Annotated in this window: 110 protein-coding genes (2 of these 110 cut by a window edge); 62 read left to right on the plus strand and 48 right to left on the minus strand. The window is 59.3% G+C overall.

Annotated features, from left to right (window positions below):
- Positions 1-1,149: the 3' portion of a dihydrolipoyl dehydrogenase gene (lpdA, locus tag ACIQWS_RS13720; RefSeq protein WP_403180017.1), read on the plus strand. It extends 258 nt beyond the left edge of the window; only the last 1,149 of its 1,407 coding nucleotides appear in the window; its start codon lies beyond the left edge, outside the window; the stop codon is at positions 1,147-1,149.
- A 68-nt stretch (positions 1,150-1,217) separates the two neighbouring features.
- Here lpdA and ACIQWS_RS13725 read toward each other — a convergent pair whose 3' ends face one another.
- The 3 genes from ACIQWS_RS13725 to ACIQWS_RS13735 all read right to left on the minus strand — a co-directional run bounded on the left by ACIQWS_RS13725 (position 1,218) and on the right by ACIQWS_RS13735 (position 3,779).
- Positions 1,218-1,463, minus strand: a complete 246-nt coding sequence (locus ACIQWS_RS13725; protein WP_403180020.1) for a hypothetical protein — start codon at positions 1,461-1,463, stop codon at positions 1,218-1,220.
- A 139-nt stretch (positions 1,464-1,602) separates the two neighbouring features.
- Complete coding sequence (locus ACIQWS_RS13730; protein WP_346306092.1) at positions 1,603-2,670, minus strand: TraB/GumN family protein; 1,068 nt, start codon at positions 2,668-2,670, stop codon at positions 1,603-1,605.
- Between the two features lie 152 nt (positions 2,671-2,822).
- Positions 2,823-3,779 carry a tyrosine recombinase XerC gene (locus tag ACIQWS_RS13735; protein WP_403180025.1) on the minus strand — a complete coding sequence of 319 codons (957 nt, stop codon included), beginning with the start codon at positions 3,777-3,779 and terminating at the stop codon, positions 2,823-2,825.
- A 154-nt stretch (positions 3,780-3,933) separates the two neighbouring features.
- On the opposite strand from ACIQWS_RS13735, the gene rimM reads away from it, so the two are divergent.
- The 7 genes from rimM (at position 3,934) to leuC (ending at position 9,834) form a co-directional block, all read left to right on the plus strand.
- On the plus strand, positions 3,934-4,512 hold the full coding sequence (gene rimM / locus ACIQWS_RS13740) for a ribosome maturation factor RimM (protein WP_403180030.1): 579 nt from the start codon (positions 3,934-3,936) through the stop codon (positions 4,510-4,512).
- The gene (gene trmD / locus ACIQWS_RS13745; RefSeq protein ID WP_403180034.1) at positions 4,509-5,225 is read left to right on the plus strand and encodes a tRNA (guanosine(37)-N1)-methyltransferase TrmD; all 717 of its coding nucleotides are present in this window, start codon (positions 4,509-4,511) and stop codon (positions 5,223-5,225) included. The genes rimM and trmD overlap by 4 nt, the downstream gene beginning before the upstream one ends.
- Positions 5,226-5,238: 13 nt before the next feature.
- A complete protein-coding gene (locus ACIQWS_RS13750) occupies positions 5,239-5,766 on the plus strand; it encodes a GNAT family N-acetyltransferase (RefSeq protein ID WP_403180037.1) in 528 nt (175 codons plus the stop codon).
- A 193-nt stretch (positions 5,767-5,959) separates the two neighbouring features.
- Positions 5,960-6,412 (plus strand): 50S ribosomal protein L19, encoded by a 453-nt coding sequence (gene rplS, locus ACIQWS_RS13755; RefSeq protein WP_105734617.1) that lies wholly within the window; start codon positions 5,960-5,962, stop codon positions 6,410-6,412.
- Positions 6,413-6,619: 207 nt separating this feature from the next.
- The gene (locus ACIQWS_RS13760) at positions 6,620-7,414 is read left to right on the plus strand and encodes a basic amino acid ABC transporter substrate-binding protein (RefSeq protein ID WP_403180042.1); all 795 of its coding nucleotides are present in this window, start codon (positions 6,620-6,622) and stop codon (positions 7,412-7,414) included.
- A gap of 8 nt (positions 7,415-7,422) precedes the next feature.
- Positions 7,423-8,241, plus strand: coding sequence for an amino acid ABC transporter permease (locus ACIQWS_RS13765; RefSeq protein WP_288192792.1), 819 nt, complete (start codon positions 7,423-7,425; stop codon positions 8,239-8,241).
- Positions 8,242-8,424: 183 nt separating this feature from the next.
- The gene (gene leuC / locus ACIQWS_RS13770; protein WP_403180048.1) at positions 8,425-9,834 is read left to right on the plus strand and encodes a 3-isopropylmalate dehydratase large subunit; all 1,410 of its coding nucleotides are present in this window, start codon (positions 8,425-8,427) and stop codon (positions 9,832-9,834) included.
- Between the two features lie 96 nt (positions 9,835-9,930).
- Here the strand turns inward: leuC and ACIQWS_RS13775 are convergent, their stop codons facing one another.
- The 6 genes from ACIQWS_RS13775 to ACIQWS_RS13800 form a co-directional block, all read right to left on the minus strand.
- Complete coding sequence (locus ACIQWS_RS13775; RefSeq protein WP_223613877.1) at positions 9,931-10,356, minus strand: OsmC family protein; 426 nt, start codon at positions 10,354-10,356, stop codon at positions 9,931-9,933.
- Between the two features lie 27 nt (positions 10,357-10,383).
- A complete protein-coding gene (gene queF, locus ACIQWS_RS13780) occupies positions 10,384-10,818 on the minus strand; it encodes a preQ(1) synthase (RefSeq protein WP_403181007.1) in 435 nt (144 codons plus the stop codon).
- Positions 10,819-10,841: 23 nt separating this feature from the next.
- Positions 10,842-11,228, minus strand: a complete 387-nt coding sequence (locus ACIQWS_RS13785; RefSeq protein WP_105734221.1) for a 6-carboxytetrahydropterin synthase — start codon at positions 11,226-11,228, stop codon at positions 10,842-10,844.
- Positions 11,229-11,282: 54 nt separating this feature from the next.
- Positions 11,283-11,942 (minus strand): 7-carboxy-7-deazaguanine synthase, encoded by a 660-nt coding sequence (queE, locus tag ACIQWS_RS13790; protein WP_403180055.1) that lies wholly within the window; start codon positions 11,940-11,942, stop codon positions 11,283-11,285.
- Complete coding sequence (gene queC / locus ACIQWS_RS13795) at positions 11,939-12,649, minus strand: 7-cyano-7-deazaguanine synthase QueC (RefSeq protein ID WP_403180058.1); 711 nt, start codon at positions 12,647-12,649, stop codon at positions 11,939-11,941. Before queC ends, queE begins: the two co-directional genes overlap by 4 nt.
- A gap of 67 nt (positions 12,650-12,716) precedes the next feature.
- Positions 12,717-13,121, minus strand: a complete 405-nt coding sequence (locus tag ACIQWS_RS13800) for a hypothetical protein (protein WP_223613872.1) — start codon at positions 13,119-13,121, stop codon at positions 12,717-12,719.
- 192 nt (positions 13,122-13,313) lie between these two features.
- On the opposite strand from ACIQWS_RS13800, the gene ACIQWS_RS13805 reads away from it, so the two are divergent.
- From ACIQWS_RS13805 to ACIQWS_RS13825, 5 genes are all read left to right on the plus strand, one after another.
- Positions 13,314-13,787 (plus strand): GNAT family N-acetyltransferase, encoded by a 474-nt coding sequence (locus tag ACIQWS_RS13805; protein ID WP_105734225.1) that lies wholly within the window; start codon positions 13,314-13,316, stop codon positions 13,785-13,787.
- Between the two features lie 381 nt (positions 13,788-14,168).
- Positions 14,169-14,567, plus strand: coding sequence for a succinate dehydrogenase, cytochrome b556 subunit (sdhC, locus tag ACIQWS_RS13810; RefSeq protein ID WP_403180065.1), 399 nt, complete (start codon positions 14,169-14,171; stop codon positions 14,565-14,567).
- 13 nt (positions 14,568-14,580) lie between these two features.
- On the plus strand, positions 14,581-14,964 hold the full coding sequence (gene sdhD, locus ACIQWS_RS13815; RefSeq protein WP_223613870.1) for a succinate dehydrogenase, hydrophobic membrane anchor protein: 384 nt from the start codon (positions 14,581-14,583) through the stop codon (positions 14,962-14,964).
- A gap of 2 nt (positions 14,965-14,966) precedes the next feature.
- Positions 14,967-16,814 (plus strand): succinate dehydrogenase flavoprotein subunit, encoded by a 1,848-nt coding sequence (sdhA, locus tag ACIQWS_RS13820; RefSeq protein WP_403180070.1) that lies wholly within the window; start codon positions 14,967-14,969, stop codon positions 16,812-16,814.
- A gap of 14 nt (positions 16,815-16,828) precedes the next feature.
- The gene (locus ACIQWS_RS13825) at positions 16,829-17,608 is read left to right on the plus strand and encodes a succinate dehydrogenase iron-sulfur subunit (protein WP_105734229.1); all 780 of its coding nucleotides are present in this window, start codon (positions 16,829-16,831) and stop codon (positions 17,606-17,608) included.
- Between the two features lie 78 nt (positions 17,609-17,686).
- Here ACIQWS_RS13825 and ACIQWS_RS13830 read toward each other — a convergent pair whose 3' ends face one another.
- Entirely contained in the window at positions 17,687-18,124 is a 438-nt protein-coding gene (locus tag ACIQWS_RS13830; RefSeq protein ID WP_346306078.1) for an OsmC family protein, read from the minus strand.
- Positions 18,125-18,416: 292 nt separating this feature from the next.
- On the opposite strand from ACIQWS_RS13830, the gene ACIQWS_RS13835 reads away from it, so the two are divergent.
- Positions 18,417-19,454: an aldo/keto reductase gene (locus ACIQWS_RS13835; protein WP_403180080.1), complete on the plus strand. Its 1,038-nt coding sequence runs from the start codon at positions 18,417-18,419 to the stop codon at positions 19,452-19,454.
- Positions 19,455-19,469: 15 nt separating this feature from the next.
- On the opposite strand, the gene ACIQWS_RS13840 is transcribed toward ACIQWS_RS13835, so the two are convergent.
- Positions 19,470-20,723, minus strand: coding sequence for a ubiquinone biosynthesis hydroxylase (locus ACIQWS_RS13840; RefSeq protein WP_403180084.1), 1,254 nt, complete (start codon positions 20,721-20,723; stop codon positions 19,470-19,472).
- Positions 20,724-20,844: 121 nt separating this feature from the next.
- Between ACIQWS_RS13840 and tesB the strand changes: the two genes are divergently transcribed.
- The 6 genes from tesB to ACIQWS_RS13870 all read left to right on the plus strand — a co-directional run bounded on the left by tesB (position 20,845) and on the right by ACIQWS_RS13870 (position 28,370).
- Positions 20,845-21,714 carry an acyl-CoA thioesterase II gene (gene tesB / locus ACIQWS_RS13845; protein WP_288192798.1) on the plus strand — a complete coding sequence of 290 codons (870 nt, stop codon included), beginning with the start codon at positions 20,845-20,847 and terminating at the stop codon, positions 21,712-21,714.
- A 253-nt stretch (positions 21,715-21,967) separates the two neighbouring features.
- On the plus strand, positions 21,968-22,306 hold the full coding sequence (locus ACIQWS_RS13850; protein ID WP_346306075.1) for a P-II family nitrogen regulator: 339 nt from the start codon (positions 21,968-21,970) through the stop codon (positions 22,304-22,306).
- 26 nt (positions 22,307-22,332) lie between these two features.
- Positions 22,333-23,709: an ammonium transporter gene (locus ACIQWS_RS13855; protein ID WP_346306074.1), complete on the plus strand. Its 1,377-nt coding sequence runs from the start codon at positions 22,333-22,335 to the stop codon at positions 23,707-23,709.
- 218 nt (positions 23,710-23,927) lie between these two features.
- Positions 23,928-26,555, plus strand: a complete 2,628-nt coding sequence (locus ACIQWS_RS13860) for a DNA translocase FtsK (RefSeq protein WP_403180091.1) — start codon at positions 23,928-23,930, stop codon at positions 26,553-26,555.
- A 210-nt stretch (positions 26,556-26,765) separates the two neighbouring features.
- The gene (locus ACIQWS_RS13865) at positions 26,766-27,434 is read left to right on the plus strand and encodes an outer membrane lipoprotein carrier protein LolA (protein WP_403180094.1); all 669 of its coding nucleotides are present in this window, start codon (positions 26,766-26,768) and stop codon (positions 27,432-27,434) included.
- Between the two features lie 129 nt (positions 27,435-27,563).
- The gene (locus ACIQWS_RS13870) at positions 27,564-28,370 is read left to right on the plus strand and encodes an exodeoxyribonuclease III (protein WP_403180097.1); all 807 of its coding nucleotides are present in this window, start codon (positions 27,564-27,566) and stop codon (positions 28,368-28,370) included.
- A gap of 15 nt (positions 28,371-28,385) precedes the next feature.
- On the opposite strand, the gene ACIQWS_RS13875 is transcribed toward ACIQWS_RS13870, so the two are convergent.
- Both ACIQWS_RS13875 and ACIQWS_RS13880 read right to left on the minus strand, forming a co-directional pair.
- Entirely contained in the window at positions 28,386-28,844 is a 459-nt protein-coding gene (locus ACIQWS_RS13875) for a cyclic nucleotide-binding domain-containing protein (protein ID WP_403180100.1), read from the minus strand.
- Positions 28,845-28,882: 38 nt separating this feature from the next.
- A complete protein-coding gene (locus ACIQWS_RS13880) occupies positions 28,883-29,566 on the minus strand; it encodes a response regulator transcription factor (RefSeq protein ID WP_091879514.1) in 684 nt (227 codons plus the stop codon).
- Between the two features lie 129 nt (positions 29,567-29,695).
- Here ACIQWS_RS13880 and ACIQWS_RS13885 point away from each other — a divergent pair, with 129 nt between their 5' ends.
- On the plus strand, positions 29,696-30,229 hold the full coding sequence (locus ACIQWS_RS13885) for a L,D-transpeptidase family protein (RefSeq protein ID WP_346305195.1): 534 nt from the start codon (positions 29,696-29,698) through the stop codon (positions 30,227-30,229).
- Positions 30,230-30,236: 7 nt separating this feature from the next.
- Here ACIQWS_RS13885 and ACIQWS_RS13890 read toward each other — a convergent pair whose 3' ends face one another.
- The 5 genes from ACIQWS_RS13890 to tsaD are packed head-to-tail and all read right to left on the minus strand — an operon-like array spanning position 30,237 to position 33,738.
- Entirely contained in the window at positions 30,237-30,908 is a 672-nt protein-coding gene (locus ACIQWS_RS13890) for a methyltransferase (RefSeq protein ID WP_346305194.1), read from the minus strand.
- A gap of 9 nt (positions 30,909-30,917) precedes the next feature.
- Positions 30,918-31,346 (minus strand): EVE domain-containing protein, encoded by a 429-nt coding sequence (locus tag ACIQWS_RS13895; protein WP_346305193.1) that lies wholly within the window; start codon positions 31,344-31,346, stop codon positions 30,918-30,920.
- 8 nt (positions 31,347-31,354) lie between these two features.
- The gene (locus ACIQWS_RS13900; RefSeq protein ID WP_346305192.1) at positions 31,355-31,645 is read right to left on the minus strand and encodes a YciI-like protein; all 291 of its coding nucleotides are present in this window, start codon (positions 31,643-31,645) and stop codon (positions 31,355-31,357) included.
- 30 nt (positions 31,646-31,675) lie between these two features.
- Positions 31,676-32,662, minus strand: a complete 987-nt coding sequence (locus ACIQWS_RS13905; protein WP_346305191.1) for an NAD(P)H-dependent glycerol-3-phosphate dehydrogenase — start codon at positions 32,660-32,662, stop codon at positions 31,676-31,678.
- A complete protein-coding gene (gene tsaD / locus ACIQWS_RS13910; RefSeq protein WP_403180114.1) occupies positions 32,659-33,738 on the minus strand; it encodes a tRNA (adenosine(37)-N6)-threonylcarbamoyltransferase complex transferase subunit TsaD in 1,080 nt (359 codons plus the stop codon). The genes ACIQWS_RS13905 and tsaD overlap by 4 nt, the downstream gene beginning before the upstream one ends.
- 96 nt (positions 33,739-33,834) lie before the next feature.
- Here tsaD and hemC point away from each other — a divergent pair, with 96 nt between their 5' ends.
- From hemC to ACIQWS_RS13940, 6 genes are all read left to right on the plus strand, one after another.
- Positions 33,835-34,764, plus strand: a complete 930-nt coding sequence (hemC, locus tag ACIQWS_RS13915; protein WP_403180119.1) for a hydroxymethylbilane synthase — start codon at positions 33,835-33,837, stop codon at positions 34,762-34,764.
- Positions 34,764-35,489: a uroporphyrinogen-III synthase gene (locus tag ACIQWS_RS13920; protein WP_346305188.1), complete on the plus strand. Its 726-nt coding sequence runs from the start codon at positions 34,764-34,766 to the stop codon at positions 35,487-35,489. Before hemC ends, ACIQWS_RS13920 begins: the two co-directional genes overlap by 1 nt.
- A gap of 91 nt (positions 35,490-35,580) precedes the next feature.
- Positions 35,581-36,915: a COG4223 family protein gene (locus tag ACIQWS_RS13925; RefSeq protein ID WP_403180124.1), complete on the plus strand. Its 1,335-nt coding sequence runs from the start codon at positions 35,581-35,583 to the stop codon at positions 36,913-36,915.
- A 6-nt stretch (positions 36,916-36,921) separates the two neighbouring features.
- Positions 36,922-38,613 carry a heme biosynthesis HemY N-terminal domain-containing protein gene (locus ACIQWS_RS13930; protein WP_403180127.1) on the plus strand — a complete coding sequence of 564 codons (1,692 nt, stop codon included), beginning with the start codon at positions 36,922-36,924 and terminating at the stop codon, positions 38,611-38,613.
- 162 nt (positions 38,614-38,775) lie between these two features.
- Positions 38,776-39,252, plus strand: a complete 477-nt coding sequence (locus ACIQWS_RS13935; RefSeq protein WP_105734250.1) for a TerB family tellurite resistance protein — start codon at positions 38,776-38,778, stop codon at positions 39,250-39,252.
- Positions 39,253-39,262: 10 nt separating this feature from the next.
- On the plus strand, positions 39,263-39,997 hold the full coding sequence (locus ACIQWS_RS13940; RefSeq protein WP_403180134.1) for a glutamine amidotransferase: 735 nt from the start codon (positions 39,263-39,265) through the stop codon (positions 39,995-39,997).
- 4 nt (positions 39,998-40,001) lie between these two features.
- Here the strand turns inward: ACIQWS_RS13940 and ACIQWS_RS13945 are convergent, their stop codons facing one another.
- Entirely contained in the window at positions 40,002-41,243 is a 1,242-nt protein-coding gene (locus ACIQWS_RS13945) for an MFS transporter (protein ID WP_346305184.1), read from the minus strand.
- Between the two features lie 313 nt (positions 41,244-41,556).
- Here ACIQWS_RS13945 and ACIQWS_RS13950 point away from each other — a divergent pair, with 313 nt between their 5' ends.
- A complete protein-coding gene (locus ACIQWS_RS13950) occupies positions 41,557-41,847 on the plus strand; it encodes a YggT family protein (protein ID WP_223613847.1) in 291 nt (96 codons plus the stop codon).
- Positions 41,848-41,862: 15 nt separating this feature from the next.
- Positions 41,863-42,183: a DUF167 family protein gene (locus tag ACIQWS_RS13955; RefSeq protein ID WP_403181011.1), complete on the plus strand. Its 321-nt coding sequence runs from the start codon at positions 41,863-41,865 to the stop codon at positions 42,181-42,183.
- Position 42,184: 1 nt separating this feature from the next.
- On the opposite strand, the gene ppa is transcribed toward ACIQWS_RS13955, so the two are convergent.
- The 6 genes from ppa to ACIQWS_RS13985 all read right to left on the minus strand — a co-directional run bounded on the left by ppa (position 42,185) and on the right by ACIQWS_RS13985 (position 50,615).
- Positions 42,185-42,721 (minus strand): inorganic diphosphatase, encoded by a 537-nt coding sequence (gene ppa, locus ACIQWS_RS13960; protein ID WP_105734254.1) that lies wholly within the window; start codon positions 42,719-42,721, stop codon positions 42,185-42,187.
- Between the two features lie 221 nt (positions 42,722-42,942).
- Positions 42,943-43,449, minus strand: coding sequence for a GNAT family N-acetyltransferase (locus tag ACIQWS_RS13965; RefSeq protein WP_223613846.1), 507 nt, complete (start codon positions 43,447-43,449; stop codon positions 42,943-42,945).
- Positions 43,450-43,583: 134 nt separating this feature from the next.
- Positions 43,584-45,413, minus strand: a complete 1,830-nt coding sequence (gene typA / locus ACIQWS_RS13970) for a translational GTPase TypA (protein ID WP_105734256.1) — start codon at positions 45,411-45,413, stop codon at positions 43,584-43,586.
- Positions 45,414-45,611: 198 nt separating this feature from the next.
- Positions 45,612-46,997 (minus strand): magnesium transporter, encoded by a 1,386-nt coding sequence (mgtE, locus tag ACIQWS_RS13975; protein WP_346305183.1) that lies wholly within the window; start codon positions 46,995-46,997, stop codon positions 45,612-45,614.
- A 283-nt stretch (positions 46,998-47,280) separates the two neighbouring features.
- Complete coding sequence (locus ACIQWS_RS13980; RefSeq protein ID WP_403180145.1) at positions 47,281-49,722, minus strand: FAD-dependent oxidoreductase; 2,442 nt, start codon at positions 49,720-49,722, stop codon at positions 47,281-47,283.
- The gene (locus ACIQWS_RS13985) at positions 49,719-50,615 is read right to left on the minus strand and encodes a phosphotransferase (protein ID WP_403180149.1); all 897 of its coding nucleotides are present in this window, start codon (positions 50,613-50,615) and stop codon (positions 49,719-49,721) included. The genes ACIQWS_RS13980 and ACIQWS_RS13985 overlap by 4 nt, the downstream gene beginning before the upstream one ends.
- Positions 50,616-50,790: 175 nt before the next feature.
- Between ACIQWS_RS13985 and ACIQWS_RS13990 the strand changes: the two genes are divergently transcribed.
- The gene (locus ACIQWS_RS13990) at positions 50,791-51,597 is read left to right on the plus strand and encodes a DeoR/GlpR family DNA-binding transcription regulator (RefSeq protein WP_403180153.1); all 807 of its coding nucleotides are present in this window, start codon (positions 50,791-50,793) and stop codon (positions 51,595-51,597) included.
- 28 nt (positions 51,598-51,625) lie between these two features.
- Positions 51,626-52,195, plus strand: a complete 570-nt coding sequence (locus ACIQWS_RS13995; RefSeq protein ID WP_403180156.1) for a methylated-DNA--[protein]-cysteine S-methyltransferase — start codon at positions 51,626-51,628, stop codon at positions 52,193-52,195.
- On the opposite strand, the gene ACIQWS_RS14000 is transcribed toward ACIQWS_RS13995, so the two are convergent.
- Positions 52,192-53,577, minus strand: coding sequence for a PLP-dependent aminotransferase family protein (locus ACIQWS_RS14000; RefSeq protein WP_403180160.1), 1,386 nt, complete (start codon positions 53,575-53,577; stop codon positions 52,192-52,194). The two genes, ACIQWS_RS13995 and ACIQWS_RS14000, sit on opposite strands and share 4 nt — an antisense overlap.
- A gap of 197 nt (positions 53,578-53,774) precedes the next feature.
- Between ACIQWS_RS14000 and ACIQWS_RS14005 the strand changes: the two genes are divergently transcribed.
- Entirely contained in the window at positions 53,775-54,167 is a 393-nt protein-coding gene (locus tag ACIQWS_RS14005) for a DUF983 domain-containing protein (protein WP_223613838.1), read from the plus strand.
- A 39-nt stretch (positions 54,168-54,206) separates the two neighbouring features.
- On the opposite strand, the gene ACIQWS_RS14010 is transcribed toward ACIQWS_RS14005, so the two are convergent.
- Positions 54,207-54,947 carry an SDR family oxidoreductase gene (locus ACIQWS_RS14010; protein ID WP_403180163.1) on the minus strand — a complete coding sequence of 247 codons (741 nt, stop codon included), beginning with the start codon at positions 54,945-54,947 and terminating at the stop codon, positions 54,207-54,209.
- 99 nt (positions 54,948-55,046) lie between these two features.
- On the opposite strand from ACIQWS_RS14010, the gene ACIQWS_RS14015 reads away from it, so the two are divergent.
- Positions 55,047-55,658 carry a TetR/AcrR family transcriptional regulator gene (locus ACIQWS_RS14015; protein WP_403180165.1) on the plus strand — a complete coding sequence of 204 codons (612 nt, stop codon included), beginning with the start codon at positions 55,047-55,049 and terminating at the stop codon, positions 55,656-55,658.
- 29 nt (positions 55,659-55,687) lie between these two features.
- Here ACIQWS_RS14015 and ACIQWS_RS14020 read toward each other — a convergent pair whose 3' ends face one another.
- The 5 genes from ACIQWS_RS14020 to ACIQWS_RS14040 all read right to left on the minus strand — a co-directional run bounded on the left by ACIQWS_RS14020 (position 55,688) and on the right by ACIQWS_RS14040 (position 60,045).
- Complete coding sequence (locus ACIQWS_RS14020) at positions 55,688-56,863, minus strand: acyltransferase family protein (RefSeq protein ID WP_403180168.1); 1,176 nt, start codon at positions 56,861-56,863, stop codon at positions 55,688-55,690.
- Between the two features lie 209 nt (positions 56,864-57,072).
- Positions 57,073-57,513 (minus strand): 30S ribosomal protein S16, encoded by a 441-nt coding sequence (rpsP, locus tag ACIQWS_RS14025; protein ID WP_105734266.1) that lies wholly within the window; start codon positions 57,511-57,513, stop codon positions 57,073-57,075.
- 18 nt (positions 57,514-57,531) lie between these two features.
- A complete protein-coding gene (locus ACIQWS_RS14030; RefSeq protein WP_223613835.1) occupies positions 57,532-57,840 on the minus strand; it encodes a chorismate mutase in 309 nt (102 codons plus the stop codon).
- 2 nt (positions 57,841-57,842) lie between these two features.
- Positions 57,843-59,414: a signal recognition particle protein gene (gene ffh / locus ACIQWS_RS14035; RefSeq protein WP_346305174.1), complete on the minus strand. Its 1,572-nt coding sequence runs from the start codon at positions 59,412-59,414 to the stop codon at positions 57,843-57,845.
- 244 nt (positions 59,415-59,658) lie between these two features.
- Positions 59,659-60,045 (minus strand): BrnA antitoxin family protein, encoded by a 387-nt coding sequence (locus ACIQWS_RS14040; protein ID WP_346305173.1) that lies wholly within the window; start codon positions 60,043-60,045, stop codon positions 59,659-59,661.
- 394 nt (positions 60,046-60,439) lie between these two features.
- Between ACIQWS_RS14040 and ACIQWS_RS14045 the strand changes: the two genes are divergently transcribed.
- Positions 60,440-61,261 (plus strand): lytic murein transglycosylase, encoded by an 822-nt coding sequence (locus ACIQWS_RS14045; protein ID WP_346305172.1) that lies wholly within the window; start codon positions 60,440-60,442, stop codon positions 61,259-61,261.
- A gap of 58 nt (positions 61,262-61,319) precedes the next feature.
- On the opposite strand, the gene ACIQWS_RS14050 is transcribed toward ACIQWS_RS14045, so the two are convergent.
- The 4 genes from ACIQWS_RS14050 to ACIQWS_RS14065 form a co-directional block, all read right to left on the minus strand.
- Positions 61,320-61,730: a nuclear transport factor 2 family protein gene (locus tag ACIQWS_RS14050; RefSeq protein ID WP_403180175.1), complete on the minus strand. Its 411-nt coding sequence runs from the start codon at positions 61,728-61,730 to the stop codon at positions 61,320-61,322.
- A 3-nt stretch (positions 61,731-61,733) separates the two neighbouring features.
- Entirely contained in the window at positions 61,734-62,402 is a 669-nt protein-coding gene (locus ACIQWS_RS14055; RefSeq protein WP_346305170.1) for a carbonic anhydrase, read from the minus strand.
- A gap of 146 nt (positions 62,403-62,548) precedes the next feature.
- On the minus strand, positions 62,549-63,433 hold the full coding sequence (gene pdxY / locus ACIQWS_RS14060) for a pyridoxal kinase PdxY (protein ID WP_223613828.1): 885 nt from the start codon (positions 63,431-63,433) through the stop codon (positions 62,549-62,551).
- Positions 63,434-63,480: 47 nt separating this feature from the next.
- On the minus strand, positions 63,481-63,921 hold the full coding sequence (locus ACIQWS_RS14065) for a hypothetical protein (protein WP_403180181.1): 441 nt from the start codon (positions 63,919-63,921) through the stop codon (positions 63,481-63,483).
- Between ACIQWS_RS14065 and ACIQWS_RS14070 the strand changes: the two genes are divergently transcribed.
- The 5 genes from ACIQWS_RS14070 to ACIQWS_RS14090 all read left to right on the plus strand — a co-directional run bounded on the left by ACIQWS_RS14070 (position 63,881) and on the right by ACIQWS_RS14090 (position 72,324).
- Positions 63,881-64,501 (plus strand): LemA family protein, encoded by a 621-nt coding sequence (locus tag ACIQWS_RS14070; RefSeq protein WP_403180184.1) that lies wholly within the window; start codon positions 63,881-63,883, stop codon positions 64,499-64,501. The two genes, ACIQWS_RS14065 and ACIQWS_RS14070, sit on opposite strands and share 41 nt — an antisense overlap.
- A gap of 60 nt (positions 64,502-64,561) precedes the next feature.
- Positions 64,562-65,377 carry a TPM domain-containing protein gene (locus ACIQWS_RS14075; RefSeq protein WP_403181013.1) on the plus strand — a complete coding sequence of 272 codons (816 nt, stop codon included), beginning with the start codon at positions 64,562-64,564 and terminating at the stop codon, positions 65,375-65,377.
- Positions 65,378-65,385: 8 nt separating this feature from the next.
- Positions 65,386-66,018: a TPM domain-containing protein gene (locus ACIQWS_RS14080; protein ID WP_403180188.1), complete on the plus strand. Its 633-nt coding sequence runs from the start codon at positions 65,386-65,388 to the stop codon at positions 66,016-66,018.
- A gap of 107 nt (positions 66,019-66,125) precedes the next feature.
- The gene (locus ACIQWS_RS14085; RefSeq protein WP_403180191.1) at positions 66,126-70,919 is read left to right on the plus strand and encodes an NAD-glutamate dehydrogenase; all 4,794 of its coding nucleotides are present in this window, start codon (positions 66,126-66,128) and stop codon (positions 70,917-70,919) included.
- Positions 70,920-70,956: 37 nt separating this feature from the next.
- Positions 70,957-72,324: an MFS transporter gene (locus ACIQWS_RS14090; RefSeq protein WP_403180194.1), complete on the plus strand. Its 1,368-nt coding sequence runs from the start codon at positions 70,957-70,959 to the stop codon at positions 72,322-72,324.
- Here the strand turns inward: ACIQWS_RS14090 and purH are convergent.
- The 4 genes from purH to htpX form a co-directional block, all read right to left on the minus strand.
- Positions 72,314-73,930 (minus strand): bifunctional phosphoribosylaminoimidazolecarboxamide formyltransferase/IMP cyclohydrolase, encoded by a 1,617-nt coding sequence (gene purH, locus ACIQWS_RS14095; RefSeq protein ID WP_403180197.1) that lies wholly within the window; start codon positions 73,928-73,930, stop codon positions 72,314-72,316. The two genes, ACIQWS_RS14090 and purH, sit on opposite strands and share 11 nt — an antisense overlap.
- Positions 73,931-74,056: 126 nt before the next feature.
- Positions 74,057-75,766 (minus strand): heparinase II/III family protein, encoded by a 1,710-nt coding sequence (locus tag ACIQWS_RS14100; RefSeq protein ID WP_346305164.1) that lies wholly within the window; start codon positions 75,764-75,766, stop codon positions 74,057-74,059.
- Positions 75,767-75,951: 185 nt separating this feature from the next.
- Complete coding sequence (locus ACIQWS_RS14105) at positions 75,952-77,331, minus strand: RsmB/NOP family class I SAM-dependent RNA methyltransferase (RefSeq protein ID WP_403180203.1); 1,380 nt, start codon at positions 77,329-77,331, stop codon at positions 75,952-75,954.
- Positions 77,328-78,299: a zinc metalloprotease HtpX gene (gene htpX, locus ACIQWS_RS14110; protein WP_403180206.1), complete on the minus strand. Its 972-nt coding sequence runs from the start codon at positions 78,297-78,299 to the stop codon at positions 77,328-77,330. The genes ACIQWS_RS14105 and htpX overlap by 4 nt, the downstream gene beginning before the upstream one ends.
- Positions 78,300-78,414: 115 nt before the next feature.
- On the opposite strand from htpX, the gene ACIQWS_RS14115 reads away from it, so the two are divergent.
- Entirely contained in the window at positions 78,415-78,648 is a 234-nt protein-coding gene (locus ACIQWS_RS14115) for a DUF1674 domain-containing protein (protein WP_403180208.1), read from the plus strand.
- A gap of 10 nt (positions 78,649-78,658) precedes the next feature.
- Here ACIQWS_RS14115 and ACIQWS_RS14120 read toward each other — a convergent pair whose 3' ends face one another.
- On the minus strand, positions 78,659-80,059 hold the full coding sequence (locus ACIQWS_RS14120) for an MATE family efflux transporter (protein ID WP_288192829.1): 1,401 nt from the start codon (positions 80,057-80,059) through the stop codon (positions 78,659-78,661).
- Between the two features lie 192 nt (positions 80,060-80,251).
- Here ACIQWS_RS14120 and ACIQWS_RS14125 point away from each other — a divergent pair, with 192 nt between their 5' ends.
- From ACIQWS_RS14125 to ACIQWS_RS14135, 3 genes are all read left to right on the plus strand, one after another.
- Positions 80,252-80,566, plus strand: a complete 315-nt coding sequence (locus ACIQWS_RS14125; RefSeq protein WP_346307051.1) for a type II toxin-antitoxin system RelE/ParE family toxin — start codon at positions 80,252-80,254, stop codon at positions 80,564-80,566.
- The gene (locus ACIQWS_RS14130; RefSeq protein ID WP_403180216.1) at positions 80,547-80,834 is read left to right on the plus strand and encodes an addiction module antidote protein; all 288 of its coding nucleotides are present in this window, start codon (positions 80,547-80,549) and stop codon (positions 80,832-80,834) included. Before ACIQWS_RS14125 ends, ACIQWS_RS14130 begins: the two co-directional genes overlap by 20 nt.
- 355 nt (positions 80,835-81,189) lie before the next feature.
- Positions 81,190-82,455, plus strand: coding sequence for a class I SAM-dependent methyltransferase (locus ACIQWS_RS14135; protein ID WP_403180223.1), 1,266 nt, complete (start codon positions 81,190-81,192; stop codon positions 82,453-82,455).
- Positions 82,456-82,494: 39 nt separating this feature from the next.
- On the opposite strand, the gene acs is transcribed toward ACIQWS_RS14135, so the two are convergent.
- The gene (acs, locus tag ACIQWS_RS14140) at positions 82,495-84,447 is read right to left on the minus strand and encodes an acetate--CoA ligase (RefSeq protein WP_403180228.1); all 1,953 of its coding nucleotides are present in this window, start codon (positions 84,445-84,447) and stop codon (positions 82,495-82,497) included.
- A 296-nt stretch (positions 84,448-84,743) separates the two neighbouring features.
- Between acs and ACIQWS_RS14145 the strand changes: the two genes are divergently transcribed.
- A complete protein-coding gene (locus ACIQWS_RS14145) occupies positions 84,744-85,286 on the plus strand; it encodes a YcbK family protein (RefSeq protein ID WP_403180232.1) in 543 nt (180 codons plus the stop codon).
- Between the two features lie 10 nt (positions 85,287-85,296).
- Here the strand turns inward: ACIQWS_RS14145 and ACIQWS_RS14150 are convergent, their stop codons facing one another.
- A complete protein-coding gene (locus ACIQWS_RS14150; RefSeq protein WP_403180236.1) occupies positions 85,297-85,962 on the minus strand; it encodes a YggS family pyridoxal phosphate-dependent enzyme in 666 nt (221 codons plus the stop codon).
- 119 nt (positions 85,963-86,081) lie between these two features.
- Here ACIQWS_RS14150 and leuS point away from each other — a divergent pair, with 119 nt between their 5' ends.
- From leuS to ACIQWS_RS14205, 11 genes are all read left to right on the plus strand, one after another.
- On the plus strand, positions 86,082-88,712 hold the full coding sequence (gene leuS, locus ACIQWS_RS14155) for a leucine--tRNA ligase (RefSeq protein ID WP_403180240.1): 2,631 nt from the start codon (positions 86,082-86,084) through the stop codon (positions 88,710-88,712).
- Positions 88,699-89,280 carry a hypothetical protein gene (locus tag ACIQWS_RS14160; RefSeq protein ID WP_403180243.1) on the plus strand — a complete coding sequence of 194 codons (582 nt, stop codon included), beginning with the start codon at positions 88,699-88,701 and terminating at the stop codon, positions 89,278-89,280. Before leuS ends, ACIQWS_RS14160 begins: the two co-directional genes overlap by 14 nt.
- A 20-nt stretch (positions 89,281-89,300) precedes the next feature.
- Positions 89,301-90,461 (plus strand): AAA family ATPase, encoded by a 1,161-nt coding sequence (locus ACIQWS_RS14165; RefSeq protein ID WP_403180247.1) that lies wholly within the window; start codon positions 89,301-89,303, stop codon positions 90,459-90,461.
- Positions 90,462-90,607: 146 nt separating this feature from the next.
- Entirely contained in the window at positions 90,608-91,615 is a 1,008-nt protein-coding gene (gene tauA, locus ACIQWS_RS14170; RefSeq protein ID WP_403180250.1) for a taurine ABC transporter substrate-binding protein, read from the plus strand.
- 41 nt (positions 91,616-91,656) lie between these two features.
- Positions 91,657-92,430, plus strand: coding sequence for a taurine ABC transporter ATP-binding protein (locus ACIQWS_RS14175; RefSeq protein WP_403180253.1), 774 nt, complete (start codon positions 91,657-91,659; stop codon positions 92,428-92,430).
- A complete protein-coding gene (locus tag ACIQWS_RS14180) occupies positions 92,427-93,278 on the plus strand; it encodes an ABC transporter permease subunit (RefSeq protein WP_403180255.1) in 852 nt (283 codons plus the stop codon). The genes ACIQWS_RS14175 and ACIQWS_RS14180 overlap by 4 nt, the downstream gene beginning before the upstream one ends.
- Positions 93,279-93,497: 219 nt before the next feature.
- Positions 93,498-94,454, plus strand: coding sequence for an aliphatic sulfonate ABC transporter substrate-binding protein (locus ACIQWS_RS14185; protein ID WP_403180258.1), 957 nt, complete (start codon positions 93,498-93,500; stop codon positions 94,452-94,454).
- Between the two features lie 59 nt (positions 94,455-94,513).
- Positions 94,514-95,683, plus strand: coding sequence for an FMNH2-dependent alkanesulfonate monooxygenase (gene ssuD / locus ACIQWS_RS14190; RefSeq protein WP_223613804.1), 1,170 nt, complete (start codon positions 94,514-94,516; stop codon positions 95,681-95,683).
- Complete coding sequence (locus ACIQWS_RS14195; protein ID WP_346306644.1) at positions 95,680-96,459, plus strand: ABC transporter permease subunit; 780 nt, start codon at positions 95,680-95,682, stop codon at positions 96,457-96,459. Before ssuD ends, ACIQWS_RS14195 begins: the two co-directional genes overlap by 4 nt.
- Positions 96,460-96,468: 9 nt before the next feature.
- Positions 96,469-97,269: an ATP-binding cassette domain-containing protein gene (locus ACIQWS_RS14200; protein WP_403180264.1), complete on the plus strand. Its 801-nt coding sequence runs from the start codon at positions 96,469-96,471 to the stop codon at positions 97,267-97,269.
- Positions 97,270-97,319: 50 nt separating this feature from the next.
- The gene (locus tag ACIQWS_RS14205; protein ID WP_403180268.1) at positions 97,320-98,330 is read left to right on the plus strand and encodes an isopenicillin N synthase family dioxygenase; all 1,011 of its coding nucleotides are present in this window, start codon (positions 97,320-97,322) and stop codon (positions 98,328-98,330) included.
- Positions 98,331-98,437: 107 nt separating this feature from the next.
- On the opposite strand, the gene fsa is transcribed toward ACIQWS_RS14205, so the two are convergent.
- The gene (fsa, locus tag ACIQWS_RS14210) at positions 98,438-99,091 is read right to left on the minus strand and encodes a fructose-6-phosphate aldolase (protein WP_346306647.1); all 654 of its coding nucleotides are present in this window, start codon (positions 99,089-99,091) and stop codon (positions 98,438-98,440) included.
- A gap of 91 nt (positions 99,092-99,182) precedes the next feature.
- Here fsa and ACIQWS_RS14215 point away from each other — a divergent pair, with 91 nt between their 5' ends.
- The 7 genes from ACIQWS_RS14215 to ACIQWS_RS14245 all read left to right on the plus strand — a co-directional run bounded on the left by ACIQWS_RS14215 (position 99,183) and on the right by ACIQWS_RS14245 (position 107,114).
- Positions 99,183-101,366, plus strand: coding sequence for a primosomal protein N' (locus tag ACIQWS_RS14215; RefSeq protein ID WP_403180273.1), 2,184 nt, complete (start codon positions 99,183-99,185; stop codon positions 101,364-101,366).
- A 42-nt stretch (positions 101,367-101,408) separates the two neighbouring features.
- Positions 101,409-101,798: a DUF4345 family protein gene (locus tag ACIQWS_RS14220; protein WP_223614129.1), complete on the plus strand. Its 390-nt coding sequence runs from the start codon at positions 101,409-101,411 to the stop codon at positions 101,796-101,798.
- Positions 101,799-102,031: 233 nt separating this feature from the next.
- Complete coding sequence (locus ACIQWS_RS14225) at positions 102,032-102,592, plus strand: F0F1 ATP synthase subunit delta (protein ID WP_223613798.1); 561 nt, start codon at positions 102,032-102,034, stop codon at positions 102,590-102,592.
- Positions 102,592-104,121 (plus strand): F0F1 ATP synthase subunit alpha, encoded by a 1,530-nt coding sequence (atpA, locus tag ACIQWS_RS14230; RefSeq protein WP_182548638.1) that lies wholly within the window; start codon positions 102,592-102,594, stop codon positions 104,119-104,121. The genes ACIQWS_RS14225 and atpA overlap by 1 nt, the downstream gene beginning before the upstream one ends.
- Positions 104,122-104,140: 19 nt before the next feature.
- The gene (locus ACIQWS_RS14235; protein WP_346308057.1) at positions 104,141-105,019 is read left to right on the plus strand and encodes a F0F1 ATP synthase subunit gamma; all 879 of its coding nucleotides are present in this window, start codon (positions 104,141-104,143) and stop codon (positions 105,017-105,019) included.
- Between the two features lie 18 nt (positions 105,020-105,037).
- Positions 105,038-106,615: a F0F1 ATP synthase subunit beta gene (gene atpD / locus ACIQWS_RS14240; RefSeq protein WP_346308056.1), complete on the plus strand. Its 1,578-nt coding sequence runs from the start codon at positions 105,038-105,040 to the stop codon at positions 106,613-106,615.
- A 91-nt stretch (positions 106,616-106,706) separates the two neighbouring features.
- Positions 106,707-107,114 carry a F0F1 ATP synthase subunit epsilon gene (locus ACIQWS_RS14245; RefSeq protein ID WP_288192845.1) on the plus strand — a complete coding sequence of 136 codons (408 nt, stop codon included), beginning with the start codon at positions 106,707-106,709 and terminating at the stop codon, positions 107,112-107,114.
- Positions 107,115-107,194: 80 nt separating this feature from the next.
- Here ACIQWS_RS14245 and ACIQWS_RS14250 read toward each other — a convergent pair whose 3' ends face one another.
- The 4 genes from ACIQWS_RS14250 to ACIQWS_RS14265 all read right to left on the minus strand — a co-directional run.
- On the minus strand, positions 107,195-107,713 hold the full coding sequence (locus ACIQWS_RS14250) for an RNA pyrophosphohydrolase (RefSeq protein WP_403180289.1): 519 nt from the start codon (positions 107,711-107,713) through the stop codon (positions 107,195-107,197).
- 38 nt (positions 107,714-107,751) lie between these two features.
- Positions 107,752-108,894 (minus strand): divergent polysaccharide deacetylase family protein, encoded by a 1,143-nt coding sequence (locus ACIQWS_RS14255; protein WP_403180292.1) that lies wholly within the window; start codon positions 108,892-108,894, stop codon positions 107,752-107,754.
- A 99-nt stretch (positions 108,895-108,993) separates the two neighbouring features.
- Complete coding sequence (locus ACIQWS_RS14260; RefSeq protein WP_403180297.1) at positions 108,994-110,319, minus strand: S41 family peptidase; 1,326 nt, start codon at positions 110,317-110,319, stop codon at positions 108,994-108,996.
- Positions 110,309-111,621: the 3' portion of a murein hydrolase activator EnvC family protein gene (locus ACIQWS_RS14265; protein WP_403180300.1), read on the minus strand. Its footprint extends 25 nt past the window's final position; 1,313 of the gene's 1,338 nt are visible here — the last part of the coding sequence; its start codon lies beyond the right edge, outside the window; the stop codon is at positions 110,309-110,311. Before ACIQWS_RS14265 ends, ACIQWS_RS14260 begins: the two co-directional genes overlap by 11 nt.

Raw genomic sequence — 111,621 nt, forward strand, 5'->3', positions numbered from 1 at the left:
AAGGACGCAACGGTTGAGTCCAATGTCAGCGGCGTGGCCTTCCTGTTCAAGAAGAACAAGATTGATACGTTCAAGGGGACTGGCAAGGTTGTGGCGGCGGGTAAGGTGTCCGTCACTGGCGACGATGGCAAGGTGCAGGAAATTGAGGTGAAGAACATTGTCATCGCCACCGGTTCCGATGTTGCCGGCATTCCGGGTGTCGATGTCAAGTTCGATGAAAAAATCATTGTATCCTCGACCGGCGCATTGGATTTCGACAAGGTTCCGGAAAATCTGGTTGTTGTTGGCGGCGGCGTCATCGGGCTTGAGCTGGGCTCGGTCTGGGCACGCCTCGGCGCCAAGGTTACCGTTGTCGAATATCTCGACAAGATTCTTGGACCGATGGATGGTGAAGTATCGCGCCAGTTCCAGCGCATGCTGGAGAAGCAGGGAATCGCATTCAAGCTTGGCGCCAAGGTAACGGGCGTCGAAAAGTCCGGCAAGGGAGCCAAGGTGACGTTCGAGCCGGTCAAGGGCGGTGAAGCCCAGACCATTGCGGCCGATGCCGTTCTCGTATCCACCGGCCGCCGCCCCTACACGGACGGTCTCGGGCTCAAGGAAGCCGGTGTTGCCGTTGATGATCGCGGACGGGTGGCAATCAATGACCATTGGCAGACCAACGTCGCGGGCATCTACGCGATCGGCGACGTTGTCCAGGGCCCGATGCTGGCACACAAGGCCGAAGACGAAGGCATTGCCGTTGCCGAGATTCTGGCTGGACAGGCCGGACATGTGAATTTCGATGCCATTCCGAGTGTCGTCTATACGCAGCCGGAAGTGGCTTCGGTCGGAAAAACCGAAGAAGAATTGAAGGCAGCCGGCATCGAGTACAAGGCGGGAAAATTTCCGTTCACAGCCAATGGCCGTGCCCGCGCGATGCTGCAGACCGATGGCTTTGTCAAAATCCTCGCTGATAAGGCGAGCGATCGTGTGCTTGGCGTTCACATTGTTGGCTTTGGTGCCGGCGAGATGATCCACGAAGCAACGGTCCTGATGGAATTTGGCGGTTCGTCAGAGGATCTGGCACGGACAACCCATGCCCATCCGACAATGTCGGAAGCCGTCCGCGAAGCCGCCCTGGCAACCTTCGCCAAGCCAATTCATATGTAATCACCAGGTATGAAAATGAGAAAAGGCTCGAAGTTTCGGGCCTTTTTGGTTTCCAAAGTACTTTGGAGCTAGTTGTTGCTTGGGGCCGAATTGGCGGGAGCGGGTGTTGCCGGTGCGGGCGCCTGCGTTGTCGGCGCTGCCAGTTCCGGGCCATCCATGGTCGAACTGTTGTTCAGATAATAATAACCGCCGATAATCAGCGCTGCGATCAGAATACCTGCGATCAGAAAGCCGCTGCCACCCGATGGAGCTGCGTCGGGCTCACGATCGGACTGCGTATCCACCGGACGCTGCAAATTGGGATCATAGGTCATCCTGTCCTCCGTCACACTCTTTGCATTCAGAATAATAAACGGCTCAGAACAGACGAGGTTCCGAAATCGCCCATCATCTGGTCGACCAGCCTTATATAAGGGCTTGGAATCACTCTGCCAGATGTGACAAAATTTAAGGTTATTGCGCCTCGACCGTAAAGCCCTTGCTGCGCAGCAGTGCCACCAGCCCCTTTTCTCCGGGAAGATGCAACGCTCCCACGGCTATAAAGGCATTGCCCTTGTCGATGATTGGAACCGCATGTTCCGCCATAACCCGGTTGCGAGCATTGACCATCTTTTCCTCGAACGCGGCATAGTTTTCGCCGCTCGCCGTGCCATCGGGAGAGATGGAGCGTATCACCGGGAAAATCATGGCTATGTCGCCCCGGGTGTAAAGCAGAGTCATGGTTTCAAACATGTCGGGTAGTTTCGGCGCAAGTGTCAGTGTCTCGACAAGTCCCTCGACATGGAATTTCAGCGGCAGGGATGCCATGGCGCTGAGCTGATCCTTGATGGTTTCAAGCCCCGTGACAGCCTTGCCCTGTGCCTTGGCGTCCTGGGCGAGCTTGACGTCGAGGAAGGCTGTGCCGCTTTTGCTGCGCGTCAGCTCGCAGGGAGGCATGGCCAGCATGCTTGTCACGATCCATGGCTGCATCTTGTTGAGAGCCGTCAACGACAGGCCGCGTGCAGCGAGGCCCGCTTTTACACCCTCGAGCTTGTCAGCTGGAATGAGCTTCTCCAGCGTGTTCTCGTCGGTGAACATCATCAATCCCGGATCCTGCGCCATGACTTTCAAGGGCGCTTTCGGATCAAGCACCTCGTCGGTTTCAATGACGACTGTTGCCGCCCCCTGATAGGCTGTTTGAGCCGCGTCTGAAAGCTTGAGCACGCGCGGATCCGTCAAATGCATGGTGCCAAAGAGCCAGGAAGGCTTGGTTCCCGGCTTTCCGATCTTCCAAAGGATGCCTTTGCCGTTCACCGTTGCGGCTGCTTCCTTGCGCAAGGCGGCCAGCTTTGCAGGGTCCGACTTGGCCATTTCAGCGACGAGATCGCGTCCGCCACAGGAGGCATCCTCCGCACGGGCACGGGTTGCGCCAAACGCCACGACAAGAAATGAGGCGAGCAGAATCCAGCTCAGAAAAGCCAGGAGCCTCAGTGCGCTCTCAGCAATGCGATCAAGAGAAGTGGTGGGGCCGGAATGGGTCATCATCATTGCATATATGGGGTTTGACAAAAAGGCGTTAAAGCTAGTGGAACGAATTTGACATTCGCATCTCATTTGACATCACACGCACCAAGCGAATGTCAGAATCGGACCACTAGTCTGCAGATTATTTGTAACAATCAATATGGGGCCGTTCAGGCGCGGGGATGTGCCTTGTCGTAGATTTCCATCAGTCTGTCGGTGTCAACGCCGGTATAGACCTGCGTCGTTGACAGGCTTGCATGGCCGAGCAGTTCCTGGATCGTGCGCAAATCGCCGCCGCGCCCGAGCAAATGGGTCGCGAAGGAATGGCGCAGGGCATGCGGCGTCGCGGTCTCCGGCAGACCGAGCGCGCCGCGCATTTTCTGCATGTCGCGCTGGATGATCGCCGGATGCAGTTCCCCGCCCCGCGCCCCGCGAAACAGCGGCTTGCCCGCTTCCAGTTCGTAGGGACAGAGCGTGCGGTATTCCTCCACCGCCCTGTGGACTATGGGCAGGAGCGGCACCATGCGTGTCTTGCCGCCCTTGCCGGTGATGGGGATGGAACGCGCCGAGGCATCACGCAAGGCGGCCCCGTCCAGGTTGAGTGCTTCGGAAATGCGCAGGCCGCAACCGTAGAGCAGAGTGAGCACCGCCGCATTGCGCGCGGCAATCCAGGGTTCCTCATTGAGCTGTTCGCCTTTTTCCACCACGCGGCGTGCATCGACGGTCGTCAGCGGCTTTGGCAGGGATTTCGGCTGCTTCGGCGCGCGCATGGCAATGGAAGCCGCCGCATTGGCCATGCCCTGTTTTTCCAGATGGCGCAGAAACGAACGAATGCCTGCAAGACCACGCCCAAGCGTGCGCGCACCGGCACCGTCATTCCGCCGCCGCGCCAGGTAGGATCGCAGATCGGCAATCCGCAGGGTTTCCACGTCCTTCAGGGATGGCGGCTCAGCGAGATGACCGGTGAGAAACTGGAAGAACTGGCGGGTGTCGCGCTCATAGGCTTCCAGCGTGTTGGTCGCCAGACGCCGGGTGTTTTTCAGTGATCTGAGCCATTCTTCCCGTGCTGCGATCAGGTCTGGCTGGGCCGAAACAAGAAACTCGGCATTCTGGGGCTGTGCCACCATTGCCATACTCCTTACCGTGTATCGGGGTAGACCATGCCACGACAGTCCTTACGGAGTCGTTTCGCTTTCCCTTGAGGGCCGATCCTTCGCACTTGGCGTTTGGCCAAAGACAGAGTAATTCGTCGGGAAGAGAAGATAGGAATGGAACAGCCCGATGGCAAAATTGAATGATCCAGTGCAACTCGCCGTTATCGGTGCAGCACACGGAACGCGCGGCGAAGTGCGGGTCAAGACGTTTACCGGTGATCCGCTGGCGCTGGCCGATTATGGCCTGCTTTATGATGTGACCGGTAGAAGCTTCGAGATTCTGGCCATCCGCCCGGCCAATACGGTTGTCGTCGTGCGGTTCCGTGGGGTCAATGACCGTAATATGGCCGAAGCGCTGAACGGCACGACGCTGTTTATCGACCGTTCGCAACTGCCGGAAGAGCTTGAGGAAGACGAATTCTATCATGCCGATCTGATCGGGCTTGATGCCATCGACGCAGCAGGCAATCCCTATGGCAAGGTTTCGGCCATGTTCAATTTCGGTGGCGGTGATCTCATCGAGCTGACGATACCGGGACGCCGGCCGATGCTGATTCCGTTCACCCAGGCCGCCGTGCCGCATATCGACATCAAGGCTGGGCAGGTCGTTATCGATCCCGCGGCCGCCGGGCTTATTCCTGACGAGAACGAAGAAGAAGAGCGGCGCAGGCAGCTGGGTGGTGATGGCGGGAAAGAGCGGCCATGAGCGGCAAGGCTGCCGGTTTCCGGGCGACAGTGCTGACGCTTTATCCGGAAATGTTCCCCGGGCCGCTCGGCGTCTCTCTTGCCGGAAAGGCATTGGCTGATACTGCATGGTCGCTTGAAACCGTACAGATACGCGATTTCGCCACGGATCGGCACCGTATGGTGGACGACACGCCCGCTGGCGGCGGGGCTGGCATGGTGATGAAGGCAGATGTCCTGGCGCGTGCCGTCGATGCGGTGGTGGATGAGCGGCCACGGCTCTTCATGAGCCCCCGCGGTAAGCCGCTGAGCCAGGAACGCGTGCGCGAGCTTGCTGCGGGCCCCGGTGCAATCATTCTGTGCGGCCGGTTCGAAGGCGTCGATGAACGGTTGATCGAAGCGCGCGGCTTTGAAGAAGTTTCCATCGGCGATTACATCCTTTCCGGCGGCGAGACGGCAGCTATCGTTGTTCTCGACGCGATCGTTCGCCTTTTGCCCGGTGTGATGGGCAATGCCCAGTCGGGTGAAACGGAGAGTTTTGAGACCGGGTTGCTGGAGCATCCGCAATACACCAAGCCGCAGGAGTGGGAAGGGCGCCGCATTCCCGACGTGCTTCTCTCCGGAAACCACGGGGCCATTGAGAAATGGCGCAGGGCTGAAGCGGAAAAACTGACGCAGGAGCGGCGTCCGGACCTGTGGGATCGTTATCCGCAGGCCAGGAAGCCGCGTAAATAACAGGATCAGGACAATGCAGTTTCGCAGCGGTGATGCAGGGGATGTGCCTGCTGTCCAGGCCATTGAACGGGCCTCCGCGGTGCGATTCCGCACGGTCGGCATGGAAGACATCGCCAATGACGATCCTACATCCGCGTCCCTTCTGCTTGAACGGATAAGTCAGAATCGCCTTCTTGTTGCGGTTGACAAACGGCCGGTCGCCTTCGTGATTTTTGATGTGGTTGATGATCATCTCTACATCGAACAGATCGATGTGGATCCGCTCCATGCCGGCAAACGTATCGGATCGGCACTGATCGGGCTGGTGGAGGATCGTGCCCGAAAAGAGGCCAGGATGGGACTGCTGTTGTCCACATTCCGGGATGTTCCGTGGAATGCGCCCTATTACCGGCGGCTTGGATTCACCGATATTCCCGACGGTGCTCTCAGTGCTGCGCTGGTGCATATCCGCAGGGATCACATCGAAAGGGGCCTTGACGAGACACAACGGGTTTTCATGCGGAAACCGCTTCACCTCGACTCGGGTGGCAATCAGCGCTAAAAAGAATCGCTGCCAGAGGTGACAAACGGACTTTTATGGTGTATCTGGCCGCGAACTCGGGAAAATCCCAAGTCCGATAATCAATGGATGGTGAATTCGCTCCTGCCTCCTCAGAGGCATAGACATGCGGCCAGGATGCTGCATTGCAAGTGTTGAGCGCTCTGGCTGTTTGAAAAAGAAAAGGATGAAGACGATGACCGTCGATATTATTCGTCAGCTCGATCTCGAACAGAGAGCAAAAATCGAAGCCAAGCGCGTGCTTCCGGATTTCAAGCCAGGCGACACAGTCCGCGTTAATGTTCGCGTGACGGAAGGTACACGTACCCGCGTTCAGGCTTATGAAGGCGTCTGCATTGCCCGCAACGGCGCTGGCATCAACGAGAACTTCACAGTTCGCAAGATTTCCTACGGCGAAGGCGTTGAACGCGTATTCCCGATCATTTCCCCGCTGGTTGAAGGCGTAGAGATCGTCCGTCGCGGCAAGGTTCGCCGTGCGAAGCTCTATTACCTGCGCGGCCTGACCGGTAAGGCTGCCCGCATTGTCGAAAAGAAGGACAACCGCAAGGGCAAAGCCGCTGTTCCGGTCACCGGTACAGCCGAAAAGGTAACGGAAGAAACCGTTGCCAAGGCACCCGCTGCTGAATAAGCGCGATTGTTTTGAGTTTGAAAAGGCGGTCTTCGGACCGCCTTTTTTGTTTCTGGCAAGGTCTGTTTCCGTTTCCTTGCCCGGTTGAAAAAATCGTGCTTGCGCGATAGCGAATAAAGCAGTTGCATGCCGTTCGGGGATTGACGGGGCCTTCATAAAATGAAATTTGTGCTTCGCTTGATCAAAACGCAATATTAGAGGTCTGACATGAACTTGCGATCCGTTTTTCTGGCGGGGCTAGCACTCGCCATGGTTCCATTTTCCGCGCTGGCGGCTCCCCTTCCCGACCTTGGCGGCAAGAAAGTTGCTGTTGTGACAGAAAATGCCTATCCGCCGCTGCAGTTTGTCGATCCCAAAACCGGCAAGCCGATCGGCTGGGAATATGATGCCATGAATGAAATTGCCAAACGGTTGAATTTCAAAGTGGAATATCTGAATACCAGCTGGGATGCGATGATTCAGGCCGTGGCCGACAATCAGTACCAGATCGGCATGACCGGCATCACCATCAATGACGAGCGCAAGCAGAAGGTGGATTTTTCCGAACCCTACATGCGTTCCGAGCAATTCATGCTGGTTCGCGCTGATGAAAAGCGCTTTTCCGATGCAAAGACCTTTGGCGAAATTAAAGACGGTCTTGTCGGCGCCCAGCCGGGTACAACCAATTTCTATGTGGCCGTCTACAATCTGCTTGACGGTAACGAGCAAAATCCGCGTATCAAGCTGTTCGAAACGTTTGGCGCGACGATTCAGGCTCTCAAGACCGGCGACGTTGACGTGGTCTTGACTGACAGTACGGCGGGCAAGGGCTATGTGGATGCGTCCGGCGGTGCCCTGAAGCTCGTTGGCGGCCCGTTGGGTGCTGAGGATTTCGGCTTCATCTTCGCCAAAGGCTCCGATCTCGTTGGCCCGGTAAATGCGGCCATCGAAGCCTTGAAGGCCGACGGCACGTTCGATGCCCTCAACAAAAAGTGGTTCCTCGACTACAAGCTTGGCCAGTAGGCGGCCGGTTGTCAGTTCCCTCACAGAACAGAAGTCCTTTCGTCAGGAAGGACTTCCCCTGGTGGCTGGCCGTTGCCGCGGCCATCGCTGTTGTGCTCGGCATAGCCATCCTGGTCAGCGATATCTACGGGCAGGTGTTCTCCACGGTCTCGCAAGGCATCTGGATCACCGTCTGGGTCTCGCTCCTGGCATTCCTGCTCGCATCGGGGCTTGGCCTTCTGCTCGCGCTGATGAGCCTCTCGGAACATATCGTCCTGCGGCAGACCGCCCGGTTCTACGTCGAAATCGTTCGCGGAATTCCTCTGCTGGTTCTCCTGTTCTACATCGCCTTTGTCGGGGCGCCGGCAGTTGTCGCCCTGTGGAATTTCCTCACCCATCCGCTGCAGAGCGCCGGCCTGTTCGAGCCTTTGCAGGTGCGGGATTTTTCACTTCTGTGGCGGGCGATCATTGCCCTGACACTTGCCTATGCGGCGTTTTTGGCGGAAATTTTTCGCGCGGGTATCCAGGCTGTCGATGCGGGGCAGATCGAGGCGGCCAAGTCGCTCGGGCTGAAACGGTTCCAGCGCTTCCGGCTGATCGTGATGCCCCAGGCCTTGCGCACCATTCTGCCGCCCTATGGCAACGACTTCATCTCGATGGTGAAGGACTCGTCGCTTGTATCGGTGCTTGGCGTCGTCGACGTGACGCAGATGGGCAAGGTCTATGCCTCGGGTTCGTTCCGCTTTTTCGAAACCTATTCCGTCGTTGCCTATGTCTACCTGATCCTGACGATCAGTCTGTCCCTGGGCCTGCGTTGGCTTGAAGCGCGGCTGAATGATCGGACCTGAGCTGCACGTGGCTCATAACGATGCCGGGAGAATCGCATCAAAATCATGGATAATCGGGCGCCGGTCGCGGCGCTTTGTCGCCGAAATATTACTTTTATCGCTTGTTTCTTGACGTAAGTAGACACCGAGTGCATATGTCCACGACATAATCTTACAGCACCTACCATTGCCGAGGATATCGCGATGACTGCGCCACGTACACTCTATGACAAGATCTGGGATGATCATCTGGTTGATCAGCAGGACGATGGCACCTGCCTTCTCTATATTGATCGTCACCTTGTGCATGAAGTGACCAGCCCGCAGGCTTTTGAAGGCTTGCGCCTTACCAACCGCAAAGTCCGCCATCCGGAAAAGACACTGGCTGTCGTCGACCACAATGTGCCGACCTCGCCGGATCGCGTCAACGGCATCAAGAACGAGGAAAGCCGTATCCAGGTCGAAGCATTGGCGAAGAACGCTGCGGATTTCGGCGTCGAATATTATTCCGAGAAGGATATCCGCCAGGGCATCGTCCACATCATCGGACCGGAGCAGGGCTTCACGCTTCCGGGCATGACGATTGTCTGCGGCGACAGCCATACATCGACGCATGGTGCCTTCGGTGCGCTTGCCCATGGCATCGGCACGTCGGAAGTCGAGCATGTTCTGGCCACCCAGACGCTGATCCAGTCAAAGGCCAAGAACATGCTGGTGCGTGTTGATGGCGTTCTGCCGGCCGGCGTCACCGCCAAGGACATCATCCTTGCCATTATCGGCGAGATCGGCACCGCTGGCGGCACCGGCTATGTCATTGAGTATGCCGGCGAAGCCATCCGCGCGCTGTCGATGGAAGGCCGCATGACGATCTGCAACATGTCGATCGAAGGCGGTGCCCGCGCAGGCCTGATTGCACCTGACGAAACAACCTTTGCCTATGTGAAGGACAAGCCGCGCGCCCCGAAGGGTGAAGCGTTCGATCAGGCGGTCGAGTACTGGAGGACACTGAAGTCTGACGAGGGCGCCCATTTCGATAAGGTGGTCGTGCTCAATGCCGCCGACCTGCCGCCCATCGTTTCCTGGGGCTCGTCGCCGGAAGATGTGATCTCGATTACCGGTGCGGTGCCTAATCCTGACGAAATCACCGACGAAAACAAGCGTACGTCGAAGTGGCGTGCACTCGACTACATGGGTCTGAAGCCGGGCACACCGATGACCGAGATCAAGCTTGATCGGGTCTTTATCGGCTCATGCACCAACGGCCGTATCGAGGATCTGCGCGCTGTCGCCAAGGTTGTCGAAGGCCGCAAGGTTGCGGAAACGGTCGATGCCATGATCGTTCCAGGTTCGGGTCTGGTCAAGGAGCAGGCGGAAGCGGAAGGCCTCGACAAGATTTTCAGGGCTGCCGGTTTTGACTGGCGCGAGCCGGGCTGCTCGATGTGTCTTGCCATGAATGACGACCGGCTGAAGCCGGGCGAGCGCTGTGCGTCCACGTCGAACCGTAATTTCGAGGGCCGTCAGGGTTTCAAGGGCCGTACGCATCTCGTTTCGCCGGCCATGGCCGCCGCCGCCGCAATCGCCGGTCATTTCGTCGATATTCGCGAGTGGAAATAGGCTTCGCGCCAGTTCCTGTGTAACTCCATAAAAAACGGGGCCACTGGCCCCGTTTTTTACAACCTTTTTTACCGCGCATTCTCGCCGGAAGGCGGATTAGCTCAGTGTTGTCGTGAAGGCCGGATCGCCGCGCAGCGTGTTGCTTACGGTGCAAATCTCGTTTTCCGCGGCCTCGACGATGGCATGCTTTGTCGCGTCATCAATATCGCCGGTGATGGTGAAGGCTATGTGGAAACGGTCAACGCGCGAAAGACCGTCCTTGGCCTTGTCGCCCGTAACATGCGCTTGAACCGCTTCGAGCTTGTCGGCAACGCCGAGCCGCGACGCCGCCATTTTGGCGCTGAGCACCAGGCAGGCGGAAAGCGATGCGTAGAGCAGATCAAGTGGCGCAAAACCCTGCTCCGAAACCGCGTGGGCGACATTCAGTACGCCGCCTGTATGGGATGTGACAACGGGTTGACCGCCTCGCTCCAGAACGGCCGTGGCGCCGACATCCCGTGTTCTTACCCTGAGTTCAGCCATTGGATCGTCTCCCCCTTTATATCCTGGTCAGCCGCGGCCGCGATAGGCGGGCACGCCCTGGTCCGGCAGCCACAGACCCTCCGGTACCGTCCCTGTCTGCCAGAAGACATCGATGGGGATACCGCCGCGCGGATACCAGTAACCGCCGATGCGCAGCCAGAGCGGCTTGACCGCTTCCACGATGCGTTTGCCGATATTCACGGTGCAATCCTCGTGAAAGGCACCGTGATTGCGGAAGCTGGTCAGAAAAAGCTTCAGCGACTTGGATTCGACCAGCGCCTGGTCCGGCGCGTAATCGATAACCAGATGGCCGAAATCCGGCTGGCCGGTCACGGGGCACAGCGAGGTGAATTCCGGGCAGGTGAAGCGTGCCAGAAACAGTGTCCCGGCCTGCGGGTTGGGGACAGCGTCGAGCAAGGCTTCATCGGGATGATGCGGGATTGGAACATCCTTGCCCAGCATCGTTGCCTGTTCTGCGTAATGATTCATGCCGCTTCCTCCAGTGTTTCAAATTCGCCCTGATATTCACAGCCTTCACCGCAGCTGTCGCGGTAAATGCCGATCTCGGCCAGCGCCGGAAGGTCCGGAGCAATACGCCGCCACAGCCATATGGCGATGGTTTCAAGCGTCGGCAACTCCAGTCCGGCAATTTCGTTGAGATAACGATGATCCAATGCGTCTTTTGCGCTGTCGACCGTGGTCTTGACCGCACCAAGATCGGCGATCAGCCCGGTTTTGGGGTCCGGCCGGCCCTGCAGGCTGACGCGAACGCGAAAACTGTGTCCGTGCAGGCGCTGGTTGACATGCCCGTCCGGAAAAGAGTGCGGCAGATGGTGAGCCGCTTCAAAATTGAAGTCGATAAAGATTCTCATGGTTTTTCCCGTCAGCTCTGGCGCAATACAGGCGCCCGCCAAAAAAGCCTGCCCTCAGGGCAAGCCGATCAGTTTATGTGTCTGCGTGCTCAGCCGCCAAAGCGGATGGGCGAGGCAATAGGCCGCTGCAGATGCCACATGCCGGGCGGTTTGCGCCGGATCACCGATGACGTCAAGAGGCTGCAAATAGAAATGCTGAAAGGAAAGGCGCTCGAAACGGGCCGGATCGGTCCGGGCTTCCGCCTGGGGATAGACAAGTTTGAGCTCGTGACCGCTGGTCTGGACAAGGGTGGTGTCGGCCTTGGGCGACACGCAAATCCAGTCAATGCCATCAGGTGCTGCAATCGTGCCGTTGGTCTCGACGCCGACTTCGAAGCTTCTCGCGTGAAAGGCGTCGATCAACGGCTTGTCCAGCTGCAGCAGCGGTTCGCCGCCGGTGCAGATGACATAGGGCTTGCCCTTGGAGCGAGCGCTTTTTGGCCAGGCGCCGGCAACGGCATCGGCAAGCGCCTCGGCAGTTTTGAACTTGCCGCCGCCGGGGCCATCCACGCCAACGAAATCCGTATCGCAGAACCGGCATTGGGCGTCCGCCCGGTCGCGCTCAAGCCCCGACCAGAGATTGCATCCGGCAAAACGCATGAACACCGCGGCGCGGCCGGTATGGTAGCCCTCGCCCTGCAGCGTCAGATAAATTTCCTTGACGGCGTAAGTCATGCGGCTTCAGCCTTGAATTTGGACCAGCCGCCGGAACGCAGGGCGCAGGCCGGGCAGGTGCCGCAGCCATAGCCCCAGGCGTGACGGGCCGAACGGTCGCCGAGATAACAGGTGTGGGTGTTTTCAATGATCATATCGAGCAGCTGTTCGCCGCCAATATCGCGAGCCAGTGCGAAGGTTTCAGCCTTGTCCAGCCACATCAGCGGGGTTTCAATGGTGATGCGGCGATCCAGTCCCAGCGAAAGGGCGACCTGTTGTGCCTTGAGCGTGTCGTCGCGGCAGTCGGGATAGCCGGAATAGTCCGTCTCGCACATGCCGCCGACGATGACGCGCAATCCGCGCCGGTAGGCGAGGGCAGCGGCAAGCGTGAAAAACAAAAGGTTGCGGCCGGGCACGAATGTGTTGGGCAGGCCGTTCTCTGCCATCTTGATGGCAATGTCTTCGGTCATCCCGGTAGCGCCGAGCTGGCCGATGACGCCGGCATCGAGCCGGTGATCGTCGCCAAGGCGTTCCGCCCAATCGGGAAACCGGCGGATCACTTCGGCGCGGAAATCATTGCGCACGTCCAGTTCCACCCTGTGGCGCTGGCCATAGTCGAAGCCGACCGTCTCCACCCGGTCAAACCGGGAGAGCGCCCAGGCAAGACAGGTTGCAGAATCCTGCCCGCCGGAAAAAAGGACGAGTGCGCCATCAGCATTACGAGCCATGAATGAACCTCTTCAATGAAGCGGCCCCCTTACAGGGCGCGGACCAGCGAGGCAAATCAAATGTGGGCTATTGGCAGCCTGGAAGCCCGAGAATGGGCGTTTCGCCACGGTTGATACCATACATGTAGCCGCGACCGCGCACGACAATCGGGCCATCACAGCGTGTATTGGGCGGCGGAATAACTCCCACAACATAGGGATCGCCGGGCGGAGAAATGATCGCCGGTCCCTTGGCCCGCTTGTAGACGGCAACCTTCTTGCGGAGTTCGCGGGCGAGTCTGTCCGATTTGGCAGCTGTCGCGCCGACAAAGATCATCTTCGGTCCATTGGGGTCCTGCACGATGATGTTGCCATATTCGTCGCCATAGGCATCACGCAGGTTGATGTCGTAGGCAGCCGCGCTGTGCGTGGCGGCGACAACGGTCAGGCCCGACAACAAAAGCGCGGCCGTGTGTTTGCGGAAGGCGAACATGGACAAGCTCCTTGGTTGAATGGGCTGCAACAGTCCAAGCATTAACCTTTTATTAACGCTTGTCATCCGTCAAAACGCCTTTGAATCGATTTTTGCTGCGGTCCGCCGGTTGACGTGCGGTGCGCAATCAACCAATCCTCAACACAGCGAGGCAGCCGGAAGTGCTGCCGGAGTGAAAGGGATGATGCGACCATGACGACAAAGAGCCCGGATGAACACGCCGTCGACATTTCTCTGCTGCATCTCAATGATGCGCACGAGTTCGCACCTCTTCTGGCCAGCTATGCCCAGGCGCTGAAGCGCGGAGCACCCCGCCGCCCGGACGATTACTACGCGGAAAACCTGCTGCGGGACCGTGCGGCGGAGATCGCCGGAGCGCGACTCGACGGCCATCTGGTGGGCTTTGTGATTTTCTATGATCTGCCCGAGCCTGTCTCCGGCATGCGTGCCGGGCAGGTGGATCATATCTATGTGCATCACGACCATCGCGGCAAGGGTATCGCCAAGGCGCTGATCGATGTTCTCGCCGACAAGGCGGAAGAACGCGGCTGGACAAAACTGTCGCTCAACGCGCCGCGTCTGCCGGAAGATGGCCGCAAACTGTACGAACAGATTGCGGCGCCTGCCGACTGGACCAGTTTCATCATCCGTTTTGGCAATCAGTAGAACGGACCTGCCCCAGCGCCCTGAAGATGCGCGGGACATCCTGGGAGCGACTCGGAATGTCCCGTTCGCGTTGCACAATTGAGGGTCGAGATGCACTGAAACCGGTTAAACCGGATAGACTCACTCAAATAAAATTGATTGCCGATTTGACGTGAAATAGGGGCCTTTCGGGCTCTCTGTGGTGCTTTAAACGATTGAATTTTCTAAAGAAACCTTATGGACTTGCGTTTGTTGCCAATTCGCCGCATGAGGGGTGTGAATGGGCCTTTGACGCAGTGCAAAAACGGGACTAAAACCCTTCTAAATTTGCCTCTATCCAGCCTTTCGGCCCTGCCCGTCAATCAAGGTTCAAATGGCGCGGCGCTTATCATTGGGGACGCTATGAGCAAGACAAACCTGCATGCAAACCGGCCGCTGTCGCCGCATTTGCAAATCTACAAACCAATTCCCACCATGGTCATGTCCATCGTTCACCGCATCACCGGCGGCGCGCTGTATTTCGGCACGCTGCTGGTCGCCTGGTGGCTGATCGCGACTGCGACCAGCGAGAGCCAGTTCAACATTGTCAGCTGGGTATTCGGTTCATGGATCGGTCTTCTCGTCCTGCTCGGCTACACCTGGGCGCTTGTTCACCACATGATCGGCGGTATTCGCCATCTCATCTGGGATACGGGCCGCGGACTCGACAAGAACACCACCACGAAGATGGCCATCGCCTCGCTCGTTGTCTCCATCGCGTTGACGATCCTGATCTGGATCGCGGCGTTCACGGTTTTGTAAAGGAGGCGGGACAATGAGTGAAATGCGCACACCGCTCAAGAAAGTCCGCGGGCTGGGTTCCGCACACGAAGGGACCGAGCATTTCTGGCGCCAGCGGCTGACAGCCGTTGCCAACGTGCCGCTTATGCTGTTTTTCATCGGCCTGATCATTTACCTGCATCGCGCAAGCTATGCGGAAACCCGGGCTGCTCTTTCCCACCCACTGACCGGGCTGGTGCTGTTGATGGTGATCATTTCGGGTCTCTATCACATGCGCCTCGGCATGCAGGTCATCATCGAAGACTACGTAACCAGCGAAGGCAAGAAGATCGCCTGTCTGATGCTCAATACGTTTTTCACCCTTGTGGTGGGCGTTGCCTGCGTCTTTGCGATCATCAAGCTGAGCTTCGGAGGCTAATCTTGGCAACTACAGACAAGAACGGGACCGCCGGCAAAGACGGCAAGGCCTATACATTCGTTGACCACAAATTCGATGTGGTTGTGGTGGGTGCCGGCGGCGCCGGTCTGCGCGCGACGCTGGGTATGGCCGAGCAAGGCTTGAAGACAGCCTGTATCACCAAGGTTTTCCCGACCCGCTCGCACACCGTTGCGGCACAGGGTGGTATCGCCGCTTCCCTGAGCAATATGGGCCCAGACTCGTGGCAGTGGCACATGTACGACACCGTCAAGGGGTCGGACTGGCTCGGCGATACCGACGCCATGGAATATCTCGCGCGTGAAGCGCCGGCTGCGGTCTACGAATTGGAGCATTACGGCGTGCCGTTCTCGCGTACCGAAGCGGGCAAGATTTACCAGCGCCCCTTCGGCGGCCACATGATGAACTATGGCGATGGTCCACCCGTGCAGCGCACCTGCGCGGCTGCTGACCGCACAGGCCATGCGATCCTGCATACGCTGTATGGCCAGAGCCTGCGCCACAATGCGCAGTTCTTCATCGAATATTTTGCGCTCGATCTCATTCAGGATGCGGATGGCACGATCACCGGCGTCGTTGCCTGGAATCTCGACGACGGCACGATCCATCGTTTTGCCGCCAAGATGGTGGTGCTGGCAACGGGCGGTTACGGCCGGTCCTACTTCTCGGCAACGTCAGCCCATACCTGCACCGGCGACGGCGGCGGCATGGTGGCGCGCGCTGGTCTGCCCCTGCAGGATATGGAATTCGTTCAGTTCCATCCGACCGGCATTTACGGTGCCGGCTGCCTGATCACGGAAGGCGCACGCGGCGAAGGCGGCTATCTCGTCAACTCCGAGGGCGAACGCTTCATGGAGCGCTATGCGCCATCGGCCAAGGATCTGGCATCGCGCGACGTGGTTTCGCGCTGCATGACCCTGGAAATCCGCGAAGGCCGCGGTGTTGGCAAGAACAAGGATCACATTTTCCTGCATCTCGACCATCTCGATCCGGCTGTGCTGCACGAGCGTCTGCCCGGTATTTCCGAATCGGCCAAGATTTTTGCCGGTGTGGATCTGACCAAGGAACCGATCCCGGTCCTGCCGACGGTGCATTACAATATGGGTGGCATTCCAACCAACTATTGGGGTGAAGCGCTCAATCCGACCAAGGATAATCCGGACCGCATACAGCCGGGCCTGATGGCTGTCGGCGAAGCGGGCTGTGCTTCGGTGCATGGCGCCAACCGGCTCGGCTCGAACTCGCTGATCGATCTGGTGGTCTTCGGCCGGGCCGCAGCCATCCGTGCCGGTCAGGTGATCGACCGCAATGCCAAGATCCCGACGATCAACGAGGCATCGGTTGAGAAGATCATGGAGCGCTTCGACCGCCTGCGCCATGCCAATGGCAGCACGCCGACAGCGGTCCTGCGTGAAAAGATGCAGAAGACAATGCAGGAAGACGCTGCGGTGTTCCGCACGTCGGAATCGCTGAAGTCAGGCGTTGAGCGCATGGAGAAAATCTGGAGCGAACTGCCGGACATCAAGGTCACGGATCGCTCGATGATCTGGAATTCTGACCTGGTGGAAACGCTGGAGCTGGAAAACCTGATGGCCAATGCGCTGACGACGGTGGTTGCCGCCGAAGCGCGCAAGGAAAGCCGTGGTGCCCACGCCCATGAGGATTTCCCCAACCGTGACGACATCAACTGGCGCAAGCACAGCCTTGCCTGGCTCTCGCCCGAGGGTGAGGTCAAGCTCGACTATCGCCCTGTTCACCTTGACCCGCTGGTCAAGGAAGAGGACGGCGGCATCAGCCTCGCCAAGATCGCGCCGAAAGCGCGTGTGTACTAAGGGATCAGAGCATCATGGTTGAACTTGCACTTCCCAAGAACTCGAAGATGCGTCCCGGCAAGACCTGGGACCGCCCGCAGGGTGCCAACAATCTTCGGGAATACCGCATCTATCGCTGGTCGCCCGATGATGGCGAGAATCCGCGGATCGATACCTATTATGTCGATCTCGACGATTGCGGCCCGATGGTTCTCGATGGCCTGTTGTGGATCAAGAACAAGATCGATCCGACGCTGACACTGCGACGCTCCTGCCGCGAAGGCATTTGCGGCTCCTGCGCGATGAACATCGACGGAACCAATACGCTCGCCTGCACCAAGGGCATGGACGAGATCAAGGGCGCGGTCAAAATCTATCCCTTGCCGCATCTTCCCGTGGTCAAGGACCTGGTGCCGGATCTGTCAAACTTCTATGCCCAGCACCGTTCGATTGAGCCTTGGCTCAAGACGGTTTCGCCGGAGCCGGCAAAGGAATGGCTGCAGAGCCACGATGATCGTGCCAAGCTTGACGGCCTCTACGAGTGCATCCTGTGCGCCTGCTGCTCGACATCCTGCCCGAGTTACTGGTGGAATGGCGATCGCTATCTCGGACCGGCGGTTCTGCTGCAGGCGTATCGCTGGCTGATCGACAGTCGCGACGAAGCAACGGGTGAACGTCTCGACAATCTGGAAGACCCCTTCCGGCTCTATCGTTGCCACACGATCATGAACTGTGCGCAGACCTGCCCGAAGGGATTGAACCCCGCCAAGGCAATCGCCGAGATCAAGAAGATGATGGTCGAACGCCGGGTCTAGGCGATTGGTCACGCAAGATGATTGCATAAAAACGGGCGCTCGAAGCGCCCGTTTTGTTTGATACGTTTGACGCGCTGCTCAGGCCAACTTTGCGTCGAGTGTGACCTGAATGGCGCCGAGTGCCTTTGACAGCGGACAGGACGCCTTTGCCTGTTCGGCCAGTTTTGAAAAGGTCGCGGCGTCGATACCGGGCACATCGCCAATGAGCGTGATGGCACTTTTGGTGATTTCGAAACCGCCACCAGCGGCCGGGTTGATGCTGACGGTTGCCTTGGCATCGAGTTTCGCGGCCGGTGTGCCGTTTTCAGCCAGGAAATGCGAAAGCTGCATGGCGAAGCAACCGGCGTGGGCGGCGGCGAGAAGTTCCTCCGGATTGGTGCCCGCTGTGCCGCTTGCATCCTCGAAACGGGCCTTGAAATTATAGGGAAGCCCCTTCAGTGCGCCGCTTTGCGTATCAAGGGTACCTGCACCGTCTTTCAAGGCGCCCTTCCAGATTGCAGTTGCCTGTCTGTCCATTGAACACTCTCCCTCGGTTGATTGATTAGGTTAAGACTGCTTGCATCCTGTCCGTAACGCCGCAGGGTTGCAGCAGTTCCGCATCATAGGCCCGGCGGCGGAATTTGCCAGAATTGATCGTTTTGTCGTGCTGTCTGCGAAACGATATGGAAAAGCGGGATTTGATTGCTATGGTGGCGAGGTCCACTGGCGCCGCTCAAACCTCCCTTGCTGCGGCCAGTGTGTCCGAAAGCTGCAGCAGAAGCTCGGCTTCGAAATCGAAGATTCGTGAATTCAAAACAGGAAAATCCCCGTGAAACTGAAAAAGCTTGGCCGGACGGATATTGACGTCACGGAAATTTGCCTTGGTACCATGACCTGGGGCGTGCAGAACACTGAAGCGGATGCCCATGCGCAGATCGATCATGCGCTGGAAGCCGGAATCAACTTCATGGATACGGCCGAGATTTATGCGGTTCCGCCAACCGCCGAAACCTATGGCAAGACCGAAACCTATATCGGCAATTGGTTTGAGAAGACCGGCAAGCGCGACCGCTTCGTGCTGGCGACGAAAATTGCCGGCGGCGGACGCAACAGCTGGATCCGCGGCGGCAGCCTTATGAGCAAGATCACCATCGCGGAAGCGGTTGAAGGCAGTCTGAAACGTCTGCGGACGGACTATATCGACCTTTACCAGGTGCATTGGCCGGTTCGCGGGCATTATCACTTCGGCAACGGCTGGGAATATGCGCCACATCAGCAGAATCGCGCCGAGGTGGTTCAACAGATCGAGGAAGCGCTCGATGGTCTTGGTGACATGGTGAAGGCGGGCAAGATCCGCCATATCGGCCTTTCCAATGAAACCGCTTGGGGGATTGCGCAATGGCTGAAGCTGGCCGAGCGCAAGGACCTGCCACGCGTTGTCTCGGTTCAGAATGAATACAGCCTCTTGCAGCGGGCATTCGACCTGGATCTGGCGGAAGTCAGCCACCATGAAGACGTCGGGCTCCTTGCCTATTCATCCCTGGCCTCAGGTGTCGTGACCGGCAAGTATCTGGATGGAAAGGTGCCGGCGGGAACCCGCGGTGCGCTGCAGGATCTCTGGCGGAACAACGTGCATGCCGATCCGGCCGTCAGGGCCTATATTGCGCTTGCGCACAAGCATGGTCTTGATGTTGCGCAATTCGCGATTGCGTTTGCATTGAGCCGGCCGTTCGTCACGTCGGTCATCATTGGTGCCACATCGCTTGAACAGCTGAAGACCGATATCGGCGCTGCTGATGTGACGCTGACACCGGACATCCTTGGTGAAATCCAGGCTATTCATCGCACCTATCCCCGCCCGCTCTGAGCGGGGAAAGCTGCTTCAGATCGGTTGACCCTGAAGCAGCTTCGGCGATGTGGTCGACAATCCCGCGGCTTGACGGATGAAAAATCCTTTGAGCCGCGGCATGCGCTCGACAAGACCCAGTCCGAAGTCGCGCAGGGCCCGCACCGGCACGTTGTCGTTGGAGAACAAACGGTTGAGGACGTCGGTGGTCACGCCCATCTGCACCGTGTCGAACCGGCGCCAGGTCTGGTAGCGCTCGAGCACAGCGATGGAGCCGATGTCGAGACCGAGGCGGTCGGCATCGACAATGGTCTCGGCAATCGCCGCTGCGTCCTTGAAGCCAAGATTGAGGCCCTGACCGGCAATGGGGTGAATGCCGTGGGCCGCATCGCCGATGAGCGCAAAGCGCGGTTTGACGAAATCGCGTGCCAGCGTCAGGCCAAGCGGAAAGGCCTTGCGCGGTCCTTCGACCTGCAATTCTCCCAGTTTCAGGCCAAAACGCTGTTCGAGCTCGGCTTCGAACACGAAATCATCTTCCCTGATCAACCGCTCCGCGTCGGCAGTGCGCTCGGTCCAGACAAGCGAGGAGCGGTTGCCGCTCAGCGGCAGAATGGCAAACGGGCCTGCGGGGAGAAAATGCTCTTCCGCGCGACCGTTATGCGGCCGTACATGGGCGACCGTGCAGACGATACCCGACTGGCCGTATTCCCAGTTCACGGTTTTGATGCCCGCCATATCGCGCAGCCGCGATTTGACGCCGTCGGCCGCCAGCAGCAGGCGCGTGCGCAGCGTCTTGTCATCGCCGTAACGCACGGTGAGGTGCACGTCGCCATTGTCAAAACCATGGACGGGTGTCCCCTCAATAAAGGTGACGCCGATCTGTTCGGCTTTCGAACGCAAGGCGGCGTTGAGGTCGCGGTTTTCCACCATATGGGCGAAGGGTTCACCAGGCTCGACTTCGCCATTGAAGGTCAGGAAGACCGGGCGGACCGGATCGGAGGTGCGCGAATCCGTGACGATCATCTCGTTGATCGGTTGCGCCTTCGGCAGGATTTCCTCCCAGCAGCCGAGCCGGTCGAGCATGCGGCTCGCAGCGGCGGCGATGGCCGAGGCGCGGGTGTCTTTGCGCCAGACACCGGCCGGTGCCGCGTCGATCACTGTGACAGCCAAGTGCGGCGCCGAAGATTTCAGTGCAACGGCGGTCGCCATGCCGACATAGCCGGCGCCCGCAATCACGATATCGGTGCTGCCGGAGACTTCTGATGTGTGTGTACGGGTTCTTTCAGCCATGATTGCCTCCGGTTTCCCTTTGCTCTTGCGCCGACGTGGCGCTTGACTTGTTCACCTGTTCCTGTTGCAAGCGGATTCAGGCACTATTATGCCGACCGTACGAACAGGAGTCGCGCCCGTCATGTCTGATGCCATGAAAGAGCTTTTGTCCATACTCGACCTCGAGACACTTGAACACAACCTGTTTCGAGGTCGCAGCCCGCAGGTCGGCTGGCAGCGGGTGTTTGGCGGTCAGGTCATCGGCCAGGCTTTGGTGGCGGCGCAGCGCACGGTCGATCCTGAGCGTCACGTCCACTCCCTGCACAGCTATTTCATGCGTGCGGGCGATCCGAAAGTGCCGATCATCTACGAGGTGGATCGCATCCGCGACGGCGCGAGTTTCACCACCCGGCGCGTGGTGGCGATCCAGCACGGGCATGCTATTTTTTCGCTGGAGGCGTCATTCCAGATCGAGGAAAAAGGACTTGAGCACCAAAAGCCGATACCCCTCGATGTTCTCGCGCCGGAAAAGCTGATGAGCGACAAGGACCTCAAGGAGCAGTATCTGCAGAATGCGCCAGCCAATGTGCGCAAATATTGGGAGCAGGACCGTCCCATCGAGATGAAGCCGCTGTCCCTGACCCATTACTTCACGCGTGAAAAGCTGCCGCCGGAGCAGAACGTCTGGATCAGGACAACGGGGCCGGTTCCAGATGACCGCGCCCTGCAGGCGGCGGTTCTGGCCTATCTCTCGGACATGACATTGCTGGATACCTCGCTTTATGCCCATGGCCGTTCGATTTTCGATAAAGATTTGCAGGTCGCAAGCCTGGATCATGCTATGTGGTTCCACCGCCCCTTCAATTTCGACGATTGGCTGCTTTATACGGCAGACAGCCCAAGCGCTGCCGGTGCCCGTGGCTTCAATCGAGGTGCCTTGTACAGCCGCGATGGCACTCTGATTGCCTCGACGGCTCAGGAAGGCCTAATTCGTGTGCATCCGGCCGAGTGAAAATCGACCACGCAGATTGAAATGCCTAATTTTTAGGCATGTTGCCGGATAACGTATTGTGCACTGCCGAACTGATAAAAATACCCCTATATAATCAATGCCTTAGTATTATTTTTCGAGTCTGGCACGGAACTTGAATACTCCTCACCAGTCGCCAAGGGCCATCAAGGCTTAGGGGATGGGTTCAACGCGGGTTGCTGCCGTTCAGGTAATTCCACCTGAGGGGTACCGCGCTAGCGCAGGGGTATAGTCAATGAAAATTGTGATGGCCATCATCAAGCCGTTCAAGCTGGACGAAGTGCGCGAAGCACTTACCGCTGTCGGCATCCAGGGCCTGACCGTCACCGAGGTGAAGGGTTATGGCCGCCAGAAAGGACACACCGAGATTTATCGTGGCGCGGAATACGCCGTCAGCTTCCTTCCCAAACTGAAAGTGGAAGTGGCTGTCGCGTCAGAGCTCGTCGACACCGCCATTGAAGCCATCACCACAGCCGCCAAAACCGGCCAGATCGGTGACGGGAAGATTTTCGTTCTCAGCATTGATCAGGCCGTCCGTATCCGTACGGGCGAAACTGACACCGATGCGCTTTGAGTCATTTGGGGTTTAAGGAGAAAATAATGAAAATTCCAACCAGTCTGACATCCGCGGTGCGCAGTACCCTTCTGGGTTCGCTGGCGCTGACCGCATTCGGTTCGCTGGCCGCACTCGCTCAGGAAGCGGCGCCTGCGGTAGCGGATGCCGCCGCAGCCGCTGCGCCGACTGTCAACAAAGGGGATACCGCCTGGATGATGATCTCCAGCGTCCTCGTCCTGTTCATGATCGTTCCGGGTCTTGCCCTGTTCTATGGCGGTCTCGTCCGTGCCAAGAACGTGCTTTCCGTCCTGATGCAGTGCACCGGCATTGCTGCCGTCGTCATGATCATCTGGGTTTTCTACGGTTACTCCTTCGCCTTCGGCGGCGGCACCAGCCCTTACTGGGGCGGTCTTGGCAAGGTTTTCCTTTCCGGCGTGACGCCGGCTTCGGTTGCCGCAACCTTTACCAAAGGCGTTGGTATTCCCGAGTATGTGTTCATCTGCTTCCAGATGACCTTTGCCGCCATTACGCCGGCACTGATCATCGGTGCCTTTGCCGAACGCATCAAATTCTCGGCAACGATCCTGTTCGTCATTCTCTGGGTCACGTTCGTCTACTTCCCGATCGCCCATATGGTCTGGGATTCCAATGGCCTGATCTATGGCTGGGGTGCGCTTGATTTTGCCGGCGGCACGGTCGTTCACATCAATGCCGGTATTGCTGGTCTCGTTGGTGCTCTCGTCATCGGCAAGCGTGCCGGTCTTGGCCGTGACATGATGGCGCCGCACTCCATGCCGCTCACCATGATCGGTGCTGCGATCCTGTGGGTCGGCTGGTTCGGCTTCAACGCCGGTTCGGCTCTCGAGGCCAACGGCATTGCGACGCTGGCGATGATCAACACCTTCACGGCAACGGCCGGTGCGATCATTGCATGGGTTGTGATCGAAGCGCTCGCCCGCAAGACGGCTTCGATGCTGGGTGCCGCATCCGGCGTTGTTGCTGGTCTGGTTGCAGTAACGCCTGCTGCCGGAACCATCGGTCCGGTTGGCGCTATCTTCCTTGGCGCCATTGCCAGCATAATCTGCTACTACATGGTGGCTGTGGTGAAGCCGAAGCTCGGTTATGACGACAGCCTCGATGTCTTCGGCGTGCATGGTATCGGCGGTATCATCGGCGCCATCGGCACCGGCTTCTTCACCAGCACGGCGCTTGGCGGCGTCGGTTATGCGGAAGGCGTCACCATGGGCGCGCAGGTGTTCGTGCAGATCAAGGCCGTGCTCGTCACGCTGGTCTGGAGCGGCATCGGTTCGCTGATCCTCTACAAGATCGTTGATGTCGTCGTTGGCCTGCGTCCGACCGCTGAAGCCGAATCCATCGGTCTCGACCTCACCTCGCATGGTGAAGCGGCCTACCACAATTAATGGACGACTTTTGACAGGAACTGAAAAGGGCCCGGTTTTCCGGGCCTTTTTTGTTGCGGCAGGCAAGCTTGTCGAACCCGGGATGGCAACTCCGCCAATGTAATTTCGCTCGGGCTCGCCATGGTTAATGCCCCCTTAACCATCCGCGCCGTAACGTGGGAATCGAATCTGCGGTTACTCACGACCGCCGTGCGTGCGTTTACTTAGGGCGAGATTTCATGCGTCAAGGATATTCAGCCTCCTATGCGATCGAAGAAAACCGGCACGGGTTGACGACCCTTTTCCGCAGGCAGATCCAGATTGTCTGGGGATTGGCGCTGTTTTGTTTCGTTGCCTTTGCCATTGGCAGTCTTGCGACATGGAACGTGATCGATCCGAGCTTCAGCCACGCCACTTCCAATCCGGTTCGTAATGCCCTTGGCTATGCCGGCGCGGTTTTTGCCGACCTTGGCATGCAGTTTTTCGGCCTTTCGACGGTTGTCGCGCTCATGCCGGCGCTGTTCTGGGGTGGTCTGATGCTGACCGGCCGCGGCGTCGACCGTTTGCCGCGGCGGGCGATTGCCTGGTTCGGCGCATCGCTGATGGCGGCGGCCATTGCCGGCTGCTTCACCATTCCCGCAAGCTGGCCGATGCCCATCGGGCTGGGCGGTGTCTTTGGCGACATGGTTCTCAAAATCCCGGCGATCTTCACCGGAACATTCCCGCGCGGCGGTCTGGCCATGATCCTGGTCGCCGTTCTCGCTTTGCCGACGCTGTGGGTGTTCGGCTTTGCCAGCGGGCTGACCTATCGCGACAGCGAGCCGGTCGTCGCCAAGAAATCCGGCCGTCACGTGGCGCAGGAAGAGGACTTTGACGACGAGGACGAGGATGACGAGGAAAGCGAAGGCGGCCGCTGGCTGGCGCTCGGCGCATTGACCCACTGGTTCCTCAGCATCAAGGCCCTCTTCCGCCGTCTGTTCGGGCGCAGCGCCGGGCTTTACAGTAGTGCGCGCAGTGCGGCGGCACGGCACAATGACGATGATCTCTTCGCCGATGCCCCGGCTGCACGGCGGAACGGGGCACGCCGCGAGCCAGGTTTTTATGACGAAGCACCGCGCATTGAGGCGCCGTCAATCGACATCGGCAATGACGGTTTCGGTCACGAACCCGATGACTACGATCCGATCGCCTTCAGCGAAGACGATGAGGTGGATGATTGGGCGCCGCAGGCAGCGCCCGCGCGCCCGACAGCAATACCCGGCGGCAAGGCGCGGATCGCCACCCCAGCCCCAGCCCCACGGACCGGCGCGCGCGTGCAGCGCGAAGCCCAGACATCCCTGATCAAATCCGACGAATTTGAAATGCCGCCGCTGCATTTCCTCAGCGAACCGAAGAACGTGGTCCGCAACCCAAGCCTTTCGAAGGAAGCGCTTGAGCAGAATGCACGGCTGCTGGAAGGCGTGCTTGAAGATTTTGGCGTCAGGGGTGAAATTATCCATGTACGCCCGGGTCCTGTCGTAACGCTGTACGAGCTGGAACCGGCTCCGGGCATCAAGTCGTCGCGTGTCATCACGCTGGCCGATGACATTGCCCGCTCGATGAGTGCCATTGCAGCGCGTGTTGCCGTCGTGCCGGGCCGCAATGCCATCGGTATCGAACTGCCAAACCAGACCCGCGAAATGGTTTTTCTGCGGGAATTGCTGGCCAGCCGGGATTTTGAGCAGACAAAGACCAAGCTGGCGCTGGCGCTGGGCAAGACCATCAATGGCGAGGCCGTCATCGCCGATCTGGCGAAGATGCCGCATCTGCTCGTTGCCGGTACCACCGGCTCAGGTAAATCCGTTGCCATCAACACCATGATCCTGTCGCTGCTTTACCGCATGACCCCGGAACAATGCCGTCTTATCATGATCGATCCGAAGATGCTGGAGCTGTCGATTTATGACGGCATTCCGCATCTGCTCACGCCCGTCGTGACCGATCCGAAGAAGGCCGTCGTAGCGCTGAAATGGACCGTCAAGGAGATGGAAGACCGCTACCGCAAGATGTCCAAGGTCGGCGTGCGCAATATCGACGGTTTCAACCAGCGGGTGGAACAGGCGCAGAAGAAGGGCGAGCGGATTGCCCGGACCGTGCAGACCGGCTTCGACCGGGCAACGGGCGAGGCGGTCTACGAGACGGAAGAGCTGGATCTGCAGCCCATGCCCTATATCGTTGTGATCATCGACGAAATGGCCGATCTGATGATGGTGGCCGGCAAGGACATCGAAGGCGCTGTCCAGCGTCTGGCGCAGATGGCGCGTGCTGCCGGTATCCACGTGATCATGGCGACACAGCGCCCGTCTGTCGACGTCATTACCGGCACGATCAAGGCGAACTTTCCGACCCGCATTTCCTTCCAGGTCACATCCAAGATCGATTCGCGTACCATTCTGGGTGAGCAGGGCGGCGAACAGCTGCTCGGCATGGGCGACATGCTCTACATGGCGGGCGGCGGGCGTATCCAGCGTGTGCACGGACCGTTTGTCGGTGACGACGAAGTGGAAAAGATCGTCAATCATCTGAAACTGCAGGGCGTCCCCGAATATCTCGATGCGATCACGGAAGAGGACGACGAAGACGATATGGGCGGTGGCCCGGCTGGGACATCCAATCTTGAAGATTCGGATGATCCTTACGATCAGGCTGTTGCCGTGGTGCTGCGCGACAAGAAGGCGTCCACCAGTTATATCCAGCGCCGCCTCGGCATCGGTTACAACAGGGCAGCCTCGATCATCGAGCGCATGGAGCAGGAGGGCATCGTCGGCCCTGCCAACCATGCAGGCAAGCGCGACATTCTCGTGCCGACACAGGACGATGATTTTTAAGCGCCGTTACGTAGCATTTTTGCCTGCGCGTCCTGTAACGGGCGCAATGAATGACTACATAACGGCATGATCCAGCGTTACGTAACCGGTGTGTATGCCGATGCGTCACGAATTTGAGGAACAAGTTGCGGTTTCCCGCCGTTTCTCGGCCATAGTCAGGTCAAACTGACCGGGTATACAGCAAGAGAATAAGACAGGAGACCTAACACCATGACAACGACCAAAGCTTCGTTTCGCACGATTGGCGCCTTTGCCCGGACATGTGCTGCGGCTTCCGTGGTTGGCATGGGGCTGCTTCTTGGCGCGACTGGCATTTCCGGACTGGCAAACGCTCAGGCGGCACCTGCCGCCATCAATGGCGCACAGCAGATCGCCAACCAGTTTTCCAGCGTGAAGACGATGACCGGTGACTTTGTTCAGTTCGGTCCGCGCGGTGAGCAAACCGAAGGCACGTTCTATATCGAGCGTCCAGGCAAGATTCGCTTCACCTACAACAAGCCATCGCCGATCCGTGTCATTTCCGACGGTGAATCCGTCGTGATCAACAACCGCAAGCTCGACACGTGGGATCTCTATCCCTTGTCGAAGACACCGTTGAAGCTGCTCCTCGCCGACCAGATCGACCTGACCGGCGACCGGGTGAAGTCCGTAAAGGAAGAACCCGACATGACCACGATCGTCCTCGGCGACAAATCTGTCTTCGGCAACTCGACCATCAAGATGATGTTCGACCCGAAGACCTATGAACTGCGCCAGTGGACGATCACCGATGCGCAGGGCCTTGATACGACGGTCATGATCACCAATGTCCGCAAGGACGTGAAGTTCGCCAAGGACATGTTCACAATCGACTACACGCGCATCGCCATGAAGCGCTGACCGCATTCATCGTTCCCAGGGCCGCATCGTTGCACCAATCGCGTGTGGACGAGCGGCCTTTCGATTTTCAATCGCAGCAGAGATGGTCTAGTCTCGCATCAATCCATTCTGTCGCGAGATTCCTCCCCCATGCCTTTCTCCGTTGCCACCTGGAACATCAATTCCGTGCGCCTGCGTCTTGATCTGGTCCTGCAATTCCTGCGCGATCACCAGCCGGATGTCCTGTGCCTGCAGGAGACGAAATGTCCCGACGATCTCTTCCCGCGTGAGGCCTTCCATATGGCCGGCTATGAACATATCGAGATCAGCGGCCAGAAGGGATATCACGGCGTTGCCACGCTCTCACGCCGGCCGTTGTCGGAGCCGGCGCGGGTGGGTTTCTGCAACATTGCCGATTGCCGTCATCTGAGCACGATTGTCACGGCCGGATCGAAGCGGCTACGCATCCATAATTTCTACGTGCCTGCGGGCGGGGACGAGCCGGATCCGGTCATCAATCCGAAATTCGCGCACAAGCTCGGCTTTCTCGAAGAAATGAAGGCGATGAATGCCGTTTATGGCGATGGCCATGCCTCGTTGCTCGTCGGGGATCTGAATATTGCACCGCTCGAAACCGACGTATGGTCGCACAAGCAACTGCTGAAAGTTGTGAGCCATACGCCGATCGAGACGGAAACCTTCGAGGCCCTGCGCAAGAACGGCGGCTGGAGTGATCTGATGCGCCATTACATTCCGCCGCACGAAAAGATCTATACGTGGTGGAGCTACCGCGCCGCTGATTGGGCCGCGGCTGATCGCGGTCGCCGTCTCGATCACATCTGGGGGTCACCGGATCTGGAAAATGATCTTGCCAGCATCACCGTCCTGCGCGAAGCGCGCGGCTGGGACCGTCCGTCCGATCACGTGCCGGTTATTGCCCGGTTCAATCTGGATTAAAGATGGCTTGAGCCGTTACTGGCTGCCGAACAGATGCTCATATCTGCTGATTGCCGCGATCATATCGCTTAGGTCTGCGGAAATCTGGGTATGGAGCGCGGCGGCAATTTCCGGGTACTCCTCAAGAATACGCCGGAACAGCGAGCGATTGAGACGGATGACTTCGGTTTCCGTGTCCGCCATGGCGCTGGTGAGGCGCTTGGTCTGGGCAATGATCGCCATTTCGCCGAGAACCGCGCCGGGGCCGACACTCTTGAGCACGACACGCCCGGACTGGCCTTCGCGGAACAGCGAAATGGTTCCTCGATCGATCACATAGGCGCAATCGGCGGACTGGCCCTCACGGTAAAGCTCACGGCCTTCCCTCAGGACGAGGCGCTCTGTCCCAAAGGCAAGCAGACGCAACTGGTCGCGGGTGAATGTCCCGAACAGCCCCACTGTTTCCAGAATGCGAATATCATCTTCAATTGCCATGTAAGAACAGACATATACCTAGATTGACCTGATCGGCATCAAGGAATGAGTTTGTATCCCCCGCTTTCGGTAACAAGTATGCTTGAATTCGACGGATCGTGCTCGATTTTTTGTCGCAACCGGTAAACGTGGGTCTCCAGCGTGTGGGTCGTCACACCGGAATTGTAGCCCCAGACCTCTTCCAGCAGCACATCACGGGTGATGACCTTGCCGCCGGCACGGTAAAGATACTTGATAATCGCGACTTCTTTTTCCGTCAGCCTGATCTTGCCGCCTTTGGCGTCGATCAGCATTTTCTGGCCGGGTTTGAAAGTGTACGGGCCGACAACGAAGGTTGCGTCCTCACTCTGTTCGTGCTGGCGCAATTGCGCGCGGATGCGTGCCAGCAGCACGGCAAAGCGGAAGGGCTTGGTGACATAGTCGTTGGCGCCTGATTCGAGGCCGAGAATCGTATCCGAATCAGTGTCGTGGCCCGTGAGCATGATCACGGGTGCCTTGAACCCGCCTTTGCGCAGAAGCTTGACCGCTTCCCGCCCGTCCATATCGGGAAGGCCCACATCCATGATCAGGAGATCGACGACGCCATTGCGCGCGGACTGGATACCCTTGGTCGCATTGTCTTCCTCGATGATCTGGAACTCTTCATAGAGGCTCAGCTGCTCGACCAGGATGGCGCGAAGATCAGTATCATCATCGACGATAAGAATGGTGCGTGCTGTCATATGGTTTCCCGCCCGTGCAAAGAAGTGGTTGGAATTTAAGTCGAATTGTTCCGGAAAGAAAGAGGACTGGCTTGATATTGCTTATGCGGCGCATCAGTCTGACATAAAAATGCTTTTTATGAGGCAAGTATGAGTCGCACTGCGTTGAAAATGATCGATGTTCGCCGCAAACCCGGCCACCGCAGCCGCGGGCAATTGATCGCTGGCCAGATGGTTTTGCACTGCGCCCTGGGAAAGGGCGGGATCACCGCCTTCAAACGCGAGGGCGACGGGGGAACGCCATTGGCGCGCATGCGGCTGCTCTATGGCTTCAAACGCCCGGACAAACGGGTGATCGCGCCGACTGGCCTCAATTTGCACGCGTTGCGCCGCACCGACGGCTGGTGCGAGGTGGGCGAAGATCGCAATTACAATCGCAAGGTGCGCATTCCCTACAACGCCAGCCATGAAACCATGTGGCGCAAGGATGATCTCTATGACGTCTGCATCGTCATGGACTGGAACATCAGGCCAAGGCGGCGTTCCGGCGGCAGTGCCATCTTCTTTCATCTGGCGCGGCCCGGCTATACCCATACGGAAGGCTGCATCGCCCTGAACCGGCGGGATATGGACCGGTTGCTGCCATTTCTGTCACCGGAAACGGTTATCCGGGTCTTGCGCTAAAGCCCTGCTAGCGGCGGAATCGCCAGACAGTGGTGCGTTTCACTTCCGAATCTTCGAGAATGCGCGTGACCGGCACCGCATAGACCGCCAGTTCTTCCAGCAGGTTTTTCGGGAAATATGAGCGGCCGGGATCGCCGACAATCACGGTTGCCCCGCGCGCGGCGAGCGCCGTGAACCATGGGACGAGCCGGTCCGCCAGCGGCTTTTCATAGAAGACGTCGCCGGCCAGGACGACGTCCCAATCATGGTCCGTATCGATCAGGTCGTGAATGAGGGTTTCGACCGCGACGCCGTTGGCAGCGGCGTTGAGATGGATCGCCGGGCGGGTAAAGGGGTCGATGTCGCAGGAGGTGACACGTGCCGCACCGGCCATTGCAGCGGCGATGCCGACAAGACCGGAACCGGAAGCGAAATCGAGAACGGTCCTGTCCTTCACCATATCAGGATGATCGAGAACGTAACGTGCAACGCCCTGGCCGCCAGCCCAGGCAAACGCCCAGAACGGTGGCGGCAGGCCAATGGTCGCCAGTTCCTCCTCCGTCTTGTGCCAGAGATCATGGGCTTCATCGGCCAGATACAGGTTTATCTCCGGCACATGCGGCGGCGCCTGCAGCGTGGTGTTCGCCCGAACAAAGCGCCGGTAGCGTTCGCTGTTGGGATCAAGCGCCTGCTCATCCATGACGGGCGATCATTGGGGCGCGGGAACAAGCCCGGCCATACGGCAGACTTCCTCCCATTCGTCCGGAGTGACCGGCTGCACGGAAAGGCGCATCGAGGTGACGAGCGCCATTTTTTCCAGCTTGGGGTTGGCCTTGACGTCCTTGAGCGTCACCGGTTTGGGCACGTCCATGACCGCACGGATGTCAACGCACTCCCAGCGGGGGTCGTCCGTGGTCGAATCGTGATGCACCAGCGCGCAGACCTCGACGATGCCGACGACTTCGAGACCTTCATTGGAATGGTAGAAGAAACCCTTATCTCCCAATTGCATGGCGCGCATATTGTTGCGCGCGAGATAGTTGCGCACGCCGGTCCATTCGGTGCCCTTGGCGCCCGCTTCCTTCTGTTTCTCCCAGGACCATGCATCGGGTTCGGATTTGAAAAGCCAGAATGCCATGTTTGAACCTATTTGCTGTCTGGATTCTTGATTGCCCAATTCCATGGGCGGATATCGACCGATGCAAACAGACCAGCCTTGGCATAGGGGTCGTTTGCGGCGATTTCCCTGGCACCGGCGACATCAGAAGCTTCGATCACAACCAGACTGCCGTTGGGCTTGGAATCGTCCCCGAGGAAAGGCCCTGCGAATTTCAGGCGGTCGCCAAGACCGTTGAGATAGTCAAGATGTGCGGCGCGGGTATCGAGACGCACCTGCAGATGGCCGGGCTTGTCGTTGCAAAGTAGGGCATAGAGCATTCGGTTTCTCCGGTACGGACAATCAGATTTCTAATCTTCGTTTTTCAACGGTCTTGCAAGCAGTGCTTCGACCGCCTCGTCAATGGTAATACTGCGGTCCAGAATGCGCGCAACCGCTTCGATGATGGGAGCTTCGATAGAGTGCCGGGCGACCAGCTCCGCGGCAATAGCCGCCGTCGCCACGCCTTCCGCCAGCGGCCTGCCGGTCAGGTCATCGCCCCGGCCGAGGGCAAGGCCGTAGGAATAGTTGCGCGACTGGGAGGTCGAGCAGGAGAGCAGCAGATCGCCCAGGCCTGAAAGGCCCATGATTGTCTCGGGCCGGGCACCCAGCGCATGACCCACCCGCCGCAATTCGACAAATCCACGCGTGACAAGCGCCGCCTGTGCGCTGGCGCCAAAACCCCGTCCAATGGCCGCACCAGCAGCAATGGCAAGCACGTTTTTCAGGGAGCCACCGATCTCGACGCCGACGAGATCGTCCGTCGAGTAACAGCGAAACGTTGGGCCTGAAAGGGCCAGTGCAATACGGTCTGCCACGGCTTGGCTTTCCGCGGCAACGGTCACGGCGGTTGGCAGGCCTCTTGCCACGTCGCTGGCAAAGCTGGGTCCGGACAAAGCGGCGATCAGCTGATCCGGGATGATTTCCCTGACCAGACTGGACATCAGCAGACCGCGTTTGCGATCAATGCCCTTGGCGCAGATGATCAGCGGTACTGCCATCGGGATCAGGGGCTTCAACTCCTCGAGAGCGCCCGCCATGGCCTGCGCCGGAATGACGCAAAGAATGAAATCGCTGCCCGCAAGAACGCTCGCTGCGTCCGTACTGGCGGTCAAAGGTGCTGGCAGGTCAATGCCCGGCAGGTAGGTTTCATTGCGGTGAAGTGTGTTGATGGAATGCACACTGGCAGGATCACGGGCGTAAAGGCGCGCATCATGTCCATTGTGCGCCGCCATGGCGCCAAGGGCCGTGCCCCAGGCGCCGCCACCAAGAACTGCAATCTGATGTCTGGGATTCATGCCTTGGCTCCCCGGCGCCCGGCGCCGATCAGGGGGGCGGATTGCATGTCCAGCGGCCAGCGCGAACGCGGCGCGATATCGAGCGAATCGCCGGCCATATGCCCGGCCCGTTCCACCCCGGCCCAGGCGATCATCGCCGCATTATCGGTGCACAGCGCCATGGGCGGCGCAATGAAGCGGAAGCCGTTGCCGGAGCACAGGTCCTGCAGGCAGGTCCGCAGGACCTTGTTGGCGGCAACACCACCGGCGACGACCAGGGCGGGTTCCTTCACATCAGGAAATCTGGCGCGGAAACGGGCAAGCGAGCGCGATACGCGGTCATTCAGCGTATCGGCAACGGCAGCCTGAAACGCGGCGCAGATATCGTTCACATCCGTCTGCGACAGCGGCTCCAGCGTGGTTGCCAGCTGGCGTACGGCCGTCTTCAGGCCGGAGAAGGAGAAGTCGAGCCGCTCCTCGCCCTTGAGCGGCCTTGGCAGGGAAAAGCGGCTGGAATCGCCGGATTGCGCCGCCTTTTCCACTTCGGGGCCGCCGGGATAGGGCAAACCAAGCAGTTTTGCTGTTTTGTCAAAGGCTTCGCCGAGAGCATCATCGATGGTCGTGCCAAGCCGTTCATAATCGCCGAGGCCCTTGACCAGCACCATCTGGGTATGGCCTCCGGAAACAAGGAGAAGCAGATAGGGAAAATCGATCTGGTCGGTCAGACGGGGGGTCAGGGCATGACCTTCGAGATGATTGATGGCGTAGAACGGCTTTTGCGCGGCCATGGCAATGGCCTTGCCGGTCATGAGGCCGACGATCAGCCCGCCGATCAGGCCGGGACCAGCGGTTGCTGCCACCGCATCCACCTCGTCAAGGGTCATGTGGGCCTCATGCAGCGCCTGTCCGATCAGCCGGTCGAGCACTTCTACATGGGCACGGGCGGCAATCTCCGGTACGACGCCGCCATAGGGCGCATGTTCGTCAATCTGGCTCAGAACCACGTTGGAGAGAATCCGTCCGTGACCGTTGTGGTCGCGCTCAACGACCGCAGCAGCCGTTTCGTCACAGCTTGTTTCTATGCCCAAAACCCGCATCGATGACCCTGACATCCTTCGCCGCATTGCCCGTTGCACAAAAGCCCGTTAGTTAGGGCCGGATAATTCAAACTCGCGTAACACGGACTGCGACTAATGCAAACAAAAACGCTCAAGATCGGTACACGTGGGAGTGCGCTTGCACTCGCACAAGCCCGTGAGACGTGTGATCGGCTGGTTAAAGCCCATGGCCTGCGCGAAGACGATATCGAGATCGTGGTGATTTCAACCAGCGGCGACCGGATTCAGGATCGCCCGCTGTCGGAGGTTGGCGGCAAGGGGCTGTTTACCCTTGAGATCGAAGAGCAATTGGCGGATGGCCGCATTGATCTGGCCGTGCACTCCTCCAAGGATATGCCGACTTTCCTGCCCGAAGGCCTGCATCTCTCGGTTTTTCTGGAGCGCGAAGATCCGCGCGATGCCTTCATCGGTCGCACTGTGAAAACGCTGGCGGAATTGCCTTTGGGCGCGGTTGTCGGCTCCGCCTCGCTGCGGCGCCAGGCCTTGATTCTCAAATCGCGGCCTGATCTGAAGGTTGTGAACTTTCGCGGCAATGTGGAAACGCGCCTGCGCAAGCTGGCCGATGGTGATGTGGATGCCACTTTCCTGGCCTATGCGGGTTTGCGCCGCCTCGGTCTTGGCGATGTGGCGACCGCCCTGATGGATGTGGCAAGCTTTCCACCAGCACCCGGACAGGGGGCGATCACGCTGGAAACCCGAATCGGCGATGCGCGAATTGATGCGCTGGTCGCGCCGCTCAATCATTTTGCAACCTCGACGGCGCTGGCCTGTGAACGCGCGTTCCTTGGCACGCTCGATGGTTCCTGCCGCACACCCATCGCCGGTCTTGCGACGATTTCCGGCAACATCCTGAGCTTCCACGGCATGATCCTGCTGCCGGATGGTTCGGAAGCCCATGAAGTGACCGGCGAGGGCGATGTGGCGGATGCAGCCGCCATCGGGCGGGATGCGGCCGCCCGCGTCAGGGCAAAGGCTGGAGCGCATTTCTTTACGGATTGGCTCTGATGGAAAAAACCGTTCTGGTTACACGGCCCCTGCCAGCTGCGACCAGAACCGCCGACCGGCTGCGCGTGCAGGGCTATGTACCCCTGTTGTTGCCGCTCACGGAGATTGTTCCCCTGAACCCGACCGTGCCTGAAGGCACCTTCAATGCGTTTGTCGCCACAAGCGCCAATGCGCTGGTCCACGCCAGCGAAGCGTTGCTTGCGCCTTATCTCCAGTTGCCCTGTTTCACCGTAGGTGAGGCAACCGCGGATGCGGCACGTGCCCGCGGCTTTGAGACGGTGACAACGGGCGATGGCGATGGAGAATCGCTGGCGGAAACGATTATTGAAGAGCTGTGTTCAAGTGACTCCCTGCTTTATCTGACCGGCCACGTCAGGTCGCCGGGCTTTGAGCGCGCCGTGGCTAAAGCAGGGTTCCGTTGCTCTTCCATATCGGTCTACGACACAATTTCAGTCAGTTATACAACTGAGTTTCTGACCAAAACGCTCGGGTCAAGAAATATTGATTGCTGCCTTCTGTATTCGCGCATGAGCTCAGGCGTCCTGTCAACTCTGGCCGAGGCCGCAGGATTGACGCATCTCTTTGATAAGACGCTCTTTTTATGCCTGTCTCAGCGTATCGCCGACGATCTCAAGGGCTTCAATAAACCATCGGTCAGGATCGCTCGCAGACCGGATGAAGACGCACTGTTTGACCTTCTGGAAGGGATGCAGGACGATAGGTGAACGGCATTCGTCGCTGCATGACGTTTCCGAAGCGGAACTTCCCTGCTAGCTTGGGGTTTCAGTCAACCCAATTGTTCTGAAGAGAGTGTCCATGGCCAAATCATCCGTTCCCCGTCATTCCAAGTCAGCCCGGAAGCCTGTGACGATAGAACTGGAGCCATCGGATATTGTGAAAAGTGCCCCGGCCAGTACGAACGTGCCGCAGCCGGAGCCGGTCGGCTTCAGCCCGACGATGGTTGCCAAGCCACAGCCGCCGAAAGACGAGCCGGCAAAAGCGGCCTCTGCGGCCAGCGCCGAAACAGCGAAGGCAGATGAGACATTGCAACAGGGCACGTCGTTTGGCCGGTCGCCATCTGGCGAAGCGTCAACACCAGCGGCTCCTGCATCCGTTGCTGCTGCGCCCAAGACGGGCGATCCGCTTGGACGTTTGACGGCCGGTCTCATCGGCGGTGTGGTGGCATTGCTTGGTGCGGCCGCGCTGCAATGGGCTGGCGTATTGCCATCGCCCAAAGCCGATCTTTCGGCCGTGGAGCAACAGATTGCCGAATTGCGCGCCGCCGCTCCGGCGAAGGCCAGTCTCGACGAGGGCGCACAGGTTGCATTGAACGGCGCGGTGGAAAATGCCAAGCAGGCCCTGGGTCAAGTGTCCGGCATTGCCGCTGATGTAAAATCCCTGAAGCAAACTCTGGCGGATGCCCAGACCAAGGCCGCAGGCACAGGAGGTTCTGTTGACACCAGTGCCATCGATGCGCGTATCGCATCGCTCGAAACGCAACTGACCGCCAGTCAGCAGAAGGCAGAGCAAGCCGCCGGCGCACTTGCGGGGGAGGCACAGACGTCAGCAGCCTTGCAGACGCGGCTCGATGCGCTGGAAACCAAGGTGCAGGACAATGCCGGCCAGAACACCATGGCACTGGCCATCGCCGCCACCGGCCTGAAGTCGGCGATTGACCGGGGCGGGCCCTTTGCGGCGGAGCTCGACACATATCTTGCTGTCGCGCCGGCCTCGGCCGACGCCGAGGGGTTGCGTACTGCCGCTACGACCGGTGTTCCGACTGTCAGCATGCTGGCGAGCCAGTTCGGCGACGTGGCGACAAAAATCATTGCGACGACGCGAACGGTTGATCCCAATGCGGGTATTGTCGACCGGCTATGGGCAAGCGCCAGCGCGCTGGTGGAATCGCGCCCTGTGGGCCTTGTCGAGGGTGAAGGCATTGCTGCCATCACCGCGCGCATAGAGGCGCATCTCAATGGCGGTGATCTGCCTGCGGCCATTGCCGAATGGGACAAGCTGCCCGAATCGGCCAAAGCCGTCTCGACCGATTTCGCCAATGCCATGCGCACCCGTCAGAAGGCAGGCGAGATCGTTTCCAAGGCGCTCTCCAATGCATTGACCGGCATGAAGACGCCGGCTGCGGCGCAGTAAGGGAAGATGACCATGATCAAAGTTCTGTCCTTCCTTGTCGTCGTTCTGGTGCTGGGGTTTGGTTTTGCATGGCTCGCCGACCGGCCCGGCGATCTCGTCGTCACCTTTGCCGGGATGCAGCACAAGGTCAGCCTCATGGTGGCCGCGTCCGCCATCGTGGCGCTTGTAGCCACTGTCATGCTGGTCTGGTGGATCATCAAGAGCGTTATTGGCTCGCCTTATGCCCTGCGCCGCCATTTCCGGGCCCGCAAGCGTGATCGCGGCTATCAATCCCTGTCCACCGGTCTGATTGCAGCGGGTGCGGGGGACGGGCAAACGGCCCGGCGCATGATCAAACAGGCAGAAAAACTCCTTAACGTCGATCAGGAGCCGCTGATCAAACTTCTGGACGCGCAAGCCGCCATGCTGGAAGGCCGTTCGGACGATGCCAGGGCGAAATTCCAGGCGATGCTGGATGACCCGGAGACCAAACTGCTCGGCCTGCGCGGGCTTTATCTCGAAGCGCAACGCCTTGGTGCGCGGGATGCGTCGCTGCAATATGCCGAACAGGCAGCGCTTCTGGCACCCAACGTCGAATGGGCCTCTACGGCGGCCCTTGGCCAAAAAACCGCCCATGGCGATTGGGATGGTGCGCTGGAATTGCTGGAGACCCAGAAAGCCACCAAGCAGATCGACAAGGACACGGCAAAGCGTGAACGTGCCGTTCTCCTGACCGCCAAGGCGCTCGATACGTTTGAAAGTGATCCGGTCGGGTCGAAACCCATTGCCATCGAAGCGAACAAGCTTGCGCCCGATCTGATCCCGGCCGCCATTATCGCGGCAAAAGTGCTGTTCCAGCAGGCCGATCTGCGCAAGGGCTCGAAAATTCTGGAGCATGTGTGGAAGAAGCAGCCACACCCGGAAGTGGCGGAAACTTATGTGCATGCGCGCCTGGGAGATTCCGTGTTCGATCGCCTGAAACGCGCCCGCCATCTGGCTTCGCTCTATCCGCATCATGCGGAATCGAACCTGGCCATAGCCCATGCGGCGCTGGCCGCAGGCGAGTTGAAGGAAGCGCGCGAGGCTGCCGAGACCGTTTTGCGCACGGCGCCGCGCGAAAGTGCCTATCTGCTGCTGGCCGATATCGAGGAGGCGCAGACGGGCGATCAGGGCCGCGTGCGCCAGTGGCTGTCACGGGCCGTCAAGGCGCCCCGCGATCCCGCCTGGACCGCTGACGGCTATGTTTCGGAGCGCTGGGCTCCCGCTTCGCCGGTCACCGGCAAGCTGAATGCGTTCGAGTGGAAGGTGCCCGTCGAGCAATTGGGAACGGTAATCGATGCGCGCGATGATTTTGACAGTGCGCTGGCAGCCAAACCCGTCCAGTCAGCGCCGGAGCGCGAGCCCGCCGAGCCTTTGATCCCGGCGAAGTCCGTGGTGGTATCTGCCGAAAAACCGGCGGCACGTGTTGTTGAAGCGGATGCCGATATTGTGGATGCGGAAATTGTACCGGCGGAGCCTGCGGTGAAGCCCGTGGCGGCAAGACCGGAAGAGCCGCATGCGCACGAACGCATTGCGTCCGTCCTGCCGTCTCTGGCGGAAACGGCGCCTGCGGCGGTGCAGCACGAGGAAGAAAAACTGGTCATTCCGGTGCCGGATGATCCGGGTGTGCTGGCTGACGACGAGGAAGACCGGCCCAACAAGAAGTTCCGTCTGTTCTAGAGCTTTTTCCGGTCGGTGTGACCGGAAATGCTCCTGTGTGTCGATCCTAACACATTAATTTCAATAGCGGTCTTTGCGGCAAGATGCACAATGGCAGGGCCGTGTCAGCCAAGCTATCAGTTGATTCGGCTCATTGATAACAACGCTGAGAGATCCGTATTGATGCTGGACCGCCTTGTCACCTTCTTCAAAGCTTTGCCTTCAGGCGAAAGCGGGAAAGGCCATTTTTCCAGGAATGATCCGCGCCTTGCGGCGGCCGCGCTGATGTTTCATGTCATGGATGCGGATGGCGAGCGGCGCAAGGTGGAGCGCAAGCGCCTGTCACAGCTGATTTCCGAAGCCTACGGGCTCAAAGGCGAAGCCTTGAAGCGTCTGCTGGAGGACAGTGAGCAGGCGGATCAGGAAGCCGTCGATCTCTATAGCTTTACCAGCGTGCTCAAGCGCAATCTTGACGAAGCGGCGCGAATTCACTTCATTGAACTGATGTGGGACGTGGTTTTCGCCGACGGATCCGCGCATGAGCTGGAAGAAAATGTTGTCTGGCGGGTTGCGGAACTGATCGGAGTCTCGTCCCGTGACCGGGTCACGATGAAGCAGAAGGCAGCCCTTCGCGCCAAGCAGGCGGTGCAAGAGGAATAGGATCAGAAGCATGTTCCAGACAGACTGGATGGAGAACAGGCAAGTGAAGCGCCCGAAAATCCTCACGGTACTGCATCAGGAACGTTCAAGCCCCGGCCGCGTCGGCCAGTTGCTGCTGCAATCCGGCTTTGATCTGGATATCCGCCGTCCGCCGCTTGGTGATGAGCTGCCCGAGACGCTGGAGGATCATGCGGGCGCTGTCATCTTTGGCGGCCCCATGAGCGCCAACGACCCCGATGAATTCGTTGACCGGGAAACCGACTGGCTGTCCGTGCCGCTTGGGGAAAACAAGCCCTTTCTTGGCATTTGCCTTGGTGCGCAGATGCTCGCCAAGCATCTTGGCGGCACGGTCGGTCCGCATCCGGAAGGACTGGTGGAAATCGGCTGGTATGAACTCGAAGCCACCGAGGCCGGCAAGGCTCTGATGGACTGGCCGCCCATGGTGTATCATTTTCACCGCGAGGGCTTTGACCTGCCGCGCAGCGCCACGCTTCTGGCAACGGCCAAGGCCTACCACAACCAGGCTTTCCGCTACGGCGAAAATGCCTGGGGGGTACAGTTTCATGCGGAACTGACCCGCGCCATGATGCAGCGCTGGGTGGTGCGTGGCTCGGAACGCTTCACCATGAACAATGCCCAGCACGGCCGCCAGCATCTGGAAGGCCGGCTGGTCTATGACGCGGTGTTGAAAGCCTGGCTCCAGCGTTTCCTTGGCACGATCTTCGGTACGCCGGTTCCGGCTTAGCCGTCTATGTCCGGCCCTGCAGGTTGCGTGCCTTGCGCAATTGCGGGAACCGGTAAGCCCACAGGCCCGCGACGGCAATCGTGCCGACACCGCCGAAGACGACGGCAGGGATCGTGCCGATCAGTGATGCCATGATACCGGCGCGGAACTCACCGAGCTCATTCGACGCGCCGACAAAGACCATATTGACCGCATTGACGCGGCCGCGGACGTGGTCTGGTGTCCAGAGCTGCAAGAGGGTTTCCCGGATATAGACGCTGATCATGTCAGCCGCGCCCATCAGGGCCAGCAGGGCGATGGAGAGCCATGCGAGGTTGGATACGCCGAACATGACGGTGAGCAAGCCGAACAGCGCGACAAACAGGAACATGATCATGCCGGCATGGTCGCGAATGGGATGACCGGCCAGCCAGAGCGCAGTCAGAATGGCGCCGATGCCCGGCGCTGCCCGCAGCATTCCAAGCCCCCAGGGGCCAAGCTGCAGGATATCCCGGGCATAGACCGGCAGAAGCGCCACGGCGCCGCCGAGCAGGACGGCAAACAGATCGAGTGAAATCGCGCCGAGAACGACTTTCTCTTTCCAGATGTAGTGAAAGCCTGCCAGCAGCGTCTGAAGCGATTTTTTCTCGGTAAGCGTATGCTGGGCGGGTTTTGGGATGGAGAAAATGCAGATCGTGGCGGCAGCCAGCAGGACCGTCGCGATGCCGTAGGCGATGGCGGGTGACAGGCCGTAGAGCAGGCCGCCGGCAACAGGGCCCACAATCGTTGCGATCTGCCAGGCGGAGGAGTTCCACGATACGGCGTTCGAAAATACTTCGGTTGGCACCAGATTGACAACCAGCGAGGCGGAAGCCGGTCCAAGAAAGGCGCGCCCCACGCCGAAGCCGGCGAGAATGGCAAAGACGGTGAGCGGGGTGAACGTGTGGGTGAGGGTCAGCAGCAACAGCAGCGCCGCGCAGATCACTTCGGCACCCAGTGCAAGCCCCATGATGAAGCGGCGGCCAAACCGGTCTGCGGCGGCACCGGTGACGAGAACCAGCAGCAGTGAGGGGGCGAACTGGACGAGCCCGACGAGGCCCAGATCAAAGGGATCGCGCGTCAGATCGTAGATCTGCCAGCCGACGGACACGCTGATGATCTGGATGGCAAAGGAGCCGAAGAAGCGGGCCAGCCAGTATCGCGTGAAGGATGAATGGCGAAAGGCGGCATAGCGATCATGCGCCGCGTTCATTTCTGGGAGGGACATTGCGATGAAAGGCTCCGGAATCTGGAAACCTCTTCTAGAACAAATCCGGACGAAGGGGGATCAATAAATATGAATTATTATATCGTTTCAGCAGGGTGAAAAATGCGCCGGATCAACTGACCTGAAATCACGCTTGGGGGGATTGAGAATTCAGTCCTTGCCGGGAAGACCCTTCCGGGTGATTGCCTGGTAACAGCGCTGCCGGCATCAGCCACGGTTGGGACCACAAGACCAAACCCAACTCCAAGAGAGCAGCTGCCTCTTGCTCGAAAGCACGCCAATCGCTACATGTCGTGATTATCAGGAGAAACCCATGCTCGCCCTTCTTGAAACCATCAATCTGGCGCTAACGCTCTATTCCTACGTCATCATCGCCAGCGCAATTTTCTCATGGCTCCATGCGTTCAACGTGATCAATTCAAGCAATCACTTTGTCGCTTCGATTGGTGAGTTTCTGTATCGCGTGACGGAACCGGCGCTGCGCCCCATACGCAGGTTCATTCCTGATCTGGGCGGCATCGATATCTCGCCCATCATCCTCCTGCTGATCATTTTCTTCCTTCAGCGGTTTCTTGCAACGACGATTGCGCCAGCGCTGCTTTAAGTCAGCGCCTTGGCTTTGCGCGCGGACTTCTTTCGCAAAGAGCGCGATGGCGTCACGCTCTTTGTCCGGTTGACGCCAAAGTCAGCCAAGGACGTGGAAAGTATTGAAGCAACGGATGACGGCAGAGCGCATCTGAAAGCGCGCGTGCGGGCAGTACCGGAAGATGGAAAGGCCAATGTGGCGCTGGAAAAGCTGCTGGCACAATGGCTTGGCATTGCAGCGCGGGATGTTTCCATTGGCGCAGGCGCCACATCGCGGCTGAAGCAGGTAAAGATTTCGGGCGATCCCGAGGCGCTGGCAATGAAGCTGGCGGAACTTGGATCGCCCGAGGAATAAATCAGGCCTTCTTGGCGTTGTGACGCTCGATGGCTTCGGTGATCAGCTTGCGGGCCGCATCTTCATCGCCCCAGTCACCGATCTTCACCCACTTGCCGGGTTCCAGATCCTTGTAGTGTTCGAAGAAATGCTGGATCTGCTTCAGGGTGATGTCGGGCAGGTCCGTGTAGTTGTGAACCTTCTCGTAACGCAGTGTCAGGTGCGGCGACGGCACGGCGATGATCTTTTCATCCTGCCCCTTGTTGTCTTCCATGACCAGAACACCAATGGGGCGCACGTTGATCACGCTCGTGGGCATCAGGGCGCGGGTGTTGCAGATCAGAACGTCAATCGGATCGCCATCATCCGACAGGGTGTGCGGCACGAAACCGTAATTGCCGGGATAGGTCATCGGGGTGTGCAGGAACCGGTCGACAAACAGGGCGCCGGAATCCTTGTCGAGTTCGTATTTGATCGGCTGGCCGCCGACTGGAACCTCGATGATTACGTTGACATCTTCAGGAGGATTATTGCCGACCGAAATGGCATCAATGCGCATATTTTCAGAGTCCTTGTTGGTTTGGGAGTGCTGTAAAGATTTTTACGGCCTGGCGCAAGAATTGCATCGCATATCTACGTCCCGAAAACGCGGGAGCAGGCCAAATTGACCGAAATAAGCGCCGGCAAGGCCACGCAATGGCAGGCAACACAACAAATAGTGCGCTTCAAAATGACGGGACAACCCGCCGCCTCGCGGGTGGGGGAAAGCATTTCCGGTGATCAATTCCAGACGAAGGCGATTTTCTTCAGTGTCTTGCCTTCGAAACATTCGACGCCTTCAGCCACATCCTTGCCGCCTGCGCTGGCATAGAAGCTGACCGCAAGATCATTGTCCTCGAGCGCCCAGACAACCATGCCCTTCAGCCCCTGATCGATGAGGCTGCGGCGCGAGGCGCCCAGGAGCCGTGTCCCCAGACCCAGTCCCTGATACTCGGGACGGATGTAGAGTTCGTAGACTTCGCCTTTCTGCGGCAGCTGCCGCGCCCGGTTGGGCCCCAGCGTGGCATAGCCGGCGACAACGCCGCCAATGTCGGCGACGAGAATTTGCGTGGAGCGGCGAATGGCTCTTGCCCACCAGTCCGCACCGCGGCGATGCAGCATGGTATTGAGCGAACGATGCGGAATGATACCCGTATAGGCACCTTGCCAGGCAGCCAGATGCACGGCGGAAATTGCGCCCGCATCGGCCAGTTCTGCACGTCTGATCTCGGTCACATGGGTGTTCATGGTTTCTTAACCATAGACCCGGGCACCGGGACTTCGCAACTGGCTTTCAAAACGATTTTTCGTGTCGTGCACCAAAAAGAAAAAGCGGCGAAAATCGCCGCTTTCTCCAATTGTTAAGCCGTCGCATCTTCGCCTTATGCGGCGCCGGCTGTCTTGTTGCTCTTTTCAAAACGCTTGCGTTCGTTCGGATCGAGGTAGAGCTTGCGCAGGCGGATGGACTTCGGCGTGACTTCCACCAATTCGTCATCCTGAATCCACGACAGGGCGCGTTCCAGCGTCATGCGGATCGGCGGTGTCAGCTTGACGGCTTCATCCTTGCCGGCAGCGCGGATGTTGGTGAGCTTCTTGCCCTTGAGCACGTTCACTTCCAGGTCGTTGTCGCGCGAGTGGATGCCGATGATCATGCCGGCATAGACCTTGACGCCGGCTTCGATAACCATCGGGCCGCGATCTTCAAGGTTCCACATGGCGAAGGCAACGGATTCACCCTGGTCGTTGGAGATCAGAACGCCGTTGTTGCGGCCGGAGATTTCACCCTTGAAGGGCTCATAGGCGCGGAACAGGCGGTTCATGATCGCCGTACCGCGTGTATCGGTCAGAAGTTCCGACTGATAGCCGATGAGGCCGCGGGTCGGTGCGTAGAAAACCATGCGGACGCGATTGCCGCCGGATGGACGCAGCTCGACCATTTCAGCCTTGCGCTCGGACATCTTCTGCACGACCGTGCCGGAATATTCCTCGTCGACGTCGATCAGCACTTCCTCGATGGGCTCGAGCATGTTGCCGTTTTCGTCTTTCTGCATGACGACGCGCGGACGCGATACGCCAAGCTCGAAACCTTCGCGGCGCATGTTCTCGATGAGAACGGCGAGCTGCAATTCGCCGCGGCCCGATACGAAGAACGAATCCTTGTCGCCGGATTCCTCGACCTTCAGCGCAACATTGCCTTCAGCTTCCTTGAGGAGGCGGTCGCGGATGACGCGGCTGGTGACCTTGTCGCCTTCGGTGCCGGCCAGCGGAGAATCGTTGACGATGAATGACATCGTCACTGTCGGCGGATCGATCGGCTGCGCATGCAGTGGCTCGGTGACTTCCGTCGCGCAGAATGTATCGGCAACCGTGCCCTTCTGCAGGCCGGCAATGGCCACGATATCGCCCGCATGGGCTTCGTCGATCGGCTGGCGCTCAAGACCGCGGAATGCGAGGATCTTGGAGATACGGCCGGTTTCAAGCTGGGTGCCGTCACCGTGCAGAACCTTGACCTGCTGGTTCGACTTGACCGTGCCGGAATGGATGCGGCCGGTGATGATGCGGCCAAGGAAAGGATCGGCTTCGAGAATCGTGCCGATCATCTTGAACGGGCCTTCGCCGACGGTTGGCGCTGGCACATGTTCGAGAACCATGTCGAAGAGGGCGGACAGTCCCTGGTCCTGCGGACCTTCCGGGTTGCGTGCCATCCAGCCATTGCGGCCTGAACCGTAGAGGATCGGGAAGTCAAGCTGTTCGTCGGTGGCATCCAGAGCGGCAAAGAGATCGAAGACCTCGTTGACCACTTCCTCGTAACGCGCGTCCGGGCGGTCAATCTTGTTGATCGCAACGATCGGGCGCAGGCCAACCTTGAGAGCCTTGCCGACCACGAACTTGGTCTGGGGCATCGGGCCTTCGGCAGCGTCAACGAGAACGATCGCGCCGTCCACCATGCTGAGGATACGTTCGACTTCGCCGCCGAAGTCGGCGTGGCCGGGCGTATCGACGATGTTGATGCGTGCGTCCTTCCAGACAACCGAAGTGGCCTTGGCGAGAATGGTGATCCCGCGTTCCTTTTCGATGTCGTTCGAATCCATCATGCGTTCGGCAACGCGCTGGTTGTCACGGAAATTGCCGGACTGTTTCAGAAGTTCGTCGACAAGCGTGGTTTTGCCATGGTCAACGTGTGCGATGATCGCGATGTTGCGCAGTTTCATGAGTTTCTCTTTTGGAGGATTGAGGACGCACACATGCTGGCGCCGCTTTGCATTTGCGCGCTCCTTACATGTTTTTTCGCAAATGCGAAAGGGGGGATGCGCGTTTGGATGGCCGCTGTCTGCATTACAGCTATGCGGATGTAACGGTTCTCGGGCGGTCCCGCGCGCGGCAAATCCGGGAATTTGCCGCGCGCTTGGTCAAAGAAGCGTGCCGGAAAGAAAGACCAGCGCAATCGAGAAATAGATCACCAGCCCGGTCACATCGACGAGTGTGGCCACGAAGGGTGCGGAGGCACTGGCAGGGTCGAACCCGATCTTCTGCAGGATGAAGGGCAGCATGGAGCCGACGAGCGAACCGAAGGTCACGATGCCGATCAGGGCGGCGCCGACTGTCGCTGCAATCAGCATCCAGTGCGGGCCGTAATTGTAAAGGCCGGCCATCTGCCATGTGGTGATGCGGATAACGCCGATCAGGCCGAGGAAAGACCCAAGCGCCAGGCCGGTTGGCAGTTCCCGCAGCGCAACGCGCCACCAATCCTTCAGGCGCAGTTCCTGCAATGCCAAGGCACGGATCAGCAGGGATGTGGCCTGGGAGCCGGAATTGCCGCCCGAACTCATGATCAAAGGAATGAACAGGGTGAGAACCACGGCCTTTTCCAGTTCGCCCTCGAAATACTGCATGGCGCTGGCCGTCAGCATTTCGCTGAGAAACAGCACGCCGAGCCAGCCGGCGCGCTTGCGCAGCATCTGGACGAACCCGATCTGCATGTAGGGCTTGTTGAGCGCCTCCATACCACCGAATTTCAGGGTATCCTCGGTCATTTCCTGGGTCATGGCGTCGATCACATCATCGACGGTCACGATGCCGATGATGTGATTGTCGTCATTCACCACGGGAACGGCGAGCAGATCGTGCTTGCGGAACAGCCGGGCCACGTCTTCCTGATCGGTGAGCGGACCAACCGTGACCGGTGCCACGTCGCGGCCAACGCTCATGATGGAGTCGTTCGGTTCGCTGGTGATCAGGCGGCGCAAGGCGACGGCGCGGCGCAGACCTTTGGTCTTCGGATCGGTCACATAGATCGCATAGATCGTTTCGCGCGAGCGTTCCACCTCACGAATGTGCTGAAGCGTTGCAGCGACGCTCCAGTTGGCGGGAACGCTGACGAATTCCGTCGTCATCAGGCTGCCGGCCGTATGGGGCGGGTAATGCAGGAGTTTGCGCAGCGCTGCCTTGGTTTCTTGGCCAAGGCTTGCGGCAAGACGAATGCGGGTTTCATCGTCGAACTGCTGGAAAATATCCGTCACGCGGTCCGCTGACATGGCATCGAGCAATTCCCGCGCAATGACGGGGGGAAGCGCGGTGATAATCTCGGCGGACGAATGGAGTTCCGGCTGATCCAGAATCAGAACCGCGTGATCCCGCGGCATTTCTGCCAGAATGCCGACGGCATCCTCGACATCGAGCTCATTGAGCAATTCGACAGCATCAGCAGCCTGCATGGACGCAAGCTGTTCAGCCACATTGGATGCCGTTGCCAAATCAGCATTGGCTGCATCCTGGTTCAAGCGAAGGTCGTTCATTTTAGCTCGCCTTTCCGTCGATCCGCCGTCATGGCTGATCGGGGCGAGCTGATCTCTTGAAATCAGGCCACGATCGCCGATGACGGCGCAAACAATCGACTGTAACTGTCGTCGCTGGGCATAAGAGATAGACTCCGGTTTGGTGATACGCGGTTGAAAATATATCAGCTGCGTGCTGCCATTTGGTCCCCTCTGCGGGGAAAGTCAACCCCCCGGAAATTATGCCGCAGGGCGCTGATTTGCTGCTGTTTCAGCGGGCTTGCCTGACGGGGTGCCAGACGCTTCACGCCTTCACTTTTGCGTTGTGCGGATCATAGAGCGGTTCGAGATGGATAGCGGCGGGAAAGCGCTCATTGGCGACGACAAGTTCATAGGTTCCCCCGGTCAGAAAGCCATCCGTGACACCCTTGGCATGGCGTACATAGCCGAAGCCGATGGGCTTGCCGAGCGTATAGCCAAAGCCGCCGCTGGTCAGATACCCGACCGCCTCGCCATTGCGCAGGATTGTTTCGCGCCCGAGGAGAACCACGTCCTCGCTCGTAACGGTAAAGCCGACGAAGCGCTTTTTGAGTGCTGCTGCCTGAATGGCCTCGCTGGCCTTCCGGCCGAGAAATTCCGTGTCCTTGCGCAATTTGACGGCCCAGCCCAGTCCAGCCTCGAAAGGCGAGTCATTGGGCGTGATGTCGGCGCCCCAGGCACGGTAACCCTTTTCCAGCCGCAGGGATTCCAATGCCCGGTATCCGACCGGCTTGATACCGAAATCGGCACCGGCCTGCATCAGGGCGTCGAAGACGGCGCCGGTCGCGGCAATCGGGATGTGCAGTTCCCAGCCGAGTTCGCCGACATAGGTGACACGCAGGGCGCGGACCATTGCTCCGGCAATGGTGATTTCCCTGACGTGACCGAAGGGGAAGGCGCTGTTGCCGACATCGGTATCCGTGACACGGGCGAGAACATCCCGCGCCTTTGGCCCCATCAGGGAAAGCGTGCCGAAATGCTCGGTGATATCGGTGAGACGCGCGTCCAGCCCTTCGCCGATATGTTCCCTGATCCAGGCAAAGTCATGGGTGCGGAAACCGGTGCCAGTGACGATATAGAATTTGTCTTCGGCAAGCCGCGCGACCGTGAGATCACACTCAATGCCGCCGCGCGTGTTGAGAAGCTGCGTATAGGTCAGGCGCCCGACAGGCTTGGCGATATCATTGGCGCAGATGTAGTCCAGTGCCTTTAACGCGTCCTTGCCCGTCAGTTCATATTTGGCAAATGACGACTGGTCGAAAATGCCGACGTTTTCACGCACCAGCGCATGTTCCTTGCCGACCTGGTCAAACCAGTTCTGCCGGCCCATGGAATAGACATCAACGGGCTCTGTTCCCGCCGGGGCAAACCAGTTGGGTCGCTCCCATCCAAGCTTTGAACCGAAGACCGCGCCATGCTCCTGCAGGCGCTTGTAGAGCGGCGAGACGATGGCTGGCCGCCCGGACGTATATTCTTCGTGCGGGAAGCCGATCGTGTAATGCTTGCCATAGGCCTCCAGCGTGCGATCCCGGACCCATTCACGGTCGCGATGCAGATTGGAAAAGCGCCTGATGTCGACGGTCCAGAGATCGAGAGGCGCTTCGCCATCGATGACCCACTGCGCGAGGACCCAGCCGGCACCGCCGCCCGAGGCGATGCCGAAGGCGTTGAAGCCTGCGCCGACAAACATGTTGGAGCATTCCGGAGCCCGGCCAAGGATGAAATTGCCGTCCGGCGTGAAACTCTCGGGGCCATTGATCATCTGTTTAACGCCGACGGTTTCGAGCGCGGGAATACGTTCGATGGCCTGCAACATATGCTGCTCGAAATGATCGAAATCGTCGTCGAACAGGCGGAACTGCCAGTCGTCCGGCACATCGCCAGTCACCCAGCCCTGCGGATTGGGCTCATAACCGCCCATGACCAGCCCACCAACCTCCTCCTTGAAATAGGTACGACGGTCCGGATCGCGGATTGTCGGCGCATTGGAGGACAGGCCGTCGATCTTTTCCGTGATGATATACTGGTGCTTGACGGGTTGCAGCGGCACGTTGATCCCTGCCATCGCCCCCACCTGGCGTGCCCATTGCCCGGCACAATTGACCACCTTTTCACAGGCGATATCACCCTGATCCGTCTTGACCTTGATGATGCGCTCGCCGTCCATCTCGAAGCCGGTTAAGCGGATGTTTTCGATGAGTTTCGCGCCGTTCATGCGGGCGCCGCGCGCCAGCGACTGGGTGATGTCGGACGGGCTTGCCTGCCCGTCTGTCGGCAACCAGCTTGCGCCCACCAGATCGTCGACCCGCATCAGCGGCCACATGGCCTTGACCTCCCCAGGCGAAAGCAGGTGCATCTCCATGCCGAAGCTGCCGGCGGTCGTCGCCAGCCGGCGGAACTCGGTCCACCGGTCCGGATTGGTGGCAAGGCGCAGGCAACCGGTCATTTTCCAGCCCGTAGCCAGACCGGTTTCTTCGTCGAGGCGCTTATAGAGATCGACGGAGTATTTCAGGACGCGTGTGATCGATGCGGAGGAGCGCAACTGACCGACCAGGCCCGCCGCGTGCCAGGTGGAGCCTGATGTGAGTTGCCCCTGTTCGAGCAGAACGACATCGGCCTTGTGATCCTTGGCGAGATGATAGGCGGTGGAGCAGCCGATGATGCCGCCGCCGATGACGACGATCTGGGCGTGACTGGGCAGGGTCATGATTTGTTTCCATAGGTGGTTCGAAACCGGTCGAGCGCCTGATCCAGCCGCTCCAGATTTTCGTGGGTATAGGCGACGTAGTCGACGCCGGGTGCGTTGAGATACAATTCCGATACCATCGCCCACATTGCCTCGCGCAGCAGCGAAGCACATTGCATGGCGGCATGAGCACGTTTCAGCGCGTAATCCGGCGCAGCCCCGAAATACGCAGTGAGAAGCACGTCCGATTCGTCGTCGCTCAGGCCCGCATTGGAGGCGATGCCGGCGAGATCGAACATGGCGGTGGAAAATCCGGCATATTCGAAGTCGATCAGCCACAGGCGATTGCCGTCATCGAGGATATTGGCGGGCAAGAGATCATTGTGGCTGAAGATGATCGGCAAGGGTATCTGTGCCGCCTCCATCTCCGCGGCCAAGGCGAGGTAGTCGTCCAGATGACCGGCCATGCGGCTCCTGCCGTCCTTCAGGGTGCGGGCATAGTCGCGGATCACGTGGAACACCCAGAACATGAAACCGGGGCCGGTGACGTATTCCGGCATTGCCGTGTGAAATCGCCGGATCAGCTCTGCAACACCCACAATGTTGGTGCGCACGTCCTGGGAATCGTAGGTTTTCGCCCCGAGAAACGCCGATACCATGATGCCGTCATCCGCATGAAACAGTTCCGGCGCGAAACCGGCGCGATGGGCGGCCTTTGCCGTCATCGCTTCGCGGTCACGGAAGACATGGTGAAAGGGATAATCCTTGCCGAAGCGCACCACATATTTGCGGGTGTCATCTTCGACGACATAGCTCTCATTGCTGATCCCGCCCTTGAGCATCGATATCCGGATGTTGCCATGCCAAAGCGGCAAGGCAGCAATTCGAGCTTCAATGGTCTGGGTCTGCGGCATGGGGCAATCCAGAAAACAAGGGCCCGGATTGGGCGCTCACTGCAGCAAATCTCATCCGCATGTCTGGCGTTGTCAATCCAGATTTGTGAGATTTTGTGGTTTTTATGACTGTTTTATAAAATTTATGTGGTATTGATATCGGAAAGCGCGTGAACTTGCGGGATTGAAGAGGTGTTTGATGAGTTCCAAACGGCGTGGCGAGATTGCCAGAGTGCTGCAGGACGAGGGCACAATCTCGATTGCGGATCTCGCACAAAGACTGGGTGTCTCGCTTGAAACGATCCGGCGCGACGTCAAACCCCTGACGGATGAAGGGGTGATCGTGCGCACCCACGGCGCCGTGGGATTGCCGCAGCATCTGGGGGAAGCACCGTTCGAGCGGCGCATGCGGGAGAACGCCAGCGCCAAGCGGGCAATTGCCCGGTATGTGGCGGGCACGATCCGCAGCGGAGACTCGATCATGCTCGATACGGGGACGACCACCAGCTTTCTGGCGCGCGAACTCCTGCACCACCGTAACCTGACGGTCGTGACCAATTCATCCGACATTGCCCGGACGCTGGCGACCGTCAACGGCAACAAGGTGTTCATGGCGGGAGGCGAATTGCGCAGCGACAACGGCGCGGCGTTCGGTGCTTTTGCCATCGACTTTGTCAGCCGGTTCAACGTTGCCCATGCGATCATCTCTATCGGCGCTATCGACGCGACGCACGGGTTGATGGACTATAACCTGGAGGAGGCTGAGTTCGCGCGCATGGTCCTGTCGCGCGGCGGACGTTCGGTTGTGGTAACTGACGCTTCCAAGTTCGGCCGGCATGGTCTCGTTCAGGTCTGCGATTTCACCGGTTTCGACGAGTTGGTGACGGATTCATCCCCTCCCGCCGATATTGTCGAGGCGCTTGGCCGGGCCGGAGCCAAGGTCAACATCGTCGGTGAAGGCGCTCGGCAAGAAACGGGTGGCGGTCAAGTCGCGGGCGGATAAAATCACCCGGGTGAGTCGGGAGAGCATCGTGACAAAGACCCTGCACTACAGGCATATACAGACACCCATTGGCCCCATGATCGCCATGGCGAATGATGAGGGGCTGTCTCTGCTGGAATTCGCCGACCGGCCGGCGCTGCCCGCGGAGCTCAACGAGCTGGAGCAGCGCTATCGCTACACGATCATACCGGGCGAGCATCGCTATCTCGATCAGATCGACGGGGAAATGACCGCCTATTTCAACGGCGTGCTCACGCGGTTCGTGACGCCGCTGTTTTTGCCTGCCACACCGTTTCAGCGCACGATATGGTCGATGCTTCTCGCCATTCCTTACGGCGAAACGCGGACCTATGGCGGCATGGCGCAGGCGCTTGGCAGGCCGAATTCGAGCCGGGCTGTGGGCGGAGCGAACGGGCAGAACCGCATCGCTGTTGTCGTTCCCTGTCACCGGATCATTGGCGCAGACGGATCGCTGACCGGCTATGGCGGCGGCCAGCCGCGCAAGCGCTTCCTTCTCGATCTCGAACATCGGATTGCGGCGCAGATATCCGGACAACCGGTGTTTCACCCGATCACGGCGCAGGGAAGCTTTCTTTAAACAAGAATTCCGGTTGCGAAACGCGGCTCTTGCAGCAGCCGGTCGAGCAGGACCAGTGCCTGCTCCAGTCTCGGCCTGTTCGGCGCCGCACCCAATGACAACCGCACCGCTTCGGGGTGCGTGGGTGCTATGCTGAAGGCCGAAGCGGGCACGATGCCGATGCCGGACCGGCGGGCCAATGCGGAGAATTCCGCAGCACTCCACTGAACCGGCACATCGAGCCACAGGTGATGCCCCGCGGGATGGGCGGCGAAATGCCAGTCCTTCAGCACTTTCCGTGCAATTGCCTGCCGGGCGCTGCTTTCCTCACGAATGGCCGCGGCGATCCCGTAAAGACTGCCATCATTGATCCAGGCGGTGGCGATGGCCATCAGCAGCGGCGATGCGGTGGGGTTGCTGGCGCGCAGGCTGGATGCGAGTTTCAGCACATCCAGCGCGGAAGGGCAGACCACATAGGCGACACGCAACGCTGGCGTGACACATTTCGACAGCGTGGCGATGTGCCAGGTGATGTCGGGCGCTATCGAGGCGATGGCCGGCAGCGACGCATCGAGAAGTTCCGCATACGGGTCATCCTCGATGATCATCACGTCATTGCGCTGGGCAATGCTGACGATGATCTGGCGGCGCGAAAGCGGCATTGTCACTGTCGTCGGATTGTCGATGGACGGGCAGAGGTAGATCGCTTTCGGCTTCAGGGTTCTGCAGCAACTCTCGAACACATCGGGAATGATACCGTTCCTGTCCATGGCGAGCGGGTGCAGAGGAATGTCGAGCGCCGAACACACGGATTTCAGGCCGGGATAGGTGAGGGTTCCGGTGCAGATGGAGCCGCGCCCTGCCAGAAGGCTGCAAATGGCAAAGAGCGCGCTTTGGGCGCCGCCTGCCACCAGCAGCCGGTCAGCCGGCGGGGCTGCGCCAAAACGCGGTGCCAGCCATTTTGTCCCGGCGGCCCGCGCCGCTTCCGTCCCGGTGCTTTCCTGGTAGCTGAGAAAATGGCTTGAAGCGCCGTTGAGCACATGGCTGACACCGTGGATCAAGTGGGTGTGGATATCCGCTTCCGGGGGCTGCGGCGGAATGATCATGGTGAGGTCGAGATCCGTCAGAAGTGACGCCATGCCCTGGACCGGCGATGTCAGGGCACCCTTTATGATCGTGCCTGAACCGACTTTCGCTTCAATGAGGTCGAGGCGGCGCGCTTCGGTCATCGCGCGCGTGACTGTGGTCAGATTGATGCCAAGCTCTTTTGCAATCGCGCGCTGCGGCGGCAGCGCATCGCCGGGTTTGAGAATGCCGGAACCAATGTCTGCGACCAGCGCATCGACAATCCCCTGATGCTTGTAGCTGGAACTGGCGGCGATACGGGGTTTCCAGGTGGCCATGATAGACTCTTTGTATGGGCTCAAGCCATACAATTACCCATGATCTGCCATTAGGACAAGGACAAACGCTCCGTGTGACAAAGCGTCATGCTTGTTTATCCGCATACAATCCGTATATTTCTTTCAGATAGTATGCTGATTGTATGTGTTTTTACAAAAAATAGCATACAATGGGCTTCACTCGAAAGGCATCAGCCATGTCACAGACAGGCCACTACCACCCTACCGACAATCCGATGAAGACCGGCATTCTCGGCCGTTGTCCGCAATGTCAACAGGGACGGCTGTTCCACGGATTTCTGAAGCTTGCGCCCTCCTGCGAGGTTTGCGGGCTCGACTATGCCTTTGCCGATCCGGCAGACGGTCCGGCGTTTTTTGCCATGACCATCGTGGCTGTTCCAGCCATGCTGTTCGCGCTGTGGCTGCAGACGACCTACGAAGTCTCAATCTGGGTACATCTGTTCACCACACTGCCCCTGACCCTGTTCGGCAGTCTTATCCTGCTGCGGCCGCTGAAGGGCTGGCTGGTATGCTCGCAATTCTTCCACAAGGCGGAAGAAGGCCGCCTGGTGCGCAAGGGCGAACAGTAAGAACAGCCCAGGCAAATAGGCCGGGGCCGTTCCCGTCGATCAGGTGTTGGCGCCGCCGTCGATCGTCAGCGACGTGCCGTTGATGAAACGGCCTTCCTCACCGGCGAGAAATGCCACCAGACCGGCAATGTCCCTGGCTTCGCCGAAGCGTGGAATGGCCATACGGGCGCGCTGGCCTTCGGCATGATCGCCATCGGCAGGATTCATATCGGTATCCGTCGAGCCGGGATGAACGATGTTGGCGGTAATCTCCCGCGGTCCGAGATCGCGCGCCAGAGCCTTGGTCAGCCCGATCAGAGCAGCCTTGCTGGTCGAATAGGCGATCAGGCCCGGGAATGGCACGATTTCAGCCAGGTTGCTGCCGATGCTGATGATGCGCCCGCCAGCGGGCATGAATGCTGCGGCTGCCTTTGCAGCCACAAAACTCGCCCGGACGTGAATCGCCATCACCCGGTCGAATTCTTCCAGTTCCAGTTTATCGACAGTGTCCGTCGTATAGACCCCGGCGCTGTTCACAAGAATGTCCAGCCGCCCAAGTCTGGCGTGGGCTTCATGCACCGCACGCTCAACAGCCTTCGCATCGAGATTGTCCGCCTTGATGGCGATTGCCCGGCGTCCAAGCGTCTCGATGGCCTTGACCGTCGCATCCGCCTTGTCCGGGGCGCTGGTGTAGGTGATGGCGATATCGGCACCGTCTTCGGCCAGTTTGAGGGCAATGGCTGCGCCGATACCGCGGCTTCCGCCGGTGATGAAGGCGACTTTAGGAGAGAGGCGAGACATCGATTTTCCTTTATGTAATGATTGATACATAAATAACTGCCACTCTTGCACTGAAGCGTCAAGCGATTTATGTATTGATTGTTACAAAAGGAGATTGCCATGTTGCCGAAGGGCAGGCCCCGTGCCTTTGACCGTGATGCTGCGCTGGAACGCGCGATGCGCGTTTTCTGGCAGAAAGGCTATGACAGCGCTTCCATGAGCGATCTGACCGAGGCCATGCAGATCAACGCGCCAAGCCTTTATGCGGCTTTCGGCAGTAAGGCCGGCCTGTTCAGGGCGGCGGTGGAGCTGTACACCGGTCAGGTCGGGCAGCGCATCAAGAACGCTTTGCCGATGGCGGCCACGGCAAAGGAGGGTATTGCCGATTTTCTCAAGCAGACCGCAATTTCGCACACGCATCCCGGCCAGCCGCATGGATGCATGGTCGTGTTGGGGGCGCTGCATGGTGAGGAGGGTACGGACACACCGTGTTCCCTTTTGCGCGAGCGCCGCCTCGAGAATGTAACGCTTTTGCGCGAGCGGTTGGAACGCGGGGTGCGCGAAGGCGAGCTTTCCGCAAAGGCCGATCTGCAGCAGATCGCAGAGTTCTACGCCACCGTACAGCATGGGATGTCGATCACCGCCCGCGACGGGGCAACGCTGGATCAGCTGGTGAAAACCGCACATGCGGCCATGGCAGCCTGGGAGGGGCTGACGGCAACCCCGGGATAGAATGATCGAAGACCGGCCTTCGTCAGGATTTAGACGGTCGCGGATGCGGGATTGTGATGCCCTTCGTGTTCTCCTCGTCCCAATTCTACGCCGGGGCGTTCGACAAACAAATGAACGGCCAGGGCCCAAAGCACCAGGCTGACAAGAACGCCGAGGATGGCAATCCAAAAATTGACGTCAGACGTCATCGCAAAATCGCGGAAGGGCTGGGCGGCAAACAGCGCATACAGAACCAGCCCCTGCATCATGTAAACCGCATAGCTGATTTCGCCGAGCCTGATGCAAGGCTTTGCAATGAGGAATCCGAACAAATCTGCGCCGCTGATCAGAAAATAAAATGCGAGGCCGAGAAGCACCGCCACCTCCGGCCGGTAAGCGCTGCCGTAAAGCAATATAATGGCAATCAGGCATCCGGCGCACAGGACGGATAAAACAAACTTTGGCAGCTTGAGCAGATAGCCGGAGGCCTCGAGCGAAGCGCTGACCATCCCACAGGCAAAGAAAACGTAAAGGACCAGGGTCGAACTGCCGCTCATGAGAGCGAGAGCCAGTGCCGTCAACAATGTCACGATCGCAAAAGGCAGATGGGTGCGCGCCTGTCTGGCGAAGATGGCTAGAGCAGGCAAAGCAAAATAGAACTGCCATTCATATTGCAGCGTCCACGTAACGCCTGCCAAAATTGTTGCTGAACTCGGTTCATCGTTCATCCCGGTGAACGGAAAGATTCCGATGGCCATGTTTTGGATGATCTGAAGAAGGTATTGCGACAGCGGTATCTTCAGGACACCGCCGGACTTCCAAAAGATAATTGCGACAGCGAGAGAAACTGCCAGGCAATAAACGGGCGCAAGCCTGAAAAATCTGCCCTTCATCAGTTCAGCAAAGTCCAGACGTCCCTTTGAGCGGACAATTTTCGCCCAGAATAAATAGCCGGTTATCATGAAAAAACATGCAACACTGACCTGCCCGATAAGCGTGTAGAACCGTGAGGGTGGAGCCTGCCATACACCCGACCGGATGAACTGATAGTAAATTACGGAATGGTGGATCGCCACTCCCAGCGCGAGAAACCCGCGGACACCGTCAATGGCATTCACACGAACCGCCGTCGATTTGAAGCCGGCCCGATCAAAGCCCGGAAGATATGTCAAAAGCATCAGTAGGGCGAGGCACACGAATGTCGGCCAAATCGAATATACGGTCATGAATGTACCCGCGTAATACTTGATCCAAGCACCCTGTGGTGGCTGGTTGTGATGCGTGAGAGATGATTGCCGTCAAACGGCAAAGAGGTGGGTAAATGATGTATCGGGCGTTCGCTGTTTTTTAAAGTCGTGTTCTTTCTTTGCAAGCGCAAAAACAAAAACGGGCGGCTGTGAGCCACCCGTTTTGCAGTCTTGCGATGCGGTAAAGCTTACTCGCTGGCAGCAGCTTCTTCAGCAGGTGCTTCGGCAGCGGCCTTGGCGGCTTCTTCAGCGGCCTTTGCAGCTTCAGCTTCAGCGGCAATCTTTGCCTTCGCGTCTTCTTCGGCCTGCTTGGCCATGGCAACGCGTTCCTGAGCCTTCTTGCCCGGAAGACCCTTTTCAGGGTTGCTGCGCGTGTCGCGCTTGGCAATGCCAGCCTGATCGAGGAAGCGCAGAACGCGGTCGGTTGGCTGCGCGCCGTGGCCGATCCAATGCTGGATGCGGTCAGCGTCGAGCTTGACGCGATCGCCGTCCTTGGGAAGCATCGGGTTCCATGCGCCAACCGTTTCGATGAAACGGCCATCGCGTGGGGCACGAACGTCAGCAATGACGATGTGGTAGTAAGGGCGCTTCTTGGAGCCGGCACGTGCCAGGCGGATTTTCAGTGACATGGGGTATTCTCCTGTTGGTTAGTTCGCGGCGTTTTCTTTGGCCGCAGTTGTTTCGTGATGTCTGATCACTTCCTTGACGATGAAGTTGAGAAACTTCTCGGCAAAATCCGGGTCGAGGTCGGCCGACTGGGCGAGGGCGCGCAGACGTTCGACCTGTTGTTTTTCGCGCGCGGGATCAGCGGCTGCGAGGCCGTTTTTGGCCTTCAGCACACCCACGGCTTTGGTGCAGCGGAAACGTTCCGCCAGCATGTGGATCAGCGCCGCATCGATATTGTCGATGGAGGCACGCAGTTCGAGCAATTCTTTTGGCAGAGAGGAAGACGTCATGATTATCCCTTCTTCTTCGGCAGGCCGGGAAGCCCGCCACCAAGGCCGGGCAAGCGCGGGAGGCCGCCGCCCAAACCACCACCGAGGCCACCCGGAAGACCGGGAAGACCACCACCCTTACCGAAGCCTGCGGCTTCCGCCTGCTTCTGCAAGGCCTCAAGCTGTTTCGGGTCCATCTTCGAGAGGTCAGGCATGCCGCCCATACCACCCATGCCGCCGAGACCCATCTTGGCACCAAGGCCGCCCATCATCTGTTTCATGATGCCGCCTTTGCCCTTGCCGCCCATCGCCTTCATCATATCCGCCATCTGGCGGTGCATTTTGAGAAGCTTGTTGATATCGGCGGCATTGGTGCCGGAGCCCTTGGCGATGCGCTGCTTGCGCGAATGTTTGAGCAAATCCGGATTGGTGCGCTCGGCCGCAGTCATGGAGGAAATGATCGCGAGCTGGCGCTTGAAGATGGAATCATCGAGGCCGGCTGCGGCCATCTGATCCTTCATCTTGCCCATGCCGGGCATCATGCCCATGATGCCGCCCATGCCGCCAAGCTTCTGCATCTGGCCGATCTGGTCTGCCAGATCGTTAAGATCGAACTTGCCGGACTGCATCTTCTTGGCCATCGCCGCGGCTTTTTCCGCGTCGATGTTTTCAGCTGCCTTCTCGACCAGCGAAACGATGTCGCCCATGCCGAGAATGCGGTCGGCGATACGGCGGGGGTAGAATTCCTCCAGCGCATCCATCTTTTCGCCGGTGGCAATCAGCTTGATCGGCTTGCCTGTGACGGCGCGCATCGAAAGCGCGGCGCCGCCGCGGCCGTCACCATCCATGCGTGTCAGGACGAGACCGGTGATGCCGACGCGCTCGTCGAAGGAGCGGGCGAGGTTGACGGCGTCCTGACCGGTCAGCGCATCGGCGACGAGCAGGATTTCATGCGGATTGGCCTTTTTCCTGATGTCGGCCATTTCGACCATCAGCGGCTCGTCAATATGCGTGCGGCCCGCGGTATCGAGAATGACGACGTCATGGCCGCCAAGCTTGGCAGCCTGCACGGCGCGTGCGGCGATCTCGACCGGTGTCTGGCCGGCGATGATCGGCAGCGTGTCGACGCCGGTCTGCACGCCGAGCTGGCGCAACTGTTCCTGGGCGGCTGGACGGCGCGTGTCGAGCGACGCCATCAGCACTTTCTTCTTCGACCGTTCGGTCAGGCGCTTGCCGATCTTGCCCGTCGTGGTGGTTTTACCGGAGCCTTGCAGACCAACCATCATGATGACGACGGGCGCCGGGGCATTCAGGTCAATGGTGACGCCTTCCGCGCCGAGCATGTCAACGAGTTCGTCATGGACGATCTTGACGACCATCTGGCCAGGCTTGATGCTTTTCAGAACTTCGGCACCAACCGCCTTGGCGCGAACCTTATCCGTGAATGAGCGGACAACATCGAGGGCAACGTCAGCTTCGATGAGGGCCCGGCGCACTTCGCGCAAAGCCGCCGCGACGTCGGCATCCGACAACGCGCCACGGCCGGTCAGGCCATTCAAAATCGAACCTAGTCGTTCCTGTAAGCTCTCAAACATCCGTTTTCCTTTATCCTTCCGGGAACCGTTTCCCCGAGAGGTAAGCATCCTCCGCGCCAAAGCCCATAGTTAAAATGCGGCTCAAAGCAAAATTGCACCCGAGGGCGCATCGCGCTGTCGGGTGTTGACCTCCGGGATCGTCGAACCCTTGCGGGGTCCCGGTCGGCTGCTCGGAGTTTGGAACTCGTCGCGGATTGATGGGCGGCTTAAACAGGAAATGCGGCTCAAAGTCAAGACAAGGGCATCAAGCGCGCTTTTTCAATCCTGCCGCTTCACGCAAGGCCTCGTCGATACGGCTCTGCCAGCCGGGACCGCCGGAACGGAAATAATCGAGCACGTCGGGGCTGAGACGGATGGAAACTGGCGTCTTGGTGATATCCGCGACCGGCCTGCCCGGCCTGCGCTTGCTCAATTCGGTAATGAGCACCGTGTCCGGATCCTCCAGCGCAGCCTTGGTCAGTGCTGCATCTTCTTCGGGAGTAAGCGACTCAGCACAGGCTTTTGCCGCTGCGATGGCTTCTTCACGGGTCTTCGGCTTATAAACCCGCTGTGAAACGGTCATGGTTACCAATCCGGTTTTCGGATCGAAAGCAATGTGCGTACCTGAGGTATCCAGTTTCTTATTGGGCATAATCATTTGCCTCCTTCCGAGACGCTCTGAGTAATGAAATAACGCGAATGGATGTTCCTCTAAATAATTAATGTATATACGAAAATACAGGTAGCTGGGCTGGAAAATTGCAGCCATTTTACAATGAAAGTGGAACGGTGCTGCTTATCAATACGTCTAACGCGGCCGCCGAATCAGGTTGTATGCAGCAATTCTAGGTTGTGACGAGCCCAGTGCTTATGGGCTCGCTCACGGTCTTCAAAATGCCTTCGAATAGCGTCAAAAGCCCAAAACCGGGTCAAAATAAACGGAATTGACGCGGTTTCGCCAAATGTCGCCGGATTCTGCCAGATGACAGCGGATCAGAAAAATGGCAGATAGGTTCAAAGAAGATTCAACTTTTAAGGAGATTTCCATGGCATTTGTTGCCAAAGCCAGGTTCTTTGCAGGAGTCGCCGCAGCGGTTTTTCTGACCGCAGGTGCGGCGCAGGCCGCCGCCCAGTGCGGCAACAACTCCGCCGGATTTCCGGCATGGGTTCAGCAGTTCAAGCAGGAAGCCCAGTCGCAAGGGATCGGCAGCAAAGGCCTCAACGCGCTCAACAACGTGACCTATTCCACGAAGACAATCGCGCTGGATCGCAATCAGAAGAGCTTCAAGTACTCGCTCGAAAAGTTCCTGCAGGTTCGCGGCGGACAGACCATCGTCTCGCGCGGCAAGAAGCAGAAGGCGCAGAATGCGGCGCTCTTTGCCAGCATCGAAAAGCGTTATGGCGTGCCAGCCGGCCCGATCATCGCCATCTGGGGCATGGAAACGGGCTTTGGCGCCTATATGGGTGACCAGCACACCCTGTCTGCCGTATCGACGCTTGCCTATGACTGCCGCCGCAGCGACTACTTCCGCCAGCAGCTTTATGCGGCTTTGAAGCTGATCGATCATGGTGATCTGGCACCCGATGCGCGCGGTGCTTTGCACGGCGAAATCGGCCAGACCCAGTTCATGCCCGCCAACGTGCTGAAGTACGGTGTCGATGGTGATAGCAGCGGTCACATCGACATGGTGCGCTCCAAGGCCGACGCCCTGGCATCCACTGCAAATTTCCTGGTTGGTCATGGCTGGCAGCGGGGCGCCGGCTATCAGCAGGGCGAGCCGAATTTCGCAGCGATTCAGGGTTGGAATGCCGCCACGGTTTACCAGCAGGCGATCGCGATCATGGGTGCACAGATCGACGGCAAATAAGGCCTTCCTTCCGCTCTATCACGTTCAAAAGGCCGGTGTGTTCGCACCGGCCTTTTGTTTAGAAGCCTTCACAGGTCTCGCCGATGGCGCCTTGGGCACTGGCGCTGATCTTGCCATCGCGGAAGCTGAACATCTCACGCGTATAGGTGGTGTTTTCGGGGAATTCGTAGCAGACGAGAATGGTCATCCTGCCGTTCTCCATCCCCTCAAGCCGATGCTTCACCTTGGTGTCTTTTGCCGCACTCTCCCATTCGGTGAGTGAAGCGAGGAATTCGCTTTTGTTCAGTTCGACTTCCTGGTCTTCCAGCACAATTGTTGCATCATCCGTCAGAAGATCGGCGAATTCGGCCCGGTCAACCGTTGCAAGCGCCTTGTACCAGCGCTCGACAAGAATCTCTGGTGCATCCTCGGCAAGCGAAGGCACCACGAGGCTGAAAAGCAGCGCGACGGCGATCACCAGTTTCCGCATGGGCTACTGTCCCGGCTGCAGGTCGACCAGTTCAGGGTCCGGGCGCAGGAAATCCCCGGTTTCAGGGTTCATCACCCAAAGCTCGCCGGTCGAGATATCGAACCAGGCACCATGCAGGGTGAGGCGTCCCTTCTTTTCCAGGATATCGACACAGGGAAAGCTGCGCAGGTTCCGCAGGGAGTAACGGATGGAAATGCGCTCCAGCGCCGTCTGGCGCTCGAACGGGGTCATCAGTTCATTCGCAGCGATGGATTCCGCGGCCGGTGCCACAAGGCTCATCCATTTGCCGATGAAGTCACCGGGTGAAAGCGGCTTGCTTTCCGTATCGAGCGCCGCCTTGATGCCGCCGCAACGGCCATGCCCCAGAACAACGATATTTTTCACCTTGAGGCTTTGCACGGCAAATTCGAGCGCGGCCGATGTCGCGTGGTACTCGCCGTCAGGCTCATAGGGCGGCACCAGATTGGCGACATTGCGGATGACGAAAATCTCGCCGGGGCTGGTGTCGAAAATGATTTCGGGGGCGGCGCGGGAGTCGCAGCAGGCGATTACCAGCGTTTCAGGGGTCTGGCCTTGTTCGGCCAACTGGCGGTAGCGCAGGGTTTCATTGGCATAACGCTGCGCCATGAAGGTGCGATAACCGGTGAGCAGTCTCTCAGGAAGCATGGTCATGATGGTGCATTAATCCCGATTGAAAGGAAGATCAATTGGTCTTGTGTCGGTAGACGCAATGCTGAAATGCGAGACCCCAGAATAGGGCCATTTCACGGCATGTCACCGGAATTGCGGAACCACGCCCCGTGTCGAAACGGCGCAGGTCAGGCCCGGATGCCTTTGCTCGGGTGCGTAAGGCGGCGCATCTGGATCATCGCCATCGGGCTGGACAGGCTGGAAGCATCCGCTTCCAGCATCAATTCGTCGGCGCCGCGCTTGGCCGAACGCGCCATGATCTCAAAGACCGACGCGGTCGTCCGCTGCAAAATCTGCTCGTGGTCGAGGCCAGCCAGCATGCGCGCCAGGAAGAGTGCCGACGTCAGGTCGCCGAGCCCGTTCGTCGGGCCGGTGACAAGGCGGTGCTCTGCCAGCATGGCGAAGGAATGGGTGACCAGAAGATTGCCCGTGCCGCCAGCCAGCATCGGATGGGCCGAGGTTACCAGCATCGTGCCGGGGCCGGCATGCAGCGCCGCCTGCATGATCGACTTGTTATCGGGAAGGTCGGCTCCGGCGAGCCAGGCCAATTCGAAACGGTTGGGCGTGGAGATATCGGCGAGAGGCATCAGTTCATCGCGAATGCCGATGGCTGTGGCTTCGGGAACATAAAGGCCTTTCGTGTCGCCGATCACAGGATCGCAGAGGTAAAGCACATCCTTGTTCTGGCTTTTGACCTTCTTGACGAGGCGGGCGACGGATGCCGCCTGCGCGGCATTGCCGAGATACCCTGTCATGATGGCGCGCACTTCGCCCAACCACGGCGCGCGCTCCAGATCGGCGATCAGATCGTCGAACTGTTGGGGTTCCGGCACAATGCGCTTGGCTGGCCCGTGCCCGGGATGCCATGGCAAGACGACCGTGGGTACCGCCCAGACCGGATGTCCGAGAGTCTCAAGCGCAAACACCGCCGCACGGTTGCCAACGGAACCGCGCACCACGTGGCTTGAAATGACGATGACAGCATTGGACGAGGGAGCAACAGAACCGGTCATGGGAATACTCGTAAAGGAGTTCGGAAAAGCGGGATGAGTGTGCAGACTCAGCTTTTGCCGGTAACAGAACTGATCAACCAGATAAACATGGCGAGCAATACAAGCAATCCCAGAAACCGGCCGATGCGTGTCCCCCAGATTTCTATCGGATCGCTGGCATCGGCATCTTGCGCGGTGAAATGCCCCTTGGTTCTGGCAACGGTGCGGTCGATCACGGTTCCGCTGCCGGCATTGGACTCGTGGTTGACGCGTTCCAGAATCCGCGCCGATTCTGTTACAGTCTGACGTTCTTTGTCATTGGCAGCCATGGCGATTCCGCTTGATCCCTGTTGCAAGGCAGCATAGCGCTTTGCCAGTTCCTTTTGCAGCAAAAAATGGCTACGCTCAGCCTGCTTCGTTCCAAAACGGCCAGCCGGTCGGGAAAATGAGTGTTGAGGAGAGGGTTTTATGCAGAAAATGGCGTCGTCGTCCGGCTTTTTGCCACGCAATGTTTTTTCGGTTCTTGCGCTTGCCATCCTCGTGCCGCTGCTTTCCGCATGCGGCTTCAATACAATTCCGACCAATGAAGAGCAGGCCAAGGCCGCATGGAGCGAGGTGCTCAACCAGTATCAGCGCCGCGCAGACCTGATCCCGAATCTGGTCGAAACCGTCAAAGGTTATGCGGCTCAGGAAAAGGACGTGCTGACATCCGTGGTCGAGGCACGCGCCAAGGCGACGTCGGTGCAGGTGACGCCCGATACGCTGAAGGACCCCAATGCATTCAAGGCCTTCCAGGACAATCAGGCCAATCTCACCGGTGCCCTGTCGCGGCTTCTGGCGGTTGTCGAAAACTATCCCGACCTCAAATCCAACCAGAACTTCCTGGCATTGCAATCGCAGCTGGAAGGTACGGAAAACCGCATAGCCGTTGCCCGCCGTGATTATATCGAGGCGGTGCGCGTTTATAACACCTCGCTGAGAACCATGCCGACGATCATCTGGACGTGGATCTGGTACACCGGCAGCCAGCCCTATCAAACCTTCACCATCGACGATTCCGCCAAGCAGACGCCTCAAGTCAAATTCTAGGCTTTCAGAATGCGCACCATGCGCCAAAGCGCGGTCAATACGATGCGACGTCCCATCTTGATGCGGATTTCGCATGGTCTGCTGTTGATTCCGGTTCTGCTTGGGCTATTGCTGGGCGGCGCCTTTGCGGCTGCGCTGCCGGCCCTGACGGGGCGTGTGGTCGACGGCGCAAATGTCATCGATGCGGCAACGCGGGATGCCATCACCCAGAAGCTGGCGGCATTCGAGGCGAAGTCATCAGACCAGGTCGTCGTCGTAACGGTTCCAAGCCTTGATGGAGAGGCGATCGAGCCCTATTCCAACCGGCTTTACCGCGCCTGGGCGCTTGGCCAGAAGCAGGAAAACAACGGCGTCCTTCTGGTCGTCGCTCCCAGTGACCGCAAGGTGCGTATCGAGGTCGGCTATGGGCTGGAAGGAACGCTGACGGATCTGTTGTCCAGGCTGATCATCGAGAATGCCATTATTCCGGGCTTCCGTTCGGGCGACTATTCCGGCGGCATAGCACGGGGGGTCGACGATATACTGACCGTGCTCTCCGGCGATTCAGCCGAACTCCAGGCGCGGGCAAAGCGGAATATCCAGAAGGAATCCTCCAACATCGACTGGTTCGGGGTGATTTTCATCTCGATCTGGGTGCTGATCTTCTTCGGTGGTTTCGGCATGGCGATCATGGCATCGGTTTTCGGCCAGAAGATCGGGCCCGGCCGTTACAAATGGCTTGGCATGACCATCGATACACGATCCTCCTCGGGCGGCGGTTCCGGTGGAGGATGGTCATCGGGTGGTGGCGGTTGGTCTTCCGGCGGCGGCGGGGGCGGCGGCTTTTCCGGCGGTGGCGGTTCGTCCGGCGGCGGCGGCGCTTCGGGAAGTTGGTAGGAGAGAGCATGTCAATGATGAGCGACGAGGATCACGCCCGCATTGCCGAGGCGATCCGTGATGCGGAAAGCCGGACCAGCGGCGAAATCTACGCGGTGCTCGCTCGCCGCAGCGACAGCTATTTCTTCGTCGCCGGTTTTGTGATCACCGTTGCCATCCTCATTGCGGCCGTCGTGGTCGCACTGGCGGCCCACTGGTACTGGTTCACGATTTCACTGCCGCTGTTCGGTCTGGCCATTCTCGCGGCGTTTCTCACCGCTATCCTGCTGATCCGGCTGGTCCCCGGCCTTGGCATGCTGTTCGTGCCCAAGCGCATTCTCTATCAGCGCGCGCACCTCAATGCGGTTCAGCAATTCCTGTCGCGCAATGTTCACCTGACGGAAAAGCGCACCGGCATTCTGCTCTTCGTGTCGCTCGCCGAGCATTATGCGGAGGTCGTGGCAGACGCGGGCATCAATGCGCGCGTGCCGCAGGAGGAATGGAACGGCATTGTCGCAATCCTGACAAACCATGCGGCGCTGGATGATCATGCCTCCGGCTTCCTCAAGGCCATTCGGCATGCGGGGCAATTGCTTGAAACACACTTTCCGGCAGGTCCCGACAACGTCAACGAGCTCGATGACCATCTGGTGGAACTGTAGCCGGTCCAAATGTCATGCGAATTTTACCTCCGACGTGCAGTTTGCAGTCGAAAATGCAATTTCAGTGGCTATGATGAGCCAAAATGCCTGTTCAGGGAGAGAATCTGATGGCTTCAACAACAAAATCGGGCGCGAAAGCCGCCCTGAAATCAAAAACAGCAAAAGCCACGAAAGAAAAGAAGCAAACACCCGGCTTGTTTGAAGAACTGCTGTTTGCACGGGCGCCGGCAGAAGACCTTGCTGACTACGATGCAGGGGCGCTGAGAACGTCTGCCAAGCTTGCCGAGGATGCACTGAGCCGGTTCAAATCGGGAACGCCCCTGATCGACCTTTCCGATGGCAGTACCGTCTCCCGTGATGGCAGGCCGGTTACGGTCGTCACCCTGATCAACGATAACATGCCCTTCCTGCTCGACTCGGTTCTGGGCGAGTTCAGCGAACGGGTGAGTTCTGTCTATCTGGTGCTGCATCCAGTGATGGACGTGGACCGGAAAAGCGGCGCGGTTATCGGTGCTGCAGGACCCGACAAACCGGGCAAGGATGAAGCCCGCGTCTCCGTGATGCAGATTCACGTGCCGGCACTGGATGCACCCGTGCGTGAAATCATGGTTGAAGCGCTCAATCTCGTGCTCAAGCAGGTGCGCGAGGCGGTGAATGACCGCGCCGCCATGGTTGCGCGTCTCGGCGATGCGATCGAGGCCTACAAGACCGGCAAGACGCCGATGAAGAAAGCCGCCGCCGAAGAGGCGGTCGAATTCCTCGAATGGCTGCGCGACAACAACTTCACCTTCCTCGGTGTGCGCGAATATGATTATCAGGGCGACGGCAGCCAGGGCGAACTGGAGCGTTCGGGCAAACCCGGACTTGGTATTCTACGTGATCCCGATGTGCGCGTGCTCAAGCGCGGCAACCAAGGCGTGACGACCACGCCGCAGATCATCGCGTTCCTCACTGGTCCCGAGCCGCTGATCGTCACCAAGGCGAACACCAAGTCGCTGGTGCATCGCCGGGGCTACATGGACTATATCGGCGTCAAGACCTATGACGCCGATGGCAAGGTGAGCGGCGAATTGCGCTTCGTCGGCCTTTTCACCTCCGGGGCCTATACGCGTTCCGTGCTGAAGATCCCCTATCTGCGGTCGAAAACGGAAAGTGTCATCAGCCGCCTCGGATTCAACCGCGAAGATCACTCAGGCAAGCAGCTGATCAAGGTACTTGAGAGCTATCCGCGCGACGATCTTTTCCAGATCGACGTCAAGACATTGACCCGCAATGCCGAGATCATTCTGGCCCTGGGCGAGCGCCCGCGTGTGCGTGTCCTGCCGCGCATCGATCCTTTTGGCCGGTTTGCCTCCATCATCGTCTATGTGCCGCGCGAACGTTACGATTCCATTGTGCGCGAAAAGGTTGGTTCCTATCTCGCAGCAACCTATGAGGGACATGTTTCCGCCTATTATCCGGCATTTCCGGAAGGCAATCTGGCGCGTGTCCATTTCATCATCGGCCATGCGGAGAATGACTTCCCCAAGGTCAAGCGCGAGGCTTTGGAAGAAACCGTCCGGTCGATTGTCCGCACCTGGGAAGACGCAGTCGCCGAAGTTGGCGATCGCAGCGGCCTGGCGGAGTTCTCGTCGCTCGCCGCCGTATTCCCCGATTCCTACCGCGAAAACTTTTCGCCGGATGAAGCGCTGATCGATGCCAGCCGGATTGCCGGACTGTCGCGGACCAATCCGCTGTTTGTTGATTTCTACCGTCATCGGACCGATGGCGCCAATGCGGCGTCGCTGAAAATCTATCACTACGGCTCGGCCGTCGCCCTGTCCCAGCGGGTGCCGCTGCTCGAGAACATGGGCTTCCGCGTGATCAGCGAGCAGACATTTGCCTTGCCTGCTGCCGATGGCAGCCCGCTTTTCGTGCATGACATGGAATTGGTCAGCACATCCGGGTCTTCTATCGATCTGAGGGACAATGGCGACCTGTTCGAAGATGTGTTCCGCAACATATGGGGCGGCGCTTCCGACAATGACGGCTACAATGCGCTCGCATTGACCGGGCAGTTGACGGCACGCCAGATCATCATCCTGCGCGCCTATGGCCGTTATCTGCAACAGGCCGGTATTCCCTATTCGCAGGACTATATTGCCATTGCGCTCAACCGCTACCCGGCGATTGCCAAGCAATTGTTCGATCTGTTCGAGCAGCGGCTCAATCCGAAAAAGGGTGCGGCGGCGCAATCGCACCGCAAACAGGCAACGATTCGCGCTGCCATCGAAGAGGCACTGCAGGGTGTGCCGAGCCTTGACGATGACCGCATCCTGCGCCGTTTCCTCAATCTGATCGAATCGACATTGCGCACCAATGCCTTTGCGCCGGAAGAGGATGGCAGCGAACGTGTGACGCTGGCCTTCAAGCTCGACCCGCGCGCTCTCGATGATCTGCCGGAGCCGCGGCCTTATCGCGAAATCTTTGTCTATGGCCCCGAAGTCGAGGGTGTCCACCTGCGCTTTGGTCCGGTCGCGCGCGGCGGGCTGCGCTGGTCGGACCGGGCACAGGACTACCGCACGGAAGTGCTGGGCCTGGTCAAGGCACAGCAGGTCAAGAATGCCGTCATCGTGCCGGTTGGTGCCAAGGGCGGGTTCTATCCGAAGCGCCTGCCGACAGGCGGCGACCGCAACGTGATCTTCGAAGCGGGGCGTTCCGCCTACATCACCTTCATCGCGACGCTGTTGTCGGTGACCGATAACCTGCATGGCGAAACCGTTGTGCCGCCAGAGAATATCCTGCGGCTGGACGGGGACGATCCCTATTTCGTCGTGGCTGCCGACAAGGGCACGGCGACGTTCTCCGACACCGCCAACGCCATCAGCCAGGCGCATGATTTCTGGCTGGACGATGCCTTTGCGTCGGGTGGTTCGGCCGGCTACGACCACAAGAAGATGGGCATCACCGCTCGCGGTGCCTGGGAAGCCGTGAAACGGCATTTCCGCGAAATCGGCACGGATATCCAGAAAGTGCCGTTTGTGGCGGTTGGCGTCGGCGACATGTCCGGCGACGTCTTCGGCAATGGCATGCTGCTGTCACCGCAGACGAAACTCGTTGCCGCGTTCGACCACCGCGATATCTTCATTGATCCGGAGCCTGACGTCAAAGCCAGCCTGAAAGAGCGGCAGCGCCTGTTCAACCTGCCACGTTCGAGCTGGCAGGACTATGACAAATCGAAGATTTCGGCTGGCGGCGGCGTGTTCTCCCGTTCGCAGAAGTCGATTACCCTGTCGAAGGAAGCCGCCAAGGTGATTGGCCTTGCCAAGACCACGGCAACGCCGTTCGAAATCATGACGGCCATCCTGAAAGCACCGGTCGATCTCCTGTGGTTCGGCGGCATCGGCACCTATATCCGCTCAAGCTTCGAGACGGATGCCGAAGTCGGCGACCGCGCCAATGACGCCATCCGCATCACCGGGCTTGATGTGCGGGCCAAGGTGATCGGCGAGGGTGCCAATCTCGGCGTGACGCAAAAGGCCCGCATCGAGTTCGGTCTCGCCGGTGGGCGCTGCAATTCCGACGCCATCGATAACTCGGCCGGCGTGAACACCTCCGACGTCGAGGTCAACATCAAGATTGCCCTGGCGCAGGCCATGCGTTCGGGAAAACTGCAGCGCGACAAGCGCGATACGCTGCTTGAATCGATGACGGACGAAGTAGGGCATCTCGTCCTGCGCAACAATTATCTGCAGACGCTGGCACTGTCGCTGGCGCAGCGGCGCGGATTGACCGATCTTGCCTATCAGTCGCGGTTCATGAGCGAGCTGGAAGCCCGGAAGCTTTTGAACCGCAAGGTGGAAACCCTGCCCGATGACAAGGCGTTGGCCGAAAGGCAGGCTGATGGCATCGCGCTCAGCCGCGCGGAACTCGGCGTTCTGCTCGCCTACGCCAAGATCGTGCTGTCCGACCAACTGCTGGCCAGCAACCTGCCGGATGATCCCTATCTGGAGCGGGGATTGCTCGATTACTTCCCGAAGCAGATGAAGGAAGGCTACGGCGAGGAAATCCGCACGCATCGTCTGCGCCGGGAAATCATTGCAACCCAGCTCGCCAATGATGCCATCAACCGCGGCGGCCCGACCTTTGTCAGCCGTCTTGCCGATCTGACGGGGCAGTCGGCGCCGGATATCGTCCGGGCCTATGTGATCGTGCGTGACGGTTTTGAGGTCGATGGGCTGTTCGCTGATATCGATGCGCTCGACAATACTTTGCCGGGTGACGTGCAGAACGGCTTTTACGCCAAAGTGGCGCAGATGCTCAACTGGACAACGGCGTGGGTTCTGCGCAACCGGACCGGCGGCATCGGCCTGGAGGCGGCAATCAAGGAAATCAAGGCGGCTCGCAGCACCCTGCAACCCAAACTGGAGAAGCTGCTGCCGCTGTCCATGAGCAACCAGCTGCGCGACGATACGGCCTATTACGCCGGACAAGGTGCACCCGCGGCCTTGGCGGCTCAGCTCGCCCGGCTGGAAATCGCGCCGATCATTCCAGATATCGCTGCCGTCGCCCAACAGGCCGGTACCGACATTGCCAGTGCGGCCAAGGCGTATTTCGATATTTCCGAAGCGTTCCGCATCGGCCGTATCGTTGAAGCGGCGCGGGGTGTTTCCGTCGCGGACTACTATGACGGCATCGCGCTGGCACGTGCATCCGACCTGATCTCGCAGGCACGGCGCGGTATTGCCGTGGCGGCACTCAGCGAGCATGGCAAGAAGTCCGATCCGGCCAAGGAGTGGCTGGCCGGACGCGGTACGCAGGTCGATGAAGTGCGTCAGCGGATGGCGAATATCGTCGAGGGCGGAGATCTCACGGTCTCGCGTCTCGCCGTTGCCGCCGGATTGCTTTCCGACCTGTCCTAGAACAGGCTGGGGGACCGGATCAGGGGAAGGAAACGACATGGCTGCGTCTAAACGGGGCATCTGGGGATGGATGCTCTTCGACTGGGCGGCGCAGCCATTCTTCACCGTTGTCACGACCTTCATCTTCGGTCCCTATTTCGTCGCGCGGATGGCGAGTGATCCCGCCATCGGCCAGGCGGCCTGGGGTTATGGCATTGCCATATCCGGCCTCGTCATCGCCGTGCTGTCGCCCGTCCTCGGGTCGATTGCCGATCAGACCGGCGCGCGCAAGCCGTGGATCGGCTTCTTTGCCGTCATCCAGATCATTGCCCTGTCGATGCTGTGGTTCGCCGCGCCGGGTTCAAGTCTCATTGCTCCGCTGCTCTTCTTTTCCCTGGCGTCGATTGCCGCGGAATTCTCCATCGTTTTCAACGACTCGATGATGCCGCGGCTGGTGCCGGAAAAGGATATCGGGCGCATTTCCAACATGGCGTGGGGACTCGGTTATCTCGGCGGCATGATTGCCCTGATCTTTGTCGTCGCCTTCATGGCAGGTTCGCCAGAAACCGGAAAAACCATGCTGGGGTGGCAGCCGATCCTGGGGCTTGATCCCGCTGCAGGTGAGGGCGACCGCGCAACCGGGCCTCTGTCCGCGCTGTGGTATCTGGTTTTCGTGCTGCCGATGTTCCTGTTCACGCCCGACAGCGCAAGGGGGCTGCCCATCGGCAAGGCGGTGCGCGGAGGGCTTGCGGAGTTGAAATCCACCATTGGCGAGGTGCGTCGGCGCCCGGGTATCTTCCGCTTTCTGATCGCCCGCATGATTTATCAGGATGGCGTCAACGCCCTGATCGCCCTTGGCGGGGCATTTGCCGCGATCATGTTCGGCTGGGCAACCGTGGAGATCGGCATCTACGGCATCATCCTGAATGTCGTTGCGATTTTCGGCTGCCTTGCCGCGAGCTGGCTCGATACGCGGATCGGCTCGAAGGCGGTTGTGGTGATCTCGCTGCTGCTATTGACCGTCGCGGCCATCGGCATCGTCTCGACTGGGCCCGGCTACACACTGTTTGGATTGTTGCCGCTGACAGGCGCCGATACGGTCGGGCTGTTCAAGACACCCGCCGAGAAGGCCTTCATTGTATTCGGGCTTCTCATCGGGCTTGCCTTCGGCCCGGTGCAGGCATCGTCGCGGTCCTACATGGCCCGCAGCGTGTCGATCGACGAAGCGGGCCGCTATTTCGGCATCTATGCCCTGTCGGGGCGGGCAACGAGTTTTCTCGCGCCATTCATGGTTGCCACTGTGACAGCGCTGAGCGGATCGCCACGCCTCGGCATGGCGATGATCATCGTCTTCCTGCTGGCCGGACTGGCTGTCCTGTTGCGAACACCCTATCCCGCCGCAGTTCCGGCGAGGCTTAGTGCCTGAAATGGCGCATGCCGGTGAACACCATGGCAATGCCGTGTTCATCGGCCGCAGCGATAACGTCCTCGTCCCGCATGGAACCACCGGGCTGGATAACGGCCGTGGCTCCGGCGGCGACCGCTGACAGCAAGCCGTCGGCGAAGGGGAAGAACGCATCGGAGGCGACGACCGAGCCTTTGGTCAGGGGTGTCGGCAATCCGGCGGCTTCAGCAGCATCTTCTGCCTTGCGGGCGGCAATGCGTGCGGAATCAACGCGGCTCATCTGACCGGCGCCGATGCCGACCGCCGCGCCATCCTTCACATAGACGATGGCATTGGATTTGACATGCTTGGCGATGCGGAAGGCGAGCTTCAGGTCGGTCATTTCCTGTTCGGTCGGCGCACGCTTGGTCACGACCTTCAGATCGAGATCGTCGACCACGCCGCTGTCGCGCGACTGGACGAGAATGCCGCCGGCAACTGTCTTTGCTGTGATGCCGGATGCACGCGGATCGGGCAGGCCGCCGGTGACAAGCAGGCGAAGGTTTTTCTTGGCGGCAACGATTGCCTGCGCTTCCGGTGTTGCATCCGGCGCGATGATCACTTCGGTGAAGGTCTTGACGATTTCTTCCGCTGCGTCCGCATCGAGTATCTTGTTGAGCGCGACAATGCCGCCGAAGGCCGAAACGGGATCGCAGGCCAGCGCCTTGAGATAGGCTTCTTTCAGTGTCGCGCCCTCAGCCACGCCGCAGGGGTTGGCGTGCTTGATGATGGCGACGGCCGAGGTGCGGGCAGGATCGAACTCGGCAACCAGTTCGAAAGCTGCGTCGGTATCGTTGATGTTGTTGTAGGAAAGCTGTTTGCCCTGCAGCTGGGTTGCCGTGGCAACACCCGGACGCTTTTCCCCGGTGAGATAAAAGCCGGCGGACTGATGCGGGTTTTCACCGTAGCGCATGACGGAATGCAGGTGGCCGCCGATGGCCCGGCGCGATGGCGTCTCGGTCATCAGCGCTTCGGCAAACCAGCCGGAGATGGCCGCATCATAGGTTGCCGTGCGGGCATAGGCCTTGGCGGCAAGGCTCTGGCGGAAGGAATAGGGCAGCGATCCCTCGTGCTTGTCGAGCATGGCAATCACCATCTCGTAGTCGCCGGTATCGGTGACCACGCCGACATAGGCATGGTTCTTTGCCGCAGCGCGGATCATGGCCGGTCCGCCAATGTCGATGTTCTCGACGATATTGGCATAGTCTGCGCCGGAATGGCGAACCTCTTCAAAGGGGTAGAGGTTGATGACAGCCAGATCGATGGCGCCGATGCCGTGCGCCTGCATGGCATCGGCGTGTTCGGGATCATCACGCACCGCCAAAAGGCCGCCATGCACCTTGGGGTGCAGGGTCTTGACGCGGCCATCCATGATCTCGGGAAAATTGGTGATCTCGGAAACGTCAATGACGGGAATGCCTTCCGCCGCGATGGTCTTGGATGTACCGCCCGTCGACAGGATTTCGATACCGTGCCGGTGCAGCGCATGGGCGAGGGCTGTCAGGCCCGCCTTGTCGGAAACCGAAATGAGCGCACGCTTGACGGGATGAAGGTTCGGGGCGGGAATGGATTTTGCAGTGACGGCCATGGGAGAATTCGTCCTCAGCGGGAAAGTTTGGGGGATTTGGACAGCCGGTTAGCACAGGCAGCCAAGGAATCCTACTTCCGATCGCATATTCAGACGAATTGGGGCGGTTTTCCCCACCACAAGGGGTCAGCCATAGGCGCCGAGGGATGTCCGGGTGAATTGCCATTCCACTTCCGGTAGTTGCGCCGCACTCAGCGAAAGCGTGATCTGGCGCGTTTTGACCGGCCCGCGGAACCCGGCGAAGAACAGCGAGTCTTCGATGAAGGGCTGAACGGTGGCGGAAAACATCCAGATATCGTCATTGTCCACCTGCAGGATAATCAGGCCGTTATCGTCGACACTGACATTGACCGCCGGATGGAGATGAAAGCGGATGACCACATTTTCGCGGCCGGTCCCGCGCAGCGGATTGCGGCCGGCGGCAAAGAAACTGTCGATGCCCTCGATGACACTGCCATTATGCGACAGGACGATCTGGCGTTCGTGATAGATGCCGAATGGCCGGACATAGCCATTGTGGTTGGCGACGAAACCAGCGGCCCCCGGCCGTTCGATCCGCTCGACATTGACCTTTGTCGGCCCGGCGATGATCGGGGTGCCGATCATGGTGGAAAGCCCGGAGGTCGCGCTGAAACGGCATGACGAGGTGTCATTGATCGTCGCGGTGGAATGCGCAGCGGTGGAGCGCGCCAGCGGGCGGAATTCTTCCGGGCCGTAGCGGTCGACACCCGCATTGACGATGTAGCGATTGCGGCCGGATGACATTTCGAAAGACAGGCACCCGGCATGGGCATCGCGCGATGCGGTGACCGGCGGCGCAAGACCGGTATCGGCAATGATGGTGGTCGAATCCATCGAGAGCCGCTCATAACCCGAATGCAGCGCATGGGTCAGCGGCAGGCCGCCAATATCGTCATGGCGCAGAACGGCGATGACGCGTTCGGGCATGGTCGCGCCGACGCCGTTGAACAGGGCCAGGTTGCCGTCGTGATGGCGGAAGAAACGCAACGCGGGCAGCATGCGCTCGATGGCTTCCATCAGCGCCTTCGGCGGTGCCTCGGTGCCGCTGGCATAGGTCTGGCGCAGCGGAAGAAGGTCGGCCAGAAGTTCGAGTACCGTCAGCGGATTGCGGGAGATATGCCCGCCATCCGGCAGGATCTGGTGAATGAGCTCAAACTCGAGATTGCGGCGGGCCGAGCGCGCCGTATTGGACGAAACGGGCAGCGCCAGCGCGGCAAAGGCAAGCGCAATGCGGGCGCGCAGTTTCTCTTCGCCATCGTCCATCACGGCAGCCATGGTCCTGAGATAGCGAACCTGGGTGGCGAGCGAACGCATGAATTGCCGGTAGGCCCGCAGGTCTGCACCCGCCAGGATGAGGCTGGAATGCTGAAGCCAGGCGATAATGCGCTGGGCTGTGACCTCGGGAGCCCAGGCAGGGCCGCCGATCGAGCGGCCGTGGGTCGCTATCCAGTCGCTGAGCAGAGCGCGGGCATTGGCTGTAGCCAGCTCGGTGCCGGAGGCACGCATATGGCGCAGCCAGCCGAAATTGTGCAGCGCCGCCTGCCAGGCGGCATTGGGTGGCTCGACGATGAAGGGCGAGCGCCCGCCGGTCTCAACCACCCGGCCAGCAAGCGCAAAGCGGCCGTGGTAAAACTCTTCCGCCAGCTGCGGGTCGGCAGGGCGCAAATCCTGCGGTGCAATCAGCACGCGTTCGGGGGTAAACCCGGTGAAACGCCAGCGAAACAACGGCCCCATGCGCAAGCGCCTGCGAAAACGGCGCCACAATTGCGCAGTCGCAAGTCCCCAAAGTTGCGGTGTTTCGCTAAAAGCGACCATCTCGCGGCATTTCCTCGCTTCGCCGCATTCCGGCGCACTTCAGTCTGCTGTTACGCATGTTCGCGAAACATGTCCCGCACGGCGGAATCCTGTCCCAACTCCCTGAAATCATTGCTTTGGTTTCAACCCATCGACGACAAATCGGGACTATGCAACCAAAACAGTTAAAATTTTAGTATTTGATTTTAATCTTTCCGGCGAAAACGTGCAGCGAAGAAACCATCCATGCCTGAGAGGGCCGGATCATCGTTGGCAAGGTCAGCCGGTGTGGAACGCACATAGCCCTCCGGGGTGATCAGTTCGGCAAGTCCGCCCACCTCGTCCTTGCTTACTGGCAGCAATTCGATGGACGGATTCTTGGCCAGAAGATCGTTGGCAACCTTTTCGCCTTCCAGCGGATCGAGCGAGCAATTGGAAAAGACCACGACGCCGCCGGGACGAACCAGGGTGACCGCGTGATCGAGCAGCTTGGCCTGAAGCGTTGCAAGCTTCTGGATGTCGGCTGGCGACTTCGTCCACGGAACGTCGGGATGGCGCCGCACGGTGCCGGTGGAGGAGCAGGGCGCATCAAGCAGAACCGCGTCGAACGGCTCGGCTGGAGTATAGGCGGCGAGATTGGCTTCCACGGTTTCTGCCGTCAGCTGCAGGCGCTCAAGGTTTGATCGCAGGCGTTTCAACCGATTGGCCGACAGGTCAAGCGCCGTGACGTGCGCGCCGGCCAGCGCCAATTGCGCGGTCTTACCTCCGGGAGCGGCACAAAGGTCGGCAACACGCTTTCCCTTGATGTCGCCGAAGAGTTTTGCAGGAAGGCTTGCTGCCGTATCCTGCACCCACCAGTCGCCTTCGGCAAAGCCTGCAAGGCTGGTCAGCGCACCATCGACCTGGGCGATGCGCACAGACCCGGTCGGGAGGGCAATGCCGCCAAGGCGGTCCGCCCATTCCTGCGGATCGCCCTTGACGGTGAGGTCAATGGGCGGTTCTTTGCTCTGTATATCCAGGATAGCCGTGGCTTTTTCCTTGCCATAGGCGGCGATCAGGCCGTCTTCGAACCACGCCGGCACGTTGCTCGCATTCGAAACGAGAGTGTCTCTCTCACGCGACAGGCGGCGCAGCACGGCATTGACCATCGAAGCGAAACGGCGGTTGCGCGGATCGTTGTTGGCGGCGGTCACCGCCAGATCGACAGCGGCGCGATCGGGGATATCGAGATAGAGAATCTGTGCAGCGGCCACGTGCAGCAAGTGACGCAGAGCAACGGCGTTTTCGGGCAGCGGCCGGTCGATCAGCTGGCCGATGGCTGCTTCAATGGCGCCGCGATTGCGCAGGGCAGCACCGAGAATGGCGCGGACCAGCGACCGGTCGCGGTCGTCAAGCGCCATGTATTGCGGATGACCGTTGCTGTTGTCGGTCAGTCCATCCAGCGAGGTCTGCTTTTCAATGACGGCACCCAACAGCCGGGTCGCGCATTGGCGCGCCGCCAGCCCCGGCCGGTCTTCGGCCTCGTGGTAATTTGAGGCGCTGTTCTTCCTGCCAGACGGCCGCTTTCTCTCCTGTCCCGCGCTCATGCCCATGGGCCTTTACGCGAGGAACCGTCACGGCCCCAGGGGGACGGTGTCTCGTCCTGAGGCTCCTCCTGTGCGGAAGCAGCCGGCGTCGCCATTGGCTGCGGTGCGGCAGGACGCTGGCGAAACTCTTCCACCATGGCCTGCAAGGCCGCGATACGGTTTTCGGTGCTCGGATGGGTGGAGAACAAATTGTCAGCTCCTTGGCCGCTCAATGGATTGATGATGAAGAGCGACGCGGAGGCAGGGTTGCGCTCGGCTTCCTCGTTGACGATCTCCTTGGCACCGCGGGCAATCTTGTTGAGTGCGGAGGCGAGCCACAGCGGGTTGCCGCAAATCTCCGCGCCGCGCCGGTCCGCCGAGTATTCGCGCGTCCGACTGATGGCCATCTGCACGATCATGGCGGCGAACGGCGCAACGATCATGGCAACGAGAACGCCGATGAAACCGAGGGGATTGTTGTTGTTGCGATTGCCACCGCCAAAGAACATGGCAAAATTGCCAAGCATGGAGATTGCTCCGGCGAGGGTGGCTGTGACGGTCATGGTCAGGGTATCGCGATGTTCGACATGCGCCAGCTCGTGCGCCATGACAGCTGCCACCTCGTTCGGTGACAGGCGATGCAGCAGCCCGGTGGAAGCGGCGACCGCGGCGTTCTGCGGATTGCGCCCCGTGGCGAAAGCATTCGGCTGGTCATTTTCAATGAGATAGACGCGTGGCATGGGCAAGCCAGCGCGCGCGGCGAGATCGCGCACGATGCCGTAATATTCCGGGGCGTTGTTCTGGTCGACTTCGACGGCGTTGTACATCCGCAGGACCATCTTGTCGGAGTTCCAGTAGCTGAAGAGATTCATGCCTGTCGCAACGACGAGGGCAATCAGCATGCCGCCGGTGCCGCCAATGAGAAAACCGACGCCCATGAACAAGGCGGTCATGAAAGCGAGCAGCATTCCAGTGCGCATTACATTCATGGTGTCATTCCCCGCATTGTGAACATTTCACGTATCAAGATCATTCCTTTTGTTCGACATCTTCCGGTATATGATGGTGTTTCACACAGCAAGCTTCAATGATGGACAGACCAGAATGACCAGCGACCAGGCATCGGAGACGCCGCAGGCCGAGACCGGCGAGCAGCTGTCAGGCAAGCCTTTCGATCAACTGCCGCCTGCCGCACAGCGCGCATTGCTGGAAGCTGAGGCGCGCCGCAAGGCCGAGGAACAACAAGCCGGCCAGCCGCGGGAGATCGGTGGGCGCGGCGGCAAGGATCCCGCCCGCTTCGGCGATTGGGAAATCAAGGGCCGCACCATCGATTTCTGATCCCGTCGGCCTAGTGCCGGATGATTTCGATGCCCAGTTTTTCCCGCCGCAACCAACGGCTCATCAGCAGAATGGCGGCGGCAGCCAGGCCGGACAGCAGGCCGAGCCAGATGCCTGCGCCTTCCAGTTTCAGCCAGAAACCGAAGGCGACCGAGAGCGGCAGGCCGATGCCCCAATAGGCAATGGCCGCATAGATCATCGGTATCGTCGTGTCATGCAGGCCGCGCAGCATGCCGCTGGCAACGGCCTGCCCGCCATCAAAAATCTGAAAAAGCGCGGCAAAGGCCAGAAACGACACTGCGAGGGATACGACCGGCGCGTTGGCCGGATCGCTGACGTCAATGAATGCGCGGATGAGCTGGTGGGGCGCCAGGAGCATGAGCAGCGCTGTCAGAACCATAAAGCCTGTGCCGGCTGCAAATGCCACCCAACCCGCCCGCTTGATACCATCCCGGTCCTGTGCACCGTAGGCCCTGCCGATGCGCACGGTTGCCGCCTGGCCAAAGCCCATGGGGACCATGAAGCTGATCGACGCGATCTGGATGGCAATGGCATGGGCGGCCAGGGAATCGGGCCCGATAATGCCCATCAGAAAGGCGGCCGCGTTGAAAATGGTCACTTCGAAGCTGAGGATCGCTGCAATGGGCAGGCCGAGGCGCAGGAGTTCGCGATAGCGCGCCCAGTCGGCGCGCCAGAACCGGCCAAACAGGCGGTAGCGGCGAAACTGCCGGTCGCGTAAAACGACAATGACAAGACCGATGAACATCAGCGCGGAGGACAGCGTCGTGGCAATGCCCGAGCCGACGATGCCGAGTTTGGGGAAACCGAAATGGCCGAAGATCAGGCACCAGTTTGCCAGGGCATTGAACATCACGGCGAGGACAGCGATCACCAGCGCCCAGCCTGGACGTTCGAGTGCTGCCAGGAATGAACGGACGACGATGTAGCAATAGAACGGCAGGGCTGCCCATTGCAGGGCCCTGACATAGGCGCCTGCTTCGGCGGCAAGTGCCGGATCCTGCCCCATGGCCGTCAGGATCGACTGGGTGTTCCAAAGGACAAGCCAGATGGGAATGGAGATCGTCACGGCAATCCACAGGCCCTGCCGCACGGTGCGGCGGATTTCCCGTACGGTGTGTTTGTTGCGGCCCAGCTCGCGCGCCATCATCGGCGATGTCGCCAGCATGAGACCAAGGCCAAAGATCATCGGAACATAATAGAGATTGGTACCAAGCGCCCCGGCGGCCAGCGTGTGCGCACTGACCCAGCCCATCATCATGACGTCGGTTGCCGTCATGGCGGTCTGAGCCAGGTTGGTGAGAATCATAGGCCAGCTCAAGGACAGCATTGCAATGATTTCGTCACGCCATGCACGCTTGGGTGCTGCGTTTGGGGTCGAGAGGGCGGACATCGTGGGTCTTTCCGAGGGAATTGCCTCGTATAGAGGCAGAGTGCACCATTTTCAGGCAGAAATCTTGGTATCATCAATTTCGAAAAGAGCAAAGTGCATCACGGATACAATCTGGCGTTGGTTTCATTTGGAATGTCATCCGATTAATACTTGGAGGAATTGACATATTGTAATTTAAAAAATACATTTTTAATGCAGATCAAACAGACGGATACCTATCGGAGATGGGAGCGGAAGCTTAAAGACGACAGGGCAAGAGCTGCGATTGCTGCCCGGCTATTCCGTTTGGCCAATGGTCTGGTCGGTGATGTTTTGTCAGTGGGACAGGGCGTCAGCGAGTTGCGTATTCACTACGGACCCGGCTATCGCGTTTATTTCAAACGGCACAATTCCGAGATTGTCATTCTCTTGTGCGGTGGGAACAAGAGCACGCAACAGCAGGACATACGCAATGCAAAACTGATGGCTGCAGAATGGAAAGACGACAATGGTGACAAAGCTTTATGATTATGATCCAGCAGAGGCTTTGAAATCGGACGATGCAATCGAAGTGTTCCTGGCCGATGCGTTTGATACGGGCGACGCAGGTCATATTGCAAAAGCGCTGGGTGTCGTGGCGCGCGCCAAAGGGATGACGAGCATTGCCCGTGCAACCGGCTTGGCGCGTGAACAACTGTACAGGTCTTTGAGCGAGGACGGGAATCCGACGCTTGAAACGACCATTGCCGTCATGAAGGCGATCGGTTTCCAGATTACAGGAAAACGTGCCGCCTGAACGGAAAGGGCCACTCCGAAGAGTGGCCCCGCAATTCCGTCTGGCACAAAGCTGTCGTTTGGCCTTCTTACCCCTGGACTAGCCAGGGTTGCTTATTCAACGGAGAGACGATCCCCGATGGAAAGCATCAGACGCCTTGTGGCAGTTTGCGAAATCACGAGACATCGGATCACCTCCTTTTCATTCGTTGAACACAAATTGAGAATGGGGTCTGGCGCGTCAGGTTTCAAGGGAAAATTTTCAATCGCCGTTTTCAGCTGCCCGTGAAAGTGCGTTGCCAGCCGGAAACGAAGCGCATAGGTTCTGCCGGACCTCCGGCAGCAGTGTGCCGGAGCTTATGATTTGGAGTTGTTGCATGGCGGCACAAGAAAGCGCGGCGCGGATTATCCGCACAGTCCTACATATGCTGGAGCCGCAATTTGCCGTGGAGCTATGGAATGGCGAGCGTATCGGCGACATGGACGGCCCGGTGCTTGCGATCAACGATCCGATGGCCGTGCGCCGTCTGGCGCTGAAACCCAACATCGGATCGATCGTCGAGCTGTGGATTTCGGGCCAGATCGACGTGAAGAACGGCACGCTGTTCGACCTGGTCGAGCGTGGGCCCAAAGGCAAGTTCAAGCAGAAGCTCAAGACCCTGCCCAAATGGCAACTGCTGAAGGATGTGCCGGCCTTGCTGCTCGGCGGCCGCGGCACGGATGCTTCGGGCGTCGATGGACAGAAGCCTTTCGTCAGCGGCTCCGACAAGGCGGCCATTACCCACCACTATGATGTGTCGAATGAATTCTACCAGCTCTTCCTGGACGAACGGATGGTCTATACCTGTGCCTACTTCACCGATTGGGCCAACAGCCTCGATCAGGCGCAGGAAGCCAAGCTAGACCTGATCTGCCGCAAGTTGCGCTTGAAGCCCGGCGAAAAACTGCTGGATATCGGCTGCGGCTGGGGTGCGATGCTGATCCATGCGGCCAAGCATTATGGCATCACCGGAACCGGCGTGTCGCTTTCGGAAGCCCAGACCGCGCTTGCCCGCGAACGGATCAAGGCAGAGGGTCTGGAAGACAAGATCACGATTCACGTGAAATCCTACGAACACCTCGACGAGGAGTTCGACAAGATTTCATCGATCGGCATGTTCGAACATGTCGGCATCGCCAATTACGATACGTATTTTTCCAGCGTGCATCGTCTGCTGCGACCGGGCGGTCTTTATCTGCATCATGCCATCACCCGGCGCATGAAGCGCAACAAGAAGACGTTCGGCCGCAAGAGTGCCGAGCATCTGGCGCTGGTGAAATATATCTTCCCGGGCGGTGAACTCGACCATCTCGGCATGACCATCGAAAATCTCGAAGGCTATGGTTTCGAGGTTCACGATGTGGAAAACCTGCGCGAGCACTATGGCCGGACCTGCCGTCTCTGGGCCGATCGCCTGCATGCCCGCTTTGACGAGGCGATTGCGGAAGTCGGTGCGCCAAAAGCCCGGCTCTGGCTGCTCTACCTGACCGGCTGCGCGCTGGCGTTCGAGCGCGGGACCGTACAGATCAACCAGACGCTGGCGTCCAAGCGCAAGCGCGGGATTTCCGCAGTACCACAGACAAGAGCCGATCTCTACCGCTAGAGACCGGCTCTTGTTCGGGTTTTTGTAGCGGCTTGCCGCTCAGCCCTTCTTGTTCTGCCGGTTGGCGATCAGATCGTCGACAACAGCCGGATCGGCCAGTGTCGACGTATCGCCCAATGAGCCGAAATCATCCTCGGCGATCTTGCGCAGGATACGGCGCATGATCTTGCCCGAGCGCGTCTTGGGCAGGCCCGGTGCAAACTGGATCTTGTCCGGGGAGGCAATCGGCCCGATTTCCTTGCGCACATGGGCAACAAGTTCCTTGCGCAACTCGTCAGTGCCTTCAAGGCCAGCCATCAGCGTGACATAGCAATAGATGCCCTGTCCCTTCAGGTCATGGGGATAGCCGACAACGGCTGCTTCCGAAACCGTGTCATGGGAGACCAGAGCCGATTCCACTTCGGCGGTGCCCATACGGTGACCCGAGACGTTGAGGACGTCGTCGACACGGCCGGTGATCCAGTAATAACCATCCTTGTCGCGGCGGCAGCCGTCACCGGTGAAATACTTGCCCTTGTAGGTGGAGAAGTAAGCCTCGATGAAGCGCTTGTGATCGCCATAGAGCGTGCGCATCTGTCCCGGCCACGAGTCGGTGATGCAGAGATTGCCGTCGGCTGCACCTTCCAGCACATCACCTTCATTGTCGACCAGCTGTGGCTGCACGCCGAAGAATGGGCGCGTGGCGGAACCCGGTTTCAAGTCGGTGGCACCCGGCAGCGGCGTGATGAGAATACCGCCGGTTTCCGTCTGCCACCAGGTATCGACGATGGGCGAGCGCTTGTCGCCGACCACCTGATAGTACCATTCCCAGGCTTCCGGGTTGATCGGTTCGCCGACCGAACCAAGGATGCGCAGCGATTTGCGCGAGGTCTTCTTGACCGGCGCATCACCCGCGCTCATCAGCGCACGAATTGCAGTGGGGGCGGTGTAGAAGATGTTGACCTTGTGCTTGTCGATGACTTCCCAGAAGCGTGAATTGGTGGGGTAGTTGGGAACACCTTCGAACATCAGGGTTGTGGCGCCATTGGCAAGCGGGCCGTAGACGATATAGGAGTGGCCGGTGACCCAGCCCACGTCGGCCGTGCACCAGTAGATATCACCATCGTGATAGTCGAAGACATATTGGTGTGTCATCGAGGCATAGACGAGATAGCCGCCTGTCGTGTGCAGCACACCCTTCGGCTTGCCTGTGGAGCCCGATGTGTAAAGGATGAACAGCGGATCCTCGGCCTTCATCTTTTCCGGCTTGCACTCGGGCTTCACGCTGAGAATTTCCTCGTGATACCAGAGGTCGCGGTTGGGCGCCCAGCTGGTCTTGCCGCCCGTGCGGCGGACAACCAGCACGTTCTTCACCATCACATAATTCTTGGCAGCGATGTCGATGGCCTTGTCCGTATTGTCCTTCAGCGAGATCGGCTTGCCGCCGCGCATGCCTTCGTCGGCCGTGATGACGAAGGTGGATTCGCAATCGATGATGCGGCCGGCAAGCGCATCGGGCGAGAAACCGCCGAAAACGACGGAGTGGACAGCGCCGATACGCGCGCAGGCCAGCATCGCGTAGGTGGCTTCGACGATCATCGGCATATAGATCGTCACGCGGTCACCCTTCTTGACGCCGTGCTTCTTCAGCACATTGGCAAGACGGCAGACCTGCTCATACAACTCGTTGTAGGTGACTTTCTTGTCGAGATAGGGATTGTCGCCCTCCCAGATGATGGCGACCTGATCGCCGCGCTTCTTCAGGTGCCGGTCGATGCAATTGTAAGAGACATTGGTCTGGCCATCTTCAAACCATTTGATCGCGACCTTGCCCTCGAAGGAGGTGTTCTTGACCTTGGTGTAGGGCTTGAACCAGTCGATGCGCTTGCCGTGCTTGGCCCAGAACTTCTCCGGATCCTTGATGCTCTGCTTGTACCAGGCGAGATATGTTTCGTTGTCGATAAGCGCGTTCTTCTTCGCGCTTGGCAGCACGGGGTAGACCTTCTCGGACATCAATTTCCTCCAAACCTGAGCTGACGGGCCTCCACCCGGATGCCTCCCGGGGAGAGAGGCGCATGGCGTTCATTATCACCATGCAAATCGATGCGTAAATACAACAAATGCCCCGGAGGGAACGGCGTTCCGTCGCACACAAACCGCTACGTGTCGTAATATTACGTTACATTTTGTTATGGGGCGTGATCCATTTTGGACACATTTTGTCTTAGACCGTCTCTGCCTTGACTTGGGAGGATAATGCCGGCGCGCCGTGTGGACTGAGAAGCGTGCGCCCAATCAAGGACTGATGGATGACGATGTTACCCTTGCGCGGCGTTGTGTTTCGCGCAAAATCCGCCTCTCTGGCGATTGCCCTGTTCGGGCTCACTTTTGCCAATCCCGCCACTGCCGGCACGCTGCCGGAACCGGCCAATCCCTGGAAACGGCTCGGTGCACACCTCTTTGACGAAGAGCATGCGCATCTGCTCGGCGATTCCCTGTTCGACAAGATCAATCCGCTCGTGCTTGCGGCCATGCCGCGCGGCAAATCCTATATTCAGTACAAGGCTCCGGCCAATTGCGTGCCGGAACGGCTCAAGCATGTCTTGAACCGAGTTTCCGCAGCCTATGGCCCGATCACCGTCAATTCGACCGTGCGGTCACGCAATGCCAACCGCAGGGCAGGCGGGCGGGAAAAATCCTACCATCTGAGTTGCCAGGCCGTTGATTTCCGCGTGCATGGAAGCGCCTCCGGCCTGTTGCAACATCTGTCGGGCAGCAAGGAAGTCGGCGGCTTCAAACGCTATCCCGCCGGTTACTATCACATCGATACGGGACCGCGCCGCAGCTGGTGACGATAGCGTCTCAGGTTCGGCTGCCGAAAATGGCCGAGCCGACGCGCACGGATGTTGCGCCAAAGCCAACGGCGGTCTCGTAGTCGCCGGACATGCCCATGGAGAGCTTTTCCACGCCGGCTTCGTGCGCGATCTTTTCCAGAAGGGCAAAGTGCGGGCCAGGGTTCTCATCCGCCGGAGGGATGCACATCAGGCCTTCGATGGCCAGCCCGTGCACCGTGCGGCAGCGCTCGACAAAGGCGACCGCTTCCTTTGGCTCGATCCCGGCTTTCTGCGGTTCGGAGCCGGTATTGACCTGAACGTAGAGCTTGGGAAACCGGTTCTGCTTCTTCATTTCGCCGGCAAGGGCTGCGGCGATCTTTTCCCGGTCAACCGTTTCGATGACATCAAACAGCGCAACGGCGTCTTCACTCTTGTTTGATTGCAGCGGCCCGATGAGATGAAGGTCTATACCCGCATAGTCCTCGCGCAAACCGGGCCACTTCGACTGCGCTTCCTGAACCCGGTTTTCCCCGAAAACACGCTGTCCGGCGTCCAGAACAGGGCGAATCTCTGCTGCGTCAAAGGTTTTCGATACGGCAACGAGTGTCACCGAGCCTTCCCTACGGTTGGCTTCCGCTTCGGCTTTCGCAATGGCTTTGCGAACGGCAAGAAGGTTTTCAACGGCGGTCGACATGGTCAAGCGTGTCCTTTTTGATGCAGTTTCGGCCAAACCCTCATTGTCAATGGTTGACGCTCTGGTCAATCCATGGTGAAGGTCCGCCCATCACTATCCTTTGCAAGAGAATCCCGTTCATGGCAACCGAACGATACAATCCCCGCGTAGCCGAGAAGCATTGGCAAAAGGTTTGGGACGAAGCCAAGCTCTTTGAAACCGACAATGACGATCCGCGCGACCCCTACTACGTGCTTGAGATGTTCCCCTATCCGTCGGGACGCATCCACATGGGGCATGTGCGCAACTATGCCATGGGTGACGTCGTAGCCCGCTACAAGCGCGCCAAGGGATTCAATGTTCTCCACCCGATGGGATGGGACGCCTTCGGCATGCCGGCAGAAAACGCGGCGATGCAGAACAAGGTTCATCCCAAGGAATGGACCTATCAGAACATCGCGACCATGCGCAGCCAGCTGAAGTCCATGGGTCTTTCGCTGGACTGGTCGCGCGAATTCGCCACCTGCGACGTCGAATATTACCACCGCCAGCAGATGCTGTTCCTCGACTTTGTCGAAAAGGGGCTGGTGACGCGCAAGTCTTCCAAGGTCAACTGGGATCCCGAGGACATGACGGTGCTTGCCAATGAGCAGGTCATCGATGGCCGCGGATGGCGCTCCGGCGCGCTGGTGGAGCAGCGCGAACTGACGCAGTGGTTTTTCAAAATCACCGATTTCAATGAAGAGTTGCTGAGCGCTCTCGATGGTCTCGATCAGTGGCCGGACAAGGTGCGGCTGATGCAGCGCAACTGGATCGGCAAGTCCGAAGGCATGCTGATCCGCTGGGCGCTGGACACCCAATCGCAGATCGGTGGCGAGACCGAGGTCGAGGTCTATACGACGCGGCCCGATACGCTGTTCGGTGCATCGTTCCTGGCCATTGCGGCGGATCATCCGCTGGCGAAAAAAGCGGCGGAGAACAATCCCGCCCTGGCTGAATTCAACGATGAATGCCGCCGTGCGGGTACATCTCTGGCTGCGCTGGAAACGGCGGAAAAGCGGGGTTTCGATACGGGCCTGCGCGTCAAGCATCCTCTTGACGAGAACTGGACACTGCCGGTCTTTGTCGCGAATTTCGTGTTGATGGATTACGGCACGGGCGCGATTTTCGGCTGCCCGTCCGGCGATCAGCGCGATCTGGACTTTGCCAACAAGTATGGCCTGCCCGTCGTGGCTGTTGTCATGCCGGAGGGCGGCGATGCGGCCACATTCCAGATCACCGAAACCGCTTATGTTGATGACGGCGTGATGATCAATTCGCGCTTCCTCGATGGGCTGTCGCCCGCAGCGGCCTTTGACGCGGTTGCCAAACTTCTGGAAGAACAAACAATTGGTGGCCGTCCGCAGGGCGAGCGCAAGGTGAATTTCCGCCTGCGCGACTGGGGCATCTCGCGTCAGCGCTACTGGGGCTGCCCGATCCCGATGATCCATTGCGACGATTGCGGCGTTGTTCCGGTTCCCAAGGCTGACCTGCCGGTGAAGCTGCCGGATGACGTGGAATTCGATCGTCCGGGTAATCCGCTCGACCGGCATCCGACGTGGCGGCATGTCAATTGCCCGCAATGCGGCAAGGCTGCCCGGCGCGAAACCGACACGATGGATACATTTGTCGATTCGTCCTGGTATTTTGCCCGCTTCACCGCGCCGTGGGAGAACGAGCCGACGGACCCGAAAGTGGCCAATCACTGGCTGCCGGTCGATCAGTATATCGGCGGCATCGAGCATGCGATCCTGCATCTGCTCTATTCGCGTTTCTTTACCCGCGCGATGAAAGTTGCCGGGCATCTCGATATCAGCGAGCCGTTCAAGGGACTGTTCACGCAAGGCATGGTCGTGCACGAGACCTACCGGCTTGGCACGGGCGCCAATGGCAGCTGGGTCACACCGGCCGAGGTGCGGCTGGAGGAAAGCAACGGCAAGCGCCGGGCGGTTCTGATTGCCACCGGCGACGAGGTCGAAATCGGCTCCATCGAGAAAATGTCGAAGTCGAAAAAGAACGTTGTCGATCCGGACGACATCATCGCTTCCTATGGCGCCGATACCGCACGCTGGTTCATGCTGTCGGATTCGCCGCCCGAGCGCGACGTGATCTGGACTGAAGCGGGAGCCGAGGGCGCGCACCGTTTTGTCCAGCGTGTCTGGCGCCTGATTTCCGAAGCAACGCCCGTCCTGCAGGGAGCGGCGGCCACACCTGCCTTCGACGGCGATGCGGCAGCGATTTCCAAGGCTGCCCACCGGACAGTCAAGGCTGTCGGCGAAGACATCGAAAAACTGGCTTTCAACAAGGCCGTTGCGCGTCTCTATGAACTCGTCAATGTGCTGGCTGGTCCCTTGCAGAAAATCGCCGCAGGGGAAGCCGATGCGACAACCATTGCTGCCTGCCGCGAAGCAACGGACATGCTGATTGCCATGATCGCGCCGATGATGCCGCATCTGGCCGAGGAATGCTGGAAAGCCCTTAACGGCAGCGGTTTCGTTGCTGACAAGGCCTGGCCGCACCACAACGAAGCGTTGATCGTCGAGAACACCGTCACGATGCCGGTACAGATAAACGGCAAGAAGCGGGGTGATTTGACAATTGCCCGCGATGCGGATCAATTGACGGTCGAAAAGGCCGCTCTCGAACTTGATTTTGTCAAGGTGGTGTTGAACGGTAATCCGCCGAAGAAAGTCATTATCGTACCGCAGAGGATCATCAATGTCGTTGCCTGATCGTTTCCAGCCGGTGTCCGGCTCCAAGCGCTTGCTGTCCCTATGCGTTCTCGGCTTGGCTCTGATCGCCGGTGGTTGCCAGGTTCGCCCGCTCTATTCCAATCCGGGTCCCGTGGCCGGGGCAGGCGCTGGCGTGAGCGGCAGCGTGCAGTCGAAACTTGCCACCATCGTCATTGCGGAAGTGGGCAGCCGTGAAGCACAGCAGGTGCGCAACAATCTGATCTTCATGTTCAATCATGGAGCCGGGCAGCCTGCGAATGCCGCCTATACGCTGCAACTCGGCGTCAGCTACCAGGATCTGTCGCTTGCACTCATCCAGAATGCAACAAACGACAAATCCGGACAGCCGACCGCCGGTTCGATGCGCATGACAGGCAGCTACACGCTGACGCGCATTGCGGACGGCAAGGTGGTTGGCAAGGGCACCCGTCTTGTGACGGCGGACTACGATGCACCAAGACAGCGCTACGCCGTTCTCCGGGCGCAGCGCGATGCGATCAACCGGGCGGCACGGGAAGTCGCGGAGGCGTTGAACCTCAGTGTTGCGCAGGACATGTCCAAGCTTTAAGGGCTGGCGGGCCGACCCCCATGCGTCTGATTTCCCTCTCGGCGACCGGTTACCGGTCGCTGCAGTCGATCCGGCTGGATATCCGCCAGCTTGCCGTGTTCGTTGGCGAGAACGGTGTCGGCAAATCCAACCTTTACCGCGCCATGCAGATGATCAAGGCGGCGGCCGAGGGTACGCTTTCCTATGAAATAGCCCGTGAGGGCGGTATGCAATCGGCGCTGTGGACCGGCAAACGCAAACCCGGGCCGGTGCGTATGATTTTCAGCGCTTCCTTTGACGATGACGAGGAAGCGATTCGGACCGGGCATGCGGTGCGCACGGGATTTGCGCCGAGTTACAGCATCGAGATCGGGTTGCGGCCTCCGGTTGCGGCAGGCTTTGCCTTTGAACCGCAGATCAAGGAAGAAAGTCTGACAATCGATTCCGGCCGCCGCCCGGTCGAGATGATGGGCCGCAAGGGTCCGGCGGTGTTTGCCCGCGACGATGGCGGCCGGCGAATAGAGCATCCGGTGCGCCTGCTTGATTCCGAAACCGCATTGGCGGCGCTCGGCAGTGCGGGACGATATCCCGAAATCGGTGATTTGCGCGCCACCATTCTGGGATGGCGGTTCTATCACGGCTTCCGGACAGACCGCGATTCGCCGGTCAGGCAGCCTGCTCTCGCAATCACCGCGCCGATGCTGGATGAGGACGGCCGCAATCTGGCTGCCGTTTTCGCCACATTGGTGCACATCCGCGGGGATACCACTGACCTCGACCATTGCATTGCATCGGCTCTCGGTGGTGCGGTGCTTGATGTGCCTGTGCCCGGTGAAACCGCGACGTTCGGTTTGCAGATGCCGGAATTCCCGCAGCGGATTTTCCGGCCGGAAGAGCTTTCGGACGGGCAGATCCGGTTCCTCGCCTTGGCTGGCGCGTTGTTGTCCTATCGCCTGCCCGGGCTTATCGCGCTGAACGAGCCTGAGACCAGCCTGCACCCGTCCATGCTTCCCGCCCTGGCGGAAATGATCGCCAATGCCGCGGAACGGACGCAGGTTTGGGTCGTCACCCATTCGCGTATCCTTGCCGATGAAATTGAAGCGCGAACCGGGGCGCGGGCCCTGACGGTGGTGCGCGACCATGGTGCTACGACCATCAAGGGCGTGCGCGTGTCGGGTGGCTATGCCGACGATGACGATTGAGCATCGTTCGCCCCGATTCTCCGCGAATGCGCCGTCGGGGAAATAATTTTCTCAGTGGGATGGAAACTTGGCAGATCGTAACTCTACAATTCAGGTAGACATGACCAGAGTTGGAACAGGATTGTTTCAACAGGTCAGGATCACCGATGTTCACCCGCCGTCATTTCCTTGCTGCGACCACTGTTCTTTTCAGTCTCGGAGCGTTTGCTTCCGCTCAGGCGGAGGATCTGAAGATCACCATCGGCTATCAGACCGTGGTCGAACCTTCCAAGGTCCCGCAGGCCGATGGTGCCTATGAAAAGGCTGCATCCGCCAAAATCGACTGGCGGAAGTTTGATTCCGGCGCGGATGTCATCGCCGCTGTTGCTTCGGGCTCAGTTGACATCGGTTATGTCGGATCCAGTCCGCTGGCGGCTGCCGCCAGCCGCGAGTTGCCGATCCAGACCATTCTCGTTGTCGGCCTCATCGGGGAATCGGAAGCTCTGGTCGCCCGCAATGGCTCCAATGTCAGCAAGATTGCCGATCTGGCCGGCAAGAAAGTGGCTGTACCCTTCGTTTCAACGACGCACTACAGTCTGCTTGCCGCATTGAAGCATGAAGGCGTCGATTCAAAGTCCGTCAACATCCTTAACCTGCGTCCGCCGGAAATCGCCGCGGCCTGGGAGCGCGGTGATATCGATGCGGCCTATGTGTGGGATCCGGCGCTCGGTCAGATCAGGACCAGCGGCAAAATCATCGTGGATTCATCCAAAGTTGCCGTATGGGGCGCGCCGACATTCGATGCCTGGATCGTCCGTACCGAATTTGCCGAAAAACACCCGAATGCCGTGCGTGATTTCGTCAAAGTGACCGGGGCGGCCTATGCCGACTATCTTGCGAAGCCGGAAGCATGGTCTGCGACATCGCCGCAGGCCGAAAAGATCAGCCGTCTGACGGGAGCAAAGGCTGACGACGTGCCGCTTCTGTTGAAGGGCTATGTTTTCCCGACCCTGACGGAGCAGGCATCCTCCAAGTTCCTTGGCGGCGATACGGTCAAGGCCATTGCCGCCACATCGCAATTTCTGAAGGAGCAGCGGAAGATTGACGCTGTCCTTCCCGATTACTCGAAATATGCAACGGCAAAATTCGTGGAGGCGGCACTCGCATCGAACTGAGTTCAAAACCTTGTAACGCCGCCGTTCAACCGGTAGACCCCATGGCACATCTCTTTCTCGATCATGTCTCCGTGCATTATGACGGTCAGGTGCAGCCTGCTGTCACACAGGCAAGCATTTCCGTCCAATCAGGCGATTTCGTCGTCCTGGTTGGCCGGTCCGGTTGCGGCAAGACCACCTTGCTCAATGTTGCGGCCGGACTGGTGCCGCCGACCAGAGGAACGGTGACCGTGGATGGGAAGACCATCACGTCGCCCGGTGCCGATCGCGCCGTTGTCTTCCAGAACGACGCGCTGTTTCCTTGGTTGAGTGTGCGGGACAATGTCAGCTTCGCCCTGAAACTGCGTGGCGTACGTGCGCAGGAGAGGGATGCTGCTGCAACGCGCCTGCTTGCGCGCGTCAAGCTCGATGGCATCGGCGGCAAGGCGATCTGGGAGTTGTCGGGTGGTATGCGCCAGAGAGTGGGCCTCGCCCGGGCATTGGCCGCAGAGCCGGATTTTCTGCTGATGGACGAGCCGCTGGGTGCGCTTGATGCCTTGACGCGAGAGCGCATGCAGACCCTACTTCTCGATATCTGGGCCGCCAACTCGGTCGGCGTTCTGATGGTGACCCACGGTATTGACGAGGCGCTGCTGCTGGCGACGCGGATCGTGGTGCTTGCCCCCGGTCCCGGCCGGGTTGTCAGGGAGATCGAGGCTGGTTTTGGCCGCCGCTATGCCGGCGGCGAACCTGTCCGGTCGATCAAAGCAGACCCGGCATTCAACCAAGCGCGTGCCGAGCTCGAAGATTCCATTTTCGAAGGAGAGGCGGCATGACGCTCTCCGTTGAAATCGGCCGGGATGTTGCTGTAGAAAGCGCCACGGAGCAACCTGACGGCAAAGGGGCAAAGCCTTCGGCGAAAAGGACGGCCCGCATTGCCAGCGCGGCAACCATTGCCGGCCTGGTGCTTGTCTGGATTGTCGCGGCACATTTCAAACTGGTTTCTCCGGTTTTTCTGCCTGCGCCCTCGGCGGTGCTGTGGAAGTTCTATTCCGTCGCAACCAATGGCTTTGTCGACGCCACGCTGTGGCAGCACCTGCTTGCAAGCCTGCTGCGGGTGTTCGCGGCCCTGCTGCTTGCACTGATAGTCGCTGTTCCCGCCGGCATCGCCATCGGTGTCAGCGCCATCGGGCGCGGTATTTTCGATCCCATTATCGAATTCATCCGGCCCATTCCGCCACTGGCCTATCTGCCGCTGGTCATCATCTGGTTCGGTATAGGCGAGCCATCAAAAATCCTGGTGATTGCCATTGCCATGCTGGCGCCGATTGCCATTTCCACCGCCGCTGGTGTCAAAGGCGCTTCGCTTGACCGGGTCAATGCGGCGCGCGCCCTCGGTGCCACCCGGTCGCAGGTCGTCAGCCACGTGATCTTGCCAAGCGCACTGCCCTCCATCCTGACCGGATTGCGCATTGCGCTTGGGGCGGGATGGTCGACGCTGGTTGCAGCGGAACTGGTGGCTGCGACGCGCGGTCTTGGCTTCATGATCCAGTCTGCCGCACAATTCCTGGTCACTGACGTGGTCATCATGGGCATTTTCGTTATTGCCATCGTCGCGTTCATTCTGGAAATCGGGATCAGGCGGCTGGAACGTATGGTGGTGCCCTGGGCCGGTCGGGAATAGATAACTCCCGTCGGCGGAAAGGTGTTGCGGGAAACCGCTTGGCCTTTGCTTTGGCTTGCGCGACGCCGAGAAAACCAATCCGCATGCAGCTCATTATACGAAATATATTTTCTCTATAGAAATAGTCGAGTTTAATAGCATTGAGGTCATTCCTGATCACGGGAGGGTCCTTGGTATAATCCTGAAGACGCTCTCCCAAACCAAAGAATTGCGAGAGCCATGCCCAACCTGACGCGCAGACTATTCGGTGCCCTTGTCCTTGCAGCAACGGCCATCGCGGCGACAGCATCCCATGCCGTCGAACCGCTGCAGGAGTACAAGATCGGCTTCCAGAAGACGAGCCTGCCGGTCATTGCCCAGCAACAGAAGGTGATTGAAAAAGTTCTGGAGCCCAAAGGTATCAAGGTCAAATGGGTCGAGTTTGCCGCTGGCCCGCCACTGGTCGAGGCGCTGAATGTTGGCAGCATCAATGTCGGATGGGTCGGCGATGCCCCGCCGATCTTCGGGCAGTCCGCGGGCTCGGCCATTGTCTATGTTGCTGCCCTGCCATCCAATGGCAAAGGCGAAGCGATCTTCGTCAAGCCGGCTTCCCCGATCCAGTCCCTGGCCGATCTGAAAGGCAAGAAGGTCGGCGTCGGCAAGGGAACCAGCGCGCATAATCTGCTGGTGGCTGCGCTTGAGAAAGCACACGTCAGCTATGACGAGATTACCCCGGTTTATTTGAGCCCTGCGGATGCCGCAGCGGCCTTTGCCAGCGACAAGATCGATGCCTGGGCGGTCTGGGATCCGTTCTTTGCCATTGCCGAGACCCGCTATCAGCCGCGTATCCTCGCGCGTTCCAGCGACGTGCTCGACGTCAACACCTATTTTCTGGCCAATCGCGACTTTGCAGCGGCACATCCCGATGTCGTGACCACGACCGTTGCCGCCCTGAAGGAAGCTGCTGCATGGGCCGAGGCGAACAAGGACAAGGTGGCAGCGGCGCTGCATGAGGTCACCGGCGTTCCGCTCGAAGCCCAAACCATCGCCGCCAACCGGTCGGTGTTCGGCATCTTCCCGATCACGCCTGAGATCATCGCGCATCAGCAGGAAACGGCCGACCGCTTCTTCAAGCTGAAGCTGATCCCCAAAGCCATCAAGATTTCGGACGCCGTCTGGACAGCCCCCGGCAACTGAACGGAACAACAGGGGATGCGGAAATCGCCCCGTACCATGAAAAGAACTGGAACCACGCCATGACGCAGCCAGCAAATACCACACCAGCCCCGCTTGATTTCTTCTGGTTCATTCCCACCCATGGGGACGGAACCTATCTCGGTTCGGAAACGCAGCAGCGGCCGCCCGAGTTTGCCTATTTCAAGGAGATTGCCCAGGCCGTGGACCGGCTGGGTTTCCCCGGCGTGCTGTTGCCGACCGGCCAAAGCTGTGAGGATTCCTGGATTACCGCGACGGGTCTTGCCGCCCATACGGAGCGGCTGAAGTTCCTGGTGGCCCTGCGCCCCGGCATTGTCTCGCCGGTATTTGCCGCCCGGCAGACCGCTGCGCTCGACCGGCTGAGCAATGGCCGGCTGTTGCTCAACGTGGTTGTCGGCGGCAATCCGACAGAGCTGGCCGGTGATGGCGTTTTCCTGCCGCATGACCAGCGTTACGAACAGGCGGCAGAATTTCTGAAAATCTGGCAGGGACTGGTGACCGGCGAGACCGTTGATTTTGAAGGCAGGCATTACCGGGTTCAGGGTGGGCGGCTTGACCTGTTGCCGGTCCAGAGCCCGCCGCCGCTTTACTTCGGTGGATCATCCGATGCGGGGCAGGATCTGGCGGCCGAGCAGGTGGACATGTATCTGACCTGGGGAGAGCCGGTGGCGCAGGTCGCCGAGAAGATCGAGCGGGCGCGCAGGAAGGCAGCGCTCAAGGGCCGCACGCTGCGGTTCGGCATAAGGCTGCATTTCATCGTGCGTGAAACCGAAGACGAGGCCTGGGCCGCGGCCGACAGGCTGATCAGCCGTGTGACCGACGCGCAGATCGAGATTGCACAGCAGCGCTTCCTCAAGGAAATGGATTCCGTCGGCCAGCGCCGCATGGCTGAGCTGCATGGCGGACGCCGGGACAGGCTGCTTGTCGGCCCCAATCTGTGGGCGGGCGTGGGACTGGTTCGCGGCGGGGCGGGCACCGCCCTTGTCGGCAGTCCCGAAAGCATTGCCGCACGCATCCGCGAATATCAGGACGTGGGTATCGATACGGTGATCGGCTCCGGTTATCCGCATCTTGAAGAAGCCTACCGCGTTGCCGAGTTGCTGTTCCCGAAACTGGGATTGGGCGAGCGCAGAAACACACCCCGGCAGGAGATCGCCAACGAATTTGCCGTTGGTTTCCACGGTGCCAAACGGCTGCAGGCGGCCTCATGAGCAGAGCGCTTCAGTCCATTGGCCGCAGCGCCGTAGGATGGCTGCTTCCCGCCCTGCTGCTGGCCGGGTGGGAAATTGCATCGCGTGCCGGTGTCATCTCGGCCAATGTCCTGCCGGCGCCTTCGGCCGTGGGCGCTGCCTTCTGGAAGTTGCTTCTGTCAGGTGAACTGCTCGAAAATATCCGCATATCCACGCTGCGCGCCTTGAGCGGCTTCGTTGTGGGCGGCGCCATCGGTTTTGGCCTTGGTCTTGCCAACGGGCTTTCCGCGCTCAGCCGCGGGCTCACCGATACCACCATCCAGATGATCCGCAATATTCCGCATCTGGCCCTCATCCCGCTGGTGATCCTGTGGTTCGGTATCGATGAGGAAGCAAAACTGTTTCTGGTGGCGCTCGGGGTTTTCTTTCCGATCTATATCAACACGCTCCTTGGCATTCAGGGCGTCGATCCGCAACTGGTTGAAATGGGCCGCATTTACGGCATGTCCCGTTCGCAGCTGTTCATGCGGGTTATCCTGCCGGGCGCCCTGCCGTCGATTTTCGTCGGGCTGCGCTATGCGCTGGGGATCATGTGGCTGACGCTGATCGTGGCCGAGACGATCTCCGCATCCTCCGGCCTCGGCTATATGGCCATGCAGGCGCGGGAGTTTCTGCTGATCGATGTGGTTGTCCTGTCGATCCTGATCTATGCGCTCCTCGGAAAACTCGCCGATGTCCTGGCGCGTTCCCTCGAGCGGCTTTCCCTGCAATGGCACCCGGCCTTTCAAAACGTGTGAGGAACGACGATGACCGCAGCAACCATCACCGCCCGCCAATCCTTTGCTGAAACCACGGCGCGTGCCACAGTAACGGCACGCAAGATCGCCTTCTCGTTCCGTAACGTTACCAAACGCTTTGGCGACAAGACCGTGCTGCAGGGGATCGATCTTGACGTGCACGACGGCCAGTTCGTTGCCGTTATCGGCAAGAGCGGCTGCGGTAAGAGCACATTGCTGCGGTTGCTGGCCGGGCTCGACAAGCCGACATCCGGCGAGCTGGTTCATGCCGATGAAACGAAGGATCAGAAGCGCACGCGCATTATGTTCCAGGAGCCGCGGCTGCTGCCGTGGGCGCGGGTTGGTGCCAATGTGGATGTCGGACTGACCGGCATCGCCAGAGGCTCGGAGGTTCGGCAGAAAAGCCTCGATATTCTTGCGGAAGTGGGACTTGCCGATCGCAGCGAAGAGTGGCCCTCTGTGCTGTCGGGCGGGCAGCGCCAGCGCGTGGCCCTGGCACGTGCATTGGTCGGGCACCCCCGCATTCTGGCTCTGGACGAGCCGCTCGGTGCGCTGGATGCCCTGACCCGCATTGAAATGCAGCAATTGCTGGAACGCATCTGGCTCGCCAAGAAATTCACGGCGGTGCTGGTGACGCACGATGTGGCGGAAGCCGTTGCGCTGGCGGATCGTGTTGTCGTCATCGATAGCGGCCGGATCGCCCTTGATCTGGCCATTCCGGTGGAGCGGCCGCGGCGGCATGCCTCGCCGGAACTCGCCTTTTTCGAGCGCCAGATTCTGGACCAGCTCTACAAGCAAAAAACATCTTGAAGTTGAACATACCGAGATAGACAATCTGTTCACATGCGGAGATCCTGATCATGGGCGCCCTACCCAAAACCGATACTCTACCAACACTCGATTTCGGGCGTTATCGCGATCCTGCGGACCGAGAAGCCTTCTTCGAGGATTTGCGCCACGCGGCACGAACCTATGGCTTTTTCTATCTGAGCGGTCACGGCGTTTCCGAACAGCTGCAAAGGGATATCGTTGCTGTTTCCAAGCGGTTCTTTGCCTTGCCGGAGGCGGACAAGATTGCCGTGGAAATGGTCAATTCCCCGCATTTCCGCGGTTACACGCGTGCCGGCTGGGAGCGTACCAAAGGACAGGCGGACTGGCGCGAACAGTTTGACGTGGGCGCGGAGCGGGCCGTTATCCGGCAGGATGCGACAACACCTTCGTGGTCGCGGCTGCAGGGCCCCAATCAATGGCCGGATAGCCTGCCCGACCTGAAGTCCGTCGTGCTGGAATGGCAGAGCGAACTGACGCGTGTTGCCATTGAGCTGCTGCAGGCCTTTGCAACGGCGCTCGGGCAGGAAAAGGATGTTTTCGCGCCCATCTACGAAAAGGCACCCAATCAGCACCTGAAGATCATCCGCTATCCCGGCCGCGATGCCACAGGCAGCGATCAAGGTGTTGGCGCGCACAAGGATAGCGGGTTTCTGACCCTGCTGCTGCAGGATGTGCAGGGCGGCCTGCAGGTGGAAAAGGATGGCGGCTGGATCGATGCCACACCGGTTCCGGGGACGTTCGTCATCAATATCGGCGAAATTCTCGAACTGGCATCGAATGGTTATCTCAAGGCGACCGTGCACCGCGTCGTCTCACCGCCGTCGGGCAAAGACAGGCTGTCGGTGGCGTTCTTCTTCGGCGCCGATCTCAACGCCAATGTGCCATTGCTGACACTGCCGGACGATCTGGCGCACGAGGCGGGTGGTGCCGATACGGACCCGGACAATCCGCTATTCCGCGAAGTCGGGCGCAATTATCTCAAGGGGCGCCTGCGCTCGCATCCCGATGTCGCGCAGCGCCACCACGCCGATCTGCTGTAGTCCCGCAGTGCAGGTGGGAAGGACCGGATTTCCCAGCCTTCACCAAATCAAAACGCCCGCAGGTTCATCACCGGCGGGCGTTCCGTTTTGAAAGCTATCTGCCTTGATCAGGCGATCTTCTGACCGGTCTTGGCCCAGTCGGCGAGGAAGGTCTCGAGACCCTTGTCGGTCAGCGGATGCTTGACCAGCGCCTTCAGTGTTGCCGGGGGGATAGTGGCAACGTCGGCACCGATCAGTGCGGCTTCCTTGACATGGTTGATCGTGCGGATCGAAGCCGCCAGGATTTCCGTCTTGTAGTCGTAGTTGTCATAGATCGTGCGGATTTCGGCGATCAGGTCCATGCCGTTGATGCCGATATCATCGATGCGGCCGATGAACGGCGAGATGAATGTTGCACCGGCCTTGGCGGCAAGCAGCGCCTGGGTGGCGGAGAAGCACAGCGTGACATTGACCATATGGCCGTCGGAGGTGAGCGCCTTGCAAGCCTTCAAACCATCGAGTGTCAGCGGAACCTTGATGCAGATATTGTTGGCGATCTTGGAAAGAACCGCCGCTTCCTTCATCATCTGCTCATATTCGACAGCAGCAACCTCTGCGGAAACCGGGCCGTCGACAATGCTGCAGATTTCCTTGGTGACGTCGAGGATACTGCGACCGGATTTGAGGATCAGCGACGGATTGGTGGTCACGCCGTCGAGCAATCCGAGATCGTTCAGTTCGCGGATATCCTTCACATCGGCAGTATCGACAAAAAATTTCATTGGAGCAGTCCTCCTTAAATGGGGCTAAAGGGATGGTGTCCCGGAAAAGTGGCTTTTCTTTAAACGAAAGCCGCGCCAAGGTCACGAGGTTATGAAGCAAGATTCGCCTTCCGCGCAAAAAATTGTTCCGGTGCTCGTGCCTTTGCCGGCAGCGAAACCTTACAGCTATTCCGTGCCTGACGGAATGGCCGTGAAAGCCGGCTCAATTGTTCGCGTTCCCCTTGGTCCGCGCGAGGTTGCAGGCATTGTAACCGAGGGCGCGACCGATTCGGTTGATGCGAAAAAGCTGCGGCCGATCTCGGAGCTTTTCGATTGCCCTCCGGTCGATGATGGCATGATGCGCTTCATGCGCTGGGCCGCCGATTATACGATCTCGCCGCCGGGCATGGTGGCCCGGATGATCCTGCGCGTGCCTGCGGCCTTCGATCCCGAGCCGCCGGTGCCGGGGTTGCGTTTTTCCGGCCAACAGCCTGAACGGATGACCGGTGCACGCTCGCGCGTGCTTGAACTCGCCGGGGATGGTCTTGCCTGGACGCGCACGGGCCTTGCCCACGCGGCCGGGGTTTCCGCAACGGTGATTGACGGGCTTTCGGCGCAGGGAGTGTTCGAGGACGTCATGATCCCGGCGCGTCCCGTCGTTGCGCCGCCCGATCCGGAGTATGCGCCTGCCGAACTCTCCGGGGATCAGGCCGATGCCGCAAGGCAGCTGGTGGATGCGGTTTCAGCGCGCGGGTTCTCCGTGTCCCTGCTGGATGGCGTGACCGGTTCCGGCAAGACGGAAGTTTATTTCGAAGCGGTGGCAAAAGCGATCGAGCAGGGAAAGCAGGTGCTGATTCTTTTGCCCGAAATCGCCCTGACACAGCAGTTTCTCGAGCGCTTCCACGATCGATTCGGTTCAAAGCCGGCGGAATGGCATTCCGATCTCGCCCCGAAGACGCGCGAGCGGGTCTGGCGGCAGGTGATGGAAGGACAGGTGCGGGTTGTCGCCGGCGCACGCTCGGCGCTGTTCCTGCCCTTCCAGGATCTGGGTCTTATCATTGTCGATGAAGAACATGACCCTGCCTACAAGCAGGAGGACCGCGTTTTCTACAATGCCCGCGACATGGCGGTGGTTCGCGGCCATATCGGCAGCTTTCCCGTCATCCTGGCTTCCGCCACACCATCCGTCGAGAGCCAGGTCAATGCACTGCAGGGGCGCTATACCCGCATCCGTCTGACCGGGCGTTACGCGGAAGCGGCAATGCCGGACCTGAGAGCCATCGACATGCGCCGCTCGCCGCCGCGTCCCGGTGGTTTCCTGTCCCCTGCGCTGGTCGAGGCGATGAACCAGACCTTGCAGCGCAAGGAACAGTCACTGCTGTTTCTCAACCGCCGTGGCTATGCGCCCCTGACGCTGTGCCGGGTGTGTGGGCATCGTTTTCAATGTCCCTGCTGCTCAAGCTGGCTGGTCGAGCACCGGTTCCGCGGCCAGCTTGTCTGCCATCAATGCGGTCATCACGAAGCGCGACCTGAAGCCTGTCCCTCCTGCGGGACCCTGGATCACCTCGTTGCCTGCGGGCCGGGTGTCGAGCGTATTGCGGAGGAGGCGGAAAAAACCTTTCCCGATGCGCGGATCATTGTCCTGTCGTCGGATTTGATGGGCGTGAAACGGCTGCGTCTCGAACTGGATGCCATTGCACGCGGCGAGGCGGATATTGTTATCGGTACGCAACTCGTCGCCAAGGGGCACAATTTCCCCAATATGACGCTGGTGGGCGTTGTCGATGCGGATCTGGGCCTTGCCAATGGCGACCCGCGGGCGGCGGAGCGGACGTTCCAGTTGCTGAGCCAGGTGACGGGCCGTGCCGGGCGCACCGGCAAGAAAAGCCTGGGATTGCTGCAAACCTACCAGCCGGATCATCCGGTTATGCGCGCCATTGTCTCCGGCGATGCGGAGGCCTTCTATGCGCGCGAAATCGAGGAGCGGGAACGGTCCGGCCTGCCGCCCTATGGCAGGCTTGGCGCGCTTATCATTTCAGCGGGAACGCGGGCGGAAGCGGAAAACCATGCGCGCGCGCTACGCCGTGCGGCACCGCACTCGCCCGAGATCAATGTTCTGGGGCCCGCCGAAGCGCCGCTTGCCCTTATCCGCGGGCGACATCGTTTCCGGCTGCTGATTCACGGAACGCGCAAGGCTGATATCCAGAACTTCATTCGCGCCATTCTGAGTGCCGGACCAAAAGAGCGTGGATCAGTGCGCGTGCAGATTGATATCGACCCGCAAAGCTTTCTATAAGCAAACAGCGGAAATGGTTAACGCAGCGGGGACGCGGAAATGATGGAATTGTATTGGCCAGCCAGTCAGGGCGAATGGATCGCCTGGAGTTCTGCCGCCGTTACGGTTGTCTTCGGCCTGATCCTGTTCTTTGCACCGCGCATAGCCTTCCGGATTCTGCGCCTGCAACCTGTTCCGGCGCATCCCGAAGCGCTGTCCGAGGCGCGTGCGACAATGGCCGGCTTCTATCTGGGGCTTGGACTTTGCGCCCTTGTCTTTGCGCAGCCTTTCCTCTGGATCGCGCTCGGCGTCTCCTGGGGCTTCACGGTTTTCGGCCGACTGATCTCGATGATGTCGGACCGCGGCAATACGCTTTACAACTGGATTTCCGTTCTGATCGAACTGGCGCTGGCAGCCGGCCCATTGCTGTTCGCCTTCGGCTTTATCGCCTAGATATAGTTGAGTAGGTCATTCATAAAATTGCTGCTGCGGCAATTCTGACGCCAGTTTTCGCGGATTCGCGTGTTGCGACTCCTGCTTCTCTATGCTAGACGGCATTCAAATCTCGTCGGGGGCAGTTTCAGGGTTGTTTCCAAGGCGATAAAAAATCAATAATGCCAAAGATTTGACCGAAAATTCCTTTTGGTTTCCCGATTTTTGGCTTCAACGCAGAGAGCTTGTCGTTCGTGGCAGAAACTTCGTCGCTCATATCCGGTGTTGCCCAGCGTTATGCGGGTTCGCTGTTCGACCTCGCGCTGGAAGCAAAATCAGTCGCTGATGTGGAAAAGAATCTGGGCCAGTTTGAGGCGCTCGTCAATGGCAGCGCCGATTTGAGGCGTCTCATTCAGAGCCCTGTTTTCTCCGCGGAAGATCAGGTCAAGGCTATTTCGGCGATCCTCGCCAAAGCCAAGATCGGCGGCCTTGTTGCCAATTTCCTGCGTGTCGTGGCGACGAACCGCCGCCTGTTCGCGGTGCCTTCCATGATCCAGGCCTTCCGCAACATCGCTGCGGAGAATCGCGGCGAGGTTTCGGCCGATGTTACTTCTGCGCATGCCCTGACGGCAGCGCAGCAAACTGAATTGAAGGCCACGCTGAAAAGCGTCGCCGGCAAGGACGTGACAATCAATGTCACTGTTGATCCGTCGATCCTTGGTGGTCTCATCGTCAAGTTGGGGTCCCGCCAGATCGACACTTCACTTCGCACAAAACTTTCTTCGCTTAAGCTTGCACTGAAAGAGGTCGGCTGATGGACATCCGCGCCGCGGAAATTTCCGCAATCCTGAAAGAGCAAATCAAGAATTTCGGCAAGGAGGCAGAAGTCTCCGAAGTCGGTCAGGTTCTGTCCGTCGGTGACGGTATTGCTCGTGTATACGGTCTGGACAATGTTCAGGCTGGTGAAATGGTCGAGTTCCCGGACGGTACCCGTGGCATGGCCCTGAACCTTGAAAGCGACAACGTTGGTGTTGTTATTTTCGGTTCGGACCGTGACATCAAGGAAGGTGACATCGTCAAGCGCACAGGCGCTATCGTTGACGTTCCTGTCGGCAAGGAATTGCTTGGCCGCGTCGTTGACGCTCTCGGCAATCCGATTGACGGCAAGGGCCCGATCAAGGCGAAGCAGCGCTCGCGCGTTGACGTCAAGGCGCCCGGCATCATCCCGCGCAAGTCGGTGCATGAGCCTATGTCGACAGGCCTCAAGGCCATCGATGCCCTGATCCCTGTCGGCCGCGGCCAGCGCGAGCTGGTCATTGGCGATCGTCAGACCGGCAAGACAGCGATCATTCTCGATACGTTCCTCAACCAGAAGCCGGCGCACGATGCCGGTAACGAGAGCGAACGTCTGTATTGCGTTTATGTGGCTATCGGCCAGAAGCGTTCCACCGTTGCCCAGTTCGTCAAGATCCTTGAAGAACGCGGCGCGCTCGAATACTCGATCGTTGTGGCTGCAACCGCTTCCGATCCGGCACCCATGCAGTATCTCGCACCGTTTGCCGGTTGCGCGATGGGCGAATACTTCCGCGACAACGGCATGCATGCGCTGATCGGCTATGACGATCTGTCGAAGCAGGCCGTGGCTTACCGCCAGATGTCGCTGCTGCTGCGCCGCCCGCCAGGCCGTGAAGCCTATCCTGGTGACGTTTTCTACCTGCATTCCCGCCTTCTTGAGCGTTCGGCCAAGCTGAACGACGAAAACGGTGCCGGTTCGCTGACTGCTTTGCCGGTTATCGAAACGCAGGCAAACGACGTTTCCGCCTATATTCCGACCAACGTGATCTCGATCACCGACGGTCAGATCTTCCTCGAAACCAACCTGTTCTATCAGGGTATCCGTCCTGCCGTTAACGTCGGTCTGTCGGTGTCCCGCGTCGGTTCCGCCGCGCAGATCAAGGCGATGAAGCAGGTTGCCGGTTCGATCAAGGGTGAGCTGTCGCAGTATCGTGAAATGGCTGCCTTCGCGCAGTTCGGTTCCGATCTCGATGCGTCGACCCAGCGTCTCCTCAACCGCGGTGCACGCCTTACTGAACTTCTGAAGCAGCCGCAGTTCTCGCCGCTGAAGACGGAAGAGCAGGTTGCCGTGATTTTCGCCGGTGTGAACGGCTATCTCGACAAGCTGGCTGTCAATCAGGTCAGCAAGTTCGAGCAGGGCCTGCTCACATGGCTGCGCACCGAGAACAAGGATGTTCTCGATGCAATCGCCAAGGAAAAGCAGCTGAGCGACGACATCAAGGGCAAGCTGAAGGCTGCAGTTGACGCCTTCGCCAAGTCTTTCGCGTAACCACTGACGGGATGAACGGATGCCTTCGTTAAAGGATCTGAGAAACCGGATCGCCTCGGTCAAGGCGACGCAGAAAATCACCAAGGCGATGCAGATGGTCGCCGCGGCGAAGCTGCGTCGTGCGCAGGAAGCTGCGGAAGCCGCGCGTCCCTACTCACAGCGCATGGCTGCAGTGCTGGCCAATATCGCCGCCAATGTGGACGGCGATGATGCGCCCGTGCTGATGAGCGGAACCGGCAAGGACGATGTGCATCTGCTCATCGTCTGCACGTCGGAGCGCGGTCTCTGCGGTGGTTTCAATTCGCAGATCGCCCGTCTGGCCCGCGAACATGCACGCCGCCTTCTGGCGGACGGCAAGACGGTCAAGATCATCACTGTCGGCAAGAAGGGTGCGGATATCCTGCGCCGCGATCTTGGCAAGCATATCATCGATCACGTTGATCTGCGCGATGTGAAGCAGCTCGGCTTTGTCAATGCCGATGCGATCGGTCACAAGATCATTGCGCTTTACAATGAAGGCGTGTTTGACATTGCCACGCTGTTCTATTCGGAGTTCAAGTCGGTGATTTCGCAGATACCGACTGCCCAGCAGCTGATCCCCGCAAGCGCTGTCGGCGATGCCGAACCGGAAACGGCAGGCGATGCGGTTTATGAATATGAGCCGGATCCGGCATCCATTCTTGGTGATCTGATCCCACGCAATATTTCCGTCCAGGTTTTCCGCGCTCTCCTTGAAAACGCGGCATCGGAACAGGGTGCGCGCATGTCCGCCATGGACAACGCAACCCGCAATGCCGGTGACATGATCAACAAGCTGACAATGTCGTACAACCGCCAGCGTCAGGCTCAGATCACCAAAGAACTGATCGAAATCATTTCGGGCGCGGAAGCGCTCTAATCGCGAAGGTAAGGATCGATGGCAAAAGCAGCGACCCCGAAAACACCCGCAGCCGCCAAAGCAGCTGCACCCAAGGCAGCAGCTGCAAAGACCGCTGCTCCGAAGGCTGAGGCAAAGGCTGCTCCTGCAGCAAAGACGGCCAAGGCATCGGCAACGCCAAAGACGACCGTGAAGGCAACCGGCACTGCCGGCCGCATCAGCCAGGTCATCGGCGCCGTTGTGGACGTTCATTTCGAAGGCGAACTGCCAAAGATCCTGAACGCGCTTGAAACCGACAACCTCGGCAATCGCCTTGTTCTGGAAGTTGCCCAGCATCTCGGTGAAAACACTGTTCGCACGATCGCCATGGACTCGACCGAAGGTCTGGTTCGCGGTCAGCCCGTGTACGACACCGGTTCGGCCATCATGGTCCCGGTCGGCGAAGCAACGCTCGGTCGTATCATGAACGTTATCGGCGAGCCGGTTGACGAAGCAGGCCCGATCAAGACGAAGCTGACCCGCGCTATCCACCAGCCAGCTCCGGAATATGTCGAGCAGTCGACGGAAGCCCAGATCCTGGTAACCGGCATCAAGGTTATCGATCTGCTGGCGCCTTATGCGCGTGGCGGCAAGATCGGCCTCTTCGGCGGTGCTGGTGTTGGCAAGACGGTTCTGATCATGGAACTGATCAACAACGTGGCCAAGGCGCACGGCGGCTATTCGGTATTTGCCGGCGTGGGTGAACGTACCCGTGAAGGCAACGACCTTTACCACGAAATGATCGAGTCGGGCGTGAACAAGGCTGGCGGCGGTGAAGGCTCCAAGGCCGCACTGGTTTACGGTCAGATGAACGAGCCGCCAGGGGCACGTGCCCGCGTTGCGCTCTCCGGTCTGACGGTTGCGGAACATTTCCGCGATGAAGGCCAGGACGTTCTGTTCTTCGTGGACAATATTTTCCGCTTCACGCAGGCTGGTTCGGAATTGTCGGCTCTGCTCGGCCGTATCCCGTCCGCCGTGGGTTATCAGCCAACGCTGGCAACCGACATGGGCCAGATGCAGGAACGCATCACCACGACGCACAAGGGTTCGATCACATCCGTGCAGGCCATTTACGTGCCCGCCGACGATTTGACCGATCCGGCTCCAGCGACATCCTTCGCGCATCTGGATGCGACGACGAACCTCAACCGTGCGATCTCTGAAAAGGGTATTTATCCGGCTGTGGATCCGCTCGACTCGACATCACGCATGCTCGATCCGCTGATCGTTGGTGAAGAACACTATCAGATTGCGCGTCAGGTTCAGTCGATCCTGCAGCGTTACAAGTCCCTGCAGGACATCATCGCCATTCTCGGCATGGACGAACTGTCGGAAGAAGACAAGATCACGGTCGCCCGCGCCCGCAAGATCGAACGCTTCCTGTCGCAGCCGTTCTTCGTTGCTGAAATCTTCACCGGTTCGCCGGGCAAGCTGGTTGATCTGGCTGACACCATCAAGGGCTTCAAGGGCCTTTGCAACGGTGACTACGATCACCTGCCGGAAGCAGCATTCTACATGGTCGGCTCGATTGACGAGGCGATCGAAAAGGCACAGCGTCTCGCAGCGGAAGCTGCCTGATCTGGAACATAATGGCGGGCTCCGGCCCGCCCTTTCTTGTCAAGGCCATCCCTTCTATCAGGTCAATGACCGCAGGAATTGAGTGAATATCATGGCAGAAGCCTTCCATTTCGAACTCGTATCGCCAGAACGTCTGCTGCTCTCGGAACAGGTCACCGAAGTTGTGGTTCCGGGCACGGAAGGTTACATGACCGTGATGGCCCATCACGCGCCACTGATGGCGACCGTCAAGCCGGGCGTTGTCACCGTGAAGACGCAGGATGGCAAGCCGGACAGCTATGTCGTGTTCGGCGGCTTCGTCGATGTGACGCCGGATGGCTGCACGCTCCTCGCGGAATCGGCGGTACACGTCACCGATATAAAGGCTGATGAACTTCAGAACCGTATCAAGGACGCCCGCGAAGACTTCGAAGACGCGACGACGCGGGAACAGAAGGCCAAGGCGGAAGATCTTCTTGGCCAGCTGACGACGCTGCAGGAAGCCATCAAGGCAGCCTGACCGGCTTATCCGGATTGATAGTTCAGAAAGCGGGCCTTTGGTCCGCTTTTTTGTTGTTTCAATTGCGCTTGAGCCGCAGATCAGCCCGCCAGATGCTTGAACGCAGCGACAACCTGTTCATAGACGGTGAGCTTGAACGGCACGATGAGGTCTGGCAGCTCGGTCATGGGTTTCCATGCCCACGCATCGAATTCAGCGGTGTGGCCGCCGGGAGGCGGGTTGATCGCAATCTCGCTTTCATCACCGGTAAATTCGTAGGCGAACCATTTCTGTGTCTGGCCGCGATATTTTCCCTTCAGGGCGATTCCGACAAGCGCGGGCGGCAGATCATAGTTGATCCAGTTCGGCGCCTCGGCAAGCAGCGAAACGGTTTTCATGCCCGTTTCCTCGTAGAGTTCGCGGCGGGCCGCAATTTCCGCATCCTCGCCTTTGTCGATGCCACCCTGGGGCATCTGCCACAGCTGGGTCGACCCGTCCATTTCATCATTGGGTATGACAATGCGGTGCCCCGCCCAGACGAGTTTATCGGCATTGAGCACCATAATGCCGACGCAGGGCCGGTAGGGGAGCGTCTCGGGGTCGACATGTTTCTTGCTCATGCGAATACTCCGCTGGATGATGGGATAGTGATGGGTGCCTAGCCCTTTTCAGGATCACGGACAAGGGCCGAAACCGGTACGATCTCGATGCCACGGGTCTTGGCTTCGTTGGTCCAGGCGGCCACGGCATCCACGGTTACGCTGAAGGCCGAACCGGTGCCGATCGCCGTGCCTTTGGCCCGGGCGATACGCTCCAGCTCATCCAGTTTCTTGAGGATGCTGCCCCGGTCCTGCGTGCCATCAATCAGCACATCGGCGGCAGCAAAGGGGGTTCCCTGCTGACTGGCGATGGTGTCGGCCTGGCTGCGCGCGGAGCTGCCGTCATCGAGATAGAGCAGCCCGCGTTTCGCGATATCCTGCATGACAGGCGTCATGGCCTTGGCATCGGCGGTAAAGCGGGCCCCCATGTAATTGATAATGCCGGTGTAATTGGTGATGCGGCCCATGGCCTTGTGCAGATTGTCCAAAGTCTCGGCGGCGGGCGCATCGACCGTCAAGGTGTTGCGGCCGGGATTGACCCGCGGGTAATCAAAAGGCTCAAGCGGCACCTGCATCAGCAGTTCATGGCCATTCTGGCGGGCCGTCTGCATCCACCGGATGAGGCTATTGCCTTCCGGGGCAAAAGCCAGCGTCACCTCCGCCGGGAGCGTTGCGATTGCCTGCTGTGTACCGGTCTGGGACATGCCGAGCCCGCCAATGACGAGGGCGATCCGCGCGCCGCGGGCGCCCGACCATGATCGCGCATAGACATCGAGCGGCCGCCGTCCGTCCGGCCCGATGACCGGCAGAGAGCCGAGCGCAGTCGTCTCCAGCAGATCCCGGTCGGGGATATGGGCGGTCAGCGGATTCTGGGTCGCTCTGGCGGGATCGCCGACAACGATGATTTTCGGGCCGCCGGGATTGGTGGTGACATTCCCTTGCGTGACGACGCCTGCCGGGGCCTTGTCGGATGCTGGTATCGTCTTGGCCGGCGCTGGCGGAGTTACCGCTGCCTGTTCGGGCTTTTCCATTTCCGGAGGCGGATTGCGAAATCCGTGATTGCTGGTGAACGAGATCAGCAGTGCGGCGCCTCCCACCCCCAGCACGGCAATGGCTGGCAAGAACCAGCGAGCGCCAGCCTTCGGTTTGTCCTTGGGCCGTTTGCTGTTTTGTCCCAGCGGCCTGTTGATGTCGGAATTCACGCGCTTTGGCCGATGAGGAGGATGATACGGAAGGAATGATCGGTGGGAAATGAAGTGGGGACCAGGTGTGTAAGAGCCAGCCTGATCCCCTTTGTCATATCAGTTCGGTACGCCCTTGGACGGGTCTGCCGGGAATGCGGCATTGGCCTGTTCGCCGCGCAGCAGCTTCAGGGCTTCGATCAGCTGCAGGTCATCCTTTGGATCCGGCGGGACATAGGCAATCGAGCCCGATCCTTCCGCATCCTCCTGAACGCCCTTGATATGGCCCTTCAGGCTGGATTCACTCATCGGCTCGGCCCGGCCCTTCAGATCGTCCGGCAGCGGCTGTTCGACCGCAATATCCGGCACGATACCCTTGCCCTGGATCGATTTGCCGGCCGGGGTGTAATACAGCGCCGTCGTCAGCCGCAGTGCGCCATTCTCGCCCAGCGGGATGATCGTCTGCACCGAGCCTTTGCCGAAGGACCGCGTGCCCAGCACCGTCGCCCGGCGATGATCCTGCAGCGCACCGGCAACAATCTCCGACGCACTGGCGGAACCGCCATTGATCATGACGATCATCGGCTTGCCGTTGATCAGATCGCCCGGACGGGCATCGAAGCGGGTGATGTCCTGCGGGTCGCGGCCACGGGTCGAGACGATCTCGCCCTTGTCGAGGAAGGCATCGGAGACGGCAACCGCCTGGTCCAGCAGGCCACCCGGATTGAGGCGAAGATCGAGCACGAAGCCCTTGAGCTTGTCGGCGGGAACCTTGCTCTGGATGTCCTTGATCGCCTTTTGCAGGTCTTCGTAGGTCTGTTCGGTGAAGGAAATCACCCTGACATAACCGACATCGTTTTCGACGCGGTACTTGACGGCCTTCACCTTGACCACGTCGCGCACGATGGTCAGCTTGATCGGCTTGTCGGCGCCCTGGCGGATCAGCGTCAGCTCGATGGGGGTGTTGACATCGCCGCGCATCTTGTCGACCGCGTCGTTCAGCGACAGGCCGCGGACATCGGTTCCGTCGATCTGCGAGATATAATCGCCGGCAAGAACACCCGCCTTGGAGGCAGGCGTGTCTTCGATGGGGGCAATGACTTTCACAAGCTCATTTTCCATCGTGACTTCAATGCCAAGGCCGCCAAACTCGCCCTTGGTCTGCACACGCATATCCTGGGCCTGGTCGGCGTTCATATAGGACGAATGCGGGTCGAGCGACGTCAGCATGCCATTGATGGCGCTTTCGATCAGCTTCTTGTCATCCGGCGGCGTGACATACTGGTTGCGCACCCGCTCAAAAATATCGCCGAAAATCGACAACTGCTTGTATGTGTCAGTGCCCGCAGCTTCTGCAACGGTTGTGGGCAGTGCACCCTGCACAACCACCATTGCCGTTGCACCCATCAGGGCTCCGGCCATGAGAAGCGTTAACCTACGTATCATTTGTGGTCCTTCCAGCGAGCCTATCCGCCCACCAGGGAGCGGGATTAACAGGTTTTGTATCTTTTCGGAACTCAATGTAAAGCATTGGCGCTCCATTTCCCAACGGAACGGTGCCGGTACTCGCAACAAGTTGCTCGTTCATCACACCAACCGGCTCTCCCGCCAAAACAAACTGATTCTGCGAAACATTGATTCTCTTCATTCCTGCCAACACGACATGATAGCCATTGCCGGCGTCCAGGATCAAGAGTTGGCCATAGGAACGAAAGGCGCCGGCATACAGTACCACGGCGTCCGTGGGGGCGGTAATTGTTGCGCCTGCCGGGGTTTCCAGCGTGTCGCCCTGCACGACACCGCCCAATCCATCCTCGTCGCCGAAATGCCGAACCAGTTTTCCGGCACCCGGCATGGGAAGGTGTCCCTTCAGCGAGGCAAAATTCACCTTGGCTGACAGCCGTTCCTGGTTGGAGGCGAAATTGTCGGCCCGCTCCTTGCTGGCTGCGAGCTTCTGTTCTTCCTGCTGGTTCGCCGCGCTGGCTGCCTTGCGCGCCTCTTCCATGTCCTTTTCCATCGAGGCGATCAATTCGCGCAGGGATGTCGCCCGCCGGGCCAGTTCTTCCGCCCGCTGCTGTTCGGCCTTGCGCGTTTCCTCGGATGTTGTCTGCAGTTTCTGCTTTTCGGCCAAAAGCAGATCGAGGCGCTTCTTTTCCTCCGCCTGGCCTGACAGGGAAGCGGTCAGACGGGTCTGCTCATCGGAAATCGACGTCCTGATCCGCGAGAGCTCCTTGAGATCGGCAATCAGCACTTCCGTCTGTTCGCGCATTTCCGGAACCACGGCGCCCAGCAGGACGGCGCTGCGGACCGACGCAAGGGCATCGTCAGGGCGAACGAGGATGGCGGGGGGCGGATTGAGCCCCATGCGCTGCAAGGCGGCAAGGACCTCAGCGAGCGCCGCGCGCCGGCCCTTGAGAGAGAGCTTTATTCCGTCTTCCCGTTCATGCAGATCGGTCAGCTTGTCGCCGATAGCGGCTATATCTTCAGTCAGTTTTTTCTCGGTCTTGGCCGACTGGATCAACGCGGCCGTCAGGGTGGTCTGATCCTTCTTCAGATCGGCAATTTCCTTGTCGAGGGAAGCCACGCGATCAGCAGACAAACTGATCTGGCCGGTGAGTTCGTCCAGTTGTTTGACGGTTTCAGCGCGCTTTGCGTCGACCTGTTCCTGCGCGTGCACCGGCGAAACGCAGGCAAACAGCAGGACAAGGAGGCCAGCACCCATGCGGGAACTCTTCCTTGAACCAATGA

Origin of the sequence: Phyllobacterium sp. NPDC097923, from assembly GCF_044760925.1 — a bacterium.
GTDB classification, from domain to species: Bacteria; Pseudomonadota; Alphaproteobacteria; order Rhizobiales; family Rhizobiaceae; genus Phyllobacterium; species Phyllobacterium calauticae.

What these genes read in the sequence shown, in the direction of transcription:
- ACIQWS_RS13725 (WP_403180020.1), bottom strand. Translation starts at nt 1,463, where the DNA reads ATGACCTATGATCCCAATTTGCAGCGTCCGGTGGATACGCAGTCCGAT.
- ACIQWS_RS13730 (WP_346306092.1), bottom strand. Translation starts at nt 2,670, where the DNA reads ATGACCCATTCCGGCCCCACCACTTCTCTTGATCGCATTGCTGAGAGC.
- ACIQWS_RS13735 (WP_403180025.1), bottom strand. Translation starts at nt 3,779, where the DNA reads ATGGTGGCACAGCCCCAGAATGCCGAGTTTCTTGTTTCGGCCCAGCCA.
- rimM (WP_403180030.1), top strand. Translation starts at nt 3,934, where the DNA reads ATGGCAAAATTGAATGATCCAGTGCAACTCGCCGTTATCGGTGCAGCA.
- trmD (WP_403180034.1), top strand. Translation starts at nt 4,509, where the DNA reads ATGAGCGGCAAGGCTGCCGGTTTCCGGGCGACAGTGCTGACGCTTTAT.
- ACIQWS_RS13750 (WP_403180037.1), top strand. Translation starts at nt 5,239, where the DNA reads ATGCAGTTTCGCAGCGGTGATGCAGGGGATGTGCCTGCTGTCCAGGCC.
- rplS (WP_105734617.1), top strand. Translation starts at nt 5,960, where the DNA reads ATGACCGTCGATATTATTCGTCAGCTCGATCTCGAACAGAGAGCAAAA.
- ACIQWS_RS13760 (WP_403180042.1), top strand. Translation starts at nt 6,620, where the DNA reads ATGAACTTGCGATCCGTTTTTCTGGCGGGGCTAGCACTCGCCATGGTT.
- leuC (WP_403180048.1), top strand. Translation starts at nt 8,425, where the DNA reads ATGACTGCGCCACGTACACTCTATGACAAGATCTGGGATGATCATCTG.
- ACIQWS_RS13775 (WP_223613877.1), bottom strand. Translation starts at nt 10,356, where the DNA reads ATGGCTGAACTCAGGGTAAGAACACGGGATGTCGGCGCCACGGCCGTT.
- queF (WP_403181007.1), bottom strand. Translation starts at nt 10,818, where the DNA reads ATGCTGGGCAAGGATGTTCCAATCCCGCATCATCCCGATGAAGCCTTG.
- ACIQWS_RS13785 (WP_105734221.1), bottom strand. Translation starts at nt 11,228, where the DNA reads ATGAGAATCTTTATCGACTTCAATTTTGAAGCGGCTCACCATCTGCCG.
- queE (WP_403180055.1), bottom strand. Translation starts at nt 11,942, where the DNA reads ATGACTTACGCCGTCAAGGAAATTTATCTGACGCTGCAGGGCGAGGGC.
- queC (WP_403180058.1), bottom strand. Translation starts at nt 12,649, where the DNA reads ATGGCTCGTAATGCTGATGGCGCACTCGTCCTTTTTTCCGGCGGGCAG.
- ACIQWS_RS13800 (WP_223613872.1), bottom strand. Translation starts at nt 13,121, where the DNA reads ATGTTCGCCTTCCGCAAACACACGGCCGCGCTTTTGTTGTCGGGCCTG.
- ACIQWS_RS13805 (WP_105734225.1), top strand. Translation starts at nt 13,314, where the DNA reads ATGACGACAAAGAGCCCGGATGAACACGCCGTCGACATTTCTCTGCTG.
- sdhC (WP_403180065.1), top strand. Translation starts at nt 14,169, where the DNA reads ATGAGCAAGACAAACCTGCATGCAAACCGGCCGCTGTCGCCGCATTTG.
- sdhD (WP_223613870.1), top strand. Translation starts at nt 14,581, where the DNA reads ATGAGTGAAATGCGCACACCGCTCAAGAAAGTCCGCGGGCTGGGTTCC.
- ACIQWS_RS13825 (WP_105734229.1), top strand. Translation starts at nt 16,829, where the DNA reads ATGGTTGAACTTGCACTTCCCAAGAACTCGAAGATGCGTCCCGGCAAG.
- ACIQWS_RS13830 (WP_346306078.1), bottom strand. Translation starts at nt 18,124, where the DNA reads ATGGACAGACAGGCAACTGCAATCTGGAAGGGCGCCTTGAAAGACGGT.
- ACIQWS_RS13840 (WP_403180084.1), bottom strand. Translation starts at nt 20,723, where the DNA reads ATGGCTGAAAGAACCCGTACACACACATCAGAAGTCTCCGGCAGCACC.
- tesB (WP_288192798.1), top strand. Translation starts at nt 20,845, where the DNA reads ATGTCTGATGCCATGAAAGAGCTTTTGTCCATACTCGACCTCGAGACA.
- ACIQWS_RS13850 (WP_346306075.1), top strand. Translation starts at nt 21,968, where the DNA reads ATGAAAATTGTGATGGCCATCATCAAGCCGTTCAAGCTGGACGAAGTG.
- ACIQWS_RS13855 (WP_346306074.1), top strand. Translation starts at nt 22,333, where the DNA reads ATGAAAATTCCAACCAGTCTGACATCCGCGGTGCGCAGTACCCTTCTG.
- ACIQWS_RS13860 (WP_403180091.1), top strand. Translation starts at nt 23,928, where the DNA reads ATGCGTCAAGGATATTCAGCCTCCTATGCGATCGAAGAAAACCGGCAC.
- ACIQWS_RS13865 (WP_403180094.1), top strand. Translation starts at nt 26,766, where the DNA reads ATGACAACGACCAAAGCTTCGTTTCGCACGATTGGCGCCTTTGCCCGG.
- ACIQWS_RS13870 (WP_403180097.1), top strand. Translation starts at nt 27,564, where the DNA reads ATGCCTTTCTCCGTTGCCACCTGGAACATCAATTCCGTGCGCCTGCGT.
- ACIQWS_RS13875 (WP_403180100.1), bottom strand. Translation starts at nt 28,844, where the DNA reads ATGGCAATTGAAGATGATATTCGCATTCTGGAAACAGTGGGGCTGTTC.
- ACIQWS_RS13880 (WP_091879514.1), bottom strand. Translation starts at nt 29,566, where the DNA reads ATGACAGCACGCACCATTCTTATCGTCGATGATGATACTGATCTTCGC.
- ACIQWS_RS13885 (WP_346305195.1), top strand. Translation starts at nt 29,696, where the DNA reads ATGAGTCGCACTGCGTTGAAAATGATCGATGTTCGCCGCAAACCCGGC.
- ACIQWS_RS13890 (WP_346305194.1), bottom strand. Translation starts at nt 30,908, where the DNA reads ATGGATGAGCAGGCGCTTGATCCCAACAGCGAACGCTACCGGCGCTTT.
- ACIQWS_RS13895 (WP_346305193.1), bottom strand. Translation starts at nt 31,346, where the DNA reads ATGGCATTCTGGCTTTTCAAATCCGAACCCGATGCATGGTCCTGGGAG.
- ACIQWS_RS13900 (WP_346305192.1), bottom strand. Translation starts at nt 31,645, where the DNA reads ATGCTCTATGCCCTACTTTGCAACGACAAGCCCGGCCATCTGCAGGTG.
- ACIQWS_RS13905 (WP_346305191.1), bottom strand. Translation starts at nt 32,662, where the DNA reads ATGAATCCCAGACATCAGATTGCAGTTCTTGGTGGCGGCGCCTGGGGC.
- tsaD (WP_403180114.1), bottom strand. Translation starts at nt 33,738, where the DNA reads ATGCGGGTTTTGGGCATAGAAACAAGCTGTGACGAAACGGCTGCTGCG.
- hemC (WP_403180119.1), top strand. Translation starts at nt 33,835, where the DNA reads ATGCAAACAAAAACGCTCAAGATCGGTACACGTGGGAGTGCGCTTGCA.
- ACIQWS_RS13920 (WP_346305188.1), top strand. Translation starts at nt 34,764, where the DNA reads ATGGAAAAAACCGTTCTGGTTACACGGCCCCTGCCAGCTGCGACCAGA.
- ACIQWS_RS13925 (WP_403180124.1), top strand. Translation starts at nt 35,581, where the DNA reads ATGGCCAAATCATCCGTTCCCCGTCATTCCAAGTCAGCCCGGAAGCCT.
- ACIQWS_RS13930 (WP_403180127.1), top strand. Translation starts at nt 36,922, where the DNA reads ATGACCATGATCAAAGTTCTGTCCTTCCTTGTCGTCGTTCTGGTGCTG.
- ACIQWS_RS13935 (WP_105734250.1), top strand. Translation starts at nt 38,776, where the DNA reads ATGCTGGACCGCCTTGTCACCTTCTTCAAAGCTTTGCCTTCAGGCGAA.
- ACIQWS_RS13940 (WP_403180134.1), top strand. Translation starts at nt 39,263, where the DNA reads ATGTTCCAGACAGACTGGATGGAGAACAGGCAAGTGAAGCGCCCGAAA.
- ACIQWS_RS13945 (WP_346305184.1), bottom strand. Translation starts at nt 41,243, where the DNA reads ATGTCCCTCCCAGAAATGAACGCGGCGCATGATCGCTATGCCGCCTTT.
- ACIQWS_RS13950 (WP_223613847.1), top strand. Translation starts at nt 41,557, where the DNA reads ATGCTCGCCCTTCTTGAAACCATCAATCTGGCGCTAACGCTCTATTCC.
- ppa (WP_105734254.1), bottom strand. Translation starts at nt 42,721, where the DNA reads ATGCGCATTGATGCCATTTCGGTCGGCAATAATCCTCCTGAAGATGTC.
- ACIQWS_RS13965 (WP_223613846.1), bottom strand. Translation starts at nt 43,449, where the DNA reads ATGAACACCCATGTGACCGAGATCAGACGTGCAGAACTGGCCGATGCG.
- typA (WP_105734256.1), bottom strand. Translation starts at nt 45,413, where the DNA reads ATGAAACTGCGCAACATCGCGATCATCGCACACGTTGACCATGGCAAA.
- mgtE (WP_346305183.1), bottom strand. Translation starts at nt 46,997, where the DNA reads ATGAACGACCTTCGCTTGAACCAGGATGCAGCCAATGCTGATTTGGCA.
- ACIQWS_RS13980 (WP_403180145.1), bottom strand. Translation starts at nt 49,722, where the DNA reads ATGACCCTGCCCAGTCACGCCCAGATCGTCGTCATCGGCGGCGGCATC.
- ACIQWS_RS13985 (WP_403180149.1), bottom strand. Translation starts at nt 50,615, where the DNA reads ATGCCGCAGACCCAGACCATTGAAGCTCGAATTGCTGCCTTGCCGCTT.
- ACIQWS_RS14000 (WP_403180160.1), bottom strand. Translation starts at nt 53,577, where the DNA reads ATGGCCACCTGGAAACCCCGTATCGCCGCCAGTTCCAGCTACAAGCAT.
- ACIQWS_RS14005 (WP_223613838.1), top strand. Translation starts at nt 53,775, where the DNA reads ATGTCACAGACAGGCCACTACCACCCTACCGACAATCCGATGAAGACC.
- ACIQWS_RS14010 (WP_403180163.1), bottom strand. Translation starts at nt 54,947, where the DNA reads ATGTCTCGCCTCTCTCCTAAAGTCGCCTTCATCACCGGCGGAAGCCGC.
- ACIQWS_RS14015 (WP_403180165.1), top strand. Translation starts at nt 55,047, where the DNA reads ATGTTGCCGAAGGGCAGGCCCCGTGCCTTTGACCGTGATGCTGCGCTG.
- ACIQWS_RS14020 (WP_403180168.1), bottom strand. Translation starts at nt 56,863, where the DNA reads ATGACCGTATATTCGATTTGGCCGACATTCGTGTGCCTCGCCCTACTG.
- rpsP (WP_105734266.1), bottom strand. Translation starts at nt 57,513, where the DNA reads ATGTCACTGAAAATCCGCCTGGCACGTGCCGGCTCCAAGAAGCGCCCT.
- ACIQWS_RS14030 (WP_223613835.1), bottom strand. Translation starts at nt 57,840, where the DNA reads ATGACGTCTTCCTCTCTGCCAAAAGAATTGCTCGAACTGCGTGCCTCC.
- ffh (WP_346305174.1), bottom strand. Translation starts at nt 59,414, where the DNA reads ATGTTTGAGAGCTTACAGGAACGACTAGGTTCGATTTTGAATGGCCTG.
- ACIQWS_RS14040 (WP_346305173.1), bottom strand. Translation starts at nt 60,045, where the DNA reads ATGCCCAATAAGAAACTGGATACCTCAGGTACGCACATTGCTTTCGAT.
- ACIQWS_RS14045 (WP_346305172.1), top strand. Translation starts at nt 60,440, where the DNA reads ATGGCATTTGTTGCCAAAGCCAGGTTCTTTGCAGGAGTCGCCGCAGCG.
- ACIQWS_RS14050 (WP_403180175.1), bottom strand. Translation starts at nt 61,730, where the DNA reads ATGCGGAAACTGGTGATCGCCGTCGCGCTGCTTTTCAGCCTCGTGGTG.
- ACIQWS_RS14055 (WP_346305170.1), bottom strand. Translation starts at nt 62,402, where the DNA reads ATGACCATGCTTCCTGAGAGACTGCTCACCGGTTATCGCACCTTCATG.
- pdxY (WP_223613828.1), bottom strand. Translation starts at nt 63,433, where the DNA reads ATGACCGGTTCTGTTGCTCCCTCGTCCAATGCTGTCATCGTCATTTCA.
- ACIQWS_RS14070 (WP_403180184.1), top strand. Translation starts at nt 63,881, where the DNA reads ATGCAGAAAATGGCGTCGTCGTCCGGCTTTTTGCCACGCAATGTTTTT.
- ACIQWS_RS14075 (WP_403181013.1), top strand. Translation starts at nt 64,562, where the DNA reads ATGCGGATTTCGCATGGTCTGCTGTTGATTCCGGTTCTGCTTGGGCTA.
- ACIQWS_RS14080 (WP_403180188.1), top strand. Translation starts at nt 65,386, where the DNA reads ATGTCAATGATGAGCGACGAGGATCACGCCCGCATTGCCGAGGCGATC.
- ACIQWS_RS14085 (WP_403180191.1), top strand. Translation starts at nt 66,126, where the DNA reads ATGGCTTCAACAACAAAATCGGGCGCGAAAGCCGCCCTGAAATCAAAA.
- ACIQWS_RS14090 (WP_403180194.1), top strand. Translation starts at nt 70,957, where the DNA reads ATGGCTGCGTCTAAACGGGGCATCTGGGGATGGATGCTCTTCGACTGG.
- purH (WP_403180197.1), bottom strand. Translation starts at nt 73,930, where the DNA reads ATGGCCGTCACTGCAAAATCCATTCCCGCCCCGAACCTTCATCCCGTC.
- ACIQWS_RS14100 (WP_346305164.1), bottom strand. Translation starts at nt 75,766, where the DNA reads ATGGTCGCTTTTAGCGAAACACCGCAACTTTGGGGACTTGCGACTGCG.
- ACIQWS_RS14105 (WP_403180203.1), bottom strand. Translation starts at nt 77,331, where the DNA reads ATGAGCGCGGGACAGGAGAGAAAGCGGCCGTCTGGCAGGAAGAACAGC.
- htpX (WP_403180206.1), bottom strand. Translation starts at nt 78,299, where the DNA reads ATGAATGTAATGCGCACTGGAATGCTGCTCGCTTTCATGACCGCCTTG.
- ACIQWS_RS14115 (WP_403180208.1), top strand. Translation starts at nt 78,415, where the DNA reads ATGACCAGCGACCAGGCATCGGAGACGCCGCAGGCCGAGACCGGCGAG.
- ACIQWS_RS14120 (WP_288192829.1), bottom strand. Translation starts at nt 80,059, where the DNA reads ATGTCCGCCCTCTCGACCCCAAACGCAGCACCCAAGCGTGCATGGCGT.
- ACIQWS_RS14125 (WP_346307051.1), top strand. Translation starts at nt 80,252, where the DNA reads ATGCAGATCAAACAGACGGATACCTATCGGAGATGGGAGCGGAAGCTT.
- ACIQWS_RS14130 (WP_403180216.1), top strand. Translation starts at nt 80,547, where the DNA reads ATGGTGACAAAGCTTTATGATTATGATCCAGCAGAGGCTTTGAAATCG.
- ACIQWS_RS14135 (WP_403180223.1), top strand. Translation starts at nt 81,190, where the DNA reads ATGGCGGCACAAGAAAGCGCGGCGCGGATTATCCGCACAGTCCTACAT.
- acs (WP_403180228.1), bottom strand. Translation starts at nt 84,447, where the DNA reads ATGTCCGAGAAGGTCTACCCCGTGCTGCCAAGCGCGAAGAAGAACGCG.
- ACIQWS_RS14145 (WP_403180232.1), top strand. Translation starts at nt 84,744, where the DNA reads ATGACGATGTTACCCTTGCGCGGCGTTGTGTTTCGCGCAAAATCCGCC.
- ACIQWS_RS14150 (WP_403180236.1), bottom strand. Translation starts at nt 85,962, where the DNA reads ATGTCGACCGCCGTTGAAAACCTTCTTGCCGTTCGCAAAGCCATTGCG.
- leuS (WP_403180240.1), top strand. Translation starts at nt 86,082, where the DNA reads ATGGCAACCGAACGATACAATCCCCGCGTAGCCGAGAAGCATTGGCAA.
- ACIQWS_RS14160 (WP_403180243.1), top strand. Translation starts at nt 88,699, where the DNA reads ATGTCGTTGCCTGATCGTTTCCAGCCGGTGTCCGGCTCCAAGCGCTTG.
- ACIQWS_RS14165 (WP_403180247.1), top strand. Translation starts at nt 89,301, where the DNA reads ATGCGTCTGATTTCCCTCTCGGCGACCGGTTACCGGTCGCTGCAGTCG.
- tauA (WP_403180250.1), top strand. Translation starts at nt 90,608, where the DNA reads ATGTTCACCCGCCGTCATTTCCTTGCTGCGACCACTGTTCTTTTCAGT.
- ACIQWS_RS14175 (WP_403180253.1), top strand. Translation starts at nt 91,657, where the DNA reads ATGGCACATCTCTTTCTCGATCATGTCTCCGTGCATTATGACGGTCAG.
- ACIQWS_RS14180 (WP_403180255.1), top strand. Translation starts at nt 92,427, where the DNA reads ATGACGCTCTCCGTTGAAATCGGCCGGGATGTTGCTGTAGAAAGCGCC.
- ACIQWS_RS14185 (WP_403180258.1), top strand. Translation starts at nt 93,498, where the DNA reads ATGCCCAACCTGACGCGCAGACTATTCGGTGCCCTTGTCCTTGCAGCA.
- ssuD (WP_223613804.1), top strand. Translation starts at nt 94,514, where the DNA reads ATGACGCAGCCAGCAAATACCACACCAGCCCCGCTTGATTTCTTCTGG.
- ACIQWS_RS14195 (WP_346306644.1), top strand. Translation starts at nt 95,680, where the DNA reads ATGAGCAGAGCGCTTCAGTCCATTGGCCGCAGCGCCGTAGGATGGCTG.
- ACIQWS_RS14200 (WP_403180264.1), top strand. Translation starts at nt 96,469, where the DNA reads ATGACCGCAGCAACCATCACCGCCCGCCAATCCTTTGCTGAAACCACG.
- ACIQWS_RS14205 (WP_403180268.1), top strand. Translation starts at nt 97,320, where the DNA reads ATGGGCGCCCTACCCAAAACCGATACTCTACCAACACTCGATTTCGGG.
- fsa (WP_346306647.1), bottom strand. Translation starts at nt 99,091, where the DNA reads ATGAAATTTTTTGTCGATACTGCCGATGTGAAGGATATCCGCGAACTG.
- ACIQWS_RS14215 (WP_403180273.1), top strand. Translation starts at nt 99,183, where the DNA reads ATGAAGCAAGATTCGCCTTCCGCGCAAAAAATTGTTCCGGTGCTCGTG.
- ACIQWS_RS14220 (WP_223614129.1), top strand. Translation starts at nt 101,409, where the DNA reads ATGGAATTGTATTGGCCAGCCAGTCAGGGCGAATGGATCGCCTGGAGT.
- atpA (WP_182548638.1), top strand. Translation starts at nt 102,592, where the DNA reads ATGGACATCCGCGCCGCGGAAATTTCCGCAATCCTGAAAGAGCAAATC.
- ACIQWS_RS14235 (WP_346308057.1), top strand. Translation starts at nt 104,141, where the DNA reads ATGCCTTCGTTAAAGGATCTGAGAAACCGGATCGCCTCGGTCAAGGCG.
- atpD (WP_346308056.1), top strand. Translation starts at nt 105,038, where the DNA reads ATGGCAAAAGCAGCGACCCCGAAAACACCCGCAGCCGCCAAAGCAGCT.
- ACIQWS_RS14245 (WP_288192845.1), top strand. Translation starts at nt 106,707, where the DNA reads ATGGCAGAAGCCTTCCATTTCGAACTCGTATCGCCAGAACGTCTGCTG.
- ACIQWS_RS14250 (WP_403180289.1), bottom strand. Translation starts at nt 107,713, where the DNA reads ATGAGCAAGAAACATGTCGACCCCGAGACGCTCCCCTACCGGCCCTGC.
- ACIQWS_RS14260 (WP_403180297.1), bottom strand. Translation starts at nt 110,319, where the DNA reads ATGATACGTAGGTTAACGCTTCTCATGGCCGGAGCCCTGATGGGTGCA.